This is a genomic window from Polaribacter gangjinensis, assembly GCF_038024125.1.
GTDB lineage: Bacteria > Bacteroidota > Bacteroidia > Flavobacteriales > Flavobacteriaceae > Polaribacter > Polaribacter gangjinensis.
This window is the reverse complement of the sequence record NZ_CP150662.1, coordinates 2,554,883-2,647,500: the sequence shown is the minus strand read 5'-3', so window position 1 is coordinate 2,647,500 and position 92,618 is coordinate 2,554,883. Positions and strand designations below refer to the sequence as shown.

The following is a 92,618-nucleotide window of genomic DNA, read 5'->3' as shown; positions in this document are numbered from 1 at the left end:
AATATATTGGTGATGTTGAAACTTGGGAATTGGCTGAAAAAGCCATCATTAGCGCTGCAACTGATAAAGGTTTGAATTTTGTAATTGAAGAAGGTGAAGCCGCATTTTATGGTCCTAAGTTAGATTTCATGGTTAAAGACGCTTTAGGAAGAAGTTGGCAGTTAGGAACCATTCAAGTAGATTATAATTTACCAAAACGTTTCGATTTAACCTATAAAGGTGCAGATGATAAATTGCACAGACCTGTGATGATTCACAGAGCACCCTTTGGTTCTATGGAACGATTTATTGCAGTATTACTAGAGCATACAGCAGGAAATTTCCCACTTTGGCTCACTCCAGATCAGGTTATCTTATTGCCAATCAGTGAGAAATATCAAAAATATTCAGAAAAAGTTTTAGAATCGCTAGAAAATTCCGAAATTCGCGCCCTCTTAGATACTAGAAATGAAAAAACTGGTAGAAAGATTAGAGATGCTGAAGTTTCCAAAATACCATTTATGGTAATCATTGGCGAAAAAGAAGAAGAAACAGGAACAGTATCTGTTAGAAAACATGGTGAAGGCGATATAGGAACTTTTACAATTGAAGAGTTTGTAGCATTCATCAAAAAAGAAGAAGAAAAAACTTTGAAAACATTTTAAAGTTTTAAAATATAAGTCAGAGACAATCAAATCCTTGGAAACAAGAAAAATAAGTTAAATTTAAATTTAAACGTCATAGCAATTAAAAAAACTAGGTCATCTAGACCTTTAAGAGTAGTAAAAGAAGATCAACATAGAATTAATGAAAACATACGATATGTTGATGAAGTTCGTCTTGTAGGCGAAAACGTAGAAGTTGGTGTATATCCTTTGTTAAAAGCGAAATTACTAGCAAGGGAAATGGAATTGGATTTGGTAGAAATTTCGCCAAATGCAAAACCACCGGTTTGTAAAATTATCGATTATAAGAAATTTTTGTACGAGCAGAAAAAACGCGAAAAAGTTTTGAAAGCGAAAGCTGCAAAAGTAGTTATAAAAGAAATTCGTTTTGGACCTCAAACAGATGAACATGACTATGAATTTAAAAAGAAAAATGCCCTTAAATTTTTACAAGAAGGTGCAAAATTAAAGGCATTTGTATTTTTTAAAGGACGTTCAATCATCTTTAAAGAACAAGGTCAAATCTTATTGTTGAGATTGGCTCAAGACCTTGAAGAACATGGAAAAGTAGAGCAACTTCCAAAGTTAGAAGGAAAACGTATGATTATGTTTCTCGCTCCAAAAAAAGTAAAATAATACCATTCTGATGAAAGTTCAGATAAAAATAAATTTATAAGCAAGATAAAAACGAAGGAGAAATGCCTAAAATGAAAACCAAATCAAGTGCTAAGAAACGTTTTAAACTAACTGGCACTGGTAAAATCAAAAGAAAACACGCGTTTAAAAGTCACATCTTAACAAAGAAGTCTACAAAACGTAAATTGAAGTTAACTCACGACACTTTAGTACACAAGTCAGATGAGGCTAGCATCATGAGACAATTGAACTTAAAATAAGTTTAATTAAAGGGAATTAATTATAAACCATGGAGTGAGGCAAAAAAAAAGAATTCAAAGTTTAAAATTCGGAATTCAAAATTTTGAATATTGAAACTAAGAGTCGCCCACTACAAAAACAATTTGAATTATGCCAAGATCAGTAAATTCAGTAGCTTCAAGAAATAGAAGAAAAAAAATCTTGAAAGCAGCAAAAGGTTACTTCGGACGTAGAAAAAACGTTTATACAGTAGCAAAAAATGCGGTTGAAAAAGGAATGCTTTATGCATACAGAGACCGTAAAAACAATAAGAGAAACTTCCGTTCATTGTGGATAACGCGTATCAACGCTGCTGCACGTTTGCATGGAATGTCTTACTCTCAGTTTATTGGAAAAGTAAAAGCCAATCATATCGAACTAAATCGTAAAGTTTTAGCAGATTTGGCTGTTAACAATCCACAAGCTTTTAAGGCAGTTGTAGAGAAAATAAAATAAATAATAATACTTGCTTATAATAAAACCCAAACCTTTGTTTGGGTTTTTTTTATACATTTACACTTCAAAAATCACAAAATGAGACTATTTATAACCGTTATTTTATTGATTTTATTATCAAACTCTGTATTTGCTCAAACAGAAATCACAGAGCCAATCACAGAACCTAAAACCATTGAAGGTCAGTTTGATAAAATGTATCGAATTTCTTCAACCTATCAAACGTATAAAGTCATTGATAAAGATGCTTTTTTAGTGCTAAAAAACAATGTCCTAGATTCTATCAAGAAAACAAAAAAAGCCCTGGTTGAGCTAGAAAATTTACTAAAAGAAGAGCGCGAAACTATTGCTTATTTAAACGAATCTATGACCAAAACTCAATTGGAATTGGAAAATGCTTTGACTAAAGAAGATACCATTTCGCTGTTAGGAATTCCGTTAAGCAAACTAACTTATAATCTTATTTTATGGACTATAATTATTGGGCTTGCAGGTGGACTGGGTTTCTTTGTATTTAAATTTTTTAGAAGCAATGTGTTGACCAAACAGGCACAAGAAAATTTAATTACCGTAGAAGAAGAATTTGAAGCCTACAGAAAAAAAGCAATTGAGAGAGAACAAAAATTACGAAGACAATTGCAAGACGAAATTAACAAACACAGAAATTCATAATTTTTTTTAATGTCAATTTACATTATTTTAGATGTAACTGTGTAATCTTTAAAATATCAATACTGATTTCTTCATTTGTTCCTCTATTATTAACAAACTGATAATTATTTTTCAATCGTAAATTCCTATTCATAATATTTTGTAGTTTTATTGCTAATTTATACCTTAAGGGGCTGTAAACGCATCCAATCAACGCAATAAAAAAACAAACTGTTTATGAAAACCCTATTTTTTACCAGAGAATTTCCTCCCTACGTTTATGGCGGTGCTGGTGTTCATGTTGAATATCTTGCAGAAGAATTATCAAAACTGATGAAAGTAGAAGTTAGAAGTTTTGGTAATCAAGATACTAGTGAGGGAAATTTAACCGTAAAAGGGTTTCCATACGACAATGTACTTTTCGATTCAGCTGAAGAAAAACTCAAAGCAGTCTTTAAAACCTTAAGCACAGGGTTACATATGAATGCTGATTTTATTGATGCTGATATTGTACATTGCCATACTTGGTATGCACATTTTGCAGGAATTGTAGCAAAATTGTGTTACGGAATTCCTTTAGTAATCACCACACATTCTCTAGAACCTTTAAGACCTTGGAAAAGAGAACAATTAGGTCGTGGTTATGACGCTTCATCATGGATAGAAAAAACGGCAATTGAAATGGCAGATGCATTGATTGCGGTTTCTGAAGAAACCAAAGAAGATGTTTTAAAATATTTTAATGTTGATGAAAAAAAGGTGAAAGTGATTTATAACGGTATCAATTTACAACAATACATCGTTACTTCTGAAAGTGAAACTTTGGATGAATATCAAATAGATAAAACGAAACCTTATGTGCTTTTTGTAGGAAGAATTACCAGACAAAAAGGCATTATTCATTTGGTAAATGCCATCAAATATATTGATGAAAATACCCAAATTGTGCTTTGTGCAGGAGCCCCTGATACCAAAGAGATTGGATTAGAAATGGAGCAAGCTGTCAACGAAATTAAAAAAACTCGAAAAAATGTTATTTGGATTGATAAAATGCTTGAAAAAAAGCAAGTAATTCAATTATACTCGCATGCAGCAGTTTTTTGTTGTCCATCTATTTACGAGCCTTTTGGCATCATCAATATCGAAGCAATGGCTTGTAATACTGCTGTTGTAGCAAGTGCAGTTGGGGGTATTAAAGAGGTTGTTGTACATGGTGAAACTGGAATTTTAGTTCCTGTTGAACAACAAACAGAAGCCCCTTTTGAACCCATCAATCCTGATAAATTTGCTAGAGATTTAGCAGAAGGCATTAACACAGTAATCAATAATCCAATACTTAGAAATTCAATGGCGCAAAAAGGCAGAAAACGTGTTGAAGATTATTTTGATTGGATTTCAATCGCAAAACAGACAGAAGAATTATATAAATCATTAAAAAAATAGCATCAAAATGATAAACGACAAGGTATTAGGTATTATTTTAGGAGGTGGACAAGGTTCAAGATTGTATCCTTTAACAAAAGATAGATCAAAACCAGCTGTACCAATTGCAGGAAAATATAGATTGGTAGATATCCCAATTTCTAACTGCATCAATTCCGAAATCAAAAGAGTGTATGTGTTAACGCAGTTCAACTCAGCCTCGTTAAACAAACACATTAAAAATACGTATCATTTTAGCTTTTTTAGTTCTGCTTTTGTAGATGTTTTAGCTGCTGAGCAAACCATTCATAGTGACAAATGGTTTCAAGGAACTGCAGATGCTGTAAGACAAAGTATGCACCATTTTTTGCAAAATGATTTTGAATATGCCTTGATTCTTTCTGGTGATCAATTATATCAAATGGATTTCAATAAAATGGTTCAGGCTCATGAAGAAAGTGGCGCTGAAATTTCTATTGCAACCTATCCTGTAAATGCTAAAGATGCTACTTCTTTCGGAATTTTAAAGACGAATGAAGAAAATATCATTACTTCATTTATCGAAAAACCATCTGCTGATTTATTGCCTCAATGGACATCAGAAGTGAGTCAACAAATGAAAAACGAAGGAAGAGATTATTTGGCTTCTATGGGAATTTATATTTTCAACAGAGGTCTTTTAGAAGAATTGATGAAAGACCCAACTACCAATGATTTTGGAAAAGAAATCATACCACAAGCTATTAAAAATCATAAAACATTGAGTTATCAATACGAAGGATATTGGACTGATATTGGAAATATTGATTCCTTTTTTGAAGCCAATCTTGGGTTGACAGATGATGTTCCGCAGTTTAATTTATATGATAGTAAGGGAATTTACACAAGAGCACGTATTTTACCAACATCTAAAATTTCTGGAACTATCCTAAATAGAGCAATTATTGGTGATGGAAGTATCATATTAGCTGAAAAAATTGAAAAATCGGTCATTGGAATTCGCTCAAGAATTGGAAAAAACACCCTAATTTCCAACACATACATGATGGGAAGTGACTATTATGAATCCTTAAAATCAGTTGAAAAAAATCATATCGAAATCATGATGGGAATTGGAGACAGATGTTACATTCACAATTGTATCATCGATAAAAACTGTAGAATTGGAGATGATGTTCGTATCAATGGCGGAAAACATTTAGCTGATACAGAGACAGATACCTATGTTGTAAAAGACGGAATTGTAGTTATTAAAAAAGAAGCTACTATCGCAAAAGGAACGAATATAGGCTAATAAATCATTTTTTTAAATATTTAATTGAATGCAAAATCAAAGTAGAATTGTTGTAGAAAATGTTGCGCCTCAATTGAATGGAGGTGCTGTTTTTATAAAACGTGTTGTTGACGAAGTTGTAACTGTAACTGCTGATGTTTTAGTTGATGGTCATGATGTAATTCAGGCTAGTTTACTGTACAAACACGAATCAGAAAAAAAGTGGTCTGAAACTAGAATGAATCCAACGTTTAACGATGAATTTTCAGCTAGTTTTCAAACATCCAAACAAGGATTTTATTCCTATAAAGTGCAAGGTTGGGTAGATTATGCCTTGAACTGGCAACATGGAATTCAACGAAAAATTGATGATTATCAACATGTAAATTCAGAATTGTTAGAAGGTGCTGTAATTGTTGAAAGTCTTTTAAATAAAGTGTCTGAAGATGATAAAAACTATTTATTACATCTAATTTATATTTTTAAGAATCCTGAAAGTTACAACGAAGCTATCAAAGAAGCTGTTTCTGAAAGATTACACAACCTATTTAAAAATAATCCTGAGAAAAAATTACCTTTTACTTCTCAAGATTTCCAAGTGTATGTAGATCGAAAAAAAGCACGATTTTCAACGTGGTATGAATTTTTTCCACGTTCAGCATCTGAACATGAAGGCGTTCATGGAACGTTTAACGATTGTCATCGTTTGTTGCCAAGAGTGGCCCAAATGGGATTTGACACCTTATATTTTCCGCCAATTCATCCAATTGGAGAGGTAAACAGAAAAGGAAAAAACAATACAACTGTTGCGCAAGAAGGTGATGTAGGTTCCGCTTGGGGAATTGGTTCACGTTTTGGTGGACACAAAGACATTCATCCTCAATTGGGTTCTGTTGAAGATTTTAAAAACTTAATTGCCAAAGCCAATGAATTGGGAATTGAAATTGCCATGGATTATGCTTTGCAAGCTGCACCTGATCATCCTTGGGTAAAAGAACATCCAAGTTGGTTTAAATGGCGTCCAGATGGAACTGTACAATATGCTGAAAATCCACCAAAAAAATACCAAGATATTCTTCCAATTTATTGGGAAACAGAAGATTATAAAAATTTATGGCAAGAATGTTTAGACACATTATTGTATTGGATTGACTGCGGAATTCGAGTTTTTAGAGTAGATAATCCACATACAAAACCTTATTATTTTTGGAATTGGGTTATAAGCGAAGTTAAAAAACAACATCCTGATATTTTGTTTTTAGCAGAGGCTTTTACCAAACCAAAAATCATGCAACAACTTGCAAAACAAGGCTATACACAATCTTACACCTATTTTACTTGGCGAGAAACGAAACATGAATTGATGGAATACGTCAATGAATTGACCAAAACAAATCAACGTGAATATATGCGACCAAATTTTTGGCCAAACACGCCTGATATCAATCCATTTCATTTGCAAGGCGCTCCTGAATCTAGGTATTTACAACGCTATGCTTTGGCGGCAACATTGAGTTCTAATATCGGAATTTACGGTCCTGTTTTTGAACAAATGATTAGCACTCCAATTCCAGGGAAAGAAGAATATTACATGTCTGAAAAATTCCAATTGTGCCATTATGATTGGTTTAAAGAAAATAAAGTAACTGCATTGATTACAAAAATCAATCAAATCCGAAAACAGCAAGAATCGTATCAACAAACCAATAATATTCAATTTTTAGAAACAGGAAATGATCAACTTATTGCCTTTTACAAATGGAATGATGCTAGGTCAAATGAAACGCTAACCATCATCAGTTTAGATGCTTACAACTCACAATCTGGATCAGTTCAATTGCCTTTGCATGATTTAAAAGTACAGCACGGACAAAAAGTAGAAGTAGAAGATTTGGTAACTAGAAATTGTTATAATTGGTATAATGAGTGGAATTATGTTGAATTGCATCCTTCATTACCTTTTCATATTTTTAAGATTAACAAATAAAAATGATAGATCAAGAAGTTTCTAAACCAAATTTTCCAATATTTTCTTCCAATCATAAATGGGAACATTTAATGGATGATAAGGCATTCATAAAAGTTTTTTTAGCGGATGTTTTAGAAGAATATATTGTAAAACAACGTTGGTATGGAGGAAAATCGAGCAAACTAAAATACATCGAATTAAGTGATTATTTTAGAATCCAACATCATGAAGAAGTTTATTTCGGATTGTTGTTAGAAGTCGATTTTGAAGAAGCTTTTTATCATCATTATTTTTTGCCAATTGCTTTTGTTTCTGATGAAAATTTTGCGAAAGAAAATAGAATTCTTCCTATAAAATTAAAAAATCAGGAAGGTTTTATCATTGATGCCATGCATTTAGAATCTTTCAGAAAAGTGGTTTACGAGCGAATTTCATCAGCCTTACCTGTTGATAAAACACCTGTACAATATCATAAATCAGATAGTTTTGAATTTCCTGCGTACGAATCTTCGCGTTTTATGGGCGTTGAACAAAGCAATACATCCATTATTTATAATGACGCTTTTATCTTGAAATTTTTCAGAAGAATTTATGCGGATAAAAATCCTGATTATGAAATGAGCCGATTTTTATCTGACATTAAAGAATTCAAACATACTCCTCCTTATTTAGGAAGCATCAACATTATTGATTCTGATAATACGAATGTCACCATCGCTTTAATGCAAAAAATGGTGCCTAATAATGGTGATGCTTGGGAATATTTTTTAAAAGAATTGCATATTATTTACAATAATATTGATGCTAAAAAACCTGCTTTTACTGATTTTCCTGATATCAACATTTTTGAAAGAAGAAAAATATCAGAATTACCTGCACAAATTATTGATTTAATTGGACTCAATTTATTAAATAAAGTTTCATTATTGGCACAAAGAACGGCTGAAATGCACATTGCTTTGGGTTCTGAATTTGAAGAAACTGCCTTTACCCCTACTCGATTTAACAATGATTATGCAGTTTGGTTGAAAAACAGATTGACCTATCAATTTCAAAATCGATTGAATTTAACCGAAAATAATTTGCATCATTTAGAAGGTTATTCTTTAGAATTGGCCAAAGAATTTTTAGCAAATAAAAATATCATCCGTAAAAGATTGGTCAATTTTGATTGGACAAAACTAAAAGGCGAAAGAATTCGCATACATGGAGATTATCATTTAGGACAAATTTTAGTACAAGATGACGATTTTTGCATCCTTGATTTTGAGGGCGAACCTGAAAGTACCATCAGAGATCGTAAAGTAAAACAACCTCCACTTAAAGACGTTGCAGGTTTATTTCGCTCTTTTCATTATGCAATTTATGCCACAATTTTTAACCATCAAGAACGTTTTTCAACTCCACAAGAAACCCTTTTTGAATTTGGCGAACTCATTTACAAATATTTAGTAGCTGTTTTTTTAGAAACCTACAGAGATATTACACAACAAGCCAATTTATCTATTGGTTATACAAACGAAAGAATTTATATTTTAGAATATTGCTTACTTGAAAAGGCAATTTATGAACTTGGATACGAACTTAACTCAAGACCTAAATGGACAATCATTCCATTAAAGGGTATTGCAAATATTTTGAACGCATAACATTATGACAAAAACAAAAGTACACAGTCTTTTTACAGATTTTGATATCAACCTATTCAAAGCCGGAAAGCATTATCGATTATATGAAAAATTTGGATCGCACATCATCACATTAGATGGTGAAGAAGGAACCTATTTTGCAGTTTGGGCGCCAAGTGCTAAAATGGTTTCGGTGGTTGGAGATTTTAATTTTTGGATAGAAGGTGAACATCAATTAAACGTTCGTTGGGACGGAAGTGGCATTTGGGAAGGATTTATTCCAGGTGTTGGAAAAGGTAATATTTACAAATACAAAATTCATAGTACAAATAACGATATTCGAACTGAAAAAGCAGATCCATTTGCACGCAGATGCGAACATCCTCCAAAAACTGCCTCCGTAGTTTGGCAAGATTCTTATGATTGGAAAGATGCCAAATGGATAAAAAATCGCAAAAAAAAGAATGCTTTAGACGCTCCATTTTCTGTGTACGAAGTGCATTTAGGTTCTTGGAAAAAGCAAGTTGCACAAAATCGCTTTTTGAGTTATGTAGAATTGGCTGATGAATTGGTGAATTATGTAGCAGAAATGAATTTTACGCACGTAGAATTTATGCCTATTATGGAATATCCTTATGACCCAAGTTGGGGTTATCAATTGGTTGGATATTTTGCACCAACAGCACGTTTTGGATATCCTGAAGAATTCAAATATTTGGTGGATAAATTTCACGAAAAAGGTATTGGTGTTTTGTTGGATTGGGTTCCATCGCATTTTCCTTCAGACGATCATGGTTTAGGATTTTTTGATGGCTCGCATTTATACGAACATCCTGATCAAAGAAAAGGCTATCATCAAGATTGGAAAAGTTTAATTTTCAACTATGGAAGAAATGAAATCAAAGCATTTTTAATCAGTAATGCTATTTTTTGGTTAGATCAATTTCATGCTGACGGATTGAGAGTTGACGCAGTTGCATCCATGTTGTTTTTAGATTATTCACGTGAAGAAGGTCAATGGGAACCAAATATGTTTGGTGGAAGAGAATATTTAGAAGCGATTGATTTTATCAAAGATATGAATACAGAAGTGTATGCTTCTTTCCCTGATGTGCAAACCATTGCTGAAGAATCTACTTCTTTCCCAAAAGTTTCTCGTCCAATTTATGATGGAGGTTTAGGATTTGGTATGAAATGGATGATGGGTTGGATGCATGATACACTTGAATATTTTGCCAAAGAACCTATTTATAGAAAACATCATCAAAACGATTTGACATTCAGTTTGAATTATGCTTTTACCGAAAATTTCATGCTGCCTTTGTCTCATGATGAAGTGGTATATGGTAAAAAAGCCATTGTTGATAAAATGCCTGGGGATGAATGGCAACGTTTTGCGAATTTAAGATTGCTTTACAGTTTTATGTACACGCATCCAGGAGCAAAATTATTGTTTCAAGGGGGAGAATTTGGACAAACATCTGAATGGAATTTCCAAACAAGTTTAGATTGGCATTTGTTGCAATATGATGTTCATAAAGGAGCACAAACATTGGTCAAAGACTTGAATAAATTGTACAAAAAAGAGCCTGCATTGTATCAAAAACAGTTCTCACATGAGGGCTTTGAATGGATTGATCATGGAGATCACCAAAATTCTGTAATGACCTACATCCGAAAAGGAGAAAATGAAAAAGACAATGTGATTGTTGTTTTAAATTTAACGCCAGTTCCAAGAGAAAACTACAGAATTGGAATTCCTAAAGCCGGAACTTTGAAAGAAATTTTTAACAGCGATGCTAAAAAATATTTTGGAAGCGACTGTTTTAAACACAAAAACCTAAATTCTGAAGTCAGAGAATGGAATGGTAGAGAACATTCACTAGAGTTGAATTTACCTCCTTTAGCAATGATGGCTTTCAAATATGAATAAACAAAAGCATCCGTATTTTTAATTTCATAAAATTAGGATGCTTTTTTTGTAATTATAAAAAATTAGTTTGTCATTTTTCAAGGTTTTAATATTTCACATCTAGTGGTAGAAAATACCTTAAATAGTTAGTAAAATGTGTCTAAATTCTAGTAATTTTAAACGCAAACGTTGTCGTAAAAAATCGTTCAATGACAAGGCTGTTTTCCAAAGTTTTACGATTTTTACCAAATTAAAAAACAAACAAATAAATGATTGTTAATACCGAACTTGAACAGAAAGGAAATTTATTTCCATCAGAAATCATAAAATATAAAAAAGTAGTTGATACACTATATTTCACCACAAAAAACAATGTAATTTTACAAGTAACTGTTGTAAGAGATAGTGTTATTCGTTTTAGATATACCACCACAGGAAAATTTGATAACGATTTTTCATACGGAATTACCATCCACGCTTCTAGAGGGTATAACTTTTTAGAAGTTACTGAAGAAGAAACTCATTATGTTATCAAAACCTCAAAATTGATTTGTAAAGTTGAGAAATTGAGTTTGCAAATTAAAATTTATGATGCTCTTGATTTAAAATTGATCAATGAAGATGAACTTGGTTTTCATTGGGAAGAAAGCTATGAATTTGGTGGTGACATCGTTAAAATGAGTAAAGTTTGCCAACGTGCAGAAAGCTATTATGGATTGGGAGACAAACCTGTTGGCGTAAATATGAAAGGAAAACGTTTCGAAAATTGGGTGACTGATTCGTATGCTTTTGGCAAAGATACAGACCCTATTTACAAAGCAATTCCTTTTTACACAGCCATTCAGGATAACAAATCGTACGGAATTTTCTTTGACAACACCTTTAAAACACACTTTGATTTTGGACAAGAACGCAGAAACGTAACCAGTTTTTGGGCACAAGGTGGTGAAATGAATTATTATTTCATTTACGGTCCAAAAATGGAAGATGTCGTTGCCAATTATACTGATTTAACAGGAAAACCTCATGCTTTACCACCCTTATGGGCGCTTGGTTTTCATCAATGTAAATGGAGTTATTTCCCTGAAAGTGAAGTAAAAGAAATTACAAATACGTTTAGAAAACTTCAAATTCCTTGTGATGCTATTTATTTGGATATTGATTATATGGATGGTTTCCGTTGTTTTACTTGGGATAAAAACCACTTCCCTGATCCAAAAAGAATGGTCAAAGAATTGGAAAATGATGGTTTCAAAACCGTTGTTATCATTGATCCAGGTATCAAAATTGATTTAGAATACGACGTTTTTAAAGAAGCTTTAGACAAAGATTATTTTTGTAAAAGAGCAGATGGTCCTTACATGAAAGGAAAAGTTTGGCCAGGAGAATGTTATTTTCCTGATTATACAAAACCTGAAGTTCGTGAATGGTGGTCAGAATTATTCAAAGAATTGATTGAAGATATTGGCGTAAAAGGTGTTTGGAATGATATGAATGAACCTGCTGTGATGGAAGTTCCAAACAAAACATTTCCTGATGATGTGCGTCATGATTTTGACGGAAATCCTTGCAGTCATAGAAAAGCACACAATGTATATGGAATGCAAATGGCAAGAGCAACCTATCATGGTTTGAAAAAATTTGCGTATCCAAAACGTCCTTTTGTCATCACAAGAGCAGCCTATTCTGGTACACAACGTTACACCTCCACTTGGATGGGAGACAATGTTGCCACTTGGGAACATTTGTGGATTGCCAATGTGCAAGCACAAAGAATGGCAATGTCTGGATTTTCGTTTGCAGGAAGTGATATTGGTGGATTTGCAGAACAACCTCAAGGCGAATTATTTGCAAGATGGATTCAATTAGGTGTATTTCATGCGTTTTGTAGAGTGCATTCTTCTGGTGATCATGGTGATCAAGAGCCTTGGGTTTTTGGAACTGAAATTACAGATATTGTCCGTAAATTTATTGAACTGCGTTATCAACTATTACCCTATTTATATACTGCATTTTGGGATTATATCAATGACGGAATTCCGATTTTGAAATCATTGGTGTTGTTTGATCAAGAAGATGTTCATACGCATTACAGAAGTGATGAATTTGTGTACGGTGATAAAATATTGGTTTGTCCGGTTTTAGAACCCAATACTAAAGGAAGAAGAATGTACATTCCAAGAGGAAATTGGTATAATTTCTGGACAGATGAAATGGTTGAAGGTGGCAAAGAAATGTGGGTAGATGCAGATTTGGATAGCATGCCAATTTTTATCAAAGAAGGTGCTGTGATTCCGAAATATCCTGTGCAACAATACGTTGGAGAAAAACAATTCAACGAAATCACTTTGGATGTATATTACAAAGTTGGCAAAGAAACTTCTAAATTGTATGATGATGCACATGATGGCTATGACTACAAAAAAGGAAGATACAGTTTGCGAACTTTTAAGTTTACAGGAAAAGAAAACGAAATTATTTTGCAACAACATAAAGAAGGTAAATTTGATGCACAATACAGCAATTTCAGAATTGTTTTCCACAATTTACCGTTTAAAATTACCTCTTTCGAAATTGACAACGTAAAAGTGGATTTACAAGAAAGTAATGGCAACAAACATCAAGAAATTTTAGTTGAAAAAAGCTTCACTGAAATCCATTTATTTGGTGATGAATAATTAAAATGTAAGCATAAAAAAGCCTCTTTAAAGAGGCTTTTTTACGTTATAATTTAAATGAATTAAAATCCATCTCCTAATTGTTTCAATTTTGAAGTGTTTTCTGCCATCATCAATTCGTCAATAATTCGTTGAATATCTCCGTTTAAAATATTTGGTAAATCGTACAAAGACAAGCCAATTCTGTGGTCTGTAACACGTCCTTGTGCATAATTATAGGTTCTAATTTTGGCACTTCTATCACCAGAAGAAACCATAGAACCACGTTTCAAAGCATCTTCTTCTTGCCTTTTTGCCAACTCAATATCATACAAACGCGAACGCAATACTTTAAAAGCTTTTTCCTTATTTTTATGTTGCGATTTTTGGTCTTGACATTGTGCTACCAAACCTGTTGGAATGTGTGTTAAACGTACAGCAGAATAGGTAGTATTTACAGATTGACCTCCAGGACCTGAAGAACAGAAAAAGTCAATTCGAACATCTTTTGGATTGATTTCCACATCAAATTCTTCAGCTTCAGGAAAAACCATACAAGTTGCTGCTGATGTATGCACACGACCTTGCGTTTCTGTTTGTGGAACACGTTGCACACGATGAACCCCAGCTTCAAACTTTAAGGTTCCATAAACGTCTTCGCCATTTACTTCGAACTGAATTTCTTTAAATCCGCCATTGGTTCCTTCAGAAAAATCGACGATAGATACATTCCAACCTTTGCTTTCGCAATATTTTGAATACATTCTAAACAAATCACCCGCAAAAATACTGGCTTCGTCACCACCTGTTCCTGCACGTAATTCAACCACGGCGTTTTTAGAATCTTCTGGTTCTCTCGGAATTAATAAAAACTTGATTTCATCCTCTATTGCAGGAATTTTTTCTTGGGCTTCTTCCATTTCGGCTTTTGCCATTTCTACCATCTCAGGATCTGAACCATCAGCAATGATTTCTTTTGCTTCGTCAATACTATTTAGTAACGAAATGTACTCATTTCCTTTTTTAACAACCTTTCCTAAATCTTTATATTCTTTGCTTAGTTGTATGTATCGTTTTTGATCAGAAATTACTTCTGGCTGAATTATCAAGTCAGAAACTTCGTCATAACGCTGTTTTACAATTCGTATTTTTTCAATCATTTTGTCCTCTTTTCTAAGTGTGCGAATTTACAATTTTTATAGGTATCTTTGAAAAAAGGAAACTAATTTTTATGAGATCACTAATTTTATTTTTAGGCATTATTTTATTGATATCTTGTCAAAAAGAAGAAAAGAAACCATCAAAACCCACTTTTTTGATTGGCAATTGGATTCGCTTGAATGACACAGAAGGTAATAAAACCTATGAAAACTGGAAAAGTGATTTGACTGGAATGGGAATCACCATCAATAACGGAAAAACCGTTTTTAATGAGCAAATGAGCATTCTTGAAATCAATGATACGTTGCATTTAATGGTTTCTAATGTAAATGAAACACCAACGTATTTTAAATTTACTTCGCAAACAGACACTTCATTTGTGTGTGAAAATCCACAAAACGAATTCCCGAAAAAAATTCATTATTACCTTGAAAATAAGCAATTAAAAGCTATTATTTCAAGCGATGATTTTCGAATTGACTTTATTTTTGATAAAGTAAACTAACCTTTTACCCACATTTAGACGAACCACAATCTTTACAAGTTAAGCATCCTTCTTGATAAATCAATTCTTTTGAGTGGCAATTATCACAGGTTTGTCCTCTTGCAATAATGCCATCTTCTACATACCTTTTTAAGGTTCTTTGCACACCACTTTTCCAAGTATTGATGGAATTGTTATCAAAATGCAGGGTATTAATCAATTCAATTACTTTATGAATGGGCATTCCATGGCGCATCACTCCAGAAATTAACTTGGCGTAATTCCAAAATTCAGGATTGAATTTATAAGACAATCCTTCAATGATGGTTTTGTAACCCAATTTGTTTTTGTATTGAAAATCGTATCTTGAAGATCCATCTTCGTTATAATTTTTTACAATATCTCCTTTTTCAACCCACTGTGGAATTACGATTCCGTTTTCATCATCAATCAAACCTGTAAAAATTTCATAGGGTTTTTCATCAATCAAACCTACCAAAGCAATCCATTTTTCTTTTTGGTTTTGAAAACGAACCACCTCTGCCTCCAAAATTTGAGGTCGCTTTAAGGGGAAATTACCAATCGTTTCTTTCTTTTTTTCCTCGTTTGAAATCAAAACTCCAGATCGCGAACCATCTCTGTAAACGGTAACGCCTTTGCACCCAACTTCCCAAGCTTTTATGTATAATTCGCCAACCAAATCCTCAGAAACATCATTGGGTAAATTGATAGTTACACTGATAGAATGATCAACCCATTTTTGAATGGCTCCTTGCATGGTAACTTTACTAATCCAATCAATATCATTAGAAGTTGCTTTGTAATAAGGTGATTTTTTGACCAATTCATCAATTTGTTCTTGAGAAAAATGTTGTGTAGTATCAATGTTATTGACTTCCATCCACGTTTTAAATTTGTGATGAAAAACAACAAACTCTTCCCAAGAATCCCCTACTTCATCTACAAAATCGATGTTTACATTTTTATCATTCGGATTTACCTTTTTTCTGCGTTTGTAAACAGGCATAAAAACAGGTTCAATTCCAGAAGAAGTTTGTGTCATCAAACTCGTAGTTCCTGTAGGAGCAATGGTTAACAAAGCAATATTTCGTCTGCCATGTTCTAACATTTCATAATAAAGCTTAGAATCAGCTTCTTTTAAACGAAGAATAAATGGATTATTTTTCTCTTTATCAGCATCAAAAATAGAGAAAGAACCTCGCTCTTTTGCCAAATTTACAGAAGCTCTGTAGGTTTCAATTGCCAAGGTTTTATGAATTTCTGTAGCAAATTCATTACCTCTTTCACTGCCATAACGCAAACCTAAAGCGGCTAACATATCACCTTCTGCAGTAATTCCAATGCCAGTTCTTCTGCCTTCATAAGCCTTTTGACGGATGTTGAGCCATAAGTTTTTTTCAACCGATTTTACAGATTCCTCTTCAGGATCTTGATCAATTTTTTCTAAAATTTTATCGATTTTTTCCAATTCTAAATCAATAATATCATCCATCATTCTTTGAGCAATTGCAATATGTTTTTTGAATAACGAAAAATCAAAAGTGGCTTTTTGTTCAAAAGGATTTGTTACATACGAATACAAATTGATTGCCAACAATCTGCAAGAATCATAAGGACACAAAGGAATTTCGCCACATGGATTTGTGGAAACCGTTTTGTAACCCATATAAGCATAACAATCTGGTACAGATTCATTGATAATGGTATCCCAAAATAAAATGCCTGGCTCAGCTGATTTCCATGCGTTATGCACAATTTTTTTCCAGATTTTGGATGCTTCAATTTCTTTGGTATACAAAGGATTTTGGCTAAAAACAGGATATTTTTGGGTGTACAAAGCGTTGTTTTTGACAGCGTTCATAAACGCATCGTCAATTTTTACAGACACATTTGCTCCTGTAACTTTTCCTTGTTCTAATTTGGCATCAATAAAATCTTCAGCATCAGGATGATTGATGGAAACTGACAACATTAATGCGCCACGTCTTCCATCTTGGGCAACTTCTCTTGTAGAATTTGAATAGCGTTCCATAAAAGGAACAATGCCTGTGGATGTCAATGCTGAATTTTTAACAGGCGACCCTTTTGGACGAATGTGTGATAAATCGTGCCCAACTCCACCTCTACGTTTCATTAATTGAACCTGTTCTTGGTCAATTTTTAAAATGCCTCCATAGGAATCTGATTCTCCGTTATTACCTATTACAAAACAATTGGAGAGTGAGGCAATTTGAAATGGATTTCCAATACCAGCCATAGGACTTCCCTGTGGCACAATGTATTTGAAGTTTTTGATCACTTCAAAAATGTCATTTTCTGATAATGGATTTGAATATTTTTTTTCAATTCTTGCAATTTCTGATGCGATTCTGTGATGCATGTCATCAGGAGAGCTTTCATATAAATTGCCATTCGAATCTTTTAAAGCATACTTATTCAACCAAACAGAAGCCGCTAGTTCGTCGTTTTTAAAATAGTTGATTGATTTTTGAAGAGCTGATTCTCTAGTAATTTTAGGTGCTTTTTTGAAAGAAGAAATCTCCGAATTTGACATGATACCGTGAATTTTATGAAGTTGATTTTTGCATGTGAAATTTCTTTAAAATTGAACACGCAAAACATGACTTTTGTCATAAAAATCTGGAGTTTATTTGTAAATAACAGAAAATCAATAATTTAAAACTTATCAACAATAAAAAGTTGATAAGTTTTACTTTTGGTAAATCACAACAAATTAGTTGTTAAATGTTTTTAGACTTTGTTGTAACCATCTGTAATAATCATCAGCATTGGTATATTGCTTTGCCTTGTTTAATACTTCCAGTTGAGGACTCAAAGTTACATAATAAGGTTGTGAAGCGGTTTTAAAATTCAAATATTGAAATGTTGCCCATTTGTCACCAACTGTTTTAATCTTTTTCAGATGATTTTGATTCATTTGAATTTTAAATTGATATTCTTTTGGCAATTCTTGACGATCATCAACGTATAAAGAAATCAATACATAGTTATCTTTAAGTACTTTGTAAACATTGGGATGTGTCCAAACATTTTCTTCCATTTTACGGCAGTTAACGCATGCCCAACCTGTAAAATCTAACAAGATTGGCTTATTCATTTTTTTCGCAAATTCAAGACCTTTATCAAAATCTTTAAAACAATCTAAACCCAAAGGACAATCTGAACTTTGCGTGTAAACACTGTAAAAAGTTGGTGGTGGAAATCCAGCCAATACTTTCAGATGCGTATTTTTAGACAAACCTGTTCCTAAATAAATCACAAAAGCAACAATTAGTAACGCAAAAGAAACTTTTGGCAGGCTGAATTTCTTTTTACTTTCATGCGGAAATCGAAAAAATCCTAAAAAATACAACGCCATCAAACCAAAAATAAGCATCCAAATTCCAATAAAAACCTCTCTTTTTAAAATTCCCCAATGTGCCACCAAATCTGCATTTGATAAAAATTTAAAAGCCAAAGCCAATTCCACAAAACCCAATAAAACTTTTACAGTTGATAACCAACCCCCAGATTTAGGTAAGGATTTTAGTAAATTTGGAAACAAGGCAAAAAGTGCAAATGGCAATGCCAATGCTACTCCAAAACCCATCATTCCTGCAGTTAATTGAAATGCACCACCATCACTTGTCAATGATCCTGCTAATAATGAACCTAAAATGGGTCCTGTACAAGAAAATGAAACTAAAGCCAATGTAACTGCCATGAAAAAAATACCAATAATTCCACCTGTATTGGAAGCTGAATCCATTTTATTTGACCAAGAATTTGGCAATGTTAACTCGTAATATCCAAAAAATGAAAAGGCAAAAAAGATAAAAATGATAAAGAAAATCACATTCAACCAAATATTTGTTGAAATGGTATTTAAAATCTCAGGATCCATGGAATCTAAAAAATGGAAAGGAATACTCAATCCAACATAGATTACTATAATAAAAAGACCATATAAAATGGCATTTCTAATTCCTTTAGATTTAGTATCAGATTGTTTTGTGAAAAATGAAACCGTAAGAGGAATCATTGGGAAAACACAAGGCGTAAGCAATGCAAGCAAACCGCCTAAAAATCCTAATACAAAAATTTTCCATAAATTCCCTTTGGTAGTTTGGTTTGGTAAATCATTGTTGAATTGTTCTTTATTTTTTAAATCAAGTAACAATTGTTCTCCTAATTGTTTGTTTTTTTCATCTATAATTACCTGTGAAACTTCAATTTTGCTACCATCAAGAGAAATCATAAAATTTTCTTCTTTATTTATACACACCTCTTTGCAAACTTGGTAACTTAGATTCAAATGGATTCCTGGTAATTCTTTTGAAATCAATCTTATCCGTTGTGTGAACTGAGCATTATTAACAAAAAATGTTTCATCAACTTCGAAAATATCATTGTATTTTGTAGTTGTTTTACTTTCTTTTGCTAGACCAATTAATTGATAATTGTCTTTAGAATTTTCAAAAGTGAGCACAGAAGGCAAAGAGCCACTTTTGTTAGTAAATTGAGAAAACAAATGCCAATCTTTTTCAATTTCACCAGTGATTACAATATCGTAAATTGACTCTGAAATTTTTATCGATTTTGAACTCCAAGAAACGGGATTCATACTATTTTCCTGAGCATTTATTGCAAATGATGAAATGCCAATAAATAAAGCTATAATTTTTTTCATAATAAATAGAATGTTTTAATCCATGATAAACTTCATTCCTACATTAATGATTCCCGAATTAAAACCCGAATTTCTTTTGTATTGATATAGTTTAACATCAACACTTTTTAATCCAAATTTCCACAAATGCGATTTCGTAAAAATATCTGTATATGAAATTCCGACACCAAGTTGCATTGAATTGTAAGCTGAAAGATCGAAATCGGAAGTGTAATAATTTTGAGTTGACAAATGCTTTTCAAAGGGTGCAAAATAGTTTGCAGCTGTTTGTATGTAATATCTGTAAGATGGATACAGGGTAAATTTATCTGTAATTTTCACAGGCACTTCAACACTTGCCGTTTGTGAAGTTATTCCCCAATTATCTGAATAATATCGATAATAAGTTCTCAATACAAACATTTCGTTGATGTAATAATTAAAACGCATACCAATTGGTATTTTAAACCTTGTATTTGGCAAGCGTTCAATATCATCAGCCAATTGAAATACATCGCTATTTTGTTTAGAGCCATAATTACTAATACTGCTGGCATTACCAATATAATAATTGGCAATATCTGCAAAATACACACGTTGTAAAGGATTAGCTAACCAACCCTGTTGTTGAACAAAATCAGCAAAAACTGAAATTTGAGCTCTTTTATTAATGATGTGAGAAAAACTAACTGAAGCTGAAAAGGAATTTCTTTCTTTATTTTGAATTTTATCAAACCCATTTTTAGGCCTCCAACTTTTACTTTGATTTCCATTTTGGTTCAAGATGGAAATGCCGCTAAAAAAACCCAAATTTAAATTTCCATTAACATCGTTATAGGATTTTAACTCAGTTGGATATACAGGATCCCAAGTGTCTAAATAAACACTTCCGCTAATTCCAATTGAAGTATTTTTTTCGTTGAATTGTTGTAGAATACCACCACCAAAACCAAAAGAAGTGTAATCGTATTCTGATGAAAATGAAACATGTGAATCCCAAGTAAAATTTCGACTGTCTGAAGAGTGAGCATAAGCCATATTAACGGTAGTCCAAACATCACTTTTAGAGGCTCCAGAGGAGGCGACCCAAGGACTTCCAATGGTATTTGAGGCTACTGCCCTTTTATCATCATATTCATCATCATCATCATCTCCTCCATTTCTAGAAGCTCCACTAGTATCAAAGGGATTTCCATTACTTGATGATGCAGAAGTGTAGGCAGAAAAACCCGCCTCAACTGTTAAAACATCATCAGCATTTAGGGGCAAACTTATGACAATAGAAGATGCAACATCTGTTAAATGTTCATTTCCTATTCCTCCAGTAACAGAAGCGTTATTGCCATCTTGTGAGTAATAGCTACTGATAAAATCTACCTCAGCAGTTTCTAAAACGCGTTTTTTATATTCTTTTTTGTCTTTCTCTTGAGCAACAGCAAAGCTTATAAAGAACAATAAAAAAAGTATTGATATATTTTTCAAAATTGACATTTTTTAAATTTAGTTGCATCCACAACCACCTCCAGATTTTCCTCCATTTGCACCAGCAGCAGCTTCACGATACACTTGAAAATTGGTTGTAAACTTGTCTGCTTTTTTGTCTGCTAAAACCATATCTGGATCGTTTATATTGATTTTTTCGTACTCTTTTAAAGCTACACATGAGCTAAAAAATCCCATTATAAGAATGGTTATAACACCTTTTTTAATCATTTTTTATAGTATTTAATTTAATATTTTTTGAAGTGATGATTTTATTTTTAGCATCAATTATAACACATTCAACTCCTTCTAATTGATTTATAAAATTTAAGCCAACATCTGAACCCATTACAAAAATTGAGGTTGCCAAAGCATCTGCTAGCTCAGCAGTTTTTGTAAAAATTGTTACACTTAGAATTCCTGTTGCAGGATAACCAGTTCTTGGATCAATAATGTGAGTGTATAAAACATCATTGAATTTTACATATTTTTCGTAATTTCCTGAGGTTACGACTGCACTATTTTTAACGGGCATCCAAGAAAAAACTTTTTCTTTATTGAGAGGGTTTACAATAGCAACCAACCAATCATTTCCATTTGGTTGGGTTCCCCAAGTATTCAAATCTCCTGAAGCATTTATAATTCCTGCTGAAATTCCTTTTTTCATTAATAATTCCTTGGCTTTATCAGCGGCATAACCTTTGCCAATGGCACCAAATCCTATCTTCATTCCTGGTAGTTTTAAAAAAACAGTGTGTTTTTCTTCATCTAAATAAATGTTTTCATAACCAACTTTTACGACGGATTTTTTGATTGCTTCTTCTGAAGGCATCTCCTTCATTGTTCCGTCAAAAAACCAAACTTTATCCATAGAAGCATAACTAATGTCAAAAGCCCCATTGGTTAATTTAGATATTTTTTTTGCACGTTTTATCAATTGAAAAAGTTCATCATCAACTTTTACAGGTTTTATTCCTGCATTTCTGTTGATTTCTGAAGTTTGTGAATTTGGATCCCAAGAAGAAATTAATTTCTCTATTCGGCTAATTTCAGCGACAGCGATATCAATATAGGCATTGGCTTGATCTGAATTCTCTGCAACAACCGTAATATCAAACCTACTTCCCATCAGTTTGAGCGTTCTTTTGTAAGGCTGTTGTCCCCAAAGTACAGTGGAGATAATGAAAATTAAAACGAATAAATATTTTTTCATGATAATTGAAAATTTATAGTCAAGCTAAAACCGTTAAGATATTTTCGCTTACAGAGGTTTTATATATTTTTATTCCTCTACTAGCCTTTGAATTAAGTCCTTTCCCAAATACATCAAATCTTGCTCCGTGAGCTGTACAATAATATTCTCCATTTTTAAAAATCAATCGTTTTAAATTGTCATGACTACAAACTACAGTGGCTGCAACATAATTTCCATTTAAATTTTTGGCGACCAAAATGTTGTTTTTGATTAAATATCCACCGTTATTTTTCAAACTGATTGATGCAGGATCTGATAAATCAATTTTTAATAATGAGCTTGATGTTTGAGGTGTTTGAGGTGATTGTGGAGTTTCAAGAAAGATGTCGTCAACTGGTGTTGAACAGCCTCCTAAACACGAATACGTAATTGCAAAAGCAGCAGACACTCCAATAGATTTTAAAAATTCTTTACGATTCATTATTGTTAATTTATGTTTTGATTAATTTATAAATGAATTAATTTCATCAATATATTGCTGAGGGGTAGATTTTTTATAGCTTGTTTCACCAAGTTTATTTCCATTACTATCCAATATAACTACCAAAGGAAAAATCCCATTCTTGTTATATGCTTCAAAAAGTTTTGCATTTGCTTTTGTTTGGTTCTCTGATAAAGCGTTTTTCTTTTTTCGCGGAAAATCTGCTTGTAACATTACATAATGATTGCTTGCGTACTTTTTAAATATTTCAGTATTCCAAACCTCTTGATTTAATTTTATGCAAGGCGCACACCAATCCGATCCCTGAAAAACCAGAACAATTGGTCTGTTTTTTTCTTTCGCTATCTGTTGTGCTCTTGAATACTCTTTTTCCCATTCTTGTGAAAAACCAGAAATTGAAATGAAGAACAAGGCCAATAAGATTATTTTGTGTAACATGATCTTTAATTTTTTTAAGAATATCAATAGCAAACTTCTACTTTCTACCCCTGTTTTAAGGTTTGCTATTGATGATTCAACTAATTCAAATAGTATGTTTTAATTGTTTGATTTCGTTGAAAACGATTGGCTTAGTTGCCATTGTCATCATTGTCATTATCGTCATCATTATCATCATTATCATCATTATTGTTATTGTTATTGTTATTGTTATCATCATCATTGTCATTGTCATTTCCATTGTAATGATCATCAGTTCCATCATTATCATCATCAGTATCCGTTCCATCATCAATTCCATCATTGTCTGAATCAGTATCTACATAATCCGCATCTCCATCATTATCTGAATCGTCATTGGTTACATCACCATCTCCATCATTATCTTCATCTTGGTCTAATTGACCATCATTATCTGAATCCGTGTCTTGATAATTTGGTATTCCATCATTATCAGCATCATCATTTGTTGAATCACCATCATGATTTTGATCTTCTGCTTCGTCTGATGCTCCATCTCCATCATCATCTGTATCTTGATAATTTGGCGTTCCATCATTGTCTGTGTCTTTGCTATTTAACAAAATACCAAAATCAATTTCTGATAATACAGTTTCTTTAACGCCATCTCTTTCAATACTAAAAGGAAAACTTATTCCATAAATAGTGTTATTTGAGGTTATTTCTTTCGCTATAATTGCTATATCTTCAATACTATTTAAAATAATTTTGGTACCATTCGTTAAGGATAAAGTAATTGGGTATGCAAACTCAAAACCCAAATCGTAAGTCATGGCACTTGCAGGATTTTGTAGATTGTAAAAACTACCGTCTGCTTTTAAGTGGCTCTTTACAACATCAACCACCGTTTTAGCAGAAGGACTCTCTGAAGTTGTTTCAATGGTTTCTTGTAATTGGTTGTCTTGTAAATCTGTTGTGCATGAAAATGCTACAACTGATAGTATAAATGTGTAAGTAAAAAATTTGAAAGTTTTCATTTTGTAAAATTTTAGTAATTATTTTTTTTGATTGTTATGAATTCTGTTTTTCGATGTTTCAAATACTATACAACCTCAAATAAAATTACCCTACCTTTTCTAAGATTTTTTTTTTACTACTTTTGACACCTCACCATCAATTTGACAATTACTCATGATAAGAGATATAAAAAACATCTGTAATACCATTATTTTCGAAGAAGTTTTTCGGAAATATGGAAAAGATGTGAAACGATTTATTTTTTTTAAAACAAAGGATACTGATTTGACTGAAGATATTGTTCAAGATGCATTTGTAAAACTTTGGGAACAATGCAAAGAGGCAAAATATGATACTGTAAAAAATTACCTATTTACTATTGCCAACAATTTGTTTTTGAATGTTGCAAAACACCATCAGGTTATTGACAAACATCAAAAGGGATTTGTTCATGAAAACAGCAATGAAACTCCCGAATTTTTATATATTGAAAATGAATTTTATCAATCGCTTCAAAATGCCATTGCTGGTTTAACTGAAAAACAACGAGAAGTTTTTATGCTAAGTAGAATGGAGAAAAAAAAATACTCGGAAATAGCAGCTCAACTAAATCTATCTGTAAAAGCTGTTGAAAAAAGAATGCACAATGCTTTGATTGCTTTGAGAGAAAAAATTAATATTATATAAAAGGTAGGGTTTTTAAGAATTGAGTTGTATAGTTTATTGTAAAGGGAGAAAAAATGGATGAAAATATTACAAATAATGATACTTTTTTAGCAAAATGGCTGGCTGAGGAAATTACTGACGAGCAGTTAAAAGAGTTCGTTAGTGAAAGTGAGTTTTTAAACTATAAAAAGATAAAAGAAGGAATCAAACTTTATGAATATTTAGAGGCTCCTTCTGAAGGAACTTTTGCAAACATCAAAAATAAAATTGCCAAAAAACAAAGTATAAAAAATAACCCCTCAATGGTTGTTTCATTGTTTACAAAAAGTGTGATTGCTGTTGCTGCTTCTGTGGCAATAATTTTTGGAGTTAACTCTTTTCTAAACAATCAAGAAGTAAATTTTGAGTCGGGATTTGGAGAATTTAAAACTATTGCTTTGTTAGATAATTCAGAGGTACTTTTGAATGCAAAATCTAGCTTATCGTACACTAAAAAAGATTGGAAAAACAACAGAAATGTTCGCTTGAATGGAGAGGCTTTTTTTAAAGTTCAAAAAGGAAGTACCTTTAATGTTTTAACTGATAATGGAACTATTTCTGTATTAGGAACTCAATTTAGTGTTCATTCGCAAGATGGTTTTTTTGAAGTAATTTGCTATAAAGGAAAAGTAAAAGTTACAAGTCAAAACAATGAATATATTTTAACACCTTCTAAATCAGTTCGAGTTGTTAATGGTAAAGTTTTAGAAGATGTAGCAATTATATCTGACACACAACCTTCATGGATTGCTGGTGAAACTACTTTTAAAAGTGTTCCTTTAAAAGTGGTGATTGATGGATTGGAAAAACAATTCAATATTAAAATTGAGAGTAAATCAATAGACAATACCATTGTTTTTTCAGGTTCGTTTGATAACAAAAATTTAGATATTGCACTTGCATCTGTATTTAAAACCACAGGACTAAATTATAAAATAACAAATTCTACAGTCATTTTATCAAAATAGATGAGGCAATTATTGGTAATTTTTTTCAGTTTTTTTTGTCTTACTTCCTTTTCTCAAAACCAATCTCAAAAAGAAATTGGTTTTGAAAATATAAAAGTGATTGATGCTTTTGCTATTATTGAAAAAACATACAATGTAAAAATATCTTTTACAGATAAAATAATTGAAGGTAAACGTATTTCTATTATTTTTAAAAGTCGAAATTTAAACGAACTTCTATCCATCATCTCGGATGAACTTTCATTAAATTTTGAGTTTATCAATCAAAAATATATTTCAGTAACTGAAAAAAAAGAAGAAAAACAACCTTTTATAGATGAAAGTATTTTAAGTGAAATTTTAATTAATAGCTATCTAGCAAAAGGAATTAGTAAAAACAAAAACGCCATTTATAAAATAAATCCAAAAGAACTTGAAATTTTACCGGGTTTAATTGAAGCGGATATTTTAGAGAGCTTACAAGAACTTCCGGGAGTTAACAGTCCAAACGAAACTGCCACAGGATTAAATGTTAGGGGTGGTACACCTGACCAAAATCAAATTATTTGGGATGGCATCAATATTTTTCACTCGGGACATTTTTTTGGAATGGTTTCTTATTTTAACCCAAACATAACTTCGGATATTGAATTTTTAAACAAGGGTGTCAATCCAAAATATGGAGAGCGAATTTCTAGTGTAGTTAATATTTCTACTAGTAATAATGTTGCTGAAAAATTTAATGGTGGTGCAGGCTTGAATGGAATTAGTGGTGATTTTTTTTTAGAAACACCAATCATCAAAAATAAATTAAGTGTTATGGTTTCTTTTAGAAAATCAATACACGATTACTTTTCTTCAAATGCTTATGAAAATTTCGAAGATAAAGTTTTCCAATCTACAGTAATTCATAGCTCTCAAAATTCTGAAGAAAATTTCTCATTCAATGACATGACATACAAAATCAATTATGCATTGAACAATAATAACCTTTTTTCATTGAGCTACATTCATATTGATAATGATTTACATCATTATAATGAAAATACACAAAGTAATGAATTGTATCAAGATATTCTTGATACAGAAAATAACGGATTTAGTGCTACATGGAGAAAAAAATGGAGTGAAAAAATCAATCAACTAACTACTTTTAGCTCCTCATATTTTACCCATAATTACGAATTTATAACACAAACAAGTGCTCAAGTTAACAAAATATTCAACAAAGAAAATTTTGTAAATAACAATTTTTTTTCGACGGAACTAAGCATTAATTCCAAGTCAAATAATACAACTTTGATTGGGTTTCAATACGATTTTAAAAATGTTCGATATTCCTTTAGAGAAGTTATTGACAAGTTGGTGTTTATTTTAGATGAAAATAATAATACTATCAATACTTTTTCCTTTTTTGCTGAACATAAAAATAGAACTTTTTCCTTTTTTGATTTTAATGTTGGTTTTCGTGGAAATTATTACGAACAGTTTAAAGAATTTAGAATTGAACCAAGAATTATCATTACAAAAAAACTATTCAATAATCTAAAATTTCAAGCATCAGCTGACATTAAAAACCAAACAATTAATCAAATAGATGAAACTTTGGTTAGCAATTTATCATTAGAAAACAAACTTTGGAGGTTGGCTGATGGTACTGATTCTCCGATAATCAATAGTCAGCAATTTACAGCTGGAATTTTATATGATTCTAATGGTTGGAGTTTTGACGTTGATAGTTACTACAAAAAAAATAAAGGAATATCAGCTTTAAAACTAGGATTCCAAAACAATAATTCAAATCGATTTGATATTGGCGAACAATATATTTCAGGAATTGATTTTTATTTGAAAAAAAACTTTAACCATTTTAAAACTTGGGTTAGTTATTCTTATTTAGATATTAAAAACAAGTTTCCTAACATCAAAGAGAATGAATTTTTTATAGCAAACAACCAAATACAACAGGCTATTTCATCATCAATTGCCTATAAAACAAGGAAATTCCAAATTGCTTTTGGCTGGAAATGGCATACAGGAACGCCTTTTACAAAATTAGAATCAGATGGAATTTTAGACGACGACATCAATGAAGAAGTTTTATCTAATTACAGTCGATTTGACTTTTCTTCTATATATCATTTTTCAATTTCCAAAAAAAATAACATTAATGGTAAAATAGGATTTTCTGTTAGAAACTTGTTCAATAAAAACAATCAGTTAACTAGAGAGTATGTCAGTGATAACTTATCAAATAGTCAATTAACTCAAATTGATAAATTTTCTTTAAAGAAAACAACCAATTTTGTTTTGAGATTCGAGTGGTAAACACTAATACTCAAACAAACCAAACTCACTTTTAATAGTCAATTTCTTGGAAGATGAAGACTCAACACGCCCCACAATTTGAGCGTCAACATTAAAGGATTTTGAAATCGAAATAATATCATCAGCAATCTCTGGAGAAACGTACAATTCCATTCTGTGTCCACAATTAAACACTTGATACATTTCTTTCCAATCTGTTTTTGATTGTTCTTGAATCAGTTTGAATAATGGCGGAATTGGAAATAAGTTGTCTTTGATGATGTGCAAATTATCTACGAAGTGTAAAATTTTTGTTTGAGCACCACCTGAACAATGAATCATTCCGTGAATTTTATCCGAAGTAAATTTTGATAAAATTTCTTTGATGATTGGCGCATACGTTCTTGTTGGAGACAACACTAATTTCCCTGCATCAATAGGAGAATTTACAACGGAATCTGTTAATTTAATATTCCCTGAATACACCAATTCTTCAGGAACAGCTGCATCAAAACTTTCTGGATATTTGGTTGCCAAATACTTATGAAAAACATCGTGTCTTGCAGAGGTCAATCCGTTTGAACCCATTCCTCCATTATATCTGGTTTCATACGTTGCTTGTCCAAAAGAAGCCAAACCAACAATCACATCACCCGATTTTATATTTGCATTATTGATGACATCAGCACGTTTCATTCTTGCTGTAACTGTTGAATCTACAATAATGGTTCTAACTAAATCACCAACATCCGCAGTTTCTCCTCCTGTAGAGTGAATAGTAACACCGAATTTTTTTAATTCGGCAATCAGCTCTTCAGTTCCGTTGATAATTGCCGACAACACTTCACTCGGAATTTTACTTTTATTTCTTCCAATGGTAGATGAAAGCAAAATATTATCAGTAGCACCAACGCAAATTAAATCGTCAATATTCATGATCAAAGCATCTTGCGCAATGCCTTTCCAAACAGAAATATCGCCAGTTTCTTTCCAATACATGTATGCTAAAGACGATTTTGTACCTGCACCATCTGCATGCATAATCAAGCAATAATCATGATCATTCGTTAAATAATCAGGTACAATTTTGCAAAAAGCTTTTGGAAAAAGACCTTTATCAATGTTTTTGATGGCATTGTGAACATCTTCTTTTGCAGCTGAAACACCTCTTTGTGCGTATCTTTTTGAAACTTCTTGACTCATATAATAGGAATGTTGCGTTTGCAAATTTACTCTTTTACAAAAAAAATCCTACTGAAAAGTAGGATGTTTTCTATTATCGCGTGAATAATAATTCTCGGTACTTGGTTAATGGCCATAAACTGTCATCAACCATCGTTTCTAATTTGTCACAATGATAGCGAATTTGATCGAAAAATGGTTTTACATTATTGCAATACGCATTTGCAGATGCTAAGCCATGCAACAGATTTGCTTTTTTTCTAGCTTCAATCATTTGCAATGACAATGCATTGATTTCGGTAATATGATTGGAAATAATCATGATCAATTCGATTTGCTCTTTAGCGATATTCTTATATTCTTCTCCAAAAATTTCTTTCAAATTCTTGGTATTTTCTAGTAAAGTATTTTGATATTTAATAGCAACAGGAACTATGTGATTCCGAGCGATATCACCCAAAACACGACTTTCTATTTGCAAACGTTTGGTATATTCTTCTAATTCAATTTCAAAACGCGCTTCCATTTCTATGCTGTTCATGACTTCCATTTCTTGGAATAAGTCAATCACTTTTTTTGAGATTTTTACTTTTAGCGCTTCAGGCGTTGTTTTGTTATTGCTTAGTCCTCTTTTTTTCGCTTCTTTCTCCCAAGATTCACTGTAACCATCACCTTCAAAACGAATTTTTTTACACTGCTTAATGTATTCTCTCAATACATTAAAAATAGCTTCGTCTTTTTTAAGATTTTTGTCATCTATTAAAACATCTACTTCTTTCTTAAAATCTTTCAATTGTTTCGCAACAATGGTATTTAAAATTGTCATAGGAATGGCACAATTTGTCCAAGATCCTACTGCTCTAAATTCAAATTTATTGCCTGTAAATGCAAAGGGCGAAGTTCTATTTCTATCTGTATTGTCTAATAAAATTTCAGGAATTTTACCAATAATATTCAATTTTAAATCGGTTTTTTCTTCAGGAGAAAGTTTTCCAATCGTTACATTTTCCAATTCATCCAACACATTAGACAATTGTGATCCAATAAAAACGGACATAATTGCAGGGGGTGCTTCATTGGCTCCTAATCTATAATCGTTACTTGCAGATGCAATAGAAGCGCGCAACAACTCTTCATTTTCATACACAGCTTTGATGGTATTTACGAAAAAAGTTAAGAATTGTAAATTTTTCATGGGTGTTTTTCCAGGACTCAACAAATTCGTTCCATCAGAAGTTGACAAAGACCAATTGTTATGTTTTCCAGAACCATTGATTCCAGCAAAAGGTTTTTCGTGAAATAACACTTTGAAATGGTGTCTTCTGGCAATTTTACCCATCACATCCATCAACAAAGAATTGTGGTCAACTGCTAAATTTACTTCCTCAAAAATCGGAGCTAATTCAAATTGATTGGGAGCAACTTCATTGTGTCTTGTTTTCACAGGAATACCTAATAACATGGATTCTTGTTCTAAATCACGCATAAAATTCATGGCTCTTAATGGAATACTTCCAAAATAATGGTCATCCAATTGTTGCCCTTTTGCAGGTGTATGACCTAATAAGGTTCTTCCTGTCATTAAAATATCGTGTCTTGATTGCGCTAAAGCGTCATCAATCAAAAAATATTCTTGCTCCCAACCTAAGGTAGCATTTACTTTCGTAGCATTTTTATCAAAATATTTGCACACTGCAGTTGCGTGTGTATCAATAGCTTGCAACGCTCTTAACAAAGGCGTTTTATTATCTAAAGCCTCACCTGTATACGCCACAAAAATGGTTGGAATACACAAAGTTGTTTCAAAGATAAATGCAGGAGAAGTTGGATCCCAAGCTGTATAACCACGCGCTTCAAAAGTATTTCTAATACCTCCACTTGGAAAACTCGATGCATCAGGTTCTTGTTGTACCAATTGCTCTCCATCAAACTTTTCCATTGCCAGACTTCCATTGATAGATTCAAAAAAAGCATCGTGTTTTTCGGCAGTGGCACCTGTTAATGGTTGAAACCAGTGAGTATAGTGTGTCGCTCCTTTTGAAATAGCCCAATCTTTCATACTAACTGCCACTTGATCAGCAATTTTACGGTCAATTTGAGTTCCTTTTTCAATGGCATTCATGACACTTTCATAAGCAGATTTTGTCAAATACTGCTGCATTGCATGCTTGTTGAAAACATTTTTTCCAAATAAAACTGATCTTTTTTCCTTTTCTTCAATTTTTAATGCGACTCTATTTATACTTTCTTGTAATGCAGCAAATCTAATTGTTGACATAATAATATTTTTAAATGGTAAATTTTATTCTTTATGCAAATATACCCTATAAAAATTAGGGATAAAATTATTTTTAATATAATCTAAAACTTTTACCCCTATTTTTTTTGATATCAGTGCAAATTATTACACTTTTGTAGTCATTAAAACAAAGAAAACTTAAAATAAACATAATTATGAGTAAGTCTAAATTAGAGTATATTTGGTTAGATGGATACTATCCAACTCAAAACATGAGAAGCAAAACCAAAATTGAAGAAAACTTTAGTGGAAAATTAGAAGATTGTCCGATTTGGTCTTTTGATGGATCATCAACAAGACAAGCTGAAGGAGGTTCTTCTGACTGTTTATTGAAGCCAGTTGCAATTTATCCAGATCCTGCAAGAAGAGATGGTTATTTAGTAATGACAGAAGTTTTAAATCCTGATGGAACTCCACACGAATCAAATGGTAGAGCAACTATTGATGATGAAGATGATGATTACTGGTTTGGTTTTGAGCAAGAATACTTTATCATGGACAAGAAAACTCAGCTTCCTTTAGGATTTCCTGTGGGTGGTTATCCTGCTCCTCAAGGTATGTACTACTGTTCTGTAGGAGGAAAAAATACACATGGTAGAGCATTGGTTGAAGAGCATGCAAATTTGTGTATTGATGCTGGTATCAATTTTGAGGGTATCAATCAAGAAGTTGCTTCTGGTCAATGGGAATTCCAATTGTTTGCAAAAGGAGCAAAAAAAGCGGGAGATGAAATTTGGGTAGCTCGCTATTTGTTAGACAGATTGACTGAAAAATACGGATGGTACATTGAATATCACCCAAAACCATTAGGAAAAGATATGGATTGGAATGGTTCAGGTATGCACGCAAACTTCTCTAACACAACCTTAAGAACTTGTGGATCTCGTGAGATTTATGAAAAAATTTGTGAAGCATTTAGACCAGTTGTAAAAGAACATATTGCTGTGTATGGTGAATTTAATGATCAACGTTTAACTGGTAAGCATGAAACTGCTTCTATCCACGATTTCTCTTACGGAATTTCAGATAGAGGAGCTTCTATCAGAATTCCAATCATCACTGTTCAAAAAGGATGGAAAGGTTGGTTAGAGGACAGAAGACCAGCTTCTAATGGTGATCCATACAAAATTGCAGGAAGAATCATTAAAACTGTAAAATCTGCAGGATTTTAATTGATTACTCTCCATAAAATAAAAAACTCCGAAACTTAGTTTCGGAGTTTTTTTATATTCAATATTCAAAGTGTAATTCTTAATTCTCAATTCTTAATCTACTTCTTTTCAGGTGGAAATCTTGATACAATTTCTTTAACAAATTCTTTGATTCTCTCTTCTTTTTTATCTCGGTTTTCATTACGTAAAGCACCTGTTCCAATACCTTGCCAAATCAATTCTTTCTTTTCTTTATCAATAAAATCAACAAATAATGTCCCTTCAGTAAACTGAGAAACATTTACATTGTTCATTCCTCCATTCATCATCCAAGGATTCCAACCCCAGCCCCAGCCCCAGCCAAAACCAACATTACTCTGATTTACATCCACTCGTTCTCTTGATTTTGTAAAAAAACTTACCAACATGTCTGGATTTTCAGATTTTATAAATCCTTTTGCTAGCAATTCTGTCTCTAAAGCTCTTAAAATTCGTTTTTTATCCAAATCAGACACATCTGCTTTATCAATACTAGGTTTGTAAAAAGCAAATGTTTTGTATTTGGTAAAATCTACTTGAATATCGTAATCTGTAGTAACTTTTATAGCGCTACAAGCACTTAAAAGAATTACTGCTGTGAATAAAATTATATGTTTTTTCATGATTTATGTATTTTAATGACGATTATTATTCGTTTTTTTAACAAGAATATTTGATGAAAAATCATCAATAAGCATGCCATTTACTTGATAAATATTCCATTGAAAAATGTATTGTAAAGATAAAAAATAGCTAAGAATCTAAAAAACAATGTAAAATCTTTGTCATTAAATTAACAGTTAGTAATCAATAATAATTGTGATAATTTTTTGAAAATTCTGTAAATTGCAAGCCTAAATTTACACTTTTTTTACGAATGGAACAAATACTACCTTACAATCCCAAACATAAAGTAAGAATTGTAACTGCAGCTTCACTATTTGATGGTCATGATGCAGCTATCAATATCATGCGCAGAATTATTCAAGCTACAGGCGTGGAAGTCATTCATTTAGGACATGACAGAAGTGTAGAAGAAGTTGTGAATTGCGCCATCCAAGAAGATGTAAATGCCATTGCTATGACTTCTTATCAAGGTGGACACAATGAATATTTCAAATTCATGTACGATTTATTGCAAGAAAAAGGTGCAGGTCACATCAAAATTTTTGGTGGTGGTGGAGGTGTAATTCTTCCTGAAGAAATTAAAGAATTGATGGATTATGGAATTACCAGAATTTACGCACCTGATGATGGTCGTGAAATGGGTTTACAAGGAATGATTAATGATTTGGTACAAAAAGCTGAAGAAGCCCATCCTAGCCTTCCCAAAGGGAAGGAACTCTCATCAGAATCAAAAAATGATAGAAAAGTTTGTAATGAAGATGGAGATTGGTTGATTGCATTAGGCAGTGAGAAGGTTTTAGAAAACCTAAAAAATAAAGATGTAAACACCATTGCACGATTAATTTCTTTAGCAGAAAATAATCAGGAAGATTTTCATAAAATTTTTAATAAAGATTGGAACTCCCCCTCTTTAAGTTTGGGTGTGACTTCTCCTATTCTCGGAATTACAGGTACAGGTGGCGCAGGAAAAAGTAGTTTGGTTGATGAATTGGTTCGAAGATTTTTGATTGATTTTCCTGAAAAAACCATCGGAATTATTTCTGTTGATCCGTCAAAAAGAAAAACAGGTGGTGCACTTTTAGGCGATAGAATTCGCATGAACGCAATTGACAATCCTAGAGTTTACATGCGTTCTTTGGCAACGCGTCAATCGAATTTGGCATTGTCTAAATATGTACATGAAGCTGTGCAAGTATTGAAAGCGGCTGCATTTGATTTGATCATTTTAGAAACTTCGGGAATTGGGCAATCTGATACCGAAATTATCGAACATTCTGATACTTCTTTGTATGTGATGACCCCCGAATTTGGTGCTGCAACTCAATTAGAAAAAATTGATATGTTGGATTTTGCAGATTTGGTTGCCATCAATAAATTTGATAAAAGAGGCGCTTTAGATGCCTTGCGTGATGTAAAAAAACAATACATGCGCAATCATAATTTGTGGGAAACTCCTATGGATGATTTGCCTATTTTTGGTACCATTGCATCGCAATTCAATGATCCTGGCATGAATGCGTTGTACAAAGCCATCATGGACAAATTGGTTGAAAAAACAAATGCAGATTTAAAATCTCAGATGAAAATCACCAAAGAAATGTCTGAAAAAATCTTTGTAATTCCGCCAAGTAGAGTGCGTTATTTATCTGAAATTGCCGAAAATAATAGAACCTATGACCACAAAGTAACTGACCAAGTTGTGGTTGCTCAAAAATTATATGGCATTTATCAAACGATACTTTCTGTCATTGCGAGTGAAACGAAGCAATCTCTTCTTATTAAAACTGGATTGGATGAAGATGAGATTCTAAGACAAGCTCAGAATGACAAAGAATTTATCAAACTTTTATTGGCGCAATTTGACAAAGTAAAACTCAATTTAGATCCCCTAAATTGGGAACTTATATTAAATTGGTCAGAGAAAGTTCAACGTTATAAAAATCCTTTGTACACGTTTAAAGTTCGCGACAAAGAAATCAATATTGAAACACATTCCAAATCGTTATCACAATCAGCGATTCCAAAAGTGGCTTTGCCAAAATACCAAGCTTGGGGCGATATTTTACGTTGGAATTTACAAGAAAATGTTCCTGGAGAATTTCCTTTTACAGCAGGTTTGTATCCTTTTAAAAGAACTGGAGAAGACCCAACACGAATGTTTGCAGGCGAAGGTGGCCCTGAAAGAACCAACAGACGTTTTCATTATGTGAGTTTAGGAATGGACGCCAAACGCTTATCAACCGCTTTTGATTCGGTAACTCTTTATGGAAATGATCCTGGTCACAGACCTGATATTTATGGAAAAATCGGAAATGCAGGAGTTTCTATTTGCTGTTTGGATGATGCTAAAAAATTGTATTCTGGTTTTGATTTAAGTCATCCAATGACTTCTGTATCCATGACCATCAATGGCCCTGCTCCTATGTTGTTAGGATTTTTTATGAATGCTGCCATTGATCAAAATTGTGAAAAATACATCAAAGAACATCAATTAGAACATTTGGTTGATGCGAAACTGAAAGAAATTTACGATGACAACGATTTAGAAAGACCAACATATCAAGGTGATTTACCTGAAGGAAATAATGGTTTAGGATTGCTGCTTTTGGGCGTTACTGGAGATTTGGTATTGCCAAAAGACGTATATGAAACCATCAAAAAAGAAACTTTAGCACAAGTTAGAGGAACCGTTCAAGCGGATATTTTAAAAGAAGATCAAGCTCAAAATACCTGTATTTTTTCTACGGAATTTGCATTGCGTTTGATGGGTGATGTGCAAGAATATTTTATTGAAAAACAGGTGCGTAATTTTTATTCGGTTTCAATTTCTGGATATCATATTGCGGAAGCTGGCGCAAACCCTATAACGCAATTGGCTTTTACATTGGCAAATGGATTTACCTATGTTGAGTATTATTTGTCACGTGGCATGGACATCAACAAATTTGGACCTAATTTATCCTTTTTCTTTTCAAATGGAATTGACCCAGAATATGCAGTAATTGGAAGAGTGGCTCGTAAAATTTGGGCAAAAGCCTTAAAATATAAATACGGAGCCAATGAAAGAGCGCAAATGTTGAAATATCATATTCAAACTTCTGGACGTTCATTACATGCACAAGAAATTGATTTCAATGATATCAGAACAACCTTGCAAGCTTTGTATGCCATCTATGACAATTGCAATTCGTTACATACCAATGCGTATGATGAGGCAATTACCACTCCAACTGAAGAATCTGTAAGAAGAGCTATGGCCATTCAATTGATTATCAACAAAGAATTAGGTTTGGCAAAAAATGAAAATCCGATTCAAGGCGCATTCATTATTGAAGAATTGACAGATTTAGTGGAAGAAGCTGTTTTGCAAGAATTCGATAAAATCACAGAAAGAGGTGGCGTTTTAGGCGCTATGGAAACCATGTATCAACGTTCAAAAATTCAGGAAGAAAGTTTATATTACGAAACGTTGAAACACAATGGCGAGTTTCCAATTATTGGTGTCAATACTTTTTTAAGTTCCAAAGGATCGCCTACAGTGTTGCCTGCAGAAGTCATCAGAGCTACAGAAACTGAAAAGCAATATCAAATAAAAACCAAAAAAAACCTGAATAAAGCTTTTGAAAAAACGGCTCAAAAACAGTTGACTTCTATGCAAGAAGCTGCCATTCAAAATGAAAACTTATTTGAAAAATTGATGGAAATTACCAAAATTTGTTCTCTAGGACAAATTACAGATGCCTTGTTTGAAGTGGGGGGTCAATACCGAAGAAATATGTAATTAACTAGAGTTTGATATATAAATTTGAATATCAAAAAAATACATTTATATAATGAACTCTTTGTGTTTTTTGTGTCTTCTTTGCGTATTTTGTGTTACAGCTATTACACAAAGTGACACAAACCTGCCTGCCACAGACAGGGAAGTCACAGAGGTTCACAAAGGAGTTACAAAACACACAAAGTAGAAATTTTGATTCTTGAAATTCGTGTCTTACATTTTTTTCATCCAATTCAAAAAAAGTGTATCTTGAAACCTTAAAATAACTCCCATGAAACAACTTACCAAAGAAGACATCAGTCAAGAGGTTTTTGATTTGTATGATGACTATGCACACAATAAAATTACGCGAAAAGAATTTTTAGAAAAACTATCACTTTTTGCAGTGGGTGCTATTACATTGCCAGCTTTGTTGAGTTTTATTTCTCCAAATTATATTGAAAACTTATTGATAAAAACGGATGATCCAAGGTTGAATTCAGGCTATATCTCTTATGATTCTCCCAAAGGTGGAGGCACTATTAAAGGATTACTTTCCATGTCAAAAGATGCCAAAAACAAATTACCGGGAATCATTGTGGTGCATGAAAATCGTGGTTTGAACCCGTATATTGAAGATGTATGCAGAAGAGCTGCTATTGAAAATTTCATTTCTTTAGCTCCAGATGCCTTATCGCCTTTAGGTGGTTATCCTGGTAATGATGATGATGGAAGAGCCATGCAAAGCAAAAGAAATCAACAAGAAATGTTGGAAGATTTTATTGCTGCATTTGAATATTTGAAAAAACATCCGAATTGCAATGGGAAAATTGGGGTTGTTGGATTCTGTTTTGGTGGATGGATATCCAACATGATGGCTGTAAAAATCCCTGATTTAAAAGCGGCTGTGCCTTATTATGGCAGACAAGCTTCTGATGAAGATGCCAAAAAAATAAAAACGCCTTTGTTATTGCATTATGCAGATTTAGACAAAAGAGTGAATGCAGGTTGGCCAGCTTTTGAGAAAGTATTGAAAGAAAATAACAGTGTGTACGAAGCACATTTTTATCCTAATGTAAACCACGGATTTCACAACAATTCCACGCCAAGATTTGACAAGGCTGCTGCTGATTTGTCTTGGGAAAGAACGATTGCGTTTTTTAAAAAATATTTGGTATAAAAATTAATCTTGAAAACCAGGCTGTTTTAATTTCCAATTCAGCTTGGTTTTCTCAGCATCCACCATTTTCTTTACATCCGCCAATAATTTTTTTGCGTCGTAAATAACGCCGTCTTTGATGGTGTATTTTACACCTCCAACTCTTACTACTTGATTATCTGCTGTTAAACGAACTGCTCCTGTTCCATACAACACTTTTAAATTCTGCAATGGATTTTCTTCAACAATTACAAAATCTGCCAATTTTCCGATTTGTACTGAACCTATTTTATCTGCCCAACCCAATGCTTCTGCACCATTTAAAGTGGCTGAACGTATAATTTCTAACGGATGAAAACCTGCTTCGCGCAACAATTCCAACTCACGTATGTAGGCAAATCCATACAATTGATAAATGAATCCTGAATCAGAACCTGTGGTAACTCTTCCTCCTTTATTTTTATATTCATTGATAAAAGTCATCCATAATTGATAATTTTTTTTCCAAGCAACTTCTTGTTCAGTTCCCCAATCGTGCCAATAAGACCCGTGTGAAACTTTGCTTGGTTCATAAAATTTCCACAAAGAGGGCAACGTATAATCTTCATGCCATTCTGCTCTTCTGGCTTTGTGCAAATCTCTACTAGCCTCATAAATATTGAAAGTTGGGACTATCGTAAAATCCAATGAAATCAATTCATTCATCACTGAATACCAATGTTTAGAATAGGGTTTTGCAGCTTGTTCCCACAATTTTCCTGCTTCTTCAAAACGATGTTGTTCATTCTGATAATTGTAATCTAAAGGATAGTTTTGAACGGTTTTATCTTCAAACAAGGCTTCTGGCAAACCATACCAATGTTCCATAGATGTTAAACCTGCTCTTGCAGAATGCAATACATTCCAACGTGCCACACTCAATTGCGCGTGATGACAGGCTGAGCCCAAACCCAACTTTTTATTTTCTTCTAAAGCAGCTTTCATTATTTCTGGTTCAGCACCAAAAAACTTGATTCCATCTGCGCCTTTTTTGGCATTTTCTCTCACCCAAGCTATGGCTTGTTCTTTGGTTGAAATCGGACTTTTAGCACCTTGTCCAAAACCAGTATAGCCAAAAATTCTAGGGGCAACAATTTCATTTTTTTCGCTTTTCAGTTTCAAATCGTTGACTTCGGCAACCGATCTTCCACTTGGTTGTCTTATGGTAGTAATTCCGTGCGCCATCCACAATTTAAATACATATTCAGGGCTGGCTCCTTGCGCATTGCCACCTATATGACCATGCATATCTACAAATCCTGGCAATAAATACATACCAGTTCCATCCAATTCTTTGCCCCCATTTTTCAATTTGGGACGATTATTTTGATTGATTGCTACTCCAGGAAAACCCACTACTTCAATGGCAACAATTTTGTTGTTTTCAACCACAATATCAACAGGGCCAACTGGTGGCGCTCCATCTCCATTAATTAAGGTAACACCTCTAATAATTAGCTGATTGAAAGGGCCATCACCTACATAATTTTCTTGAGAGAATACATTTGTGATGGATAAAAAAAGAATTATTAAGAAGAACTGCTGAATTTTCATAAAAAATCAATTTAAGTTTTTAAATGTACTTAAAAAAAAACAAACCTCAACTAGAAACAAGACAGTCGCTATTTTTTTAAGAAGCTTTTTCTTTTCTGACTTTGTATCCTACTCTTAAAGCTTGTTTTAATTTTTTAGAAGGCTGATAATTGATATGAAACTTTTTAATATGTTTTGTAGGCGATAAAGTTTCGGCTTCATCAACTGCTTTGCACTGAAATCCGATTTTAAATTTCCCAATAAATTCTAAATCCACCACTTTACCATCAGAAAGATAAAAATCTAGTTTTTTGCCCAAAGCCACCAAAACAGCTTTGATATCTGCTTCATGCAAGGTACACTCATTGCTAATTGCCCTACTCATGGTATCAGCATCTACAATGCCTGTGTGAATGGCTTGCATGATAAATTGTTCTTTTTTGTTTTGTATACTATTGGTTCGTTTGGTAACTCTGTATTGCAATGCCATGTGTATGATTGATATATTGATGATGTAATGTATTATTGTAAAGTGTACTAAAAATTGCAGCACTGCTTTCATGTCATTGAAGCACTGCTTTTAAACCATTGCAGAGCAGCTTTGAAATCATTGCAGCACAGCTTTGAAACAAATTATCTAGATTATTTGCATGAATTATCTAGATAATTTATTGCAATATACTACATTATTTTTGGAAAAGTACTAGTATTTTAAAATGAAACCTCAACAAAGAAGAAGGTTAAGTTGCCATACAACCCAAGCAGGGCTTGTTTCTAAGAAAAGTAAAGTTAGCAAATAAAATGAAATAATTGGATTGATTTTAAAAAAAAGAGTTATTTTGGTGGAGAGAAATTGTGAGTTTAAATAATTTTAAAAAGTCACATAAACTTGCGTTTATTAACCCTTTGTAAAACATTTGTGAAAAAATGAGAGAATTAATACAGAACAAGAACTTTGTAAAACGTGAATTAAGAATTACGGACTCAAAATTATTTTATACTATCTCAAAATTCGGAAATGGAAATGAAATTGATATTCCATTTGAAAATTTGAACGGAGAAAAAGTTTCTCAAAAATCAACTAATAATATTTTATTAATGGCTGCTGGTGTATTTTTTTTAATTGCAATTGCAACACAAATAAGTCTATTTAGAGGTGGAACTGGAGAAAAATTTGCTGGACTAATTTGGGCTGGAATTGGAGTTGCATTTTTGGTAATTTACTATTTGTCTAAACAAGATTTTTGGAAAATAAGGCTTACAAATGACAGTTACATTTATATTCACAAGAATATTCCAAGTAAAACTGCAACTGACCAATTTTTGTCTGAATTAATGAAATCAAGAAATGAATTTTTAAAAGAGAATTATGCGATTGTTGATGAAAATTTGAGTTATGAAAGTCAACTGAATAATTTTAAATGGTTAAAATCAATTGATGCAATTTCGAAAGATGAATTTGAACAAAAATATACGGAATTAAAGCAAAGCATAAAACAAGAAAAACCGAACATTGGATTTGGAAAATAAAAAACGTTTTACATAAACGTGTATAAAAAATTGCTATTTTTAGCTTTACCAAAGGTTGTTGCTTCTTTGCCAACTTCAGAATTTCCGTTTGAAATTCCTCTTTGTCAAAATCGCAACTTTCTATACACGTAAAACGTAAGCATATTTTTTTTTAAAAAAACAGAATGACAAAAAGCAGAACACCCGATTGCTCGAATTTAAAAATCGTTGTGTGTAAGGATTAAAAATCTTCGCTATCGGGTAAATCATTTGTAATAAACTCTTTTACTAACAATAATTATGTCAGGTGATTTTTATACGGGTATTTTAATGGTTGTAATTGGTTTTGTATATATGTTTATAAAGCTATTTAAGGAAAAGGATAATAACATAAATATATTTACAAATTTGAGTAACATTAATAGTTGGGGTATTATCATTTTTCTTATTGTAGGTGGTGTAATTATAATTTTCAGATAAAAAACAGTAACATATAATTAGAGGGTAAATAGGAAAGAGCAAATTAAAACTGGATTTATTAAATTAGTATATTCAATGTAATGATGCCAAACGAATCTCGACTTTAGAGATATTACTAAAATTGGGCAATCATGAAAAAATTAAAAATTGTAGTGCTTTTCAGTGTTTTGGCATTTTCTGCGTGTATTGAAGAAGACATCATTGATGATTCAGTTGCAGAAGAAGTGAGAATCATCAGTAGTTTTACTACTCTAAAAGTGGGAGAAATAGCAACTTTAGAAGCGTCATTTTTTAATAATGTTGGCGAACTAGAAAACAACACTTTTATTTGGAGCAGTTCAAACCCAAGTGTTTTATCAATAGATGCAACAACATCAAGTGTCATAGCAAACTCAGAAGGAACAGCAATCATCACTGCAAAAGCTACTGGAAAAATGGGAGATTTAACTGACTCCCAAACAATTGAAGTAGTTGCAAATAACTCCATTATTATTGACAATCCTAAAAAAGGAACCTTTTCAAAAACAACTTCTTACAAAGCTGCTGGCGATTTTGAAATTACAAAAACTTCAACCGGCATCAAAATTGAATTGGCTAGCAATTATGTGGCTGACACTAGTTTGCCTGGTTTTGCCTTATTCTTAACAAACAATCCAAATTCATTAGCAAGCGCATTGCAAATTGATGCCTATGATGATGCTGATGGCGCGCATTATACTGGTGCATTTACCTACAATATATCAAATGTGGGATTGAATGACTATAAATATTTGGTACAATGGTGCAGACCCTTTGCTATTTTGACAGGAAAAGCTCAAATCATAGATAAATAAAATATATGAAACAAATACAGGTAGTTTTTGCAGTAGGATGTATGCTCATGTTTCAGCAAAGTTTTTCTCAATGGACCAATGGCAAAGGAAAAGCGTATTACAAATTGGCTGCTTGGTCGTTAGTTGCAGACCAACATTATACCAATACTGGCGAAATTGACCCAAATGCCACTCGTGGAAATTTTACATTGAGTTTGTATGGCGAATATGGTTTGACAAACAAATTGGATATCATTACCTATATTCCTTTTTTTACTAGAATTTATCAAAATGCACAAGTTTCGGGCATTACAGGAAATGTGCTTCAGCCAGGAGAATCGTTGAATGCTTTTGGAGATTTGGATATTGGATTGAGACATTTAGTATTCAAGAAAAAGAATTTATCCGTTTCAACAACGCTTAAATTTGGATTACCTACTGGAAAAGATGCTGGTGGAAGTGATGGAAGTTACCAAACTGGAGATGGAGAATTCAACCAATTACTTACGCTTGATGCTGGAATTTCCTATCAATTATTTCAAAAACCAAGCTACGCAAAAGCATTCATTGGATTTAATAACAGGACACAAGGTTTTTCGGATGAATTGCAATTCGGATTTGAATCAGGAATAAAACTTTTTGATAAACTTTGGATTTTAGGCAGATTGCACAGCGTAAACTCTTTACAAAACGGAACTTTAACGGCACAAAATTCGCAAGGAAGTATTTTTGCCAACAACATTGAATATGTAGCTATTGGTGGTGAAACTGCCTATTATATCACAAAAAAACTCGGAGTAACTCTGAATTATACAAGCGCACTTTCTGGAAGAATTATATATGCAAATCCATCCATTAATGGTGGTATTTTTCTAGATTTGAAATAGAAGTTCAAGTCTAGAAAAGATTACTTTTTCTTACCCGAAAAGCGTTTTACTTTCTTACGTTTGTTGAAAGGAATCGCATCATCAAAAGTGTGTTGCGCAGTTTTATGAGTCGTTTTGTTCTTTTTCCAAGAGTTGTTTTCAGGTAATAACACTTGTAATAAATCGTTTCTGCCTACTTTTTGAAGTGTATTGCGAATCCAATCTTTGTTTTCTTTTTTGTACCAAAAAAAGAATTTGTGTTGGTCTTCTTTTTCCTTTTTGGTTCTTGGAGTAGGCACTTCTTTTAGCGTATATGGATGATAACCAGAGTAATAAATTACAGTAGCTACAGTCATTGGAGTTGGCGTAAAACCTTGCACTTGCTCCAATTGAAAGCCCATATTCTTGGTTTCAGCAGCCAAATTTGCCATGTCTTCCAATTCACTTGCAGGGTGACTGGAAATAAAATACGGAATCAATTGCAAGTTCAATTTATTCTTGATGTTGATGCGATCAAAACGTTCTTTAAACTTATGAAAATACGTAAATGAGGGTTTACGCATCAATTTCAACACATTATCAGAAGTATGCTCTGGCGCAACTTTCAATCGACCAGAAACGTGTTTGGTCATCACCTCTTCTGTATAAGCATCCAATTCTTTTGGATCGGCATTTTTATTGAATTCTGGCACTAACATGTCATGACGAATGCCACTACCAATAAACGATTTTTTTACTTTTGGATGTTTGTCCACTGCTTGATACAACTCCGTTAAAGGTTTGTGTGAAGTATCTAAATTAGAACAAATTACAGGCGAAATACAAGAAGGAGCCACACATTTGTCGCAAATTTCTTGCACTTTTCCTTTCATTTTGTACATGTTGGCTGAGGGTCCTCCAATATCAGAAAGATAGCCTTTAAAGTCAGGCATATTTGCCACTTTATCAACTTCTCTTAAAATAGATTCCTGACTTCTGCTGGCAATAAATTTTCCTTGATGTGCAGAAATGGTACAAAAACTACATCCGCCAAAACATCCTCTGTGAATATTGATAGAGAATTTAATCATTTCATACGCAGGAATTGGTCCGCGTTTGTCATATTTTGGATGTGGCAAACGTGTGTAAGGCAAATCAAAAGAGCCATCAATTTCTGCTTCTGTCATTGTTGGAAAAGGCGGATTGATCATCAGCATTTTATTGCCAACTTTCTGAAAAATACGTCTCGCTTTCAGCTTGTTTGATTCTTGCTCAACCACTTTAAAATTAGAAGCGTAGGCTTTTTTATCTTTTAAACAAACTTCGTGCGAACTGATTTCTACATCTTCCCAATCATTTACCACCGGAATTTTTTCTTCCTTTGGATTGATTAAAAGTGCTGTTTGTTTGATGTTTTTTAAACTCGAAAAAGGAACGCCTTTTTGCAACAACGTAACAATTTCACGTAAAGGCTGCTCTCCCATTCCATACACCAACATATCTGCTTTTGAGGTTTCTAAAATGGTTGGCATCAACTTGTCTGACCAATAATCATAATGCGTTACACGTCTCAAAGAAGCTTCAATACCACCAATTAAAATAGGCACCTCAGGAAATTTTTCTTTTAAAATATTGCAATACACTGTAGTTGCATAATCGGGTCTAAAACCAATATCGCCATTAGGAGTGTATGCATCTTTGTCACGTCGTTTTTTGCTTGCGGTATAATTGCTAACCATCGGATCCATACAGCCACCAGTTGCTGCGAAAAACAAACGCGGTTTGCCTAGTTTTTCAAAATCTTGCAAATTGTCATTCACATTGGGTTGTGGTACTATGGCTACTCGCAAACCATAACTTTCTAAAATACGTCCAATTACAGCAGGTCCAAAAGAAGGATGATCAACATAAGCATCTCCACTGAATAAAATTACGTCCAATTCATCCCAACCTCGAAGCTTTACTTCTTTGTTGGTTGTTGGTAACCAGTCTGTTAATTGTAGTTTTTTTGTATTCATAATTGGTTGCAAAAATAAAGCAAATTTAAGAACATCCACATTCCTTGCATCGATTTTTCTGATGAGAGTAAAAAATCATCCCATGTAGAAAAAATGATGCAATTGAAATTAACATAACATTTCTTCAAAAACTCTTTTTTGTTTTGTAGTTTTATGAGCTACAAAATCAAACTACACTCATGAAAAAATATTTTTTAATTTCCATTATCGGAATTTCACTTTTATTTTCTTGCACAAAAAGCGCTGAAAAAACTCCTGAAAAAGACACTTTTGTTGCTGATAATTATATCAAAACTGAGGTTGATATTGTGATGAGAGATGGTATCAAACTGCATACCACCATTTATTCACCAAAAGACAAAAGCAAAACATATCCCATTTTGATGCAAAGAACTCCCTACAGTTCAGCACCTTATGGCGAAGGAAAATTAAAAACCAAAATTGGACCCAATGAGCATTTGATGAAAGATGGGTATATTATTGTATATCAAGATGTTCGTGGACGTTGGATGAGTGAAGGAGTATATGACAACATGCGTGCGTATTTACCCAATAAAAAAGCGAATGAATCAGATGAAGTTTCAGATACGTATGACACTATTGATTGGTTGGTAAAAAATGTAGAAAACAACAATGGAAATGTGGGTACATGGGGAATTTCTTATCCTGGACATTATGCGACAATATCAGCCATTGATGCACATCCTGCGTTAAAAGCAGCATCACCACAAGCCTGTATTGGCGATTTTTTCTTTGATGATTTTCATCACAATGGGGCATTTTTATTGAGTTATTTTAGAGCGATTTCGTTATTTGGCACCTATAAAGACACGCCAACTGACACAGCTTGGTATTCAACACCTGATTTAAAAACCCAAGATCAATATCAATTTTTCTTAGACAAAGGACCTTTAAAAAACCTAAACGAATATTTTCAATATGAAAAATTGGATGTAAGTTCAGCAACTGCAAAAGATAAAATCGATGATTTTTTCTGGAAAGAAATTGTAGAGCATCCAAACTACGATTCCGTTTGGCAAAGCAAAGGCATCATTCAGCATTTAAACAAAGTTCCATCATCAGTAGCAACCATGATTGTAGGTGGTTGGTTTGATGCCGAAGATTTATACGGTCCTTTAGAAACCTACAAAGCCATTGAAAAATATGGCAAAAACAATTACAATACACTAGTTTTTGGTCCTTGGGATCATGGAGGATGGGCAAGAAATTCAGTAAAAAATGCTGTCGGAAATTACTATTTTGGAGACTCTATTTCTTTGAAATTTCAGAAAGAAATCGAAACCCGATTTTTTCATCATTTCTTAAAAGGAAAAGGAGATAAAAATTCAGGGTTGCCTGAAGCCTACGTGTATGATTCTGGTAAAAAAGAATGGAAATCGTATGATGTTTGGCCACCTAAAAATGTAGTGAAAGAAAATTGGTTTTTATCTGACAATCAAGAATTGACAGCTACCCAAAAAGAAACAAAAGGCATTTCATTTATCAGCGACATCAAACGTCCTGTTCCTTATTCTGAAGACATCAAAACGGTCTTTACACCTAGAAAATACATGACAGATGATCAACGTTTTGCCGCAAGAAGGCCTGATGTGTTGGTTTTTGAAACCGATGTTTTAACCCAAGATTTTACGTTGGCTGGAGATATTTTAGCAAAGCTAAACGTTGCCACTACAGGAACTGCCGCAGATTGGATTGTAAAAGTAATTGATGTACATCCTGCAGATGCTGAAGAAAATAACGACAAAATGCAGGATCACTTAAAAATGAGCAACTACCATTTGATGGTTCGTAGTGAAGTGATGAGAGGTCGTTTTAGAAATAGTTTTGAGTTTCCTGAGCCTTTCATTCCAAACAAAAAAACGGCTGTAAACATCAAATTGCAAGATGTTTTCCACACGTTTAAAAAAGGACACAAAGTGCAAATTCAAGTTCAAAGTACTTGGTTTCCATTGATCGATTTGAATCCGCAAACCTATGTAGATAATATTTACAAAGCCGAAGAAAAAGATTTCAAAACCCAAACGCATACTGTTTTTACAGATTCATCTATAGAATTTTCAGTTTTAAAATAACACCACCAAATGAAAAATAATATTCAATTACTCGTTTTATTTCTTCTTACTTTTTCAGTAAAAGCACAAGAAAAAGCAACACCCATTTTTAAAGATGGTGAAGCGCAAATTGTAGCAGCTTTTAACACTCCTGAAAAATGGATTCGTCATGATTTGTGGGTAGAAACCACTTTTGATTCTGATGGTGATGGAAAATTAGACAGAATGCATGTAGACGTAACAAGACCTTTTCAAACAGAAACAGAAGGTTTGAAATTGCCTGTAGTATATGAATCAAGTCCGTATTATGCTGGAACTGCAGGAGATGCTCCTGGATTATTTTGGGAAGTGAAGCACGAATTGGGTGCAAAACCAAAACCACGAACGCATGTAGAAGTGCAAAGAAGAGGTGAACGTCCAATCATTTCAAATTCGCAGGTTAAAACTTGGGTCCCAAGAGGGTATATTGTGGTACACTCTTCTTCGCCAGGAACAGGTTTGTCTGATGGCGCTCCAACTGTGGGTGGCAAAAACGAATCTTTAGCTCCCAAAGCTGTGATTGATTGGCTAAATGGACGTGCAAAAGGATTTACATCAAGAGAAGGAACTGAAGAAGTAACCGCTTTTTGGTCAACAGGAAAAGTAGGAATGACAGGTACTTCTTATAACGGAACAATTCCGTTAGCAGCTGCAACTACTGGCGTTGAAGGTTTAGAAGCAATTATTCCTGTTGCTCCAAATACTTCCTATTATCATTATTATCGTTCCAATGGTTTGGTGCGTTCTCCTGGAGGATATTTAGGCGAAGATATTGATGTGTTGTACGATTTTATTCACAGTGGAAAAGAAGAAAACAGAGCAAAAAACAACAAAGTAATTCGAGATACTGAAATGGCAAATGGAATGGATAGAATTACAGGAGATTACAATGATTTTTGGGCTGGTCGTGATTATTTGAATCAAATGCAACCTATGAAAGCAGCTTTATTGATGTCTCATGGTTTTAATGATTGGAATGTAATGCCAGAGCACAGCTATAGAATCTATAAAAAAGCCTCTGAAATGGGCTTGCCAACTCAGATTTTTTATCACCAAAATGGTCATGGAGGTCCACCTCCAATTTCGATGATGAATCGTTGGTTTACACGTTATTTACATGGCATAGAAAATGGTGTTGAAAACGATCCAAAAGCCTGGATTGTAAGAGAAAATGACAAAATGGACAATCCAACTTCTTATAAAAATTATCCAAATCCGGATGCAGAAAATTTGACTTTTTATCTTGGAAAAGGAGCTCCAAAAGTAGGAAGTTTATCTATCAATAATTCCAATGATAAAAGCAAAGAAACGTTGGTGGACAATTATTCATTTTCAGCAGAATCATTAGCAAAAGCGGATGAAACCAATCATCGTTTGTTGTATGTGAGTCCCATTTTAAAAGAAGACCTACACATTTCAGGTTTGGCATCAATTACTGTAAAAGCAGCAAGTTCAAAAGCTGCTGTAAATTTATCTGTGTATTTGGTTTCATTACCTTGGAATGAAGGAAGAGGCTCAAAAATTACGGATAATATCATCACTCGTGGTTGGGCAGATTTGCAGAATTATCAATCAATTTCTAAAAGTCAACCCTTAAAAGTTGGTAAATTTTATGAAATGACTTTTGACTTTCAGCCTGATGATCAAATCATTAAAAAAGGACAACAAATTGGTTTGCTAATTTTTTCAAGCGATAGCGAATACACTTTATTGCCAAAACCAGGTACTGAATTGACAATTGATTTGTCTGGAACAATTTTAAAAATTCCAGTTGTTGGTGGAGAAAATGCTTTTAAAAAAGCAACAGAATAATCAAAATTATTGATGCGACTTTTATTTTTCATTGTATTAGTTTGTAATCAAGTTTTATTCGGTCAAACTATGGAAAATCATCTCTGGAAAAACAGGGTTTTATTGATATTTACTGAGGATAAAAATAGTGCTGATTATCAGCAACAAATATCTTTACTAGAAAAAGAAAACAATGAATTGAAAGATCGAAAATTGGTCGTTTACAGTTTTACAAAAACTGATTTTCTCTTTAATTTTGAAAGCACTTGGAGAAATTCGAGCGAACTTTTTACCAAATTCAATCCTAAAAAAGCCAATTTTAAAATTTGGTTAATTGGTTTGGATGGCGGAATCAAATTGGCGCAAACAACGAATTTATCAACAGAAAAATTGTTTGCTATTATTGATGGAATGCCTATGAGAAAAAGAGAAATGTCAACAAAAAATAACTGACTACAATGAATTACGATATCATTATTATTGGTGCAGGATTATCTGGAATTGGAGCTGCTTGTCATTTACATCGCAAAAATCCCACAAAGACATACAAAATTTTAGAAGCTAGAGAAGAAATTGGTGGCACTTGGAGCTTGTTTAAATACCCTGGAATTCGTTCAGATTCAGATATGTACACATTTGGTTACTCTTTTAAAACTTGGAATGATGACAAATCATTTGCTGATGCTCCATCCATTTTAAGCTATTTAAACGAAGCATCTAAAGAATATAAGGTCAAAGAACATATTGAATTCAATCAAAAAGTAATTTCCTATAATTTTGATACTACCAAGCAATTATGGACGGTTACAACAATTCATCCAACCACAAAAAGCGAACAGTATTTTACTGCTCAATTTATTTTCAATTGCAGTGGATATTACAATTATGACAACGGATATACACCTGATTTTAAAGGATTAGCCGATTTTAAAGGAGCTTTTTTTCATCCACAAAAATGGGATCAAAGTATTGATTATACCAATAAAAAAGTTGTTGTTATTGGTAGTGGAGCTACTGCTGTAACAATTGTACCCGCAATTGCGAATGCTGTTGAAAAAGTAACCATGTTGCAACGTTCGCCAACCTATATTGCAGCTTTACCTAATAAAGATAAAATTGCAAAAACCATAAAAAAAATATTCCCCAAAAAGATTGCGCACATGTTTGTAAGGGCAAAAAATATTTTGGCTGACATGATTTTTTACAATCTCTGCCGAAAATATCCTGAAACCATGAAAAAGTTTATCTTAAAAGGTATCAAAAAACAATTGGGAGATTTTCCTGTAGACACTCATTTTTCTCCTAATTATAATCCTTGGAATAAGCGTTTTTGTTTGGTGCCTGATGGTGATTTTTTCAAAGCCATCAAAAAAGGAAAAGCTTTTGTTGAAACCGATACTATCGATACTTTTGTAGAAAACGGCATCCAATTAAGTTCTGGTAAAACCTTAGAAGCAGATATTGTTATCAGTGCCACAGGTTTGCAATTATTGCCTTTTGGAGGCGCAAAAATCAAAATTGATTCAGTTGATTTTGACATTACACAACAATTTGTTTACAAAGGTTTGATGCTTAGTGAGCTACCTAATTTTTTCATTTTTGCAGGATACACCAATGCTTCATGGACGTTGAAAAGCGATTTGACAAGCGAATATATTTCGAGAGTGTTGAAGTATATGGATAAAAATAATTTTAAAAGTTTTAAAGCCTCTATAATTGAAGATTCTTTAGGCGAATTGCCATTGATCAACTTAGATTCTGGATATATTCACAGAGCAAAAAATATATTACCAAAGCAAGGAACCCAATTTCCTTGGCGTTTGTATCAAAATTATATACTAGATTATAAAGTGTTGCGCATAAATTCAATCAAAGACAAGCGTTTGCAATTTCGATAAATCATCTATTTTTGCAACATGTTTAGACCCAGAATTGAATTAGAAGATGATGACTTTTATCTAAATGATGAAGGTTTTAAAGTTTTTACAGAAAAATACCACCTAAAAAGAGGCTATTGTTGCAAAAGCGGCTGTAAACATTGCCCTTTTGGATATGATAAAAAAACAGACTCTTTTATAAAATGAGTGTATTACTTTCAAAAAAGAACGTTAAAACATTGGTTTGTTTGGGTAAAGTATAGGTTGCTTTCTTAAGTTTTACTTATTAAACCTTTATATTTGAAAAATTAAAATTCAAATTATGCAAAAAATCATTACTACTTTTCTTCTAGTTTTTTCAATTTCTTTATTTTCACAGGAAAAAGTGGAAGATGATTTTGAGGGAAATGGCACCATTTCATCTTGGGATGCAGATGCCACCACAATCAATGCTTCATTTGCAAATCCTTTTAAAACAGGAATCAATACTTCAAATACCGTTTTAAGATATCAAGATAATGGAGGACAGTATGCCAATGTGAAATTTGATGTTCCTAAAAATTTCGATTTATCAGAAAAACACACTTTTTCTCTTAAAATTTATGTGCCTTCAAGTGGCATCACAGGAAATCAAACCAATCAAATTTCATTAAAATTACAGAATAATAAAATTAATGCTCCTTGGTCAACACAATCAGAGATTATCAAAACAATTTCTTTGAATACTTGGCAAACAGTAACGTTTGATTTTAAAAATGACACCTATATAAATCTAGATTCAAATTCTCCAATTCCAACTAATAGAACCGATTTCAACAGAGTTTTATTACAAGTAAATGGTGAAAATAACACAGATCAAGTAATTGCTTTTATTGATGATTTTTTATACGATGGTACACTTCCAGAAAGCAATAACAATAACACCGACATTAACTTTGACACCTTAGTTTGGTCTGATGAATTTGATGGAAATGGGGCAATTGATGCAGCAAAATGGCATCATCAAGTAATACCTATTATTGGAGGAACTACTTGGGCAAATGGAGAAATTCAACATTACACAGACAGAACAGATAATTCTTACCAAAGCAATGGGACATTAAAAATTGTAGCTAAAAGAGAAAATTACACATTTAATAATGTTACCAAGAATTTTACATCGGCAAGACTCAACTCTAAATATGCTTTTACCTATGGTAAAGTTGAAATTAGAGCCAAAATGCCTTTTGGAGTTGGTACTTTTCCAGCTCTTTGGATGTTAGGCCAAAATATTACTGAAACAGGAGGTTATTTTGCAGCAACTCATGGAACAACTCCTTGGCCAGATTGTGGAGAAATTGACATTATAGAACATTGGGGAGATAATCAAAACTTTGTACAAAGCGCTTTACACAATAGATCAAGTTTTGGAGGAACAATCAATAAAGGGGGTAGAATGATTGCAAATGCGTCTACTGAGTTTCATACATATACCCTTTATTGGGATGCTAATAAAATGGTTTTTAGTGTAGATGACATTGTACATTACACCTATGAACCTTCGCCTAAAAATATTCAAAATTGGCCTTATGATGCTCCACAATATTTGCTTTTTAATGTTGCAATGTTACCAAATGTAACCAGTTCATTTACTGAAAGTGCTATGGAAATTGATTATGTAAGAGTGTATCAAACAGCTAGTTTAGGAATTAATGACAATACTCTTAAAGATAAAAACATTAAGATTTTTCCAAATCCAGTTCATAACCAATTAGAAATACAATTTGCGAATCTTACTGACGCTTATCAAGGTGCTATTTATGATTTAACTGGAAAAAAAGTACATTCTTTTAATCAACAAGCTTCAAAAAATAGTATTGATGTATCTTTTTTAAAAGATGGATTTTATGTACTTAATATTCAATCTGGCAGTTTTTCTAAGAACTTTAAAATCATAAAGAACTAAACAAAAAACTATCTTTTTGATTTTGAATAATTTATTTGAAATAAATCGTAAAACATAAAATATTTTATGTATATTTAGAGACTAATATATACTCAAAATGTCTCATTTACGTCAATTAAAAAGCTACAAAAAACATCTCCAAGAAAGATATGTAAAACTTTTAGAAATGTCATGTAGCTACAGTTTTGAAGATGAGAGTAAAAGTGATTTGGCAGCTTTTAAAGCAATGAAATTAAAAGAAAAATTAAATCAAGTAAATTATCTAGATAGAGAACTTAGTTTATAATATTTTTTGCCAAAATCCCTAACTCAATATTTTTTCCATTGCTAACTGTAATCTTATAGCTTGTTCTTGTGCCTTTTCAGCAAAATCTTTTCCTGAAGAAGCATAGATGATTTCGCGTGAAGAATTGATTAGCAATCCAATTTGTGAATTCAAACCAAATTCACAAACATCTTCTAATTTGCCACCTTGAGCCCCAACTCCTGGAACCAATAAAAATGAGTTTGGAACTATTTTTCTGATTTCTTTGAAATAATCAGCTTTTGTTGCACCAACAACATACATTAGGTTTTCTGAATTTTTCCAAGTTTTTGAAGTTTCTAAAACCTGTTTATACAATTCATTTTTATCAATTTTCTTTGTTTGAAAATCAAAAGCACCCTCATTAGAGGTAAGTGCTAACAAAATAGTATGTTTGTCTGGAAATGCTAAAAATGGTTCCACAGAATCTTTCCCCATATAAGGTGCAACTGTCACAGAATCAAACCCTAAATCTTCAAAAAAAGCTTTTGCATACATGCTTGATGTATTTCCTATATCACCACGTTTTGCGTCAGCAATGGTGTAAAATTCAGGATAAAACTCGTTCAAATAATCTATTGTTTTTTTTAGAGATTGCCATCCTTTAATTCCATAAGCTTCATAAAAAGCCGTATTGGGTTTATAAGCCACACACAAATGATGCGTTGCATCAATAATGCTTTTGTTAAATTCGAAAATTGGATCATCAAAAGTTAATAAATGTGATGGAATTTTATGCAAATCAACATCCAAACCAATGCATAAAAATGATTTTTTTTGGCGTATTTGAATTTCAAGCTCTTTTGTCGTCATTGATTATAGTTAAGCACTGCAAAAGTACTTATTTTGTATTTTATTTGCACTCAATGATGTAAGTAATCCTATTTAAAAAAGACAAAAACATTCAAATCATCACAAAAAATGAAAAAATACAGCATAATATTACTACTTTTTTTAACAAGTTGCTCCTTTGAAACTCCCACAAAATTTTCTGAAAAAGCACTAAACGAAAATTTGATTAGCATCCAAAATGAAACTGTTTTATTCAAAGAAATCATCGAAAAATATCAAGGAAAAAAGGTGCTTATCAATGTTTGGGCTTCTTGGTGTGCTGATTGTATTAAAGGGTTACCTGAATTGAAAAAGATTCAAAAATCATATCCATCAGTGATATTTTTAAACATTTCTGTAGATGAAAACTCATTGGGTTGGAGAAAAGGAATTGAACGTTTTCAAATTTTAGGTGAACATTATAACCTACCCAAAGGAATGAAAAATGGAGATTTGGTCGATTTTTTAAATTTACGTTGGATTCCTAGATACATTATTGTAGATGAAAAAGGAAGTATTTCACTTTTTAAAGCCACAAAAATTACTGATGAACGCATTTTAGCGACAATAAAAACGAATTAATACATCGTTTTAGTAAGTATTTTAAAATCTACAACCGATGTTGGCATCAATTTTATAACTTTACATATCATTTCAAATAGTATAATTATGAGAAAAAAAATAGTCGCTGGAAATTGGAAAATGAATAATGGCGTTAAAGAAACGAGCCAGCTTATCCGAAAAGTAAAAAAATCGATTGCTGATTTAGAGTTAAATAATGCGAGAGTTATTGTTGCTCCATCGTTTGTAAATCTAGTTGGAGCAATCAAAAGTGCCAAAGATTCAAAAATTGAAGTGGCTGCGCAAAATATGCATCAAGCAAAAAATGGTGCTTTTACAGGAGAAATATCCGCAGAAATGTTGCAATCAATTGGTGTAAAAACAGTAATTCTTGGTCATTCTGAAAGAAGACAATATTTTGGTGAAGATGATGAATTAATCGCTAGAAAAATTGATGCTGCATTGGCAAACGATTTAGAAGTAATATTTTGTTTTGGTGAATTATTGGAGCAAAGAAAATTAGACAACCACTTGTTAGAAGTAGGAAGCCAATTAAAAAACACTTTGTTTCACTTAAAGGCTGCTGATTTTAAAAATATCATTTTAGCTTATGAACCTGTTTGGGCAATTGGAACAGGTGAAACTGCGACTCCAGATCAAGCGCAAGAAATGCATGCTTTTGTTAGAAATGTATTGGCTAAAAAGTTTGGTCAAGAAACAGCTGATTCTGTTTCCATTTTATACGGAGGAAGTGTAAAAGCATCAAATGCCGAAGAAATTTTTTCAAAACCAGATGTCGATGGTGGTTTAATTGGAGGTGCATCTTTGGTTGCTGAAGATTTTGTAGCCATTATCGAAGCAATTTAAAGTCAAGTTTTTGTAAAACTTCCTCTAAAATACAATAAATTTGCGTCAAGATTTTAATTAGAAATCTTGACGCTTTTTTTATGGATAATATTTATATTGAATACGATTTTAAAATTTCACCAAAAGAACCTGCAACCGAAATTTTAGTTGCCGAATTAGGAGAAGTAGGTTTCGAAAGTTTTGTTGAAAATGAAACAGGAATGCTTGCCTACATTCAAAAAAACGATTGGTTTGAAACTATTTTGGATGATATTTTTATTCTAAATTCTGATGAATTCGAAATTGAATATGATTTTCATGAAGTAGCACAAACCAACTGGAATGAAGAATGGGAAAAGAATTTTGAACCCATTCAAGTTGATGATTTGGTAAGTATTCGAGCGCCATTTCATGAAAATCCAAACTTACAATATCAAATTATCATCGAACCAAAAATGAGTTTTGGTACTGGTCATCACGAAACTACACACATGATGATTCAGCATTTATTAGAGCTCGATTTAAAGAATAAAAAAGTGTTAGACATGGGTTGTGGCACTGGAATTTTAGCCATTTTTGCTGAAATAAAAGGTGCAAAACCTATTGATGCAATAGATATTGACGAATGGTGTTATACCAATTCTATCGAAAATGTTGAGCGCAATAATTGCAATCATATTACTGTTTATCAAGGAGATGCATCACTTTTAACTAACCAAAAATATGATGTGATAATTGCCAATATCAATAGAAATATTTTGTTAGCGGACATGAAAATATATACAAATTGTTTAGAAAAAGACGGAATTTTGTTGTTAAGTGGGTTTTATGAAGAAGATTTACCAATCATTGATGAAGAAGCTTCTAAAAATCAACTAAAATTACAGAAAACAAAAACTAAAAATCAATGGCTTTCAGCACATTATAAAAAACAATAATTTTTATTTATTTTTATTGCATGGGAACTAAAGAAAAAATTCAAGATGAAGTTGACGTTTTAGAGCAAGAAACGCATCAACATGAAATTGTGTTACACAATGACGATGTGAACACTTTTGAGTTTGTAATTGAATCGCTTATAAATGTTTGTGAACATACGTTAGAACAAGCTGAACAATGCACCTATTTAGTCCATTATAAAGGAAAATGCACCGTAAAATCTGGTGAATTGAAAGATTTAGAACCAAGATGTTCAAAACTATTGCAACTTGGCCTATCAGCAGAGTTGATATAAAAAAGAATGGAAAACATATTCAAATACTACCAATTTTCAGATTTCTTTAAAGATACATCTGGAACATTTTCCTCGAATGAAATTAGTTTTACAGAATTAAACGAAACTCATTTTCTCATTTTCGAAAAAACAGCAACAACCTACAATCTTTATGTTGCCAGATTTAAAAACAAAAAAGAAATTGGAAAAATTGCTCCAGAAATTATAGAAGTTTTGGTAACTAATTATGACAAGAGCATTCCTGAGCACAGAATGGCATTAAAACAATATTTTGCTGAATAAAAAGTATAAAAAAAACTCATCTAATAAGATGAGTTTTTTGTGACCTCGACAGGATTCAAACCTGTAACCTTCTGAGCCGTAATCAGATGCGCTATTCAGTTGCGCCACGAGGCCTTAAAGCGGGTGCAAATATACTGCCTATTTTTTAAAATAGAAAATCTATTTTTAACTTTCTGAGTTTAATGTCAACTTATACGTTTCTAAAATTTTTTGTGCTTCTGCTAATTGTGAAGATTGCACATGAATTTCAACAGCATTCATAAATTCGCCAAAACCTGCTAAACGTGCTGATTCAAATCGATCTTTGATAATATATCTGATTCCTTGTTCTTCTAAAAGAGTTGTTAACCCATTTATAATGATGGTAGAGCTAGTAAAAAGTTTTTGATATTCATTTTTCATAAGTAACGATTTTTTAGCATAAAAATTAACATGAAATGATATGTTGATCTATTTATACATCTTTAGACATTCATCCATAAAGATACACAATTCTAAATTAATCTAGAGCTTTCATAGTGACATAAGCTCTCCATCCAATGATTATTAATTGCAATTTTGTAGCTTTGGTAATATCCAACCTTTTTTTTGTGTATGATGGCAATATCAATTTATTGACTTTTGCCAAAATTTTAAAGCATTTTTTCTCCATTATTGTATCGAAAGATAGCCAAAGTTACTAAAAATAGACTTTAAATTTGATTTTTATTTTATTCAATAAAACTCTTAAATAAATGACAAAATTCATCTAAATCATACCTCTTCATTTCTAAATCGAATAAGGAACGTGTATCTTCGTGAAAAATTAAAAACATGAATTTTTTATTAGTAATTGTTGGATTAATTTTATTGGTTTTAGGAGGAAATTGGTTGTTAAAATCGGCTGTAGCACTCTCATTAAAACTCAATATTTCTAAAATAGTGATAGGAATGACAGTGGTTTCATTTGCGACCTCAGCTCCTGAGCTAATTGTTAGTATAAATGCCGCAATGAATGGAGCCTCTGATTTGGCATTAGGAAATGTAGTTGGATCTAACATAGCAAATATTTCTTTGATTCTCGGAGTTACCTTACTTTTTGGCTCTATGGAAGTTCAAAAAAGTTTTTATAAAACAGATTGGCCTGTGATGATGATTGCATCAATAATTCTGTTTTACTTTTTATCTAACGATCAAATCATTACAAGATACGAAGGTGTTATTTTTGTGTCAATTTTAATCGCATTTTTAATTTTTCTTCTACGATTTCAAAACACAACAATCTCAGATGAAATCCCAAATGATGTAGAAACTTTACCTTTTTATAAAATTGTTTTTTTTCTAACTTTGGGTGCAGTTGGTCTTTGGGGAGGTTCAGAATTTTTAATTTCTGGAGCAACTTCATTAGCAAAAGATTTTGGAGTTAGTGATCGTGTTATTGGGGTTACTGTTGTTTCAATTGGCACGAGTATTCCCGAATTAGCAGCTTCAATCATTGCAATTATTAAAAAAGAAAAAGCGATTTCTCTTGGTAATTTAGTTGGTTCTAATATTTTTAATATCCTTGGTGTACTTGGAATTACAGCTATAATTACTCCTATTACAGTCATAGATCAAAAGTTTTTAACCAATGATATTCTTTGGATGTTAGCCACTTCTTTGCTCATTTTACCTCTTGTTTTTTTACCGAAAATATGGAAATTGAATTGGATTGATGGCGTTGTTTTGTTATTTATTTACTCAGGATTTGTATATTGGACGCTATAAATTCATCACATGAAAAACTTATTATTTATAGCTATTTTATCATTTCTTTCGTGCAATTCTCAAGGAAAAAGATCCTTGGTTGGCGATACTGAATATCAGCAAAAACTTAACTCAAGTTTTAAAGATGCCTCAACTTCTCCTTTAAAACCATCTGATTTAAAAAAATTTAAAGGACTTGATTTTTTTCCAGTTGATTCATCTTATGTTGTGAAAGCAACACTTGTAAAAACCAAAAATGCACCCGTTTTTGAAATGGCAACAACCACTGATAGAAAACCCTTATACAAAGAATTTGGAATCTTATTTTTCAAATTAAAAGGTGTAGATTGTCAATTAACCATTTATCAAAGTCAAGACGATTTGAGAGATGAAAAATATAAAAATTACTTGTTTTTGCCTTTTACAGATGATACTTCAGGCAATGAATCTTATGGAGGAGGACGTTATATGGATGTAATGACTACTGATATTGCTAATGATAATACCCTAATTTTGAATTTTAACAATACTTACAATCCATATTGTGCTTACAATGAAAAGTATTCTTGTCCTTTAACTCCCAGAAAAAATCACTTGAATTTAGAAATTAAAGCAGGGATTAAAAAGTTTAAAAAAGACTAAGGATTGATGGATATTTCTTCATTCAAATCCAATTCAATAGCGTTTTTTAAGTTTTCTAAATGCAGCTTTCTTACTCTTAATTTTGTAGCAGCATGTGCAATTGGATTAAGTTTTGCAAACATTTTAGCAGTTGCAACTGCAGTTGCAATCAACTCACTTTCAGGCACAATTACATCTAAAAAACCAGCAGAAATTGCTTCTTTCGGATTGTAAATCTCTGCATTATTGACACTTCTATTCAAAAAAACTTCAGACATTCGCGCTTTGGCAATCGCAATTCCTGCATGATGCATGGTAATTCCAATTTGCACTTCGTTCAAACCAATTTTAAAATCACCTTCCACACCAATTCTATAATCAGCTGAAAGTAATAAAAAAGCTCCTTTTGCGATGGCATGACCATTACAAGCCACAATGATTGGCTGTGGAAAAGACAACATTCTGAGTGATAATTTAGAACCCTTTGTTACTAATTCTTTGGCAGATGCTGGAGATTTTGTCATCACTTTCAAATCAAATCCTGCAGAAAATATTCCAGAAATTCCAGTTAAAATAACTACTAAACTGTTTTTCTCAGCTTCGTCTAAATAAAAATTGATTCCCTCAATAACCTCATGAGAAATGGCATTTGCTTTTCCGTTATTGATACCAATAATTGCATAATTTTCTGCGGAATGATAGCTTACAAAATCGTTCATTTACTTTACTTGTTTTTGATTTTTAAGAATTTCTGTTTAGAAATCTGATTTACTCAAACTTTAAATCTTCAATATCTCTCCAATTTCTTTTATCTACTACAGTTCCTTCGTTTAAAATTACGATACCAGGATTTGATCTGATGATCGTTTTTAAAGTTGTTTCATCACAAAATAAAAAATCAAAAGGCAAGTCAAACTTTTTGATGGTCATTTGTAAAATATCAGAAAAAGAGGCTGAAGCTCCATATACTTTATAGCCTTTTTTAATGGCTTTGTCTGCCATTTTTTTGATGTCGGGAAACGCTTCAAAATCGGCTTTATCCAAATTATAGGCAATTACAAGCACTACTTTTTTCATTTTTAAAATCTCAGGAGCTAAATCATTCTGAGAATCTTCTAACATAAAATCGTGCACTTTTGGCAAACTTCCATCTTCTGGATATTCCATTCCTTTTGGAATGTTTTTTCCAATGGCATAAGGTCTAAAATCGATAATTGGCAAATGTGCTAACACATAATAGGTGATAAAACTTGAAATAATCAATGACCAAAAAACAACTTTTCCAGGAAAATATTTTGATTTTAAAGGTGTAATTAATTTGGTTTTGTAGCTTAAAAAGAAAATCAAAACTGTTAAAACAACATCTTTGTAAAATGTTTGCCAAGGTGTTAATTTGATAGCGTCTCCAAAACATCCACAATCTGTAACTTTATCAAAATAAGCAGAATAGCCTGTCAAGAAAAAAAAGAAAATGACCATTATCAACAAACTTCTAACGGTAAATTTTGGTTTCCATCCTACCAAAAGTGCTACACCTAAAAGGATTTCTGCAATGATTAGAAAAATGGCAAATGGCAAAGCATACGGAATTAAAAACGGTATATTCAATACACTTTCTGAAAAGTATTCTTCGAATTTATATTGAGAGCCTATTGGATCTACCAATTTTACAAATCCTGAGAAAATAAATAAAACTCCAACTATAAATCTAGTAATATGAACAAGTATTTTCATCTAAAATTTAGTTATTAAGGTGAATTAACGCAAAAACTGAATAATTTATCATGTCTTGATAATTGGCATCAATTCCTTCAGAAACCAAGGTTTTTCCTTGATTATCCTCTATTTGTTTAACACGTAATATTTTTTGCAAAATTAAATCTGTCAAACTAGAAACACGCATATCACGCCAAGCTTCGCCATAATCATGATTTTTATTCAACATCAATTCTTTAGTGATTTTTAAGTGCTTATCATACAAAGCTGTTGCTTCTTCAACCGATAAATCAGGGTTTTCAGAAACGCCTAAATCCAACTGAATCAATGCCATTAAAGAATAATTGATGATGCCAATAAACTCAGGTATTTCTCCTTCATCTACTTTTCTAACCGAATTTTCTTGTAATTGACGAATTCTTTGGGCTTTGATAAAAATTTGATCTGTCAACGAAGGCAAACGCAAAATACGCCATGCACTTCCATAATCAGCCATTTTTTTGATGAATAAACTTCGGCAATCTTCAATGACTGCATCATATTGTTTTGAGGTATCTTGCATTTTAAAATTGAAAGTAATTGCGTAAAAATAGTAAATCTTAAAACCTTTTCATTTATTTTTACCCTAAATTTATTTTTTATTTTATGAAACGATTGGTTGTTTTTTGTGGCTCGAGTTTAGGATTTAATGAAATCTATAAAAATGCTGCCATAGAGCTTGGAAATTATTTTGTAAAAGAAAATATCGAATTGGTTTATGGAGGTGGAAAAATAGGAATGATGGGAATTTTATCTGACACAATTTTAGAAAAAAACGGAAAAGTAATTGGCGTAATTCCAAAATTATTAGAAAAAGAAGAAGTCGTTCATACAGGTGTTGAGGAAATGATTGTGTGCAAAAAAATGAGCGAACGAAAAGTAATTATGAGCAAATTGGTTGATGGATATTTGACACTTCCTGGAGGTTTTGGAACTCTTGATGAACTCTTTGAAGCACTGACTTTAAACCAATTACAAGTTGAACAAAAACCTGTTGGATTGCTAAATGTGAATGGTTTTTTTGATGCCTTATTACTACAAATTGACACAATGATCAAAGAAGGATATATTAAACCTGAAAACAAAAATTTATTGTTAATTGACACAACTGTAGAGGGTTTAATGCAACAAATGCATCAATACAAAGCGCCTAAAAAAGGAACTGTTATTCAAAAAATAGTAAAATAAAATGACCATAAACTGCAAAGGAAAATTAATAGATGTTGCTGAACCAAAAGTGATGGGAATTTTAAACATCACACCAGACTCATTTTTTGATGGTGGAAAATACAAAAACGAAGCTGACATTCTTTTTCAAACCGAAAAAATGCTGAATGAAGGTGCCACATTTATTGATGTTGGTGCATATTCATCAAGACCTGGAGCTGCTCACATTTCTGAAAAAGAAGAGTTGAATAGAATACTTCCTGTAATTGATTTATTGGTAAAAAATTTTCCTGAAATCATCATTTCTGTGGATACTTTTCGAAGTGAAATTGCCAGAAAAACAATTGAAAATGGTGCAGCTATCATCAATGATATTTCTGGAGGAAAAATGGATGAAAACATGTTTCAAACAGTGGCTGATTTGCAAGTTCCTTATATTTTAATGCATATGTTAGGAACACCTCAAAACATGCAACAAAACCCTGTTTATGAAGATGTTACAAAAGAAATTATTCACTTTTTTTCTGAACAAATTTTTAAATTACATCAACTAAGAGTGAATGATATTATCATTGATATGGGTTTTGGTTTTGGAAAAACAGTTGCTCATAATTACGAAATTCTTAAAAATTTAGCCCTTTTTAAAAATTTAGATGCTCCAATCTTAGTAGGAGTTTCAAGAAAATCGATGTTGTATAAACCATTGGAAATTTCTGCAAATGAAGCGCTTAATGCAACCACAGTTGCCAACACAATTGCTCTTTTAAATGGTGCATCTATTTTACGAGTTCATGATGTAAAAGAAGCTGTAGAGGCTATCAAAATTGTAAATCAACTGAAAGCAAATGAATGTTAATAGGAGATTGAAAGTCAAGAAAAATATCCCTATTTTTACCTCAAATCAAAATAGCTAAATGTTAGAATTTATTCCTTTTTCATTTTTAGATCTGTTGGATATATTGCTTGTTGCAATGTTGTTGTACTACATTTATAAATTACTAAAAGGAACTGTTGCTATCAATATTTTTATAGGAATTGCGCTGATTTTTATCATTTGGAAAATTACACAAGCCTTAAAAATGGAAATGCTTAGTAGTATTTTAGGTTACTTGCTTTCAGGTGGAGCAATTGCTTTGATGATCGTTTTTCAACAAGAAATTCGAAAATTTTTATTGATGATTGGAACAACAAATTTCTCTAACAAACGAAGTTTTTTAAAACAATTAAAGTTTTTACAATCTGAAATTAGTCCAGAAATTGATACTGAAAGCATTTTAAAAGCTTGTACCAACTTATCAAAAACCAAAACTGGTGCTTTGATTGTAATTGAAAGAACCAATAGTTTAGACTTTTTAATCAATACTGGTGATGCCATTAACGCACTTATTAACAATGTGATTTTAGAAAGTATTTTCTTTAAAAACAGTCCATTGCATGATGGTGCTACAATTATTAGAGATAATTATATTGTAGCTACTAGAGTCGTTTTGCCAATTTCTGACAGTTCTAAAATTCCTTCTCGTTTTGGATTAAGACACAGAGCTGCACTCGGAATTAGTGAAAAAACAGATGCAGTTTGCTTACTTGTTTCAGAAGAAACCGGAGAAATATCCTACATTAAAGATGGTGAGTTTGTACTTTATACCACTCCAGAGGAATTGAATGAAAAACTAAAAAAGGATTTAATTTAAGTTCGTTTTAAGAAACTTGTTCCAAGCTAAATTGCTTATCATATAAGTTTTTATAATAGCCATTTTCTTTTTCAAGTAGTTCATAATGAGTTCCTTCTTCAACAACCAATCCTTTATCCATGACCAAAATTTTATCTGCTTGTTTGATAGTTGCTAATCTGTGAGCGATTACAATAGAAGTTCTACCCTTAGTAATTTTTTCAGTAGCAAACTGAATCATTTGCTCAGAATTTGCATCCACAGAAGAAGTTGCTTCATCTAAAATTAAAATACTTGGTTTGCTTACATAGGCTCTTAAAAATGCAATTAGTTGGCGTTGTCCAGAAGACAACATTGCGCCTCTTTCTTTTACATTATAATGGTAACCTCCTGGTAATGTGTTTATAAAATCATGAATCCCAATCTGCTTTGCGGCATTTTCAACATCTTGCAAACTGATATTTTCATCTTTTAAAGTGATGTTATTCAAAATAGAATCTGAAAATAAAAAGACATCTTGCAGTACAATGGCAATTTGATTTCGCAAACTCTCTAAGGTATAATTCTCTACAGAAACACCATCAACAAAAATAGTTCCTGAATCAATTTCATAAAATCGATTGATAAGGTTTATAATGGTAGATTTTCCTGCACCTGTTGCACCAACAATGGCAATGGTTTGTCCACTTTTTACATCAAAAGAAACGCCTTTTAACACTTCTTCTCCTTGTACATAACTAAATCTTACGTTATCAAAAATGATATTTCCTTTTAAATTCGCAGCTTCCAAAGTGCCATTTTTTGCAATGCTGCTATGAGTGTCAATGACTTTAAAAACACGTTCGCCAGCAACAATACCCATTTGCAATTGGTTGAATTTATCAGCAATTTGTCGTAAAGGCCTAAACAACATTTGGGCAAATTGAATAAAACCCATAATCATTCCAACTGAAATTCCTGAATTTTGAATAGCTTGTCCACCACCAAACCAAACAATCAAACCTATACCTATTGAGGATAAAATTTCGGCTATTGGAAAAAACACTGAATAATACCAAATCGTTTTGATATTCGCGACTTTATGTTTGTCATTAATTTCTTTAAAGTTTTGATATTCAATATGTTCTCTATTGAAAAGCTGCACAATTTTCATTCCTGTAACACGCTCTTGTACAAATCCATTTAAATTAGCCACTTGATTTCTTACTTCCTGAAAAGTTGCTTTAATAGCTACTTGAAAAACCTTGGTTGCATAGACCAAAATTGGTAAAACAGACATTGTAATTAAGGCTAATTTCCAATCTAAAAAAAGCATTATTCCTGCAACAGCAAGCATTTTAAGAACATCACTTAAAATTGTAAATACTCCATTACTAAAAAAGGCAGCAATTGTTTCGATATCTGATACGACTCTTGTTACTAATTTACCAACAGAATTGGTATCAAAATAAGACATCTTAAATTTTAAAATATGCCTAAAAATATGAGCTCTCATATCTCTTATGATATGTTGGCCCACCCAATTTGCATAATAAATAAATACAAATTGCAGAAAAACTTCTGCAAATAAAATTCCCAACATCAATAAAGAATAGTTTAACAAACCAACTTTATCTTTGGAAATCATATATTTATCAACAGTGTCAATTAAAATATAGGGAGTTAAAATGGAAAAAAGCGCCAATAATATGGTTGATGATGATGCAATAAAAAAGTACAAGCGATAACGTTTTGCAAAACTCATGAGTCTTGAAAAAATTTGCATATCGAAAGCTTTTCCTGAATTCTCTGACAAAATTTAATATTTTATGTTGGTTAAAAATAATCCTTTTGCGGGTACTGATAACCCAGCATTGCTGCGATTTTTACTTTCAATGATTTTTCGAAAATCATCAATTGAAATTTTATCTAAGCCAACATCTATTAAAGTTCCTACAATGGCTCTTACCATATTTCTTAAAAACCGATTTGCTGAAATTGTAAATGTTAATTCGTTACCATTTTGTACCCAAAATGCTTCAAAAATATTACAATTAAAGGTATGAACATTGGTTTTCACTTTCGAAAAACATTGAAAATCTTCATACTCCATCAATAATTTTGCAGCTTCATTCATTTTAGTTAGATTGGGTTTTAATGAATGAATTTGCCAAGAAAAATCCAATAAAAATGGATTTCTTCCTAACCAAATTTTATATTGATATGTTCTGCTTACCGCATCAAAACGGGCGTGTTTTTGGTCATCAACCAAAAAAACTTGATAAACTGCAATATCATCAGGCAAAATAGAGTTTAGCTTAAAAACAATATCCTCTGCAATTTCATTTTCAACATCAAAATGTGCATACATTTGCGAAGCATGCACGCCAGTATCTGTTCTTCCTGCTCCAACAACTTCGATTTTTTTACGAAAAATAGTGCTTATTGCATCATTTAATTTTTCTTGAACAGAAATCGCCTCAGGTTGAATTTGCCAACCATGATATTTTTTCCCATTGTACGAAAACTCTATAAAATATCTCAAGAAAGTTTGTTTTTAGAGGGTTCAAAATTACGGAATTTATTTTGTTATTCTTATTTTTGGATTGTGAAGAAAATCTTATTATTATCGGATACGCACAGTTTTATTGATGCTCAAATTATAAAATTTGTGAATCAGGCAGATGAAGTTTGGCATGCAGGAGACATTGGAGATTTATCAGTTACAGACCAACTGAGAGCAATTAAACCTTTACGAGCTGTTTACGGAAATATTGACGACGCCAATGCAAGATTAACATTTCCTTTGGATGAGAAATTTACTCTCGAAAATGTTTCAGTTTGGATGACTCATATTGGCGGATATCCGAACAAATACAGTATTAGAGTAAAAGATGAAATTCAGAAAAATCCACCTAAAATTTTTATTTCTGGACATTCGCATATTTTAAAAGTGCAGTTTGATCATAAACTGAATTTACTACACTTAAATCCCGGAGCTGCAGGGAAACACGGTTTTCATAAGATACGAACTATGTTGCGTTTTGAATTGAATGATGGAGATATTAAAAACTTAGAAGTTATAGAACTCGCTCAGCGTTTGTAATCACTTCTCTTTCTTGTATTGGCAACTCAATACTAACTTTAGTTCCATTTCCTTTTTTAGAATCAATACGAAAATGTCCCTGCATCATTTGAACCCTAGCTTCAATTTGATTGATGCCAATTCCGTTTTTCATAGCTATTTTTGATTTATCAAAACCAATTCCATCATCAGTAATTATCAAATAAATTTTATTATCTTTTTCGGATAATTGTATCAAAGCATTATTAGCCTGACTATGTTTGATAATATTATTAACAAATTCTTGAATAATATTATACGTTTTTATTTCAAAACTTTGATGATATCTTCTTAATTTGTTAAAGTCGGTATCAATTTGCAATTCAGAGTTGGTATATTTCTCTGCCATTTCTTTAATGGCGTATTTCAATCCAAATTTCAATAACACAGAAGAAATTAAAGTATGGGATAAATTCCTGATTTTTTCAGCTGCCTCATTAATAATTTGTTGTGTTTTTTCTATTTCTATAAGAGTTTCTCCATTGAATTGTTTTCTAGTTGCTTGTAAATGCAAACTTGCAGATGATAATAAAGCACTCACGTTATCATGCAAAGTTTCTGCAATGTCTTTTCGCTCTGTTTCTTTTCCGTCAATTGCGGCATTTAAAATTCGAACTTGAGATTCTGATTTTATTTTTTCTATTTTTTGTTCTTGTAAAAGTTCGGTTCTAGAAAGTTTGAGTTTCAAGTTTTTTTGGCGCATCATTGAAAACCCAATGATAAAAATGAATATAAAAATTGTAGCAACTCCAATTGTTATAACATTTCTTGTTTTTTCTTTTTCTTTTAAAAGCTTTACTTCTTGATTCTTTTGAAGTAATTTTTCTCTAGTATCAAAGTCATATTTAAAACCCAATTCTTCTATGATGCGTCGTATTTCTTTGTCACGTAATTTATCTTTTATCAAATAAGATTTTTCTTGATATTGATATGCTTCATAGTCTTTTAATTTGTACAAATTATAGGCTAAATTGAAATACAAATTATCTTTAATTCTTAGCGCTGTTTCAGTCGTATCGTTTTCAATTAAATCCAATGCTTTTTTATAATTCTTTTTAGCTTCATTAAATTTATTTTGATCTAGATAAATACTTGCTAAATTGCCTAATGAAGAAGCTTGATATATTGCATTATTATTCTTTTCATGGATTTTAAGGGCTTTAATTGCATATTCTTTAGCTAGATCGTACAAAGAATCTTGTCTGTAAATTCCTGATAAATTAGAGTAGGCTTTTGCTTGAGTAGAGAGAGTTTTAAAATCTAGAGAATTTGTTTGAATTACTAAACCATAATATTTTTTTGCAGAATCTTTTTCACTATTTCTCAAAAATTGATTCGCAATTTTAAGATAAACAAATTCTATTTCAGAACCTTCATTTATATTTTTTATTTCAGAATAAACACTATTTGTTTTCTTTAATTTAATTGCCTTTTGATAGTGTAAAATTGATTTTGAATGATTGTTAATGTTGTTATAAATATCTCCAATAATTAAATTTACTTCATACAAATAATCAATATATTTTGAATCTTGAATATTTGAAGAATATTCAGAAATAAAATTTAAACTATTTTTCAAAGCAACTTCAAAATTTTTGTTTTTAAAATTTTCTAAAATTTTAGCATATTTTGAAGAAATTGAAGTTGAATCTTGTTCATAAAAAAAAGAAACCTTACTATGTAAGGTTTCCTCTATTGGGGGATTTATTGCATTAACTAGATAAGCACTTAAAAAAAATGCAATTGCAAATAAAAAACTATTCTTTTTCAATTATTTGTACGAATTAATTCTTTTTTAAAATTTGGGGGAATTTAAAATCGTTAATAATTATTCTTCAATAATAATAACTGGCTTTCTTATAGGAGTTAAATAATCATCAGTTTTAGCACCTGTGTTTCCAACATAATTTACAAAAACAATAGATAAAGGTTTACCTTCTTTTTTCTCAAGAGTTCTTGAATAATTTGTTTCTCCACCTTTACCGTTGTTTAAGTGAATTTCAAAGGCATCTTCTTTGTCATTGTGAACAAAATTTACAGCTACATTATTTTTTACTTCAAAAATAACATCATACAAACCATCATCATTTTTTGTAATGCTGTAAGATTTTAATTTTGAGTTCTCATTTCCTTTTGCTAAAGTAATGTTATCATCGTAAACAGTAATGCTTTTATTATTTATTTCATTATTAGTATCGACAAACCCAACTTTCAATTGGCTGTTATCAATCACTAATTGCTCCGCAATTTTTGTTGACAAATTATTTTCAGATGAGTATAAGTAGAATTGCTTATTACTTGATGTAGAATTTGAGACTTTGTCAACTTTTGTGTTTTCAGTAACATCAAAATCCATTGAATAAGCACCACTTGCATCTCTTTTAAGGGTGAAGTTTTTCAATAATTTTGCATTTGAATTTGATGGCATAATACCTTCTTCATTGCTTGAACATGAAGAAAAAACAAGTGAGGCAATAATTGCAAACGTTAATAATGTACTTTTTTTCATTTGATTTGGTTTTAAAATTTATTTAAAATGGTAGGCTTGCAGCGTATACTCTTGCAATAAATTGGGGGACAATTTTAAAAACCTTCATTAGGGGTAACTTTTTCAAGTTGAAGGTTTTTTTGGTATTTTTAAAATAGTTGGGGGATTATACTATTTTATTTTTTACAGCATACATTGCCAAGCCTACCGAATTTTTTACTTTTAACTTTTTTATTAAATTTTTTCTATGTGTTTCAACTGTTCTGGGACTAAGGTTTAGTTTATCTGCAATTTCTTGCGTGTTGTACTCTTTCGAAATCAATCTCATCACGTCAATTTCTCTATCTGAAAGTGCTTCTAATATAAAATTATCTGGCGCATTTCCAACCAATGGAGATTGACCTGTAAGTGATTTAAAAAGGCTTTTTTGAATATCACTACTAAAATATTGCTCTCCATTTGCAACTGCTTTAATCGCATTTACGATATGTTCGCCAGCACTATTTTTTGTAATATATCCATTGCAACCCAATCTTATTACCTCTTCTACAATTTTAATGTCATCATAACTTGAAAGAATTATTGTTTTTTGATTAATTTTTTTGTCTTTAAAATGTTTTAACACTTCGAAACCATCTTTTCCAGGCATGGTAATGTCTAAAATTAATACATCTACTCTATTGCCTTTTTTGTCAAAAAAATCAATTACATCTTCTCCAGTTAATGAGTATCCATTAATTGCAATGTCTTGATCAGTATTTATAACAGCGATGATTCCTTCTATAACTATCTTGTGATCATCTGCTACGTGAACGTAAATCTTTTTTCTCATTATTTATATTACAAATTTAGATTGCTTTATCAGTTTATACAATACCCATTTATACTGATTTTTTTTTATACCCATTTATGGGTATTGAACTACCCATAAATGGGTATTGAAAAATAGCTAATATACTGATTTTTAATTATATAATTATTTAAAAAATCAGCTTTAATTCCTTGATTTTTAATTCATTTAAAACTAATAATAATATTTCATTTTTTAAAAAAATTCTTAAAACTGTAAAAAGTTAGAAAAAGTAAAAAAATTGAGATTGAAATTTAGAATAAACTATTTATAATTTTCAAACATAAAAAAACCGAGAAATACTTCTCGGTTTTAGTCGCACTAAATATACTATTTGTTAGTTTATCGCAATCTATCAACAGATTTTACGAGATCTTCATCCTTTTTAATCGCTTTATTTGCAAAAACAAGAAGCAAAATGGCTAAAATTGGTAAGAACATCCCAATACCTTTCTCCGAAACAGCAGTTTCTCCAGATACTGTTAGTGACAGATAAATCAATAATCCTAATAAAAAAAGGTTTATCAAAATATTGACGCGTCCTAATACAAATTGCAACTGCCTGTTTTTGAACAGAAAGATAGTTACAAATGCCAAAATCGAAGATACAAAGAACGCAGTTGGAATCATCTTATACAAAATGGATTCCTGTGAAAACAAATCTACAATAAATATTTTCTTTTCAGCAACTTCCCATAGATTAAAAATAAAAATTAATCCTCCAGAAACTATTGTGGAAAGTAGTAAATAAACAGTTTGAATTCTTTGTATCATTGTTTTTATAAGACGAGCAAAAATAGCATTTCTTTTTTAATCAGTAAAATTTGGAATTTAAAAAAATTAGTTATATTTGCAATGTTAAAAACCGCACAAAACTATTGTATAGCACTATATACAGTAACAAAAGCCTTAAACAATTTATAATTACCTTATTATCTTAAGAATTAAACTTAATAAACCACATACATGTTCGAAATTTCTGAACTAAAAGAAAAAACGCTTGCTGACTTGCAAGTGATTGCTAAAGCTATTGGCATTCCAAAAATTAGCCAATTAAAAAAATTAGATTTGGTATATCAAATTTTAGATATTCAAGCTGCAAATCCAACTACACCTACCAAAGAACCTACCAAAGAATCACCAAAAGCAGATAAAACAAAGCGTAAAAGACTTGTAAAATCTACAGAAAAAGAGGTTGTTAAAGATACTTTAGTGACCGAAGATTCAAAGGTTGATGTTGTTAAAGAAGTAACAAAAAATGATTTAGAAGTTGCTAAAAAAGCTCCAGAAAAAGAATTAACTTCCGAAAATAATGTTGATAAAAAGCCTCTTACTAATCAACCTAAAAAACATCAAAAAGGCGGAAATCAACAAAATCCAAATCAAAAAAACGGGAATCAACAAAATGCTGTGCAACAAAATCCAAACCAACAGAATGGAAATCAGCAAAATGTTGCTCAACAGAATTCCAACCAACAAAATGGAAATCAGCAAAACCCAAACCAACAGAATGGGAATAACCCAAATCATAAAAATAAAGCCAAAGAAAACAATCCAAATAACCAAAAAAATAATGCCCAAAAAGGTCAAAAAAATGGAAATAGATACAGAGATCCAGATTTTGAATTTGATGGAATTATAGAAAGTGAAGGTGTTTTAGAAATGATGCCTGATGGTTATGGTTTTTTACGTTCATCTGATTACAACTATTTATCATCTCCTGATGATATTTATGTTTCGCAATCTCAAATTAAATTATTTGGATTAAAAACAGGTGATACTGTAAAAGGAATTGTAAGGCCTCCAAAAGAAGGTGAAAAATATTTCCCTTTAATTAGAGTTTCTAAAATCAATGGATTAAATCCGAATATCGTTAGAGATCGAGTTTCTTTTGAGCATTTAACACCTTTATTTCCTCAAGAAAAATTCAATTTAGCACAAAAAGGAAGTTCACTATCAACAAGAATTATTGATTTGTTTTCACCTATTGGAAAAGGTCAACGTGGTATGATAGTAGCGCAACCAAAAACCGGTAAAACTATGTTATTGAAAGATGTTGCAAATGCCATTGCATCCAATCATCCTGAAGTATATCAAATTGTTTTATTGATTGACGAACGACCTGAAGAGGTGACAGATATGCAACGTAGTGTTCGTGGTGAAGTAGTAGCATCAACCTTTGATGAGCCAGCTGAAAAACATGTACGTGTTGCAAATATTGTTTTAGAAAAAGCAAAAAGATTGGTAGAATGTGGTCATGATGTTGTGATTTTACTAGATTCAATTACACGTTTGGCAAGAGCTTATAATACAGTTGCACCTGCATCAGGAAAAATACTTTCTGGTGGTATTGATGCAAATGCGTTGCACAAACCAAAACGCTTTTTTGGAGCTGCTAGAAATATAGAAGGTGGTGGATCATTAACCATCATTGCAACTGCACTTACCGAAACTGGTTCAAAAATGGACGAAGTAATTTTCGAGGAATTTAAAGGAACTGGAAATATGGAGTTGCAATTGGATAGAAATATTTCGAATAGAAGAATTTATCCAGCTATTGATTTGATCAAGTCTTCTACACGACGTGATGATTTATTATTAGATGATAAAACACTACAGAGAATGTGGGTTTTACGTAAGTATCTATCTGATATGAATCCTATTGAAGCCATGGAATTTATCAACGACAGAATTAAATTATCTAGAAATAACGAAGAGTTTTTAATTTCTATGAATGGTTAAAACAAACTGTTCAAAACAAAAAAATCCGTTCAAATTGAATTTGAACGGATTTTTTTTTGGGATATGTTTTTACTTAGTTCCCTGAGTAAATAGCTGCTCTATTATCTTCAATATTTGAAGCTTTTTTGATAGCTTCATACATTTTATAGGTTGAATTTTTTCTAGTATCGGCTATTCTACTTCTATTAATTTCGTAATTTGGCAAAGCTACAGGATTCTCCTTTTTGGTTACTTTAAAAGTATAAACTCCTCTATCACCTACCACTGAATTGTAAATTTTATTTTCTTTCGCATTGTACATTGCTCCTACAATTTTAGGCTCAACTCCAACTCCAGAAAGTGTAGGGCTTTTTAAGGTAACTCCCTCAGCTGAACGCACATTTGTATTGTTCTTTTTAGCAATATCTTGCAGATTTGAACCTTGCAATTTATCAGCTAGCATTGCAGCTTTTTTCTCATTTACCAAAATTGGTCTCACAGTATTGATTGCTTTGTCAGCAGACATCAACCCTTTTTCTTGAGTAGCTGTTAATGTAACAACAACGTGTTTTACTTCTAAATCAAAACGTTTAAAATCTCCAACCTTAGTATCTTTATTGAAAGCCCAACTTACAATTTGTCTTTGCATTCCCAAACCAGGAACGTTTTCGTCTAATGCTTTAATACCTACAGCTGGTTTTGCGGTATAATTTTTTTGTTTTGCAACATCATCAAACTTTTTGTTATTTGATAAAGCTAACGAAAATTCTTCTGCATTTCTAAAAACTTCATTTTCTGTAGCTTCAGAAGGAACAATTTTTCTACTTAAAGTTGCCAGTTTTACAACATTTTGATTGTTCTTTTGTTGATCAATTTTAATGATATGAAATCCAAATGGAGTTTTAACAACACCTAAATCTCCTGTTTTTCCTTTAAATGTATAATCTCTAAACTCAGGAGTCATTGTATTGTAATTAAACCAATCTAAATCTCCACCTTTATCAGCATTTGATTTGTCTGATGAATGTTCTTTTGCTAAAGTTTCAAAAGTAGCTTTTTTAGATTTAATTACTGTTAAAAGACTATCAGCAAACTTCTTAGCATCTTCTTCAGTTCTTGTAACATCCGCAGATGCTCTTTGTGAACCTAAAAATGGAATTAAAATATGACTTGCTTTTACAGAATCTGGCATTTGAGCAATTTCAGTAATTTTAGAAATTTTTAAATATCCATTGTCATTATAAGGTCCAAAAACATCACCTTTAGCTCCTGAAAAAATACTTTCAGAAACTTGAGCATTTACTTGATTTTTAAATTGAAAAACATCATTTAAACTTGTATCTGATTCATTTTCAGATAAGAAAATTGCATCATTTGTAGCTAATTTAAAATCTTCAATTAAAGAAGCAACATCTGCTTTTAATGCATTTTCATCTGCAGCAGTTGGAGTAATATCAAATGTTACATAAGAGATATCTACAGAAGCATCTACTTTAAAATCAGCTTCATGATCTTTAATGTAGGCCTCAACTTCAGATTTTTTAATTTTCACTAAACTATCTGAAATTGATGTAAATGGCACATAAACATACTCAGCTGATAACTTTTTATTCTCATACATGTATTCGTTTTCTCCTTCTTTTAAAGAAGCTCTTAAACCAGCTGTAATTAAATTATTGTAAGTTGTGGTAGATAAATTTTCTTTTACTTGATTCATGTAAGCAGACCATTGCGCCCATAAATCTTTGTTGTTTTCTTTTGTGTCTGCTAAAAATTGTTTGAATTTTTGCTCATCAAATAAGCCAGCTTCATTTTGATAATCTGGATTGTTTTGTACAAAAGGTGCACTTACTAACTCGTTCCAAACATCAGCTTCACCAATTGTGATTCCTGCTTCAGCAAGTTGATTTTGATAGATTTTTTTTCTGATGATGTTTTCCCAAACAGCATTAACTGCCTGCATTTCAGGAACATTTGCGCCAACTTGTTGCTTGTATTTTTCAACTTCTTGAATAAACTCTTGAGTTGTGATAGATTCTCCATTTACTTCACCAACTTCATTCATTTTACTTGAATTGAAAAAATCTCCTAAAGTTGATGGATCCAATACAAATGCAAAAAGTGCTAATCCAATAATAATGATTAAGAACATTGAACGTTCTCTAATTTTTGATAAAACTGCCATGCGTCATTGATTTAATTTCAGTTGGCGAATATACGATTTTTGAGTTGAATATTGCAACCGATTTTTGATATAAAATAGGGTAATTAATTGCTAATTTTAGAGAGTTTTGAAGGTTTTTAGTCAATTTCTAAAATTCTAAGATATACTTCTTCAATTTTTGCGCCTCTCATTTTAAGCACAGTGATTTCAAAACCTTTGATTAAAATTTTATCATTTTCACTAGGTATGTTTTCTGTATGTTCTATGATAAAACCACCAAGTGTCTCATAAGCTTCAGATTTTGGAATTTCTAAATCATATTCTTCATTCAAATAATCTACTTCAATTCGTGCAGAGAATTTAAATTCGGTATCGCTAATTTTTTCTTCTATGTATTCTTGAACATCATGTTCATCTTCAATTTCACCAAAAAGCTCCTCTACTATATCTTCAACTGTAATCATTCCTGAAGTTCCACCATATTCATCAACAACAACAGCAACACTTTTTCTTTTTTTAATTAGGGTGTTCAAGATATCATTAATCATCATAGATTCTGGGACAATTTCTAAAGGTAAAATGACAGATTTGATGGTTTTTGGTTTTTTAAACAACTCAAATGCATTTACATAACCCACAATATCATCCATAGAATTTTGGTAAATTAGAATTTTAGACAATCCTGTTTCTATAAATAAATTTTTTAAATTTGCTACTTTATCATGCATTTCTAAAGCAACAATTTCGGTTCTTGGAACCATCACTTCTCGAGCTTTTACATTCTGAAAAATCAACGCATTCTGAAAAATTTGAATTTCAGAATCCATAATATCATCGTCATTTCCGGTTTCTAGTTGTTCGTTGATATAGTTTCCTAATTCTTCTTTGCTAAATTCTGTTTGTTGTTCATCTGCCTTTACTTTAAAAATAATCCTTAGAAAAAAATCAGAAATTGCGGTGATAAATGAGGAGAAAAAATGAAATAAATAATAGAAGAAAAAAGCTGGAATTGCAAATATTTTAAGAACGTCATTAGCATAAATTCTAAAAATTGCTTTGGGTAAAAACTCAGCTGTAATCAAAATTATTATCGTAGAAATAACCGTTTGAATTAACAAATTTGTAAATTCATTATACTGCTGTAAGGGTAGTAACTGCACTAATACTCTACCCATATAATAACTGTAAATTACTAATGAAATGTTGTTGCCAACCAACATTGTAGTAATAAATTTAGATGATTTATGGGTGATTTTTTTTAAAATTTTAGGAATAAACCCTTCTCTCTTTTTTTCGAGCTCAATGTGCAATTTGTTTGCAGAAACAAAGGCAATTTCCATTCCTGAAAAAAAGGCTGACAATAAAATTGAAGCAAGAATAATGATAATTTCAACTTCCATAAGTAACAAAATACTACTTATTTTGTTGATTTCGAGCCTCAATTTTCTTTCTAAAGTGACTTTTGAAATAGAATAGGATGACAAATAAAATTGCAAAAACGATATAAAAATATGCTTTTGACCTATCTGAATTCCATGATATGATACTCTCAATAACTAAAATGATTGCTGCAATGATATATCCAAATTGAATAATTTTCCAGAGTTTGTTCATAATTTATTCTTCTGTTGATTCTAATCTTCCTGTTGTTTTTTTTGCCAAATGTTCGCTTAAATCGTCTTTTGATTCAAAACCAATTCCATAAATAGTATCATTTTCCTTTATCAACATGAATGCTTTTTCTGATACAAAATACTTGGTTTTCTCATCCCAAAAAAGCTGCTCTGTTTTTAAGATTGATTTATCTGTATGGTTGACAACTAACACTTTTCCTCGAATTTCTGAAATTGATGTTTTGGCGTATGTAATTGCATAATTTCCAATAATCGTTACAGAATCGATTGTATTTTTTTCAAAGTTAATGATTTTTATGCCATCAGGAAACTCATTATATGGATGTTCATTTCGATTGCTAAAATCAAGCATCTTTGGCGTACTTAATTTAGATGTGATTCTTCCTGAATCTTTGTAAATATGGTTAGCATATCTAGCAATTCCGACAGGTAAATTTTTATCTGCCAAAAAATCTCTAACTTTTTGAGTATTGTTATTACAAGAAAAAAGCATTACTGAACAAAAAGTTACAGCAATGCTTTTTTTTAAAAAGTCTTTCAAACGGTTCATTATTTTCCACTTGAAGTAATTGTTACAGTTTCCCCAATCCAACATTTGATTGAGTATAAGTCGCCTTCTTTTGCACCATAAGTAAAGATTGTTTTCTTATCTGGCAAGTTCGCTTTGTAACTTGCAATATATCTTGCTGCAGATGAACCAATACTTGGATCTACAGCTGCTGCTTTTTGAGCTTGTCTTAAAGCGGCTGCATACACCATTCTTTTTTCAAATTCATTACTTCCACATTCATTAACACTCGATTGATACAATCTTCCAATTAATAAATATGCTTTTCCGTAATTTGGATTGTAATTTAATGCTTCTCTTGCTAAAGCTCTTGCATTGGCAAGTTGACCTCTAGATTTTGCTTGTTCAGCAGCATTCAATTTATATTTTGCTTTTTTCAAAGGATCCGTTTCTAAATCAAACGCCTTTTTTCTCATGGCATTTGCACCAGCAGCATCACCATTTTTATCTAAAATTCCGGCATAAAATGTATATGAATCTGGAGTTGGAGTTGCTTCTGCATAGGCTTTCGCTAATGTTTCGAATAAAGGATCTTCTTGACAACCTTTATTAAACATTCTTGAAACTGCTCTTCTTAACCATGTAGCATCTGTCTTATAAGTTTCAAAATCTCTTGTATATAAAGGAATCAATCTTTCGCAAGTTGCAATTGTTGAAATCATATCATCTAAACCACCTTCAATTTGTCCTAAAGCTCCTGAATTAACTTGATAAGCATACAGTAATTTTTTTTGTCTTTCATCTAAAACTTTAGTTGAATCTTTTGTAAGCTCATTAATTTTTGATGTGTAGTCATCTAACTTTTCTCCTATCGATTCAATTACATCATCATAAGTATCAAATACTCTTTTTGGATCAGAATCTTTAAACTTGTCTGTAACTCCTTGAAAATATTTATAAATATTTTTTACACTCATATCTTTTGGAGAGATTTTGTAAGCTTTTTGTAAAATATCAAAAATCTCTTGATCTGATGATAAATTATTTTTTGCCAAATAGTCAGCATAATCACTGTGAACTTTTGCAGGATTATCATTTGGATAATATTGTAATCTTTGCTCGTACACTTTTTTAGCTAATGCAGGATCTTTTTTAACGTCTTCAGCTAAAGTAGAACCAAATTTATAGATGTTTACAGATAAATCTGGACATTTATCAATTAGAAATGTCCAATTCGCATAAGCATCATCATATTTTTTCGAATTGAAATCTCCTTTAAATAGATTGTATTTAATGGTACATTCTTGGGTTAAATCTTCCTGAGCATTCGTTTTTACAACTGTAAAAAGCATTGTTGCAGCTATAAGTAATGTAAAATTTTTCATTTTTATTAGTGTTTGTTAATCAATCTTTCTTTTTATGAACCAGTTCATGTCTGTTAATGATAAGCTTACTCTAAAATTAAAATAATTTTCTTCGATTAAATCATTTTCAAGTGTGCCTCTTTTACCAAATTCAAATCCCATGTTTATGGTTGATAATCTTTTTAATGGTAATCCTAAACCAAAAGATATGCCAAAATCATCAATAGGTGTAAAATTCGTGTTTAAACCTGAGCCATCAACAGATAAACCTGTCTTCTCATATCGCAATCCAGCTCTATAAGTAACTCTATCCCAGTAACTTGAAATAGAATTTATTTTTGGAATAAAAAATCCACCAAGAGAAAGTCTGCTAGATTTTCCGTAATTGTATGCACTGTTTGTTCCACCAGTTAGTAATCCATTGGTGGTTAATGCATCTTGACTTTCATATTCAATACCTGCGTACCAATTGTCAAATTTTCCAATACCTACTCCAAAATTCGTTTTTATGGGTAAATTAAAACTTCCCGAAATTTTATTTGAAGAGATTGTGTCTCTTGGAATTTCATTTCCAGTCGGAGAAAATGTTAAAGAATACAGGTAATCATCACCAGTAACAGTCAAACTATTTGCAAGTTTAACAGTAGCACCTGTGCTAATCACTAATTTGTTTTCAAGTTCTTTATGATATTGTACTCCTAATTTTAAAGAACCTCCTGTAACTCTACTTACTTCATTGTATTTTGTTGATAGAAAAACATCAGCTCTTAAATCTGAAATTCCGTTTTCGATATTTCCAAAATTAAAATCACCCTCAATTCCTAAAGATAGATTTTTGTTGATTTTTATACCAAAACTTCCATACAAACGATTTACACCACCATTTCCTTCGAAAATACTCAATTGCATTAACCTATCATTTGCATCAAAAATTGATGTGGAAAGAGAATATCCTATTGATGAAACTGGTTGCATACCTACAGAGAAACCTGCTTTTGAACCAATTGGAATTCCCAAAGCTATATAAGACAAACTTGTTGAAGTACTACTCTGAGAGGTTGTTGCACTTTTAACGGTAAGATCGTTATTTAATAATCCAAAAGAATAAGTTGCAAATCTGATGTCTGCATAAGCAGCTGGATTCGTAAAATTTAAGAAGCCATAATTGCTAAAAGCAACACCAATTCCACCCATTGAACTTTGCTCAACAGTAGCATTAGAAAACTTATCGCCAATTCCAAAATAAGAATATGGTGAGGAGTTTGTTCTTTGTGCCAAAAGAGTGGTAGCTGAGATAAAAATGAAAAAAGGTATTAGAATATTTCTAATCATTTGTTTTTGTTAAAAATCAATAGTTCGTTCAATCCTTCTAGGAGGAAATTTTGATTGGCAAATATGCTACTTTTTAATTGTTTAGACAAGAAATTTGTGTCACCTCCTGTTAAAACTATTGTTAAATGCTGATATTTTCTTTTGTATTGTTCAATTACCCCATCAATTTCTTGAATAACTCCATTAACTACGCCAGAATTTATGCTCTCTTGAGTATTTTGACCTATAAAATTATCGAGTGTTGATTTCTCTAAAAGTGGTAATTTACTGGTATAAAAATGAAGAGATTTGAATCTCATTTCAATTCCTGGGGAAATAGCGCCTCCAAAATAGTTGGCATTTTCATCAACAAAATCAAAAGTTATGCAAGTTCCTGCATCAATAACTAAAACATTTTGTTGTGGAAAATTTTTAACTGCAGCAGCAACCAAAGCAATTCTATCTGCACCAAGCGTATTTGGCGTTTTATATTTATTAAAGAATGGAGTATGAATTGTGGAAGAAACCTTGGTTATGGGAACAATATGTTGAATTTTTAAAAATTTGACATCAGAAATTGCAGCAACATTTGAAATAATTGCATCGCTAATATCAAACTTATTTTTGATATTTTTAATTTCTGAAATAATTTTAGTGGATTGAAATACAAAGAGTTCTATCAATTTATCATCTAAAAAGACAGCTGCTTTTACCCTAGAATTTCCTACATCAATGGCTAGATTCATTCTTAATTTTAAAGAAAGACCAAAAATACAATAGATTTTTTTTAAAATTTAATTAGCAGATATAAAAAAACATTTTATATTTGCATCCGCTAATAAAGGTATCTTAGCTCAGTTGGTAGAGCAAAGGACTGAAAATCCTTGTGTCCCTGGTTCGATTCCTGGAGATACCACTTAAAAACCTTGAAAACGTAATGTTTTCAAGGTTTTTTGTTTTTGAAATATAATTAATAATGGCATTATAAAGACATAAAACAGCATAGAAAGCAATAAATGGAAAATCATTTCTTATACATACTTTATTCAAAATCAGCTGATAAATTTTATATTGGCGAATCTAAAGATGTTAATAAAAGACTTGAAATACATAACCTACATTCTATGAAAGGCGCATTTACTAAAATTGCAAATGACTGGGAAGTAAAAGTAATTTTTGAATGTAACAATAAAAACGAAGCATTGTTTATTGAAAAATTTATAAAAAAAATGAAGAGTAGAAGTTTTATTTTAAAGATCATTGAAACTCCTAAAATTTTATCTGAAATTTTATCAAAAATGAATTGAGAATCTGGTTCCCCCGAAGTTTCGGGGCTGGAGATACCACTTAAAAACCCTAAAAACAAAATGTTTTTAGGGTTTTTTGTTTTTGAAATATTTGATTTTTGTTTTTTGGCCTATCATTATTTATTCAAACAAAAAATCCAAGCAAACTGCTTGGACTTAAAAACTTATTTCAACATTTTCAGGTTACTGATTTCTAATTGTGTAAGCTCTCTCCATCTTCCTCTTGGTAAATTTTTCTTGGTCAATTGAGCAAAAACGACTCTGTCTAATTTGGTCACTTTATAACCAATATGTTCAAATATTTTACGAACAATTCGATTTCTTCCAGAGTGAATTTCGATACCAACCTCTGTTTTCGGCTCTCCTTCTATATATGATACAGCATCAATAAAAACCTTTTTACCTTCAATAATTACCTCTCCTTTTAATTTTTCTAAATCTTTTGCATCTAATTTTCTATCTAAAGAAGCATGGTATAACTTCCTTACATTGTGTTTTGGATGTGTTAATTTTTTAGCTAAATCACCATCGTTAGTGAACAACAATAATCCTGTGGTGTTTCTATCCAATCTTCCAACAGGATAAATGCGCTCTTTTGTAGCATTCGCAACCAATTCCATGACCGTTTTTCTGCTACGATCATCTTCCATAGTTGTGATGTAATTTTTAGGTTTGTTTAGCAAAATATATCTTTTTTGCTCAGGATTAATTCCTGTTCCATCAAACTGTACAACATCCGTTGGCAAAACTTTATAGCCCATTTCTGTAACTAATTTGCCATTTACTTGAACACTGCCTTGTTGTATAAAAGTATCTGCTTCTCTTCTCGAACATACTCCAGAATTGGCAATGTACTTATTTAAACGAATTCCTAAAGATTCGTCAGCTTCTGTGGTTGGTTTTATTTTTTTGAATTCTTTTTTAACAGGTTTTCTGTTTAAAGGCGTACTTTTTTTCGGCTCTTGTCGTCTTCGCGACGAGTTTTTTTTTGGTTCCATTAATAAAATTTTTGCAAAAGTAATTAAATAAAGCCCTCTAATTCAATCTATCAATAACTTTTTCTAATAAAAGAGAGGTGTCAATAAAAATCAAACTTAAAACACCAATTAAGAGTAATAATTTTAAAATATTATGTAAAAATTGATATTGTTTTGTTGTTTTTGATTTCCATAAATAAACAGCCACAAAAAAAAGTGTAGCTAATGCACCATAAAAATAATAGCGCATTAAACTCAATTCTGGAAGTCTAAACAAAATTGCAATTGGAAAAAAGCTCGATATCAATAATAAAATAGATAGTTTTTTGGTCTTTATCTCTCCATGAACTACCGAAAAAGTTCTATAATTGTTGGCAATTGCTCCTTTTATATTTTCTAAATCTTTGATCAATTCACGAACCATAATTACCAAAAACAAAAAAATAGCGTGAACAAAAATGACTTTTGAGAAGTTTTTATAGTACACAAAAATCGCAAAAAAAGGTAAAATTGTTAGCATTGTAGCCGAAACCAAACCCATTAGTGGATATTTTTTAAGTTTGTGCGAATAAAACCAAATTCCAAAAATATAGATTGCAAAAAATAAACCTGCTCTCCATGAAACTAAAAAACCAAATAAAAATCCGAGAAAATTCAAAAAGAAATACAATTGCAAACGGGTGCTTTGTTTTACAAAAGTGTCCAATCCTGTTTTTAAAGGTCTGTTGATGCGATCTACTTTTACATCGTAAAAATTATTGATAATATATCCTGATGCAACAACACAAACTGTAGCAAGAATGATAAAATGTAAGTGAAGATCAAAAAGTACAAATTGCAATGACTTTTCTGGCGAAAAAATAAAAATTGATGCTAAATATTGGGCAATAATTAGGACAAGAATATTATATCCTCTAATTACTGACAGTAAACTGAGCATTTTTAGGATGATTCTTTTTGCTTTGAAAGAAGTCATGAATGGCTTTTAGAATCTATATACCAATTCTAATTTGTAATCTTTAAGGCTTTCTTGTGCTTTTTGATAATCTTCAGTGAAGCCTAAAATGTAACCTCCACCTCCTGAACCACAAAGTTTTAAATAGTAATCATTGGTATCAATTCCTTTTTTCCATACTTTATGAAAAGCATCAGGAATCATTGGTTTGAAATTTTTAAGTACTATTTTAGACAGACTTTTTACGTTGGTAAACAATGAAGTTACGTTTCCTTTTAAGAAATCGTCAATACAAGCATCAGTGTAAATGGCAAACTCTTCGCTCAACATTTTTCTAAAACCTTCGTTTTTCATCTTATTCATAAAGATGTTAACCATAGGTTCAGTTTCGCCAATTTGTTCAGAATCCAATAAAAAAACAGCTCCTTTTCCTTCTTTTTGTGATGGAATTCCTGCAGGTTCAATATGTTCTTTTGAATTAATTAAAATAGGCAAACTTAAGTATGAATTTAAAGGATCTAAACCAGAACTTTTTCCATGAAAAAAAGATTCCATCAGCGAAAAAATTTCTTTCAATTTCAATAGTTTTTCTCTGGTTAAATTCTCTAAAACTGTAATTTTATCTTGTGCATATTGATCGTAAATTGAGGCTACTAAAGCCCCTGAACTTCCTACTCCATAACCTTGTGGAATAGAAGAATCAAAATACATTCCGTTATCTAAATCTTTTTGAAAAGCCGCTAAATCAAAGGAAACTAATTCGGAGTTTAAATTAGAGATATAGGTAAAAAACTTTCTTAAATTATCATTTGATTTTTTTGAAAATTCATCAAAAGTATCAGTGGTTTTCAAAGCGCCTCTGTAAGCGTTGAAAGGAATTGCTAAGCCTTTTGAATCTTTTATGATCCCGTATTCTCCAAAAAGAAGAATTTTAGCGTAAAAAAGTGGACTTTTCATATTCTTTTTTTCATTTTCGGCACAAAAGTACGAATTATTTGTATTCAATTGATAATTAAGAATTAACAAATACGATTTAACATTTTTTTGATAAAATTTAGAAACTATCTTTCGTTTTTGTAAAACATTTTCCAAATGCCAACTTTTTCATCATTTGCATATTTTCCTTTGCTTTTTATTTTACCACCTTTGTAAAATTCTTTCCAAACCCCTTCCTTTAAGCCATTTACATAATAGCCAGTTTCTTTGAGTTCGCCAGTTTCATAATATTCATAAAACATGCCATTTAACTTTCCTTTACTATAAAAAACCTTTCTGAATTTTGTTCTCTTTTTATAGTAATAGATGATTTCTCCCTCTAGCTTTTCATCAATTCTGTAAAAATCAGCTTTTTCTTGAGATGTTTTCTCAAGATTTTCATCCAACCAAATAATTTCTTGAGATTGCAAAGGACTTGTCAAAAAAATCAAGCAAAAAAAGGAGAAAGTTAAAAAATACTTCATCAAATAATTTATAAACAATTTATGATAGTTGTTTTGCTCCAAATCCTGAAACATCACAAATATACTCTTTTTTGTAACAAAAGCTAGCCAATTCATTTTCAATAAATTGCATGACAGTTTCTTTTTCGTTTTCAGGAAAAAGTACGTGAACATTGGCGCCAGCATCTAAAGTAAAACAAATATTACTATTATTTTCAGAACGATATTTCCAAATTTTATTGATGATTTCTAATGTATTTGGTTTCATCAAAATAAAATACGGATTGCTCGTCAACATCATTGCATGCAAAGTCAATGCTTCACTTTCCACTAAATTGATGAAATTTTTGACATCTCCATTTTGAAGAATATTGGACATTTTAGCTAAGTTTTGATTAGCTTGATGAAAACGATTTTCAGCATACGGATGTTGATGCATCAACTCATGCCCTACTGTGCTTGAAACCTGTTTTTCACCTTTATCAACTAATAAAATTACATCTTGATAATTCTCGAAAATTGGATGAATTCGATGTGGAAACTTCACCCCAAACAAATCAGAACTACCTTCAATTTCAGGATGATTCCCCCAAACAACCAAAGGTCCTTCAATACTTCTTGAGGCACTTCCTGAACCCAATCTTGCTAAAAAAGAGGCTTTTTTAGTGATAAAATCTTGAGAAATTTCAGAATTTAATTGCTTTTCTAAACTCATTAAACACATGGCAATTGCACTCAATCCACTTGCTGACGAGGCAATTCCGCTTGAATGTGGGAATGAATTTTCGGAATGAATTGTCATTTGATATTCAAAAATATAGGGACAATAGGTTGCAATTCTTTTGAAAAAATCTGCAATTTTTGGCTTGAATTCAGCTTTTTGTTTTCCTTCAAAAAACACTTCAAAATCAACTTCATTGGAGTAATTTTTTTTAAGAAATTCAATCTTAGTTGTGGTATGACAATTTTGTAAGGTAAAACTAATTGAAGCATTTTTGGGAATTTGCGGATTGCTTTTTCCCCAATATTTTACCAAAGCAATATTGCTTGGAGTTTGCCAAGTAAAAATGGCTTTATCAACATATTGTAAAGGCGATTTTACTAAAAATTGATCTGTATTCAAGATGAAAAATATTTTTGGCAAAGATAGGATTTCTAAAAGATTTTAATCTCAATAAATTATGAAGTCTTTCGTATTTTTGACCAATGAAAATTCAGCGAGTATTTTTATTATTGAATGGCGAAGTTCCAATTTCGTTTCCAAACATAGCAAACTATAGTTTGATTTGTGCTACAGACAATGCCTACAAAGAATTGCAAAAAAGAAACATCAAACCAGATTTTATCAGTGGTGATTTTGATGATGATTTTCAAATTCCTAAGGATATTGAAGTAATTCGTACCCCAAATCAGGATTTTACAGATTTTGATAAAATATTGCAAATTCTAGTTGATAAAGGCTATAAAAACATTGATGTTTATGGAGCAAGTGGCAAAGAACAAGATCATTTTTTAGGAAATTTACATACTGCAATTTGCTTTAAAAACCGTCTAGAAATTACTTTTTTTGACAATTACGGGACCTATTTTTTGGCAAAAAAAAATACGAATATTACAAACTGTTTACACAAAATAATTTCATTAGTTCCATTGCCAAAAGCAACCAATATTTGCACTTCAGGATTGCAATATCCTTTACACAATGAAGATTTACTTTTTGGAAAACGAATTGGCACAAGAAATAAAGCCATTGAAAATGAAGTAAGCATTTCTTTTGAAGAAGGCGAATTGGTTGTTTTTATCAATGATTGAAAAGGGTTTAGAAGTCAAAAGAAAAAAAACTGCATTTAATTTTTAAAATAAAATGAAAAGAAAAATAAAACTATTATGGGATTTTAGAGGTGAAGACGCCTTAGAAACTGCCAAACATCACACGATTCACCTCAAAGAATTTGCAACTTTAGAAAAATTGCCTTTTCATGAAATTGATATTCAAGAAAAAAATGAAATGTTAGTGAGTGCTTTTATAATTGTAGATGAAGCTGATATGAAAGTTTTCAGAGATGCTTTAAAACCTCAAAGAGGGGAAATTGTCTTCTAAAAATAGCAAAATAAGAACCTCACTTCCACTTAATTCCACAGCCAATACTTGGTTTTTGATTTTCTAAAATAGGTTTTTTATGCAAAAGATGTTCCATGGCTTTTTGTAAATCATTTCCTGAAACAGGAATGTTATTTCCAGGTCTTGAATCATCAAATTGACCATGATACACTGCTTTTAAATCGGCATCAAATAGATAAAAATCGGGGGTGCATGCAGCATTATATGCTTTTGCGACCATTTGGGTTTCATCAAACAAATAGGGAAACGTAAAATTTAATTCCAAAGCAAGTTTTTTCATCAAATGTGGTGCATCTTGAGGATATTTTTCAATATCATTAGAACTTATAGCAATAAAACGAATTCCTTTAGATTGATAATCATTAGCTAATTGCACCAATTTTTCATTTATGTGAATTACAAACGGACAATGATTGCAAATGAAAACAACTACAGTTCCGTTTTTTCCTTTTAGTGATTCTAAATCAACCCAAATATCATCAATCGTATTTAGTAATCTAAATTCAGGTGCTTTTCTACCTAACTCGAATTCATTTGATTCCGTTCTTGCCATAATTAGTTAGTTTTCAGCCAACGCTTTTGCGCATATAAAACCACTTGTCCAAGCATTTTGAAAATTAAATCCACCTGTAACTGCATCAATATTTAAAATTTCTCCAACAAAAAACAGGTTTTTATGAAGTTTGCTTTCAAAACGTTTGAAATCAATTTCTTTTAAATCTATGCCTCCTGCAGTTACAAATTCGTCTTTAAAAGTCGTTCTGCCATTGGCATTATAAATTCCTTTGGTGAGTTCATTTGCTAAATTTTCGAGTTGCAAATTAGTTGTGTCAGCCCAATTTTGAGTTTCACGAATGTTTGAAGCAATTACAAAACGTTCCCATAATCTTTTGGATATTTCAGGAAATGGCGATTTTAACAAGACCGTTTTTCGAGCTTCTGACTTTTTTAAATTTTGTAAAATGCAAAAAACTGAGGTTGTTGATTTCGACAACCAATTTACCTCCACGTTGTATTGATAGTTTTTTGATGCCAAAAATCGAGCACCAAAAGCTGATAATTTTAATACTGCTGGTCCACTCATTCCCCAATGTGTAATCAACAAAGGTCCTGAGGCTTCATAAGTAGAGTTGACGATTTTTACAGTAGCATTTGGAACAGAAATTCCAAGTAAATCTATCAGCCTTGAATCTTTGATGTTAAACGTAAATAATGATGGAACAGGTTCAATAATAGTATGCTGTAAAGTTGCACACAAATCCCAAATCATCTTGGAGCTTCCTGCTGCAAAAACCACTTTATCTGCTATAAAATCTTGATTTTTAGTGTTGATAACCCATTGATTTTCTTGTTGATAAACTGCATTTACACCGCAGTTTGTAAACACTTTAATACCTAAGTTATCAACTACATTTTGAAAACAATCAATAATTGCTTGGCTCGAATTTGCTTCAGGAAAAACACGATTGTCATCTTCTATTTTTAAAGGAACTCCCCTATTTTCAAACCATTCAAAAGTATCTCCTGTCATGAATTGATGAAAAGGCCCCAACAATTCTTTTTCGCCTCTTGGATAAAATTTTACCAATTCTTTGGGCTCAAAACACGCATGTGTTACATTGCATCTTCCTCCACCAGAAATTTTTACTTTTTGTAACACATCTTTACCTTTTTCCAAAATAATGATTTCCAAATTAGGATTCATTTCCTTGGCATTAATGGCCGTAAAATAACCTGCAGCTCCTCCTCCAATGATGATTATTTTCTTCATAAAATCATTTTTTGGTAAGGAAGAATTGTTTCAAATCCTTTATTTTCAAAATAGCTGTTTGATTTTTCATTGCCAGTTGCCAAGACAAAATCTCCTCCCCAAGCTCCTAAACTTTTAATTTCTCCAAAATAATCAGAAAACAACTCTTGTTTTATGGGTTTTAATTTGATGATAGAGCTGATAATTTGTTCATGTTCAAATATCAATTTTTCAAAGTCTTTAAGATTATTGGCTTTTAAAAACTCGTCTGAAATAGTCGAAATTTCATTGATTTCATTCTGAATTTGTTGCTTATTTTCTCGAAATTTAGCAATCCCTTTTTTAGAATCTTGCTTTTGATTCAAATACACAAAAAACAAATTTTCTTGAAAACTCGGATTGAAATTTACCTGTTCTACAACTGGTTTTTGATTCAATAATTGATAAAAAATAGGAGTATTATTTTGTGCGCAAGCAATGTCATATCCACTTCCTTTGAATGAATTCCATAGCAATTGAAATGCATCAACCTTTGCCCAAGAAGCAATGGAATTGATTAAAGTTGATGAACTTCCTAAACCCCAATTTCTTGGAAATGTCAAGTTGGTTTTTACTAAAAATCCAGATTCCGAATTTAAAAAATTTGGATTTAGTCTTTTAGCTTCTGACAAAATTTCTAACAATGTTTCTGCAATTTTATCTGCATTTCCATCAGTTGAAGATTCAAAAGTGGTAGATATGATTCTGAATTTTAGCAAATCAAAAATGGCTTCAAACCAACAGTTTCCATTGTTGTCAAAACTTCCCCAAATCAATTGTGGTTCTTTGATGGAAATTACTTCTAAATCTTGCCCAAATTTAGTAGGAATTGCCAACGCTTTTGCGCCTTCTAATACAAGGTATTCTCCTGTCAATAATAATTTTCCGTTCGAATAAAAATGCATTAGATGAGTCCGAATTGTTTAAAATGATGTGTAAAATGTTTGGTCTGAAACTTTTTCCAATAGTCAAAATCAAGTTCACCAAAAAAAGGATGTACCACCGTTTTTGTTGGATTTTCGTTAAAATTCGAAACAAAAAGTTGTACTTGAAATATCAAATCATCAATCGCTTTTTCAATCGATTCGAATTGCAAAGGATTTGGTTCTTCTGCCAATAAATTGGGTTTAAATCCAATTTCCAATTCATTTTCGGTATCTAAAAATGGCTTTCTTGTGGCTGATTTTTCATCCGAAACAAAAACATCAACTTGCCAATTTCCATTGGCTATTTTGGTAATTGCACTCAAATGCTCAATCATTTGTTGGGCGTTCATCAACCCGAAAATGGGTTTGGAATCTAGAGATAAACTTTCCAATTTTTGTCTTATAAATGATTCATCTAAAAAATCAACCCAAGTAATTTTTGGAGTTCTCAACTCATTGAATTTAGAAACAACAGCAGCATGTGAAACTGTCTGATTTTTGAAAAATTCAATCAACGTATTTTTTTCATTTTTGGTTGCACCTAACTGATTTAGAATGTTTTGTAAGTGCATTTTCATGTGACCATGTTGAATTCCTTTGGTCGTTAAAGCACGTAAAGCTGCAAAATTTTGCGCCAAACCAGCTGCAGCCATTATTTGCATCAACTCTTTAGCAGTTGGATTTTGCATCATTTCTAAAGACATTTTTGCCATTGGATGCAAAGAAGTTAAACCTCCAACTGTGCCAACTGCTAACGGAATTTCTATCCAAAATGTAAAAATTCCATTATCAATTGTGCAATGTGATAAACTTGTATATTTTCCTGAACGAGAGGCAAATGCATGAGCACCAGCTTCAATGGCACGAAAATCATTGCCTGTTGCCAACACAACTGCATCAATTCCGTTCATGATTCCTTTATTATGAGTAACTGCTCTGTAAGGTTCAATTTCTGCAATTTTTACAGCTTGATAAAACTTCTCTGCAAATTTTTGTGGATTTTCAACACCTAAGTCTTCAATTTTACAACTTACTTCTGCTCGTACTAAACATTCAGGGACAAAATTGGATAAAATGCTCATCACAATTTCGATTTCATCATTTCGGAATTTGTTGGCAATTGCTTCTAAACACGAATTGATAAAATTCGCGCCCATAGAATCTTTGGTTTCAAAAGTGATGTGCAATTGATAATAATTGGCTAATTTGTCAGTTTTATCAATCAATTCAATATCCAAAATTCCTCCTCCACGTTTTTCCATATTCTTAGTAATGGAAGCAGTTGCAGCAAATAATTCGGTTTTATTTTCTTGAAAATACTTTTCTAAATCGGCTTTTTTTCCAGCAAACATAAAATGCACTTGACCAATTTTTTTAGTTCCTAAAACAGTAGTTTTAAAACCGCCTTTAGTACTCCAAAATTTCGCAACCAAAGAAGCTGCAGCAACAACCGAACTTTCTTCAGTAACCATTGGAACTACATATTCTTTTCCATTGATTAGAAAATTGGGTGCAATTCCAAAAGGCATGTAAAAATTAGTGATGGTATTTTCGATAAAATCATCGTGCAAATTCTGTAATGCTTGATTTTCATTCCAATATTGTTTGATGATATTTACAGCATCTGTAGGATTTTGAAAGAAGTTATTTGATAACCAATCGATTTTTTCTTCCTTAGAAAGTTTTGAAAATCCTGAAATATTTTTTGTCATTTATGTATTTGTAAACTTAGGAGAACAAATATAAATGAATCTAATTTAAACCTTAAAATTATTTGTAATAGAACTTTTTAAACGTTTAAAAGATGGAATATTTTGTTTATCAAATCAACTATATTTTATCAAAAAAAAGATATTTATCAATCAGATTGATAATATTTTAAGACAAATTAACATCAAATCTTTACACTATTTTTTTTGATGATTATTCATAAGAAAAATCAATTATAATTATCGCTTTTATAATTGTTTTACTATTAATTTTGAGAGTAATTAAATTGAAATATAAACTTAAAAATCTAATATTTATGAAAAATCAAACCATTGCAATTATTTTATTAGGGCTAATAAGTTCAAGTTGCGCAGTAATACGACCAGGTGAAGTTGGTATAAAACAAACGTTAGGAACATTTTCTCCTGAAGTTAAAACTCAAGGAACCATTCTTTACAATCCCATAATTAGTAAGGTTGTAAAAGAATCTACTCAAACAAAAAACATCAAACTTTTTTTGAGTTTACCTAGTAAAGAAGGTTTAAGTGTAAATGCAGAAATATCCATTTTACATAGATTACATGGAGATAAAGTCGCTTCCGTTTTACAAAATTTAGGTAAAGATTACGAATCTATCATCACTAGTGTTTTTAGATCTGCT

The 92,618-nt window shown here is 31.7% G+C and carries 86 protein-coding genes and 2 tRNA genes (2 of these 88 running past the window's edge); 45 read left to right on the top strand and 43 right to left on the bottom strand.

The features are described 5' to 3' along the window. From thrS to WHA43_RS11575, 11 genes are all read left to right on the top strand, one after another. On the top strand, window positions 1–644 hold the final stretch of the coding sequence (thrS, locus tag WHA43_RS11625) for a threonine--tRNA ligase (RefSeq protein WP_105047207.1). 1,297 nt of this gene lie to the left of the window's left edge; only the last 644 of its 1,941 coding nucleotides appear in the window; the start codon falls outside the window, past its left edge; its stop codon occupies window positions 642–644. A gap of 81 nt (window positions 645–725) precedes the next feature. Then, the gene (gene infC, locus WHA43_RS11620; RefSeq protein WP_302849306.1) at window positions 726–1,280 is read left to right on the top strand and encodes a translation initiation factor IF-3; all 555 of its coding nucleotides are present in this window, start codon (window positions 726–728) and stop codon (window positions 1,278–1,280) included. A gap of 62 nt (window positions 1,281–1,342) precedes the next feature. Further along, window positions 1,343–1,540: a 50S ribosomal protein L35 gene (gene rpmI / locus WHA43_RS11615; protein WP_105047205.1), complete on the top strand. Its 198-nt coding sequence runs from the start codon at window positions 1,343–1,345 to the stop codon at window positions 1,538–1,540. A gap of 130 nt (window positions 1,541–1,670) precedes the next feature. After that, entirely contained in the window at window positions 1,671–2,015 is a 345-nt protein-coding gene (gene rplT, locus WHA43_RS11610; RefSeq protein WP_105047204.1) for a 50S ribosomal protein L20, read from the top strand. Between the two features lie 78 nt (window positions 2,016–2,093). Continuing rightward, window positions 2,094–2,687, top strand: coding sequence for a hypothetical protein (locus tag WHA43_RS11605; protein ID WP_105047203.1), 594 nt, complete (start codon window positions 2,094–2,096; stop codon window positions 2,685–2,687). Between the two features lie 216 nt (window positions 2,688–2,903). Continuing rightward, window positions 2,904–4,109: a glycogen synthase gene (gene glgA, locus WHA43_RS11600; RefSeq protein WP_105047202.1), complete on the top strand. Its 1,206-nt coding sequence runs from the start codon at window positions 2,904–2,906 to the stop codon at window positions 4,107–4,109. Between the two features lie 7 nt (window positions 4,110–4,116). After that, on the top strand, window positions 4,117–5,382 hold the full coding sequence (locus WHA43_RS11595) for a glucose-1-phosphate adenylyltransferase (RefSeq protein ID WP_105047201.1): 1,266 nt from the start codon (window positions 4,117–4,119) through the stop codon (window positions 5,380–5,382). A gap of 28 nt (window positions 5,383–5,410) precedes the next feature. Further along, window positions 5,411–7,348, top strand: a complete 1,938-nt coding sequence (locus tag WHA43_RS11590) for an alpha-1,4-glucan--maltose-1-phosphate maltosyltransferase (RefSeq protein ID WP_105047200.1) — start codon at window positions 5,411–5,413, stop codon at window positions 7,346–7,348. Between the two features lie 2 nt (window positions 7,349–7,350). Then, on the top strand, window positions 7,351–8,979 hold the full coding sequence (locus WHA43_RS11585) for a maltokinase N-terminal cap-like domain-containing protein (protein ID WP_105047199.1): 1,629 nt from the start codon (window positions 7,351–7,353) through the stop codon (window positions 8,977–8,979). A gap of 4 nt (window positions 8,980–8,983) precedes the next feature. Then, entirely contained in the window at window positions 8,984–10,891 is a 1,908-nt protein-coding gene (gene glgB / locus WHA43_RS11580; RefSeq protein ID WP_105047198.1) for a 1,4-alpha-glucan branching protein GlgB, read from the top strand. A 248-nt stretch (window positions 10,892–11,139) separates the two neighbouring features. Beyond that, on the top strand, window positions 11,140–13,548 hold the full coding sequence (locus tag WHA43_RS11575) for a glycoside hydrolase family 31 protein (RefSeq protein WP_105047197.1): 2,409 nt from the start codon (window positions 11,140–11,142) through the stop codon (window positions 13,546–13,548). Between the two features lie 62 nt (window positions 13,549–13,610). On the opposite strand, the gene prfA is transcribed toward WHA43_RS11575, so the two are convergent. Further along, window positions 13,611–14,687 carry a peptide chain release factor 1 gene (gene prfA, locus WHA43_RS11570; RefSeq protein WP_105047196.1) on the bottom strand — a complete coding sequence of 359 codons (1,077 nt, stop codon included), beginning with the start codon at window positions 14,685–14,687 and terminating at the stop codon, window positions 13,611–13,613. A gap of 71 nt (window positions 14,688–14,758) precedes the next feature. Here prfA and WHA43_RS11565 point away from each other — a divergent pair, with 71 nt between their 5' ends. Next, window positions 14,759–15,193: a DUF6265 family protein gene (locus WHA43_RS11565; RefSeq protein WP_105047195.1), complete on the top strand. Its 435-nt coding sequence runs from the start codon at window positions 14,759–14,761 to the stop codon at window positions 15,191–15,193. 4 nt (window positions 15,194–15,197) lie between these two features. Here the strand turns inward: WHA43_RS11565 and WHA43_RS11560 are convergent, their stop codons facing one another. The 8 genes from WHA43_RS11560 to WHA43_RS11525 form a co-directional block, all read right to left on the bottom strand. Next, the gene (locus WHA43_RS11560) at window positions 15,198–17,747 is read right to left on the bottom strand and encodes an adenosylcobalamin-dependent ribonucleoside-diphosphate reductase (RefSeq protein WP_105047194.1); all 2,550 of its coding nucleotides are present in this window, start codon (window positions 17,745–17,747) and stop codon (window positions 15,198–15,200) included. Window positions 17,748–17,927: 180 nt separating this feature from the next. Next, window positions 17,928–19,883, bottom strand: a complete 1,956-nt coding sequence (locus WHA43_RS11555) for a protein-disulfide reductase DsbD family protein (protein WP_105047193.1) — start codon at window positions 19,881–19,883, stop codon at window positions 17,928–17,930. Between the two features lie 15 nt (window positions 19,884–19,898). Further along, entirely contained in the window at window positions 19,899–21,353 is a 1,455-nt protein-coding gene (locus tag WHA43_RS11550; RefSeq protein ID WP_105047192.1) for a DUF3570 domain-containing protein, read from the bottom strand. 9 nt (window positions 21,354–21,362) lie between these two features. Continuing rightward, window positions 21,363–21,575, bottom strand: a complete 213-nt coding sequence (locus WHA43_RS11545; RefSeq protein WP_105047191.1) for a DUF4266 domain-containing protein — start codon at window positions 21,573–21,575, stop codon at window positions 21,363–21,365. Continuing rightward, window positions 21,568–22,557 carry an FAD:protein FMN transferase gene (locus WHA43_RS11540; RefSeq protein WP_105047190.1) on the bottom strand — a complete coding sequence of 330 codons (990 nt, stop codon included), beginning with the start codon at window positions 22,555–22,557 and terminating at the stop codon, window positions 21,568–21,570. Before WHA43_RS11540 ends, WHA43_RS11545 begins: the two co-directional genes overlap by 8 nt. 19 nt (window positions 22,558–22,576) lie before the next feature. Beyond that, entirely contained in the window at window positions 22,577–23,020 is a 444-nt protein-coding gene (locus WHA43_RS11535) for a Rieske 2Fe-2S domain-containing protein (RefSeq protein ID WP_105047189.1), read from the bottom strand. 21 nt (window positions 23,021–23,041) lie between these two features. Further along, window positions 23,042–23,479, bottom strand: a complete 438-nt coding sequence (locus WHA43_RS11530; RefSeq protein ID WP_105047188.1) for a thioredoxin family protein — start codon at window positions 23,477–23,479, stop codon at window positions 23,042–23,044. 131 nt (window positions 23,480–23,610) lie between these two features. Next, complete coding sequence (locus WHA43_RS11525; protein WP_105047187.1) at window positions 23,611–24,477, bottom strand: hypothetical protein; 867 nt, start codon at window positions 24,475–24,477, stop codon at window positions 23,611–23,613. Between the two features lie 154 nt (window positions 24,478–24,631). On the opposite strand from WHA43_RS11525, the gene WHA43_RS11520 reads away from it, so the two are divergent. The 3 genes from WHA43_RS11520 to WHA43_RS11510 are packed head-to-tail and all read left to right on the top strand — an operon-like array spanning window position 24,632 to window position 28,437. Beyond that, a complete protein-coding gene (locus WHA43_RS11520; RefSeq protein ID WP_105047186.1) occupies window positions 24,632–25,144 on the top strand; it encodes an RNA polymerase sigma factor in 513 nt (170 codons plus the stop codon). A gap of 53 nt (window positions 25,145–25,197) precedes the next feature. Next, window positions 25,198–26,130, top strand: coding sequence for a FecR family protein (locus WHA43_RS11515; protein WP_105047185.1), 933 nt, complete (start codon window positions 25,198–25,200; stop codon window positions 26,128–26,130). Further along, window positions 26,131–28,437: a TonB-dependent receptor plug domain-containing protein gene (locus WHA43_RS11510; RefSeq protein WP_105047184.1), complete on the top strand. Its 2,307-nt coding sequence runs from the start codon at window positions 26,131–26,133 to the stop codon at window positions 28,435–28,437. A 3-nt stretch (window positions 28,438–28,440) separates the two neighbouring features. On the opposite strand, the gene WHA43_RS11505 is transcribed toward WHA43_RS11510, so the two are convergent. Next, the gene (locus tag WHA43_RS11505; RefSeq protein ID WP_105047183.1) at window positions 28,441–29,619 is read right to left on the bottom strand and encodes an AIR synthase related protein; all 1,179 of its coding nucleotides are present in this window, start codon (window positions 29,617–29,619) and stop codon (window positions 28,441–28,443) included. 73 nt (window positions 29,620–29,692) lie between these two features. Continuing rightward, a complete protein-coding gene (locus tag WHA43_RS11500) occupies window positions 29,693–31,876 on the bottom strand; it encodes a glutamine synthetase III (RefSeq protein WP_105047182.1) in 2,184 nt (727 codons plus the stop codon). Window positions 31,877–32,052: 176 nt separating this feature from the next. On the opposite strand from WHA43_RS11500, the gene WHA43_RS11495 reads away from it, so the two are divergent. Continuing rightward, on the top strand, window positions 32,053–33,069 hold the full coding sequence (locus WHA43_RS11495; RefSeq protein ID WP_105047181.1) for a glutamine synthetase beta-grasp domain-containing protein: 1,017 nt from the start codon (window positions 32,053–32,055) through the stop codon (window positions 33,067–33,069). A 98-nt stretch (window positions 33,070–33,167) separates the two neighbouring features. Here WHA43_RS11495 and WHA43_RS11490 read toward each other — a convergent pair whose 3' ends face one another. Continuing rightward, window positions 33,168–33,710, bottom strand: a complete 543-nt coding sequence (locus WHA43_RS11490) for a DUF4136 domain-containing protein (RefSeq protein ID WP_105047180.1) — start codon at window positions 33,708–33,710, stop codon at window positions 33,168–33,170. 254 nt (window positions 33,711–33,964) lie between these two features. Between WHA43_RS11490 and WHA43_RS11485 the strand changes: the two genes are divergently transcribed. Both WHA43_RS11485 and WHA43_RS11480 read left to right on the top strand, forming a co-directional pair. Then, window positions 33,965–37,495 (top strand): methylmalonyl-CoA mutase family protein, encoded by a 3,531-nt coding sequence (locus WHA43_RS11485; protein WP_105047179.1) that lies wholly within the window; start codon window positions 33,965–33,967, stop codon window positions 37,493–37,495. Between the two features lie 271 nt (window positions 37,496–37,766). After that, complete coding sequence (locus WHA43_RS11480; protein ID WP_105047178.1) at window positions 37,767–38,654, top strand: dienelactone hydrolase family protein; 888 nt, start codon at window positions 37,767–37,769, stop codon at window positions 38,652–38,654. A gap of 3 nt (window positions 38,655–38,657) precedes the next feature. Here the strand turns inward: WHA43_RS11480 and WHA43_RS11475 are convergent, their stop codons facing one another. Both WHA43_RS11475 and WHA43_RS11470 read right to left on the bottom strand, forming a co-directional pair. Beyond that, window positions 38,658–40,226: an amidohydrolase family protein gene (locus WHA43_RS11475; protein WP_105047177.1), complete on the bottom strand. Its 1,569-nt coding sequence runs from the start codon at window positions 40,224–40,226 to the stop codon at window positions 38,658–38,660. Window positions 40,227–40,302: 76 nt separating this feature from the next. After that, on the bottom strand, window positions 40,303–40,767 hold the full coding sequence (locus WHA43_RS11470) for an HU family DNA-binding protein (protein ID WP_226742898.1): 465 nt from the start codon (window positions 40,765–40,767) through the stop codon (window positions 40,303–40,305). Window positions 40,768–41,132: 365 nt separating this feature from the next. On the opposite strand from WHA43_RS11470, the gene WHA43_RS11465 reads away from it, so the two are divergent. From WHA43_RS11465 to WHA43_RS11455, 3 genes are all read left to right on the top strand, one after another. After that, window positions 41,133–41,735 (top strand): hypothetical protein, encoded by a 603-nt coding sequence (locus tag WHA43_RS11465; RefSeq protein ID WP_105047175.1) that lies wholly within the window; start codon window positions 41,133–41,135, stop codon window positions 41,733–41,735. A gap of 590 nt (window positions 41,736–42,325) precedes the next feature. Continuing rightward, window positions 42,326–43,027: an Ig-like domain-containing protein gene (locus WHA43_RS11460; protein ID WP_105047173.1), complete on the top strand. Its 702-nt coding sequence runs from the start codon at window positions 42,326–42,328 to the stop codon at window positions 43,025–43,027. A gap of 5 nt (window positions 43,028–43,032) precedes the next feature. After that, on the top strand, window positions 43,033–43,893 hold the full coding sequence (locus WHA43_RS11455; RefSeq protein ID WP_146104923.1) for a transporter: 861 nt from the start codon (window positions 43,033–43,035) through the stop codon (window positions 43,891–43,893). A 20-nt stretch (window positions 43,894–43,913) separates the two neighbouring features. On the opposite strand, the gene WHA43_RS11450 is transcribed toward WHA43_RS11455, so the two are convergent. Then, window positions 43,914–45,869: a YgiQ family radical SAM protein gene (locus WHA43_RS11450; RefSeq protein WP_105047390.1), complete on the bottom strand. Its 1,956-nt coding sequence runs from the start codon at window positions 45,867–45,869 to the stop codon at window positions 43,914–43,916. Window positions 45,870–46,048: 179 nt separating this feature from the next. On the opposite strand from WHA43_RS11450, the gene WHA43_RS11445 reads away from it, so the two are divergent. The 7 genes from WHA43_RS11445 to WHA43_RS11415 all read left to right on the top strand — a co-directional run bounded on the left by WHA43_RS11445 (window position 46,049) and on the right by WHA43_RS11415 (window position 53,879). After that, window positions 46,049–47,962, top strand: coding sequence for a CocE/NonD family hydrolase (locus tag WHA43_RS11445; protein ID WP_105047171.1), 1,914 nt, complete (start codon window positions 46,049–46,051; stop codon window positions 47,960–47,962). Window positions 47,963–47,971: 9 nt separating this feature from the next. Then, on the top strand, window positions 47,972–49,792 hold the full coding sequence (locus tag WHA43_RS11440) for a Xaa-Pro dipeptidyl-peptidase (RefSeq protein ID WP_105047170.1): 1,821 nt from the start codon (window positions 47,972–47,974) through the stop codon (window positions 49,790–49,792). A gap of 69 nt (window positions 49,793–49,861) precedes the next feature. After that, window positions 49,862–50,224: a DUF4174 domain-containing protein gene (locus WHA43_RS11435; protein ID WP_170039619.1), complete on the top strand. Its 363-nt coding sequence runs from the start codon at window positions 49,862–49,864 to the stop codon at window positions 50,222–50,224. Between the two features lie 5 nt (window positions 50,225–50,229). Next, entirely contained in the window at window positions 50,230–51,669 is a 1,440-nt protein-coding gene (locus WHA43_RS11430; protein WP_105047168.1) for a flavin-containing monooxygenase, read from the top strand. Window positions 51,670–51,687: 18 nt separating this feature from the next. Next, on the top strand, window positions 51,688–51,855 hold the full coding sequence (locus tag WHA43_RS11425; RefSeq protein ID WP_170039616.1) for a DUF5522 domain-containing protein: 168 nt from the start codon (window positions 51,688–51,690) through the stop codon (window positions 51,853–51,855). A 115-nt stretch (window positions 51,856–51,970) separates the two neighbouring features. Continuing rightward, window positions 51,971–53,593, top strand: a complete 1,623-nt coding sequence (locus WHA43_RS11420) for a family 16 glycosylhydrolase (protein WP_105047167.1) — start codon at window positions 51,971–51,973, stop codon at window positions 53,591–53,593. A gap of 97 nt (window positions 53,594–53,690) precedes the next feature. After that, the gene (locus tag WHA43_RS11415) at window positions 53,691–53,879 is read left to right on the top strand and encodes a hypothetical protein (RefSeq protein ID WP_105047166.1); all 189 of its coding nucleotides are present in this window, start codon (window positions 53,691–53,693) and stop codon (window positions 53,877–53,879) included. Between the two features lie 18 nt (window positions 53,880–53,897). On the opposite strand, the gene pyrF is transcribed toward WHA43_RS11415, so the two are convergent. Beyond that, a complete protein-coding gene (gene pyrF / locus WHA43_RS11410) occupies window positions 53,898–54,710 on the bottom strand; it encodes an orotidine-5'-phosphate decarboxylase (protein ID WP_105047165.1) in 813 nt (270 codons plus the stop codon). 108 nt (window positions 54,711–54,818) lie between these two features. On the opposite strand from pyrF, the gene WHA43_RS11405 reads away from it, so the two are divergent. The 5 genes from WHA43_RS11405 (at window position 54,819) to WHA43_RS11385 (ending at window position 57,651) form a co-directional block, all read left to right on the top strand. After that, complete coding sequence (locus WHA43_RS11405) at window positions 54,819–55,310, top strand: TlpA family protein disulfide reductase (protein ID WP_105047164.1); 492 nt, start codon at window positions 54,819–54,821, stop codon at window positions 55,308–55,310. Between the two features lie 87 nt (window positions 55,311–55,397). Further along, on the top strand, window positions 55,398–56,156 hold the full coding sequence (tpiA, locus tag WHA43_RS11400) for a triose-phosphate isomerase (RefSeq protein WP_105047163.1): 759 nt from the start codon (window positions 55,398–55,400) through the stop codon (window positions 56,154–56,156). Window positions 56,157–56,236: 80 nt separating this feature from the next. Continuing rightward, window positions 56,237–57,073: a 50S ribosomal protein L11 methyltransferase gene (gene prmA / locus WHA43_RS11395; protein WP_105047162.1), complete on the top strand. Its 837-nt coding sequence runs from the start codon at window positions 56,237–56,239 to the stop codon at window positions 57,071–57,073. A gap of 20 nt (window positions 57,074–57,093) precedes the next feature. Next, window positions 57,094–57,369, top strand: coding sequence for an ATP-dependent Clp protease adaptor ClpS (locus tag WHA43_RS11390; protein ID WP_105047161.1), 276 nt, complete (start codon window positions 57,094–57,096; stop codon window positions 57,367–57,369). A gap of 6 nt (window positions 57,370–57,375) precedes the next feature. Beyond that, the gene (locus WHA43_RS11385; protein WP_105047160.1) at window positions 57,376–57,651 is read left to right on the top strand and encodes a hypothetical protein; all 276 of its coding nucleotides are present in this window, start codon (window positions 57,376–57,378) and stop codon (window positions 57,649–57,651) included. Window positions 57,652–57,691: 40 nt separating this feature from the next. Here WHA43_RS11385 and WHA43_RS11380 read toward each other — a convergent pair. Together WHA43_RS11380 and WHA43_RS11375 are read right to left on the bottom strand one after the other, a co-directional pair. Next, window positions 57,692–57,765: transfer RNA gene (locus WHA43_RS11380), tRNA-Arg, on the bottom strand. A gap of 51 nt (window positions 57,766–57,816) precedes the next feature. After that, a complete protein-coding gene (locus tag WHA43_RS11375) occupies window positions 57,817–58,053 on the bottom strand; it encodes a DUF2007 domain-containing protein (protein WP_105047159.1) in 237 nt (78 codons plus the stop codon). Between the two features lie 411 nt (window positions 58,054–58,464). Here WHA43_RS11375 and WHA43_RS11370 point away from each other — a divergent pair, with 411 nt between their 5' ends. Together WHA43_RS11370 and WHA43_RS11365 are read left to right on the top strand one after the other, a co-directional pair. Then, window positions 58,465–59,397, top strand: a complete 933-nt coding sequence (locus tag WHA43_RS11370) for a sodium:calcium antiporter (protein WP_105047157.1) — start codon at window positions 58,465–58,467, stop codon at window positions 59,395–59,397. 9 nt (window positions 59,398–59,406) lie between these two features. After that, complete coding sequence (locus WHA43_RS11365; RefSeq protein ID WP_105047156.1) at window positions 59,407–60,018, top strand: DUF1684 domain-containing protein; 612 nt, start codon at window positions 59,407–59,409, stop codon at window positions 60,016–60,018. Here the strand turns inward: WHA43_RS11365 and WHA43_RS11360 are convergent. Genes WHA43_RS11360 through WHA43_RS11350 form a run of 3 tightly spaced genes read right to left on the bottom strand, consistent with a single transcriptional unit; the run spans window position 60,015 to window position 62,275 of the window. After that, window positions 60,015–60,716: a crotonase/enoyl-CoA hydratase family protein gene (locus tag WHA43_RS11360; RefSeq protein ID WP_105047155.1), complete on the bottom strand. Its 702-nt coding sequence runs from the start codon at window positions 60,714–60,716 to the stop codon at window positions 60,015–60,017. The genes WHA43_RS11365 and WHA43_RS11360 overlap by 4 nt on opposite strands. A 49-nt stretch (window positions 60,717–60,765) precedes the next feature. Next, entirely contained in the window at window positions 60,766–61,731 is a 966-nt protein-coding gene (locus WHA43_RS11355; protein ID WP_105047154.1) for a BT_3928 family protein, read from the bottom strand. A 7-nt stretch (window positions 61,732–61,738) separates the two neighbouring features. Beyond that, window positions 61,739–62,275 (bottom strand): DUF1599 domain-containing protein, encoded by a 537-nt coding sequence (locus WHA43_RS11350; protein WP_105047153.1) that lies wholly within the window; start codon window positions 62,273–62,275, stop codon window positions 61,739–61,741. Between the two features lie 83 nt (window positions 62,276–62,358). On the opposite strand from WHA43_RS11350, the gene WHA43_RS11345 reads away from it, so the two are divergent. The 3 genes from WHA43_RS11345 to cdaA are packed head-to-tail and all read left to right on the top strand — an operon-like array spanning window position 62,359 to window position 64,610. Continuing rightward, window positions 62,359–62,940 (top strand): TIGR00730 family Rossman fold protein, encoded by a 582-nt coding sequence (locus tag WHA43_RS11345; RefSeq protein WP_105047152.1) that lies wholly within the window; start codon window positions 62,359–62,361, stop codon window positions 62,938–62,940. Between the two features lies 1 nt (window position 62,941). Then, window positions 62,942–63,775 (top strand): dihydropteroate synthase, encoded by an 834-nt coding sequence (folP, locus tag WHA43_RS11340; protein ID WP_105047151.1) that lies wholly within the window; start codon window positions 62,942–62,944, stop codon window positions 63,773–63,775. Window positions 63,776–63,833: 58 nt separating this feature from the next. After that, window positions 63,834–64,610 (top strand): diadenylate cyclase CdaA, encoded by a 777-nt coding sequence (gene cdaA, locus WHA43_RS11335; protein WP_105047150.1) that lies wholly within the window; start codon window positions 63,834–63,836, stop codon window positions 64,608–64,610. A gap of 7 nt (window positions 64,611–64,617) precedes the next feature. On the opposite strand, the gene WHA43_RS11330 is transcribed toward cdaA, so the two are convergent. Both WHA43_RS11330 and truA read right to left on the bottom strand, forming a co-directional pair. Then, window positions 64,618–66,384: an ABC transporter ATP-binding protein gene (locus tag WHA43_RS11330; protein WP_105047149.1), complete on the bottom strand. Its 1,767-nt coding sequence runs from the start codon at window positions 66,382–66,384 to the stop codon at window positions 64,618–64,620. A gap of 3 nt (window positions 66,385–66,387) precedes the next feature. Continuing rightward, complete coding sequence (truA, locus tag WHA43_RS11325) at window positions 66,388–67,113, bottom strand: tRNA pseudouridine(38-40) synthase TruA (RefSeq protein ID WP_105047148.1); 726 nt, start codon at window positions 67,111–67,113, stop codon at window positions 66,388–66,390. A 63-nt stretch (window positions 67,114–67,176) separates the two neighbouring features. On the opposite strand from truA, the gene WHA43_RS11320 reads away from it, so the two are divergent. Beyond that, window positions 67,177–67,674: a metallophosphoesterase family protein gene (locus tag WHA43_RS11320; protein WP_105047389.1), complete on the top strand. Its 498-nt coding sequence runs from the start codon at window positions 67,177–67,179 to the stop codon at window positions 67,672–67,674. Here the strand turns inward: WHA43_RS11320 and WHA43_RS11315 are convergent. The 4 genes from WHA43_RS11315 to WHA43_RS11300 form a co-directional block, all read right to left on the bottom strand. Then, a complete protein-coding gene (locus WHA43_RS11315) occupies window positions 67,649–69,463 on the bottom strand; it encodes a tetratricopeptide repeat-containing sensor histidine kinase (RefSeq protein WP_105047147.1) in 1,815 nt (604 codons plus the stop codon). The two genes, WHA43_RS11320 and WHA43_RS11315, sit on opposite strands and share 26 nt — an antisense overlap. A gap of 57 nt (window positions 69,464–69,520) precedes the next feature. Beyond that, entirely contained in the window at window positions 69,521–70,201 is a 681-nt protein-coding gene (locus WHA43_RS11310; RefSeq protein ID WP_105047146.1) for a hypothetical protein, read from the bottom strand. 145 nt (window positions 70,202–70,346) lie between these two features. After that, window positions 70,347–71,012, bottom strand: coding sequence for a LuxR C-terminal-related transcriptional regulator (locus tag WHA43_RS11305; RefSeq protein ID WP_105047145.1), 666 nt, complete (start codon window positions 71,010–71,012; stop codon window positions 70,347–70,349). Between the two features lie 360 nt (window positions 71,013–71,372). Beyond that, window positions 71,373–71,804 (bottom strand): DUF4293 domain-containing protein, encoded by a 432-nt coding sequence (locus WHA43_RS11300; RefSeq protein ID WP_105047144.1) that lies wholly within the window; start codon window positions 71,802–71,804, stop codon window positions 71,373–71,375. A gap of 192 nt (window positions 71,805–71,996) precedes the next feature. Between WHA43_RS11300 and rho the strand changes: the two genes are divergently transcribed. Continuing rightward, a complete protein-coding gene (gene rho, locus WHA43_RS11295) occupies window positions 71,997–73,772 on the top strand; it encodes a transcription termination factor Rho (protein WP_105047143.1) in 1,776 nt (591 codons plus the stop codon). Window positions 73,773–73,845: 73 nt separating this feature from the next. On the opposite strand, the gene WHA43_RS11290 is transcribed toward rho, so the two are convergent. From WHA43_RS11290 to WHA43_RS11260, 7 genes are all read right to left on the bottom strand, one after another. Continuing rightward, entirely contained in the window at window positions 73,846–75,936 is a 2,091-nt protein-coding gene (locus tag WHA43_RS11290) for a peptidylprolyl isomerase (protein ID WP_105047142.1), read from the bottom strand. A 116-nt stretch (window positions 75,937–76,052) separates the two neighbouring features. Further along, window positions 76,053–77,315 carry a hemolysin family protein gene (locus WHA43_RS11285; protein ID WP_105047141.1) on the bottom strand — a complete coding sequence of 421 codons (1,263 nt, stop codon included), beginning with the start codon at window positions 77,313–77,315 and terminating at the stop codon, window positions 76,053–76,055. Window positions 77,316–77,328: 13 nt separating this feature from the next. After that, window positions 77,329–77,529 (bottom strand): hypothetical protein, encoded by a 201-nt coding sequence (locus WHA43_RS11280; protein ID WP_105047140.1) that lies wholly within the window; start codon window positions 77,527–77,529, stop codon window positions 77,329–77,331. Window positions 77,530–77,532: 3 nt separating this feature from the next. After that, the gene (gene lptC, locus WHA43_RS11275; protein WP_105047139.1) at window positions 77,533–78,099 is read right to left on the bottom strand and encodes an LPS export ABC transporter periplasmic protein LptC; all 567 of its coding nucleotides are present in this window, start codon (window positions 78,097–78,099) and stop codon (window positions 77,533–77,535) included. Beyond that, window positions 78,099–79,442 (bottom strand): tetratricopeptide repeat protein, encoded by a 1,344-nt coding sequence (locus tag WHA43_RS11270; protein ID WP_105047138.1) that lies wholly within the window; start codon window positions 79,440–79,442, stop codon window positions 78,099–78,101. The genes lptC and WHA43_RS11270 overlap by 1 nt, the downstream gene beginning before the upstream one ends. Window positions 79,443–79,457: 15 nt before the next feature. Further along, window positions 79,458–80,753, bottom strand: a complete 1,296-nt coding sequence (locus WHA43_RS11265; RefSeq protein WP_105047137.1) for a hypothetical protein — start codon at window positions 80,751–80,753, stop codon at window positions 79,458–79,460. Then, on the bottom strand, window positions 80,750–81,478 hold the full coding sequence (locus WHA43_RS11260; protein WP_105047136.1) for a type III pantothenate kinase: 729 nt from the start codon (window positions 81,476–81,478) through the stop codon (window positions 80,750–80,752). Before WHA43_RS11260 ends, WHA43_RS11265 begins: the two co-directional genes overlap by 4 nt. A gap of 97 nt (window positions 81,479–81,575) precedes the next feature. On the opposite strand from WHA43_RS11260, the gene WHA43_RS11255 reads away from it, so the two are divergent. Both WHA43_RS11255 and WHA43_RS11250 read left to right on the top strand, forming a co-directional pair. Further along, window positions 81,576–81,648, top strand: a tRNA-Phe gene (locus WHA43_RS11255). A gap of 100 nt (window positions 81,649–81,748) precedes the next feature. Beyond that, the gene (locus WHA43_RS11250) at window positions 81,749–82,039 is read left to right on the top strand and encodes a GIY-YIG nuclease family protein (protein WP_105047135.1); all 291 of its coding nucleotides are present in this window, start codon (window positions 81,749–81,751) and stop codon (window positions 82,037–82,039) included. A gap of 164 nt (window positions 82,040–82,203) precedes the next feature. Here the strand turns inward: WHA43_RS11250 and WHA43_RS11245 are convergent, their stop codons facing one another. The 5 genes from WHA43_RS11245 to WHA43_RS11225 all read right to left on the bottom strand — a co-directional run bounded on the left by WHA43_RS11245 (window position 82,204) and on the right by WHA43_RS11225 (window position 86,533). Further along, entirely contained in the window at window positions 82,204–83,037 is an 834-nt protein-coding gene (locus WHA43_RS11245) for a pseudouridine synthase (protein ID WP_105047134.1), read from the bottom strand. Window positions 83,038–83,074: 37 nt separating this feature from the next. Beyond that, entirely contained in the window at window positions 83,075–83,992 is a 918-nt protein-coding gene (locus tag WHA43_RS11240) for a geranylgeranylglycerol-phosphate geranylgeranyltransferase (RefSeq protein ID WP_105047133.1), read from the bottom strand. 9 nt (window positions 83,993–84,001) lie between these two features. Beyond that, window positions 84,002–84,928 carry a mevalonate kinase family protein gene (locus WHA43_RS11235; protein WP_105047388.1) on the bottom strand — a complete coding sequence of 309 codons (927 nt, stop codon included), beginning with the start codon at window positions 84,926–84,928 and terminating at the stop codon, window positions 84,002–84,004. Between the two features lie 104 nt (window positions 84,929–85,032). After that, window positions 85,033–85,431: a toxin-antitoxin system YwqK family antitoxin gene (locus WHA43_RS11230; RefSeq protein WP_146104922.1), complete on the bottom strand. Its 399-nt coding sequence runs from the start codon at window positions 85,429–85,431 to the stop codon at window positions 85,033–85,035. Window positions 85,432–85,450: 19 nt separating this feature from the next. Continuing rightward, the gene (locus WHA43_RS11225; protein ID WP_105047131.1) at window positions 85,451–86,533 is read right to left on the bottom strand and encodes a diphosphomevalonate/mevalonate 3,5-bisphosphate decarboxylase family protein; all 1,083 of its coding nucleotides are present in this window, start codon (window positions 86,531–86,533) and stop codon (window positions 85,451–85,453) included. 83 nt (window positions 86,534–86,616) lie between these two features. Between WHA43_RS11225 and WHA43_RS11220 the strand changes: the two genes are divergently transcribed. Together WHA43_RS11220 and WHA43_RS11215 are read left to right on the top strand one after the other, a co-directional pair. Continuing rightward, window positions 86,617–87,222, top strand: a complete 606-nt coding sequence (locus WHA43_RS11220) for a thiamine diphosphokinase (RefSeq protein ID WP_105047130.1) — start codon at window positions 86,617–86,619, stop codon at window positions 87,220–87,222. 52 nt (window positions 87,223–87,274) lie between these two features. Then, a complete protein-coding gene (locus tag WHA43_RS11215; RefSeq protein ID WP_105047129.1) occupies window positions 87,275–87,511 on the top strand; it encodes a hypothetical protein in 237 nt (78 codons plus the stop codon). A 19-nt stretch (window positions 87,512–87,530) separates the two neighbouring features. Here the strand turns inward: WHA43_RS11215 and WHA43_RS11210 are convergent, their stop codons facing one another. The 4 genes from WHA43_RS11210 to WHA43_RS11195 are packed head-to-tail and all read right to left on the bottom strand — an operon-like array spanning window position 87,531 to window position 91,959. After that, window positions 87,531–88,085 (bottom strand): thioredoxin family protein, encoded by a 555-nt coding sequence (locus tag WHA43_RS11210; protein ID WP_105047128.1) that lies wholly within the window; start codon window positions 88,083–88,085, stop codon window positions 87,531–87,533. Between the two features lie 6 nt (window positions 88,086–88,091). Beyond that, window positions 88,092–89,303 (bottom strand): NAD(P)/FAD-dependent oxidoreductase, encoded by a 1,212-nt coding sequence (locus WHA43_RS11205; protein WP_105047127.1) that lies wholly within the window; start codon window positions 89,301–89,303, stop codon window positions 88,092–88,094. Further along, window positions 89,300–90,226, bottom strand: coding sequence for a GYDIA family GHMP kinase (locus tag WHA43_RS11200; protein WP_105047126.1), 927 nt, complete (start codon window positions 90,224–90,226; stop codon window positions 89,300–89,302). Before WHA43_RS11200 ends, WHA43_RS11205 begins: the two co-directional genes overlap by 4 nt. Continuing rightward, entirely contained in the window at window positions 90,226–91,959 is a 1,734-nt protein-coding gene (locus tag WHA43_RS11195; protein ID WP_105047125.1) for a hydroxymethylglutaryl-CoA reductase, degradative, read from the bottom strand. Before WHA43_RS11195 ends, WHA43_RS11200 begins: the two co-directional genes overlap by 1 nt. A 314-nt stretch (window positions 91,960–92,273) precedes the next feature. Here WHA43_RS11195 and WHA43_RS11190 point away from each other — a divergent pair, with 314 nt between their 5' ends. After that, on the top strand, window positions 92,274–92,618 hold the beginning of the coding sequence (locus WHA43_RS11190) for a prohibitin family protein (RefSeq protein ID WP_105047124.1). The gene runs 474 nt beyond the window's last position; only the first 345 of its 819 coding nucleotides appear in the window; its start codon is at window positions 92,274–92,276; the stop codon falls past the right edge of the window.

What these genes read in the sequence shown, in the direction of transcription:
- rpmI (WP_105047205.1), top strand. Translation starts at nt 1,343, where the DNA reads ATGCCTAAAATGAAAACCAAATCAAGTGCTAAGAAACGTTTTAAACTA.
- rplT (WP_105047204.1), top strand. Translation starts at nt 1,671, where the DNA reads ATGCCAAGATCAGTAAATTCAGTAGCTTCAAGAAATAGAAGAAAAAAA.
- WHA43_RS11605 (WP_105047203.1), top strand. Translation starts at nt 2,094, where the DNA reads ATGAGACTATTTATAACCGTTATTTTATTGATTTTATTATCAAACTCT.
- glgA (WP_105047202.1), top strand. Translation starts at nt 2,904, where the DNA reads ATGAAAACCCTATTTTTTACCAGAGAATTTCCTCCCTACGTTTATGGC.
- WHA43_RS11595 (WP_105047201.1), top strand. Translation starts at nt 4,117, where the DNA reads ATGATAAACGACAAGGTATTAGGTATTATTTTAGGAGGTGGACAAGGT.
- WHA43_RS11590 (WP_105047200.1), top strand. Translation starts at nt 5,411, where the DNA reads ATGCAAAATCAAAGTAGAATTGTTGTAGAAAATGTTGCGCCTCAATTG.
- WHA43_RS11585 (WP_105047199.1), top strand. Translation starts at nt 7,351, where the DNA reads ATGATAGATCAAGAAGTTTCTAAACCAAATTTTCCAATATTTTCTTCC.
- glgB (WP_105047198.1), top strand. Translation starts at nt 8,984, where the DNA reads ATGACAAAAACAAAAGTACACAGTCTTTTTACAGATTTTGATATCAAC.
- WHA43_RS11575 (WP_105047197.1), top strand. Translation starts at nt 11,140, where the DNA reads ATGATTGTTAATACCGAACTTGAACAGAAAGGAAATTTATTTCCATCA.
- prfA (WP_105047196.1), bottom strand. Translation starts at nt 14,687, where the DNA reads ATGATTGAAAAAATACGAATTGTAAAACAGCGTTATGACGAAGTTTCT.
- WHA43_RS11565 (WP_105047195.1), top strand. Translation starts at nt 14,759, where the DNA reads ATGAGATCACTAATTTTATTTTTAGGCATTATTTTATTGATATCTTGT.
- WHA43_RS11560 (WP_105047194.1), bottom strand. Translation starts at nt 17,747, where the DNA reads ATGTCAAATTCGGAGATTTCTTCTTTCAAAAAAGCACCTAAAATTACT.
- WHA43_RS11555 (WP_105047193.1), bottom strand. Translation starts at nt 19,883, where the DNA reads ATGAAAAAAATTATAGCTTTATTTATTGGCATTTCATCATTTGCAATA.
- WHA43_RS11550 (WP_105047192.1), bottom strand. Translation starts at nt 21,353, where the DNA reads ATGTCAATTTTGAAAAATATATCAATACTTTTTTTATTGTTCTTTATA.
- WHA43_RS11545 (WP_105047191.1), bottom strand. Translation starts at nt 21,575, where the DNA reads ATGATTAAAAAAGGTGTTATAACCATTCTTATAATGGGATTTTTTAGC.
- WHA43_RS11540 (WP_105047190.1), bottom strand. Translation starts at nt 22,557, where the DNA reads ATGAAAAAATATTTATTCGTTTTAATTTTCATTATCTCCACTGTACTT.
- WHA43_RS11535 (WP_105047189.1), bottom strand. Translation starts at nt 23,020, where the DNA reads ATGAATCGTAAAGAATTTTTAAAATCTATTGGAGTGTCTGCTGCTTTT.
- WHA43_RS11530 (WP_105047188.1), bottom strand. Translation starts at nt 23,479, where the DNA reads ATGTTACACAAAATAATCTTATTGGCCTTGTTCTTCATTTCAATTTCT.
- WHA43_RS11525 (WP_105047187.1), bottom strand. Translation starts at nt 24,477, where the DNA reads ATGAAAACTTTCAAATTTTTTACTTACACATTTATACTATCAGTTGTA.
- WHA43_RS11520 (WP_105047186.1), top strand. Translation starts at nt 24,632, where the DNA reads ATGATAAGAGATATAAAAAACATCTGTAATACCATTATTTTCGAAGAA.
- WHA43_RS11515 (WP_105047185.1), top strand. Translation starts at nt 25,198, where the DNA reads ATGGATGAAAATATTACAAATAATGATACTTTTTTAGCAAAATGGCTG.
- WHA43_RS11510 (WP_105047184.1), top strand. Translation starts at nt 26,131, where the DNA reads ATGAGGCAATTATTGGTAATTTTTTTCAGTTTTTTTTGTCTTACTTCC.
- WHA43_RS11505 (WP_105047183.1), bottom strand. Translation starts at nt 29,619, where the DNA reads ATGAGTCAAGAAGTTTCAAAAAGATACGCACAAAGAGGTGTTTCAGCT.
- WHA43_RS11500 (WP_105047182.1), bottom strand. Translation starts at nt 31,876, where the DNA reads ATGTCAACAATTAGATTTGCTGCATTACAAGAAAGTATAAATAGAGTC.
- WHA43_RS11495 (WP_105047181.1), top strand. Translation starts at nt 32,053, where the DNA reads ATGAGTAAGTCTAAATTAGAGTATATTTGGTTAGATGGATACTATCCA.
- WHA43_RS11490 (WP_105047180.1), bottom strand. Translation starts at nt 33,710, where the DNA reads ATGAAAAAACATATAATTTTATTCACAGCAGTAATTCTTTTAAGTGCT.
- WHA43_RS11485 (WP_105047179.1), top strand. Translation starts at nt 33,965, where the DNA reads ATGGAACAAATACTACCTTACAATCCCAAACATAAAGTAAGAATTGTA.
- WHA43_RS11480 (WP_105047178.1), top strand. Translation starts at nt 37,767, where the DNA reads ATGAAACAACTTACCAAAGAAGACATCAGTCAAGAGGTTTTTGATTTG.
- WHA43_RS11475 (WP_105047177.1), bottom strand. Translation starts at nt 40,226, where the DNA reads ATGAAAATTCAGCAGTTCTTCTTAATAATTCTTTTTTTATCCATCACA.
- WHA43_RS11470 (WP_226742898.1), bottom strand. Translation starts at nt 40,767, where the DNA reads ATGAAAGCAGTGCTGCAATTTTTAGTACACTTTACAATAATACATTAC.
- WHA43_RS11465 (WP_105047175.1), top strand. Translation starts at nt 41,133, where the DNA reads ATGAGAGAATTAATACAGAACAAGAACTTTGTAAAACGTGAATTAAGA.
- WHA43_RS11460 (WP_105047173.1), top strand. Translation starts at nt 42,326, where the DNA reads ATGAAAAAATTAAAAATTGTAGTGCTTTTCAGTGTTTTGGCATTTTCT.
- WHA43_RS11455 (WP_146104923.1), top strand. Translation starts at nt 43,033, where the DNA reads ATGAAACAAATACAGGTAGTTTTTGCAGTAGGATGTATGCTCATGTTT.
- WHA43_RS11450 (WP_105047390.1), bottom strand. Translation starts at nt 45,869, where the DNA reads ATGAATACAAAAAAACTACAATTAACAGACTGGTTACCAACAACCAAC.
- WHA43_RS11445 (WP_105047171.1), top strand. Translation starts at nt 46,049, where the DNA reads ATGAAAAAATATTTTTTAATTTCCATTATCGGAATTTCACTTTTATTT.
- WHA43_RS11440 (WP_105047170.1), top strand. Translation starts at nt 47,972, where the DNA reads ATGAAAAATAATATTCAATTACTCGTTTTATTTCTTCTTACTTTTTCA.
- WHA43_RS11435 (WP_170039619.1), top strand. Translation starts at nt 49,862, where the DNA reads ATGGAAAATCATCTCTGGAAAAACAGGGTTTTATTGATATTTACTGAG.
- WHA43_RS11430 (WP_105047168.1), top strand. Translation starts at nt 50,230, where the DNA reads ATGAATTACGATATCATTATTATTGGTGCAGGATTATCTGGAATTGGA.
- WHA43_RS11425 (WP_170039616.1), top strand. Translation starts at nt 51,688, where the DNA reads ATGTTTAGACCCAGAATTGAATTAGAAGATGATGACTTTTATCTAAAT.
- WHA43_RS11420 (WP_105047167.1), top strand. Translation starts at nt 51,971, where the DNA reads ATGCAAAAAATCATTACTACTTTTCTTCTAGTTTTTTCAATTTCTTTA.
- WHA43_RS11415 (WP_105047166.1), top strand. Translation starts at nt 53,691, where the DNA reads ATGTCTCATTTACGTCAATTAAAAAGCTACAAAAAACATCTCCAAGAA.
- pyrF (WP_105047165.1), bottom strand. Translation starts at nt 54,710, where the DNA reads ATGACGACAAAAGAGCTTGAAATTCAAATACGCCAAAAAAAATCATTT.
- WHA43_RS11405 (WP_105047164.1), top strand. Translation starts at nt 54,819, where the DNA reads ATGAAAAAATACAGCATAATATTACTACTTTTTTTAACAAGTTGCTCC.
- tpiA (WP_105047163.1), top strand. Translation starts at nt 55,398, where the DNA reads ATGAGAAAAAAAATAGTCGCTGGAAATTGGAAAATGAATAATGGCGTT.
- prmA (WP_105047162.1), top strand. Translation starts at nt 56,237, where the DNA reads ATGGATAATATTTATATTGAATACGATTTTAAAATTTCACCAAAAGAA.
- WHA43_RS11390 (WP_105047161.1), top strand. Translation starts at nt 57,094, where the DNA reads ATGGGAACTAAAGAAAAAATTCAAGATGAAGTTGACGTTTTAGAGCAA.
- WHA43_RS11385 (WP_105047160.1), top strand. Translation starts at nt 57,376, where the DNA reads ATGGAAAACATATTCAAATACTACCAATTTTCAGATTTCTTTAAAGAT.
- WHA43_RS11375 (WP_105047159.1), bottom strand. Translation starts at nt 58,053, where the DNA reads ATGAAAAATGAATATCAAAAACTTTTTACTAGCTCTACCATCATTATA.
- WHA43_RS11370 (WP_105047157.1), top strand. Translation starts at nt 58,465, where the DNA reads ATGAATTTTTTATTAGTAATTGTTGGATTAATTTTATTGGTTTTAGGA.
- WHA43_RS11365 (WP_105047156.1), top strand. Translation starts at nt 59,407, where the DNA reads ATGAAAAACTTATTATTTATAGCTATTTTATCATTTCTTTCGTGCAAT.
- WHA43_RS11360 (WP_105047155.1), bottom strand. Translation starts at nt 60,716, where the DNA reads ATGAACGATTTTGTAAGCTATCATTCCGCAGAAAATTATGCAATTATT.
- WHA43_RS11355 (WP_105047154.1), bottom strand. Translation starts at nt 61,731, where the DNA reads ATGAAAATACTTGTTCATATTACTAGATTTATAGTTGGAGTTTTATTT.
- WHA43_RS11350 (WP_105047153.1), bottom strand. Translation starts at nt 62,275, where the DNA reads ATGCAAGATACCTCAAAACAATATGATGCAGTCATTGAAGATTGCCGA.
- WHA43_RS11345 (WP_105047152.1), top strand. Translation starts at nt 62,359, where the DNA reads ATGAAACGATTGGTTGTTTTTTGTGGCTCGAGTTTAGGATTTAATGAA.
- folP (WP_105047151.1), top strand. Translation starts at nt 62,942, where the DNA reads ATGACCATAAACTGCAAAGGAAAATTAATAGATGTTGCTGAACCAAAA.
- cdaA (WP_105047150.1), top strand. Translation starts at nt 63,834, where the DNA reads ATGTTAGAATTTATTCCTTTTTCATTTTTAGATCTGTTGGATATATTG.
- WHA43_RS11310 (WP_105047146.1), bottom strand. Translation starts at nt 70,201, where the DNA reads ATGAAAAAAAGTACATTATTAACGTTTGCAATTATTGCCTCACTTGTT.
- WHA43_RS11305 (WP_105047145.1), bottom strand. Translation starts at nt 71,012, where the DNA reads ATGAGAAAAAAGATTTACGTTCACGTAGCAGATGATCACAAGATAGTT.
- WHA43_RS11300 (WP_105047144.1), bottom strand. Translation starts at nt 71,804, where the DNA reads ATGATACAAAGAATTCAAACTGTTTATTTACTACTTTCCACAATAGTT.
- rho (WP_105047143.1), top strand. Translation starts at nt 71,997, where the DNA reads ATGTTCGAAATTTCTGAACTAAAAGAAAAAACGCTTGCTGACTTGCAA.
- WHA43_RS11290 (WP_105047142.1), bottom strand. Translation starts at nt 75,936, where the DNA reads ATGGCAGTTTTATCAAAAATTAGAGAACGTTCAATGTTCTTAATCATT.
- WHA43_RS11285 (WP_105047141.1), bottom strand. Translation starts at nt 77,315, where the DNA reads ATGGAAGTTGAAATTATCATTATTCTTGCTTCAATTTTATTGTCAGCC.
- WHA43_RS11280 (WP_105047140.1), bottom strand. Translation starts at nt 77,529, where the DNA reads ATGAACAAACTCTGGAAAATTATTCAATTTGGATATATCATTGCAGCA.
- lptC (WP_105047139.1), bottom strand. Translation starts at nt 78,099, where the DNA reads ATGAACCGTTTGAAAGACTTTTTAAAAAAAAGCATTGCTGTAACTTTT.
- WHA43_RS11270 (WP_105047138.1), bottom strand. Translation starts at nt 79,442, where the DNA reads ATGAAAAATTTTACATTACTTATAGCTGCAACAATGCTTTTTACAGTT.
- WHA43_RS11265 (WP_105047137.1), bottom strand. Translation starts at nt 80,753, where the DNA reads ATGATTAGAAATATTCTAATACCTTTTTTCATTTTTATCTCAGCTACC.
- WHA43_RS11260 (WP_105047136.1), bottom strand. Translation starts at nt 81,478, where the DNA reads ATGAATCTAGCCATTGATGTAGGAAATTCTAGGGTAAAAGCAGCTGTC.
- WHA43_RS11250 (WP_105047135.1), top strand. Translation starts at nt 81,749, where the DNA reads ATGGAAAATCATTTCTTATACATACTTTATTCAAAATCAGCTGATAAA.
- WHA43_RS11245 (WP_105047134.1), bottom strand. Translation starts at nt 83,037, where the DNA reads ATGGAACCAAAAAAAAACTCGTCGCGAAGACGACAAGAGCCGAAAAAA.
- WHA43_RS11240 (WP_105047133.1), bottom strand. Translation starts at nt 83,992, where the DNA reads ATGACTTCTTTCAAAGCAAAAAGAATCATCCTAAAAATGCTCAGTTTA.
- WHA43_RS11235 (WP_105047388.1), bottom strand. Translation starts at nt 84,928, where the DNA reads ATGAAAAGTCCACTTTTTTACGCTAAAATTCTTCTTTTTGGAGAATAC.
- WHA43_RS11230 (WP_146104922.1), bottom strand. Translation starts at nt 85,431, where the DNA reads ATGAAGTATTTTTTAACTTTCTCCTTTTTTTGCTTGATTTTTTTGACA.
- WHA43_RS11220 (WP_105047130.1), top strand. Translation starts at nt 86,617, where the DNA reads ATGAAAATTCAGCGAGTATTTTTATTATTGAATGGCGAAGTTCCAATT.
- WHA43_RS11215 (WP_105047129.1), top strand. Translation starts at nt 87,275, where the DNA reads ATGAAAAGAAAAATAAAACTATTATGGGATTTTAGAGGTGAAGACGCC.
- WHA43_RS11210 (WP_105047128.1), bottom strand. Translation starts at nt 88,085, where the DNA reads ATGGCAAGAACGGAATCAAATGAATTCGAGTTAGGTAGAAAAGCACCT.
- WHA43_RS11205 (WP_105047127.1), bottom strand. Translation starts at nt 89,303, where the DNA reads ATGAAGAAAATAATCATCATTGGAGGAGGAGCTGCAGGTTATTTTACG.
- WHA43_RS11200 (WP_105047126.1), bottom strand. Translation starts at nt 90,226, where the DNA reads ATGCATTTTTATTCGAACGGAAAATTATTATTGACAGGAGAATACCTT.
- WHA43_RS11195 (WP_105047125.1), bottom strand. Translation starts at nt 91,959, where the DNA reads ATGACAAAAAATATTTCAGGATTTTCAAAACTTTCTAAGGAAGAAAAA.